Raw genomic sequence first — 91,590 nt, 5'->3', positions numbered from 1 at the left:
TGATATACATTCCCGGTTAATGTATAATTTGGCTGTAAAGTTTTGTTCACAACTATATTTTACAACAAAAGACGGCTTCTGGCATCTGCCAGTCGCCGTCTTTTGTTGTTTTCCAGGCTGGCTTACTGCGACAGCCCCATTGTTAAGAGTTTTGATAAAAAGGTAGTTTTGCTATTCTCCCCTGGTACGATAATTTATATCGAAAGGACACGGGGATCATTCCAACAACTTATGCAACCTCAATAAGGGCGATACGGTCTTTATCGTAGAAGCCTTGTACGCGATCCCCTTGTTTAAGTTTAACTTTATTCTTTACCTTGAGCATAAAAGTTTGGTTAGCTCCCGCTTTGACCAAAATTTTATACTTATACTTGCCCTTCTTAAAGGGTTCAAGGAAAACAATGGTCCCACTTACGGGGGTCATATTCTCGGAGATTTCCTTCATCATTTTCTGTTCATAACGTCTCTGTAGTTTTGCTTTAATCTTTTCAATGAGTGATTTAAAAAAACTAAACAATCTTCTATCTTCCCTTCCTATTCAGATATGGACATATTGACTACTTTATAGACGAAATTGATGGGAAAATAGATCAAGGAAAAAATTACTTTTAATAAACCTTCTTCATGAGCAAGGCAATTCGGATTATTAGAAATCAATTTTGCAAGGTCTTACTTAATGGGTTCAAACCGTGCAGTGAAGAAACGAAGTACCGGCGGCTCGTAGACCATCTTCAGACCAGGGATGGTATCACGCATTTTGTAAAGCTCGATAACTGCCTCGGCTACTACATCCATATGAGCGTAAGTGTAGACCCGGCGAGGAATGGTTAAGCGCACCAGTTCAAGCTTGGGATAGTAGTGTTCACCGGTTTGGCTATTTCTTCCTGCGGAGATAATACCGCGCTCCATACTGCGCACACCGGAAATCTTATACAACATAGCAGCAAGCATTTGAGCCGGGAACTGATCCTGTGGGATGTGGGACAGGAATTTACGAGCATCTAAAAAGATTGCGTGGCCACCCACAGGTTTTACAATGGGTACACCTGCTTCCTCCAGTTTTTGACCCAGGTAACGAATCTGATCAATACGGTGCTTAATATAATAGTAATCCACTGATTCACGAATACCCCGGGCCATCGCCTCCATATCACGACCAGCCAGACCACCGTAGCTGGGCATACCTTCGAACAGCACCACCAGTTGAGTGGCCTTTTGATAGAGGTCCGCGTCGTTAAGGGCCAGGAAACCACCGATGTTAACCAGGCAGTCTTTTTTACCGCTCATGGTAGCACCGTCAGCATAACTGAACATTTCTTTAAGAATTTCAGCAATGGACTTATCCTGGCAACCTTCTTCACGCTCTTTGATAAAGAAAGCGTTCTCTACACAACGGGTAGCATCAAACATTACCTTAATGCCATGTTTGTCAGCTAATTGTTTAACTTCCCGCATGTTTTGAATGCTAACGGGTTGGCCGCCAGCCAGGTTAACCGTTACGGCTAGGCAAATGTAGGGAATTCTTTCCGCGCCGACCCGGTCGATTAAAGCCTGAAATTTGTTGAGGTCAACATTCCCCTTGAAGGGATGTTCCAGTTGGGAATCATGGGCTTCGTCAATGATCACATCTTCAAAGGTGGCTCCGGCCAATTCCTGGTGAGCCCGGGTGGTGGTGAAATACATGTTGCCAGGTACATAGTCACCGGGTTTAATGCAGATTTTAGAAAGAATGTTTTCTGCACCACGACCCTGGTGAGTGGGTACGACATAGTTAAAACCATAAATTTCTTGGACAGCCTTTTCCAGATTATAGAAGTTTGTGCTGCCAGCATAGGCTTCGTCGCCAATCATCATACCAGCCCACTGGTTATCACTCATGGCAGTGGTGCCGCTATCAGTTAACAAATCGATATATACATCTTTGGATTTTAGTAGGAAAGTGTTGTAACCTGCTTCTTCAATTGCCTTTGCCAATTCTTCCGGTGTTTTCATTGCTATAGGCTCAACGGCCTTAATTTTAAAAGGTTCAGCCATAAATTTTGCCATGTTCTTATTTCCTCCTAATTCAGTAATTTTTAGAACGGCCTTTCTGCCCTATAGTATAAGCAACTACCGTGCCAACCCAAAAAGGGTTAAAATGACACCTTTTCTATATTTTTCGGTACGTTTTGTTTCCACTTTTGTTTCCGCTGTAACGCCGTGTTTACAATGTTCTGAATAAAACAAAAAAAGGAGTATCACTTGCTACGAAAAGTAGTTTATGACACCCTTCTGGTATTTTACTTGTCAACTAAACCATATTTACGCAGTTTTCTTAAAACAGCAGTGTGGGAAATGCCCAGGACGGCACCTATCTTTCGCGCGGATCGAAAGCGTTTGTACGTCTCTTTTACAATGGTTTTTTCTACTTCCGCCAGTCTTTCTTCAAGGGTCTGATAGGTGGCAAAATCCACATTTTGGGGAGACTGGGCAAAGGCAGGTCTTTTATTTAAATGAAAATGTGCTGCCTCTACCAGTGGCCCATCCACCAGGTTAACAGCCCGTTCAATAACATTTTCTAATTCACGAACATTTCCCGGCCAGTTATATGCCATTAATTCCTTTAGGGCTGCCGGAGAAAAGGAAGGCACGGGACGGCGTAATTTTTCAGAGAAACGCCGCAGGAATAGTTCTGCCAACAAAAGAATGTCCTCCTGGCGTTCCCGCAGAGGAGGCAAAAGGAGTGGAATCACATTCAAGCGATAATAAAGATCCTCCCGGAAAAGTTTTTGGGCCACCATGTCTTCCAAATCTCGATTGGTAGCAGTAATGATCCTCACATCAATGGTGATTTCCCGGGAACTGCCTATACGCCTAACCCGACGGTCCTGGAGCACACGTAGTAATTTTGCCTGAAGATGCACCGACACTTCTCCCACTTCATCAAGAAAAAGCGTGCCATTATTGGCCATTTCAAAGAAACCTGGTTTTCCTCCTTTTACCGCCCCAGTAAAAGCCCCTTCCTCATAACCAAAGAGTTCACTTTCCAAAAGGGTTTCCGGTATGGCCGCACAGTTAACCGCCACAAAGGGATTATCTGCCCTGGGTGAGGCACTATGCAGGGCCCGGGCAAAAAGTTCCTTGCCAGTGCCAGTTTCCCCACGGATTAACACCGTGGAATCACTGGCTGCATACCGCTGGGCCTGGCCCGACACCAAACCCATGACTTTACTTTTAAAGGGGATTTCCGCAAAGGTCACCGGCCGGGAAGCTGTCATTTTTTGCACCAATTCCCGCATGTTTCTGTTATCCATCAGCTTTACCACCACGCCATCGATGGTACGATCCTCTAACCTTAAGGGAATGGTACTAACAATACAATAGGTGCCAATTGATTGAATATATACTTCACAGTTGCGCTGGGACCGACCAGAGGCAAAGGTTTCATTTACCAGCAGGTCAGCGGCCAGTTGCTGAGGCAAGGGGTGATCTAAAGCAGCCTCAACACGTAATCGTAAAATACGCCCTGCCGCCGGGTTGCATTGAGTCACAATGCCTTGTCTGTTAATGGCCAAAATCCCATCCTGGACAGTAGTCAAAACGGCATTTAATTGTTCTGCCCTTTCTTTGTAGGGCATGGTATGGACTGGCTCTACGTCAAAGATGCCCGGTATTCTTTTAAGGGCTTCCATTAGTTCGACCTGCTTCTCTTTAGGGACACCTTGACTTTCCAAAAAAATAACGCCATGGTCAATTTCAATGGAAATTACACTTGTTTTGTTATCTCTTAAAACAACCGATATATCGTGAATTAAGCCAATTCTATCACCGGAAGGCATACGTAAGCGCATAATAAACCACCTTTTAACGACTATTGTTACGATCATTATAACAGACTTTTTAAGCTGTTTTATTTCAACTTACGCCCTGCCAAATTGTACTTTTCTTCCTGGGTAAGATCCTTCGATGTACATATTAATACATTCATTGTTTTCTGCCAGTGGTAGGCATGGAAAATATTCATAACCTGAAAGCCGTCTATTACGGGCATGCAAATATCAAGCAAGATAATATCAGGTTGTTGAGAGAAGGCCAATTCCATTCCCGCCAACCCATCTTTGGCAGCAAGAACTTGATATCTATTTTCTAACATTGCCGTTACCATTTGCCGCACAGCTAATTCATCATCCACCACTAGAACCTTTGGCATATCCTTTGACTTTGAACTCATCTCCTCAAGCAGGCACAAAAGCTCCTCTTTTTTTATGGGTTTGGTTAGATACTTGATATTTATTGCCGGGTTGGCTGCTTCCATTTCCTTTATTGCACAGGAATCAAAGCGAACTGCTGGACCCATTTTCTTTATCGGACCAGGCAGTGTAATGATCAGTTTTGCTCCCTTGCCTTCCTGGCTTTCTACCTCAATTCTGCCACCTTGTAATTCTAATAGCATTTTTGTAATAGGCAGTCCCAAGCCCGTTCCACCTTTCAGCGTATTAGGGGCCTGCTTAAATTCTTCAAAAATCGTTTGATGATATGCCGGGGCAATACCGATCCCCGTATCCGCTACCCAAATTTGTATCTCTTCATTTTCTTCCTTACAACCGATGGTTATATAGCCTTGTTCGGGTGTAAATTTTACCGCATTCGTTAAGAGGTTAATAAAGATTTGTTTCAGTTTGCTTGCATCAGCCAAAACTTTAAAGGAATTGTTTGTTAATAAATTATAGATGCGTAATTTTTTTCTTTTAATGTCGCCGCTAACCATGGCAATGGCTTCCGTCAAAGGTATACTGGGGTCTATTTCCGTTATATTAAATTTTACCTGATTGGCTTCAATTTTTGAGATATCCAAAAGGTCATTTATTAACCCCAAAAGGTGATTGCCGCTGTTATAAATCTCCTCCAAATATCTTTTTTGTTCAGGATTAATCTTACCAACCACCTGATCCAAAAGAACATCGGAAAATCCGATAACGGCATTTAAAGGTGCCCTCAGTTCATGGGAAAGGGTGGCCATAAAATTCATTCTTCTTTGGCTCATCTCCACCAGTTGATCATTTTTACTTTGTAACTCAAGGGTAATTTGCTGCATTTCCTCCGATTGGCTCATTAGTTCCTCGGACTGGGATTGTAACTCTTCGCTTTGAGCATTTAACTCTTCATTTTGCTGGGACAACTGTTCATTTGTTTCTTGCAATTGTTCAGAAAGGTCACAAGACTTAGCGTAGGCCTGAGCATTGTTCACCGCAACCCCAAGCAAAGTCGCAATGGATGTAATTTCTTCAATTTCCTGTTCAGATAACCTGTGTAATGAAGCCAGACTTAATACCCCGAGAACCTCTTGCCCAATAACGATGGGGGCTTGAAAAATGGTACTTGGCTTTATCTCATTACCCAGCCAATTAATTGTATAAACCGTATCATCTGAAACTTCTGTTAGTACCTGTATCTTCCTGGTACGATAGGCCAATCCTTCTAAACCCTCATTTAAGCCGATTATTTTCTGTTTTTCAGCTAGTTTTCCACCGGGGCAATAAAAAGCCTTGCATTCCAGAACATCTGCCTCATCCCGATGAAGGTAGACCGCTCCCACACGCAGATTGAAATTTTGGCAAACCGAATTAAGGACTTGATTTAACATTTCTTCTAAATCCAGGGTAGCTACCAGAGATTGTAAAATAGCTCTGCGATTTTCCTGGAATCTGAACTGCTTGTCTAAATTATCGGCCATATCATTGAGGGAGTGACCCAATAAACTAACTTCATCTGTTTTCTCCACCACCATGCGTCTGGTGAAATTCCCTTGGGAAATATCCTCCGCTATGGCTACCATCTCTTCCATTGGTTTTAGGGACCTTCTGGTATAAAGGTAAATAAAAATCAGAGCCAGGGTACTAATGATGGCTGTTATTATTAAAGATTTCTTTGCTTGTTCATAGATAGCAGCATAAAGTTCACTGGATTCTTGACAAACGAGGATTCCCCAACGGGTAAGGGTGATATATCTGTATGCACAGATCGTTTCTTCCTGGTTAAGCCAACGTCCCTGCCATACCCCATTTTCCCCTTGACTTACCCTGCGAACCGGCTCAAGATTTAGTTTATATTTTAATGTGGAACCTGGTTGATCCCTTAACTCCGTAATGGTTCTCTGATTCTCATCGACTAAAATAATTTGACCTGTTTTACCGAGATTAACGTTGCCGGTGAGAATGGGTTTGATAACCTCTTCAATTTCCACCCGAAAAACCAGTACCCCCAAAAAGCCTTCACCCGGCTGTTGTGACATAATTGGCACAGAGAAAGCAATACAAGGTTGATTTTTATAAGAAAGATAGGCATTTTGAAGATATGCTGCCCCTGTTTTTAATGGGGTACTGATGATTGCGTCCACCGGACGAGATGTATTCTCACGCCATTTATCTGTAGAAATAATAATTTTACCTTGGCTGTTAGCAAAATATATTTCATCGTAAATCCCGTATTGCTGGCAAATAAGTGTCCAGTATTGTGAAAGCTTATTCTTCCCTAAATCAGCTCCATCCCTACCCGCTACTATGTTGTTAATTTCACTAATAACCATCGGATTTTGAGATATGGTAAGTACATCATTTTGCCGATTATTTAGCCAGCGTGTAATATCCTTTTGCAGAATATCTGTCACCAGGGAGAAATTATTTTCCAATCTTTTAGTGTCCTGTTGTAGTTCCTGCCAAAGAACAAAATAAAGGGTACCAACCTCTAGAAAAATCATAGCCAGCAAAACCACAGCCAATATCTTAAATTTAAGGCTTTTACCCGGGGTAAAGGACTGAGCAATATCTAAATTTTTTTGCTGCTGTTGTTTCATATGTACACTTCCCCTTATTCACTTACCGGTAAAAATACAGAAAAGGTTGTTCCATGACCAACTTTACTTTGTACTTCTATATGACCTTTGTGTTTGTCCACAATCGTATTACAGATACTTAAGCCCAAACCCGTACCCTCCGCTTTGCTGGTATAAAAGGGTACCACGATCTCCTTAATCTTATCTGCCGGAATCCCACAGCCAGTATCTTGAATATCCAACTTCACTTCCTTTTGTAGCAATTGGTAACTAGTAATAATTGTAAGAACACCTCCTTCTTGCATCGCTTCTATCGCATTTTGACATAAATTTAATAAAACTTGTTTGATTTGCCCAATGTCAATATAAACACTGGGAATATTCTCTCCATCGTTTATCTGCAGCCGAATATTCTTTAGCAGCACTAAATGCTCAATTACTTGAGACATCTCCAGAACAATTTGATTAATATTGACCTTCTTTAATTCTAGTGCCTTTGGTTTCGCTAGCTGTAAAAAATCCTGTAATACCTGGTTCATGCGACTAATTTCACTATTTATAATATCGAAATAGGTATCAAACTTTTTATTGGGTGATTGTGCCGAAATCATTTGGGTAAACCCCTTAATAGCCGTTAACGGGTTTTTGATCTCGTGGGCCATGCCGGCAGCCATCTGACCAATGATCGCCAATCTTTCTCGATCCTTGATAATTTTTTCCCTTCTCTTTAGCTCCGTTATATCATCAAATACTGCAACTGCGCCAATTTTTATGCCCCGCATGTCGTAGATAATATCGGTGTTGACTTTAAAGATTTTGCAATCATCCTTATCAATGAATTCAACTTCACACATACGGATACTTTTTTCTTCAGCCAAAGTATCCCGCAATAAATGATACTTATTAAATATGGGTACCGTTTCATAAAGGGGTTTACCAATAACCCCTTTCTTAGACAGCTTTAATAAATCAGCGGCCCTTTGATTAATCATCTGAATGGTTAATTGTTTATCGATTGCCACTACACCGGAAGACATGCAGTGTAGAATGGATTCCGCACTGACTTGTAATTTTTCATAGGCACTTTGCAGCGTCTTTACCTTTTCTTCCTGGTTAAGTATTTCTTCTCTCTTCCTTAGGGTTTTTTCAATTACCCTAGCCAGTTCTCTGTACTTTACAGGCTTTTTTAGATAATCTGCAGCACCTAGTTTTAGAGCCTGGGCCGCTATTTCTTCACTGCCAAAGGCGGTCATAACAATTACCATCGTATTCGGGAAGCCTTTTTTAATATCTGAAAGAATGTTTAACCCATTTTCAGAGGAAAGCATCACATCCAGCAATATCAGATCAGGGTTATTTTGGACGATTATTGAATAGGCTAAGGTGGTATTTAACGCACAAAACACCTCAAAACCAGCGGATTCCAGGTACATTTTTGCTGTCTCAAGGTGCATATATTCATCATCAACGATTAATATTTTTCCTTTGTTGCTATCATTCCTTTCCATTCTTTCTATAACGTAATTAAACATCCTTCCATCACCTCTATTCAATGAATATACGCTAGCATTTTTCAATTCCCTACATACCAATTTGTCTTTTAATGTCGATTAATTCAAAACATTCTTTGTATTATCTCAAAGCTATGTTTTTAGCTTTTTATTTGATTACGTATAAACCACTGAATTTTCTTCCAAAACCCTGTTATTTTTTGTTCCTGTGTTATTTCATTAACCAGCTCGGGATATAAGTTAATACCCGTTAATTCCCCTTTCCTTGCTTTTTCCAAGGCATCTTTATATTTGATTCTTGTTTTATCGTTAATAATAAAATTAACTATATTGCCCCCTTCATCCCGAAAGGCTTTGGTTATTTTATTAACCCGATTGTTTTGAATCACCCCAAAAACCTCCTTTAGCTATTATGATTATTTTCCCACCAGACAAATTTAAAAATGTGAAAATACATTATGTAAATAAAAGCATCTTTACTTGGTCCGTATTTTGGTGTTTAATGTATGTTATAACTACACATGTACACTGGTAGGAGGCAAATGTATGAACTACGAAAGCACCCGTGGTCAATCAGCCATTGTTTCAGCCGCTGAAGCAATAAAAAAAGGGATCGCCCCGGACGGGGGGTTATTTGTACCCACTGAGAAAATTTTTATTAGTTCCACTGAAATTGAGGATCTATGTTCCTTATCCTACTTGGAAAGGGCTGCCTACATACTAAAGTATTTTTTAACGGATTTTACAAAGGAAGAACTGACAGAATGTGTCGAAAGGGCCTACGGTGGCGGAAACTTTTCCTCGCCGGAAATTGCTCCCGTTAAAAAACTAACCGATAATTCAACAGTTTTAGAGCTATGGCATGGTCCAACCTGTGCCTTCAAGGATATGGCGTTACAGATTCTTCCCCATTTTTTAGTTCGGTCCCTTAAAAAGACCGGCGAAACTGCTGAAATTGTTATTTTAGTGGCTACCTCGGGGGACACAGGCAAGGCCGCTTTAGAAGGCTTTGCGGATGTTCCAGGCACAAAAATCATGGTCTTTTTCCCGGAAAAGGGCGTTAGTGCAGTACAAAAACGGCAAATGGTGACGCAGGCAGGAAATAATGTGCAGGTAGTGGGGGTTCAGGGGAATTTTGACGATGCCCAGAGCGGTGTTAAGCAAGTCTTCAGTGACCTAGGGTTTTCTGCGTTGCTGGCCGATCATAATTTCCAACTTTCTTCAGCCAATTCCATTAATTGGGGTCGTTTGGTGCCTCAGATTGTTTACTATTTCTCTGCCTATGCAGATCTGGTTAAGGGTGGCTCGATAAAAAATGGCGAACCCATAAATTTTGTCGTCCCCACCGGAAACTTTGGCAACATCCTGGCCGGCTATTACGCTAAATCAATGGGGCTGCCGATTAATCGTTTAATTTGTGCCTCAAATACAAATAATGTCCTGACGGACTTTATTAAAACGGGTACCTATAGCCGTAATCGGGAATTTTATAAAACAAATTCACCCTCTATGGATATATTGATTTCCAGCAACCTGGAACGTTTGTTATCTGAATTAACCAATCGCCAATCCGATAAAATCAGCCAATGGATGGCCGAACTGAAGAATACAGGGACTTATACGATTGATGCCGATTTGCTGAAGCTTGTTCAGGGGCACTTCTGGTCTGAATATGCCACCGATGAAGAAACCCTGGCTACCATTCGTAAAGTTTGGTTCGATCTTAATTATCTAATGGACACCCATACAGCAGTGGCTATGCATGTCCTGGAAAAATATCGTAATGCCACTGGCGATAACTCTTATACGGTGGTTGTTTCTACTGCCAGTCCCTTTAAGTTTAACGGTAGTGTAGCGAAAGCCATCCTCGATGAACAAACCGTTTCAGAAAAAAGTGAGTTTGAATTATTAAAAGAATTATCTTCCTATACAAATTGGCCTATTCCAGAGGGACTAAGGAATCTTGATCACCTCAAGGTACTTCACCAGAAAGTGATCGGTAAGGATGAAATCGGTAAAGCAGTCAAGGAGATATTACTCGGCTAAATAAAAACCCCCCGGCATCACATCGAAGCCGGGGGGTTTTATTTAGCCTTTTGGTTTTAGCGTTTGCTAACGACTAAGGGCGAATGACTAAGGGCTAAACTGCAGGTTTTCTTTCTGCCAATGGCAGGGTAATTCATTGGTCAAAACCATGGTAATATTCTTTAAATGCTCACCTATCAGACCGTAGCAGTTTATTAATTCCATATGATCAAAGGTAGTTTCTTCTGTTTCACGGGCCCCTTCCTTTAGTCTGATGATATGGCTCATTCGCAAACGAAACTGAAAATCTACAATCTCTTCATAAAGAGTCTTTGCCTGTTCGGCTAAAGCACAATTGTTTGTGGCAAAGGAGGTGTTAACCAGTTGCAACAGGTGAACGATGCGATTGTTTAGGGATTGTATTTCTTGTAAGCCTTCCATCGAAAATCTCTTATTGTGAATGTTCATACTTTCTGCTTTACTAATCATGTTTTTCTCTACCACATCACCAATGAATTCATATTCCCTTATAATGGTGATCAAGCCCATGGCCTTTTTAAATTCGTCTTGGGTCAAACTATGTCTTAATAGCATGGTAAGATACCGATTGGCAGCAATGGACAGCACATCCACCTTTTCTTCTTTTTCGAGAATATTATCTGCTTTATCCTGGTTATAATTTGCTAATAAAGAAGCGGCTGATTTGATCATGTCAAGGACGTAATCCGATATAATCATAATTTCCTTCGTTGCCATACCCATGGCCAGGTCAGGACTGGAAAGCAAGTTTTCATCCAGATATTTAGGCTTAAGCTTACCCGTTGCATCCTTTTTATTGGGCAAAATCATTTCTAAAAAACGAGCTACATATTGAATGAAAGGCAAAAATAAAATTGCCAGCAGGATATTAAATAGGGTATGGGTATGGGCAACCTGGAAACCCGGGGAAGCAGTTATTTTTTGCATTAATTGAACGATATAACCAACTAAGGGAAAGGCTAAAAGTACCCCCATTGCTTTAAACAAAAGATGTGCCATGGCCACCCTTTGTGATTCACGGGAAGAACCAATACTCGATAAGATTGGCGTAAAGGTGGTCCCGATGTTAGCCCCTAAAAGCATATAGATAGCTGGCTTTATATCGATCATGTGCTGCATTGCTAAGAGCATAATGATCCCTATGGTGGCAGCACTGCTGGAGATTAAGAAGGTAAACACCGCTGCAACCATAATATCCAATAAGGGGTAATTACTAATTTGGGTAAGAATTTTAGCAACGGAAGGATCGTTTTTTAGTGGATACATGGTATCAGCCATCATTTTTAACCCTAAAAACAAAATACCAAAACCCATTAAAACTAAAGCGATCCGCTTTTTACGACTGGATTTGGAAAACAAAAAAATAAAGGAGCCAAGAAAAATTACGGGTAACGCTATTTCGGTTGCCTTAAGGGCAATTAATTGGGCTGTTACGGTGCTGCCAATATCTGCACCTAAAACCACGGCTAAGGTTTCCCGTAGGGTTAATATGGATGCGCTGGTTAAGCCAATCAACAAAACCGTGGTGGCCGTGCTGCTCTGAAATAGTAAAGTCATAAAAGCACCTAACCCTAAGCCAACCAGTCTGTTTTTGGTCAGTAAAATCAAAATCTCCCGAAATCTTTTACCGGCCACTTTTTGTAAGTTATCCTTCATCAGTGACATACCATATAACAACAGGCCAACTCCGCCGATCATATTGAGCAGTGAATTTTGCCATTGCATAACCTTCACCTCAATTCTTACGCATAAGATAAATATTAATATACATAAGAATATGTAATAAATAGAATTAAAACAAGAGGTTTTTCTGTAGTTTTTCGTTTTTAGTTTTAAGTTTTAGCTATCTTGAAAAATGGCCGTGGCCCTTGATCCGCTATGCCATCCCTCGCTGTCGCTCAGGATGACAAAAGGTTTTCAAATCGGCTAATGGCTACTTGATATATTTCTTTCTTATTTATTTATTCCATATTGACCTTTTCTCTTTAGTTAGTTAAAATATCAAAGTAGTAGATTATTTAATACATAAGTGGGAGGAGAATTTTGCTGTGAAAAAGAGGAGTTTATGGTTATTAATCATGGTCCTGGCTTTGTCACTGGTGGCAGTAGGTTGTGGTGGCGGAAATAAAGAACAACCTCAGGACCCTGCACAACAAGCAGAGAAAAACACCCTGGAACAAATTAAAGAAAAAGGCGTAATGATCGCTGGCCTGGATGACACCTTTGCTCCAATGGGCTATCGTGATGAAAACAATGATTTGGTTGGCTTTGATATTGATATGGGTGAAGAAATGGCTAAACGTCTAGGTGTTAAAATTGAGTGGCAGCCTACCCAGTGGGATGGTATCATCATGGCTTTAGACTCCAAGCGATTTGACATCATCCTTTCCGGTATGACTGTTACCGAAGAACGCCAAAAGGCCATTAATTTCTCTGTTCCCTATGTTGGTGACGGTCAAATTATGGTGGTTAAAAAAGGCACCACTGGTTTCAACACAGCGGCAGATTTAAAGGATAAGCTTGTGGGAACCCAAGCAGGTAGTTCCGGTGAAGAAGCTGTTAATAAGGTGGAAGGCATTAAAGAAGTTAAACTGTATAAAACCTATCCCGAAGCCTTCACCGATCTGCAAATCGGACGTATTCCTGTGGTGATCTCAGACCGCATTACCGCCAGTCATTACATCAGCAAACGTGCTGATACCTACGAAATTGTAGGCGAACAAGTTACAAATGAGCCTTTAGCCATCGGTTTGCGCAAAGCAGATCCTGAGTTAAAAGAAGCCATAGACAATATCCTAAATGAAATGAAAGAGGACGGTACCTTAACCGAAATTTCCATGAAGTGGTTTAACAGGGATATTACTGTTCCGGTCCAATAAATAACTGGTTAGGTTGGTGACAACATGTTTTTAGGCCCACTGGACATAAACTTCATCATGAAAATTCTTCCCAATTTATTACTAGGTGCCGTAATGACAATTAAGTTAACCTTTTTTGCCATTACCCTTGGGACCCTAATCGGCTTGCTTGTCGCCTTAGCTAAAATCTCCAGCTTTAAGGTATTAAGATGGTTTGGGGGGCTATACACCTGGGTTATCAGGGGTATCCCCCTCCTCCTTCAATTAATGTTTTTATATTACGGTCTACCCTTTATGGGACTTACCCTCAATGAGTTTACCGTGGCAGTAATCGGCATGTCTATTTGCGGCGGTGCCTATATGGCAGAAATTATCCGGGCCGGTATCCAATCCATCGACAAAGGCCAAATGGAAGCCGCCCTTTCCATGGGAATGACTTACCCACAAGCTATGCGACGAATCATACTGCCTCAGGCATATAAAAGGCTGCTTCCTCCCATGGGCAACGAATTCATTACTCTCATGAAAGACAGTTCTCTCGTTTCAGTAATCTGTATGACCGAATTATTAAGGGCAGCAAACCTACTGCAGAATGCCACTTTCCGTCCCATTGAGATTTATGTTTCTGCGGGAATCCTATACTTAATGATGACAACATTTTTTACCATGGTGGTAAACCGTCTAGAGAAAAGGCTAGCGGTTTCGGAAGGTAATTAGGAGGGGTAGAAATGATCAAGGTACAAAACATAACCAAAGATTTTGGTAAACTAAAAGTACTAAAGGGTATTAATCTGGAAGTTAATCAAGGTGAAGTGGTGGTCATTATTGGACCCAGTGGCTCCGGAAAAAGTACCTTTCTACGCTGCCTAAACCATCTGGAGGCCATCAACAGCGGTAACATTTTCTTCGAAAATCAGCCAGTTGGTTTTAATCAAACACCAGAAGGTAAAATAGTTCCGATTAAGGGAAAAGAATTATGTCAATTACGCAGTCAAATGGGTATGGTTTTTCAAAGATTTAACCTCTTCCCCCATATGACCGCCCTCAGCAATGTGATGGAGGGACCTCTAACGGTACTGGGTAAAGCAAAGCCTGAGGCCCGTGACCTAGCCCTTGAGCTCTTAAGTAAGGTGGGCTTATCCAATAAGGCAGACAACTTCCCTAGCCAACTTTCCGGTGGTCAACAACAGCGGGTTGCAATCGCCCGTGCCCTGGCCATGCAACCTAAGCTGATGCTCTTTGACGAACCTACCAGTGCCTTGGATCCAGAGTTGGTTGGTGAAGTTCTCTCAGTTATTAAAAAATTAGCCACTGAGGGTATGACCATGCTTATCGTTACACACGAAATGGCCTTTGCCCGCGAAGTCGCTGACCGTGTCATTTTTATGGACGAAGGAAAAATTGTTGAGATGGGCAGCCCAGATCAGATTTTTACTACTCCACGTCACCCTAGAACGAGAGAGTTCCTAAGCAGTGTATTAAGAGGCTATGAAAAAATACCCTATCCCCAAGTGGGATAGGAGCATGGAAAACAGATGTTTTTAAGTATCACATTAGATAATGTATCGTCATTTTAAACCATTGAAAATCAAGGGTTTTATTATTTGTTGTGGATAACTGACTACATGAAAAAAAGGCAGGCTTTCCTCTATACAAATTTCGATATGCCTCATTAATACCATTCACCAGCAGCATTCTTGAATATGCAAACAACAGGCGCAAATAGATCTACTACTAAACTCCTTCCTGGTTTTGAGAAGGAGTTTTTTTGTTGTATATCCTTGATGAAATATGTAACAAAGAAAAAGCTATAATACTTTTTTAAGAACCGTACCTATTACGTCTAAAAAATTCACTCTAGTATTATACATGAGTTGTTTAACACCTGGAGTATCAGTAATTGCTAACATCCTATCTAGCCCATTATTATCTAGTCTTTCGAAGAGTTTGCGAAAAGAAGAGATATTTTCAATATGACTTTGCAAAGGCTTGACTAAAGATTCATAATCTTTGTTTTTAATTATTGCTCTAGCTGCAAAGACACCACTTCCTATGGCAGCAATAGCACCTGTCCCCGTAAGTCTCTCTGTTAAGCCAGCGGTACGTCCTGCTAATAAGACATTTCCTACCTGGAATTTCTTAACCTTTCCCGTTGAAAAGGGTGGTAGTAACATTTGATACTTAACTTCCAAATGTGATAATTCCTCTTGTTGTAAAAACTGATCAAATAATTTATCCGTCTCGAATTTATCCTTTCCAATATTGTACAGATCAACGATCGCATGAAATGGATTAAAAGGGGTAAGTCTTGCATAACCTTGTCCTGCATAGTCGGTATTAAAGTAAATGGTTGTAGAGTCAGTCTTAAAGGTCCCTATTGTTAAAGCACTCCAGATATATACTTGTCCATCGTCCTCCCAAACACCTAGCTCTTTAGCTACTCTTTCATTCCCTGTAGCAACTACCACGTAATCATATTTTTGTGAGAGTTCTTTATAGTCTGTTGGGCGATTATAATGAATTGGTGTGTTTTTTAGCAAGTTTAAAAGTTGATTCTCTATAGAACTCTTTCTTTTACCTCGAGTATAAAAATAACCCAAATTTCCTGTTATCCTTGCTTCCTTATTAGGCGATTTCATAATAAGTTCTTTACAGTTTGAGATTGGTTGAATATCAACCCTATAAACATCCTTCATATACTCCCGAATATTACCACCCATTGGAACCTCAAGGATATTCAATAGCAGAATTACAGAAGGCCACTCCCACCCGACAGTTTCACCGCTTTCATAAAGGTCAGGAATAACCCCCAACCTTTCACATTCTAATGCACATGCCAAACCGGATGGTCCCCCACCTATTATAGCTATTCTAGGAAGTTGATTCATGCTATCAGCCTCAAATCTAATTTGGAAAATCCTAAATAGTTTGTGCTGTTAAAAGCCCTATTATTCGATAAATCTAATATGTCGCAAAATTTAGCAAATGTTCATTAACCTCTGCGGATACACTAAAGTCCCCAGGATAATTCGTTCTTTTCGAAAACCAGCCATTGGGCCAAGGCTAGAGGCGGACTTAAGGCCCCAACTACCCCACTCACCGCTCCCTTTACTAAACCAATTAGCGTTAGAGCAATATTGTAAGCACTAACAGAACAACAACCACCACTACAACTAAAAAACTACAAAGAGATCCTAAAGAGAAAAAAGGCCAGGTATACTGGCCTTTTCCTATCTCTAACCATTGAACAGCTGTACAAACACCTTGCTGTATTTGCCGCCCTTCACTACACCAATACCTACTTTAGTATATTCGGCCTTTAAGATATTCGCTTTGTGTCCGGGGGAATTCATTAGGTTTACGTGGGCAGTATTAACATCCGCTGCTCCTGCCAGGTTTTCCCCAGCATAGTGGTATACTACACCATATTTTTTCATCATATCAAAGGGAGAACCATAGGTAGGAGAAGTGTGACTGAAGTAATTATTCGTAATCATATCCTGGGCTTTCATACGTGCCAGTTCCGTCAATTTGGCATCATAGGCCAGGGGTTTTAGACCGGCAGCCGTACGCTCTTTGTTAATCAAACTCAACATAGCCTGTTCATCCGCAACACTTATGTTCATTTGTTGGCTAGTTGGTTGTGATGTTGTTGTCGTTGGTTGCGTACTGGGCGCCTTCTGAACCGGGGCCGACTGCGTTGTCTGAGGCTTGCTGTAATTATAGCCGCTGTAATTGTTATAAGTGGTGTAATTGGCTGTGTTGTTGTTGCTAGTATAGTTATATGAGACATAGGCTTCTGCCGTCCCGACACCTGGCAATGTCATTGCCACGAGCATAGCAACGGCTCCCACTGTGAGTCCTGTGAACGCTTTAAGAATTTTTTTCATTTGTTGCTCCTTTCAGAATTAGGCTTTCAAACGTTACGCTACTCATAGTAATATTTTTTTCTTTTTATGACAAATAGAATTATACTATTTATTTTTTAAAATAACTAAAAGAGATTATGTATCATGTAAATAAATTAAAATAGCTTAAAATACCTCCCTAATGGGATATTATCCTAGAAAAAGGGTCAAAAAAACAGTCGCTGTTAGGCGACTGTTTCCTGGTTTATTTATTTTACAAAAACATCTTCAAATTTTACCCTAGCTATTTCATCACGTTTAAGCTTATAACCCCAAATTTTATACCAAACGATGGGTAGTAATAAGAGAGGTAAGCCGATATATAAAGAAACCCTGAGGTCTTCGTTAAAGGCAATAATGCCTAGACAGGCTACCTGAATCCAGATGGCAAAATGCGTTAGATAAGGGAACAACGGGGTCCGATACTTTAGTGAATTGATATCAAAACCTTCCCTTTCCAATTTGCGACGAAAATTCAGTTGAGACCAACAAATGGAAATCCATGCAATGGCCCCAGAAAAACCTGACAAAGCCAACAAATAGGTAAATATTATTTCACTGGTATCAAAGGTATAGGCCAAAACACATATCCAGCAACCGGCAATGGAGAGAAGTGTTGCATTTTGGGGTACTCCATTTTTATTAACTCTTCCTAAAAATTGCGGCGCCATGCCTTCTCTGGCCAGTGCATATAAAGCCCTGGTACAGCCATAAAGACCAGAGTTGGAACAGGATATGGCTGCTGTCAGTACCACAAAGGAGAACAATCCGCCAGCCCATTTGAAACCATAGGAATTAAGGGCTGCAGCAAATACACTTTCCTGCAAACCAGCCTCTTTCCAAGGAAAGATACTCACCAGTAGGAACAAAGGCACGATATAAAGCGCTATGATACGCCAAGTGACACTTTTAATGGCAGAAGGTATGGTCTTTTCTGGTTCTTTGCTCTCTCCGGCGGCTAGGCCGATGATTTCAGAGCCTTGGAAATTAACTAAAATAATGACCATCGTCAAAAGAATCGCCCAGGAACCCTTAGGGGTAAATCCACCATCACTTAATAAAACAGAGGTCCCCCTAAAACCTTCTCCGCCGATAAACCCAAAGAAGATTAAAACAGCCAAAACAATAAACATAATAATGGCGATAATCTTGATAATTGCCAGCCAAAATTCCAACTCACCGAAGGTGCCTACGTAGGATAAATTAATATAGGTAATAATAAGGCCAAAGCCTACGGCCCAGTAAATGGTGTCGATCCCCGGGAAAAAATTATTCATAATAATTCCCGCGGCTATCATTTCTGCTGGTACATAGAATATCCAGGTCAGCCAATAGGACCATCCAACACCACAGGCCCAGGACGGTGATATAAAATCATTGGCATAATTTACAAAGGAACCGGAAATAGGTATCGCCACTGCTAACTCACCCATGCATTGCATTACACAGAGCACAATAAGCCCGCCAAGTAAATAAGCAAGGAAAGCTGCGGGACCGGCTGAATCAATTACGTAACCCGTGCCTAAAAAATAACCACTGCCGATAATGCCTCCGAGAGCAATTAATTGCAGGTGCCTTGATTTAAGTCCCCTTTGTAACCCCTCTCCATTTAACGCTCCTCCAGGTTTTAATTCCTCTTTTTCCATCTCTTTCATGTCTCCTTCCGTACCCGACAGTTGTCAGGCAAATGTGTTTCGATATAACACCCCCGAATTTTTTCCCATCCTAGATGGGATTTCTGCCCTTTTACCTATCTTGTTCGGTTGAAACTAATAGACTGTAAAATACACGCAGAACGATAAAATTTTAAAATTTTTTGACGTATAAGTCAATATGCTTTAGTAATTTTATAAAAATAAAAATTACATTAAAAAATACTTTAAAATACTTTTATTTCCTTTGCCTTAAGCACTCCTTTCGTGTTCAAAAACTTGGCCCGCTTGCCTATCGTGCGAGCCTTCGCTTTCCTTATACCTTTTGATCATGCAAAAAAGCCTGTTCCCACTGAACAGACTTTTTTGCAGGGCAATTGCTTAGCTAATCTTAAAGGTGCTAACCAATTCATTGAGGTCCCTGGATAATCCCACCAGTGAATCGGCTAAGGCAGAAACTTCTTCCACTGAGGCGGTTTGCTCTTCAGTAGATGCCACAACATTTTGCACGCCACCAGCCATTTGTTCTGTAGCGGAGGTTACATCCTGAATCTGTTCAGTAAGTTGCTGTACGGATAAGATAATCGTACCAAATAATACGCCTACCTCGTCTATTACTTTTTTACCTTCTTCTACTTCCCTATTTCCTTTCTCCATTGTTTCCACCGCTTCTTTTGACTGTACCTGCATACTATTGATTAGCTGGCCAATCTCCTTGGTTGAAGTTGCAGACTGTTCTGCCAACTTACGCACTTCTTCGGCTACCACTGCGAAACCCCTACCTTGTTCCCCCGCCCTAGCTGCCTCAATGGCAGCATTGAGGGCTAGTAGATTGGTTTGATCTGCGATCCCGGAAATTAATTCAATAATCTGATTAATCTCCAGGGACCTTTGATTGAGCCCATGGATAGCACCGGAGACACTTTGGGTAGAAGTTGTAATTGCCTGCATTTGATTATTAATATTGGCTATGCCTTGGCTGCCGGAATGGGCATCACCATTTGTTCTTTGAGACAGATCGGAAACACTGATTAAATTATCCGATATTTGTTCAATCGTACTGGACATTTCAGACATGGTTGATGCTGTTTCTGCCGCGCTGGTGGAGGTTTGTTGGGAACTGGACGAAAGCATTTGGGCCGATTGATTTACAGTATCTGCTTTTTCTTTTATACTAATGATCAGCTTGCGTAAATTATCGGTCATCGTTTTAAAGGAATTTGATAATTGGCCCAATTCATCCTCCGTTTTTATTTCCACCGTGTTTCGTGCTAAGTTGCCAGAGGCAATTTCCTTGGCATGGTCGGCCAGAGTTTTAAGGGGACCCACCATTTTGCCTGTGATAACATACGTAACCACCATGCTGATAACTAAAACCAGAAGGGTTATTAAAACCGCTGTTTTTAAAATTTGATTGATTGCCTGATCCAATTTAGCCTTCGGTTCCCCCGCAAAAATAACTCCCAAGGCCTTGCCATCCGGTCCCTTTAGCGGCATATAGGAGGTAATATAAGGTATGCCCAGCACCTCTGCCTCACCCAAATAATTTTGTTGTTTCTGTAAAACTATTTCTGCTACCTGGGGGTCTAATTTTGTTCCAATCAAACGTTTGCCATCTTTAATGAGGGTGGTATTTACCCTAACATCTTGTAAAAACAAGGTAATATCTGTACCAAAAAGACTTTTTAGGGAATCCACCACTTGTGGCCGGGATAAATCATAGCCCAGGGCTAAAGACCCAACAATTTTACCCTCCTGGCCCTTGACTGGTATACCTGCCCGGGCAGATAGCTTAACCACTGTACCAGATTCAATAAAGGCCTGATTTTCCCCCCTTAGGGCCAGTTGAACAGCTTGTTGACTTAATACACTGTCACCTTTTTTATCTGGTTCATGGACTCTGGCTATGACCATCCCTGCCTCATCCGTGACTGTAACAAAATCCAAGCTGTTTCCTTTAGCAAGGGGAGTTAATAATGCTAATAATCTATCCGTATCCCTTTCTTCCACAGCCTGGGCAACCCCCGGGTAATCAGCAAGCAAAGTGGCCTGTACAGAAGCTTGCTGACGTAGATTTTCAATGGTTGTAGCAATGCCCTCCATGCCGTCTTTGGAATGCTCTAATAAAATTGTTTTTGTGATATTGCTGCATATGTATGTGGTCGGTCCAACTGTCAGTACAACCGTGAAAAGAACAATTAACACGATAAATAATGTAAATTTACCTTTAATGGTCTTTCCCATACAAATCCCCCTTCTTATTTTATCGCCAGTTGCTGCACCTCCTCGTTGCTCAAAAGACCTGTGATGACTAAATTGTAATGGTCTTTCAAATCAATAATTTCATTCGTATCAATGATCCGAATCATCGGTCTAAAAATTAATTCTTCTTTTAAATCGATAACGATACCCTTCATATCGTTGCTTAGGATTACCGCAGAACCCACCGGGTAGGGTTTGATAAGCTTAAGAAAGGTCATCGCTACATCATTTTTAAACATAAGATCCCCGGCAGCCATGATCATCTCATAGGCTTCGTGCGGTGGCAGTGCCTTTCTATATATACGATCGGTTGTTATGGCATTGTAAACATCAGCCACCGAACATATGGCAGCCATATCGGATATTTCGTTACCCTTAAGACCCCTGGGGTAACCAGATCCGTCATATTTTTCATGGTGATTTAAAATGATTTCTTTGCTTACGGACGCAATATCATATATATGTTTAGCCATTTGATAGCCGTGACAGGAGTGTCTTTTCATCTCTTCAAATTCTTCCGGGGTAAGTTTATCGGGTTTATTTAATATCCAATTGGGCACCTTAATTTTTCCTATGTCATGCAGCAGGCTTCCTGTGCCCAGGGTTAACAGCTTCTTTCGATCGTAATGAAGTAAGGCACCAGCGGCTATAGAAAGAATACAAACGTCAACACAATGGGCAAAGGTATACATGTCAACGGAGCATAAACTAGTTAAATTACTTGTAACTGCTTTTCCCTCAAGTATTTCCTCAATAATCGAGTCTACAGTAAGCAGAATCTTCTTGTAATTGACCGAGCCACCCCCCTTGACCAGTTCCTCAACCAAACTGACTGCATTTAAACTTACGCTATAGTCAATCCCATTATCTTGTTGTTCAAATTCCTTACCTAAAATATCTACATCAGCAACTAAAATACCGTATTTTTTAATCGATGAAATAAGTTTTGCAGTTAGTATAACTCCTTTACCTAGGAGTAGGTGCTGGTTTTTACTAATAATTGGACTGGCAAGCACCATCCCGGGTAATAGGTAACGTACAGGTAGTTTCACAGCCTTCACCACCAAGCTTCAATTGTTTAACACTCCTACTGCTTCCTTTGGATCAGATGTCTCTGGCTGGTAGTATTCCAATCTATTCCGGGATACCCTCTTAGCCTGATATAAAGCGGCATCCGCACATCGAATGAGTTCTCTAACATTTGAACCATTTTCCGGGTACACAGAAATACCCATTGATACGGTTACCCTGCCACCGGGTAAACATTCCTGACCAGCAAAGGGATAATTCGCTATATTCAGTCTGAGCCTTTCCCCAACATCGATGGCCCTATTTAGATTGGCCCCTTGAAGTATGATGACAAACTCATCTCCACCATACCGGGCAACCATGTCATCATCTCGAACTGCGTTTACCATAATGTTCGCTAAATCCCCCAGCAGGCAATCCCCGGCTAGGTGACCCAGGGTATCATTGAAAACCTTAAAATTATCCAAATCGATCATTAATAAAGAAAAACGCCGTTGGTTTTTGCGCCTAACCAATTGCTGCATATGTTCAATGAAAGCTCTATAATTGTAAAGGCCAGTCATGGAGTCCCTTTCTGCCTTTTCCTTGAGCTCAATATTTTCTGCCGTGGCCCTTTGCTTTTCAGCCCATTGCTTGGTATAATCCCTAACCACAGCCATACCGCCCAGAAGTTTGCCATTCTCATCCTGCCAGGGTATGGTATCAATCAGAAAACAAATTTCTTTGCCATCTGGGCCTAGGAAGCAGATTTCCCGCCCTTGCATAAAATTGTTTTCCTGAATAGCCATGGCCAGTATCCTACCCGGTTCGCCTACCTCAGCTAAAGGAACACCAACCATACCCCTTTTCTTACAAACCCCCAGTAGTTTACAAAGGGTATCATTTAGTATGGCCACTCGCCCTTTTTCGTTTCCTACAATAATTCCGTTGGTGGTTCCCTGCAATACCACCCTTGTTAGTAAATATTCCCTCGCTAACCGATGTAAACCCCAGGCCACAGCAAATCCTAAAATGATCGTGATGATTATGGATATTACCAGATGATTCAATCCCCGTCCCATAATTTCTGTTTCCAACAGCCACAAATCCTCACCCAAACGTTTTTGCTGGAAGGCACTTAATTTCCTGCAGACCGAGACCAACTGGTCTAAATCGCCACCCTGGTTTACACTTTCAATGGCCAATAACAAATCCTGCACCAGCATCTTTCCTTCTGAAGTGTGCATGATAGGCAGCAGAAAAGTGGCAGTTTGTTCCAACTCACGGATTGATTTCTGATCAGTCCGCCCACGATTGTTCATATCCTCTGATAGTTTAACTGCCCTGGTAATTTGGTTAATCTTTAACCGACGTTCTTCAATTCCTGCCAATACACCCTTTTGTGTGGTGTAATTGTTGGTAGCCTGAAAAACAAATAATAGTAGTAAGCCCATGATTAGGGCAGTAATGGTAAAAAAGATGCGCTTCCTGACATTGGGGATGATTTCCACGGCCATCACCTCATTTAGTGACAATTTACCATGTCCCTCATGTTCGTTAATATTTAAGAAGCTTTATTACCTTGGACATTAGCAGAGGAAAATAATTGGGTCAACTGTTTGCATTATATTTATAGAAAATACCTCTTATATTATATAGTTTAAGTCATGCAAATCCAATTACATAAAGATAATTAATTTATGACACAAAAAAAAACCCATCGACAATGGATGGGTCTTGCTAACAATCATGCTACTATCATTGTCACCATTAGGAAAACTTTATATATATAAATAATGACTCTCTTGATAACTTAACAAACAGTTATTTGTCACATAACGATTGACATTCTCTTCTTAAAATTGGGAAATATTTATTTTAAAAAAAGTTTAAGCCAATTTTTAAGAATACCTACTGACCATTTTGATAAGCTTGCTGTATCACCTCAATAACATGCAGTACTTTATGGGGCATGTTTTCCTGGGCCAGACCATCTTCTATTTGCATCCGGCAGGAGCCACAACCAGTGACCACAACGGAGCTGGCCGTATCCTGAACATCGGCCAGTTTCTTCTTAAGAATTTGATAGGATACGGGATAGTTAGTTAAACTAAAGGAACCAGCTCCACCACAGCAGCGATTCGGCTCTCTCATGGCTTTATAGGTAACACCGGGCAGCTTGGTCAGCATTTCTAGGGGTTGGCGTGTCAGACCCATACCCCGGCCAATATGGCAGGGCTCATGGTAAGTGAAGGTCATATCAACCATCCCTAACTTCGTGAAATCAACCTTTAAGTCATCTACCAGGTACTCAGAAATATCGCAAATTTTTTCGGCAACGGCCTTAGCCCTGGCAGCATAAACAGGATCGTCCGCCAACAACTCAACATATTTTTCTTCAAAGGTACCACCGCAGGTGCCACAGACGGTAATAATGGCCTCCACGTCCAATTTACTAAAAATATCAACATGGGATTTAGCCATGGCCTTACCTGTTTCAATATCACCATTAATGGCAGCCGGAGCACCACAGCAATGCTGCTCCTTAGGGATAATGACATCAACACCGTTACGATTTAGTACATCCACCACAGCTTTACCAACATTGGTATAAATATAATTGGTTACACAGCCAGTAAAAAATGCAACCTTTCTACGAGCGTTCGGTGCCTTATTTACTTCCGGCAATTCCGAACGCAGGGGACGACTGGCCAAGTTGGGAACAACCCGGCGCATTTCTAAACCAATGGGGAACCTGGGACTCATACCAGTGGCATTTTTACGAAAGGCCAAGCCCTGAAAGGAACTACCCAAACGAAGACCCAAATCAAATAAGACCGGTTTTTTAATTACATCGAAAGCTGCCTTTTTAGCAAAGGGCAGCAGCTTCTGCCTAGCCAATTCGGCCCTGGCAGCCGTGATAATTTTATGGGCCTTGACACCACAGGGACAGTTGGCAGTACAAGCTTGACATTGTAAACACAGATCAAACTTTTTGTAAAGTTCATGGCTAAATCGAGCCTGTCCCTTTAAAATCCTTGCCGCCAATTGGATTTTCCCTCTGGCTACCCCGGATTCTGAGAGGATTTCTTTATATACTGGACACACGGCCTGGCAGTTGCCGCATTTCATACATTTAATAATCTCTTCTTCCATTTCCTTGATGTTATCATAGATAGCCATTAACTGCCCCCCTTTAGCCCATCATTTTTCCTGGGTTTAATAAATTTTCGGGATCCAGTGCCCTTTTAACTTTACGCATGATCTCGACGCCCTGCTCACCAAATTCTAAAGGCAGGTATTTGGCCTTAGCCATACCGATACCATGCTCACCGCTGATGGTTCCGCCCAGTTCCAGGGCTATCTTAAAGATTTCATCAACGGCCTGATGAACTCTCTGCATTTCCTCGGCATCACGCTCATCCGTTAAAATGGTTGGATGGAGGTTACCGTCCCCGGCATGACCAAAGGTTCCAATATGCAAATTGTATTTTTTAGCAATGTTTTGCAAGGCCACCAGCATCTCGGTCAATTTGCTTCGAGGTACCGTGGCATCTTCTAAAACAGTGGTTGGTTTCATCTGGGCCAGAGCAGGTAATGCTGCACGACGGGCTGCCCAGAGACCATCACGTTCTTTGTCATCCTTGGCTACTTTAATTTTACCCCTGTTCTTTTCCACCACCTTGACAACAGTAGCTGCTTCCCGCTCAACCACCTCAGGAATACCATCAACTTCTATCAACAGTAGGGCTTCACAATCAGTTGGCAGACCCACCTTGGCAAAATTCTCCACCGTGCGAATGGTAACCTGGTCCATGATTTCCATCGTGGCAGGAATTACCTTGCTACGTACAATTTCCGTAACCGTATTCCCTGCATCCTCTAACTTATCAAAATGTGCCATCATCGATTTCCTTGCTTCAGGTGCTGGAATCAATTTTACGGTAATTTCTGTAATCACACCCAGGGTGCCCTCGGCGCCAGTAAAAAGCTTTACCATGTCATAGGCAGTTACATTCTTAACGGTTTTGCCGCCGAATTTAGCAACCGTTCCGTCAATCATAACAACTTCCAGACCCATGACATAGTTTTTTGTCACACCGTATTTCAAACCTCTTAAACCCCCGGAACATTCAGAAACACTGCCACCCATGGTCGCGGTGGCTACCGTACCTGGGTCCGGCGGATAGATTAGACCAAAGGGAGCCACCGCCGTGTTTAATTCATTAATGATCACACCAGGCTGCACGACTGCCACCAGGTTGTCTGCATCTACCTCGATTATTTTATTCATCTTTTGCATTCTTAAAATAATACCACCCTTAAGGGGTATGGTATCGCCGCAAAGGTTGGTTCCGGAACCCCTGGGATATACAGGCACTTTGTACTGGTTGGCAATCTTTAAAATCTCCACCACATCTTTCGTACAGGTGGGTGTAACTACAACATCGGGCATTTGACTGGGCATGTCTGCGGTGGCATCAAAGGAATAACATTGTAATTCTTCATGTTCTGTTGTTACATTTTCTTTACCAAGAGCCTTAAATAATGCTTCAATTGCTTGTTCCTTAGACATTCACTTATCGCCTCCGTATGTTTATTGGTAGACCACATGTCTATTTGATGGTAGGCTGGTCTGACCTGTATAAATAAAAAGACCTAATTTTTCAACATAACAAATTATTTCGACAAAATTAGATCTTTCCCTGCTTTGTGAGAATATTATTTATCTATATGGATGGTTTTCACGACATCTCATCAATCAGTCTTACTAACTCCCTATGAAACTGCAAATCATCCAAAAGCTTTCGTTTCTGGGGCCCTTTCGTCCGTCCTCCGGTTCTACGATGTTTGGCCTTTATTTCTCGCTCTTCCAATAAAAAATCAATGGTAGCTGCTTGAAAAATCCTTCCTGTTGGTGATATGGCCCCAGCCCCCTTGGCTAAAACCATGGCGGCCAAGCCCCAATCCTGTGTCACTACAATATCACCGGATTTAGTGATATTCATAATTTCAATATCTGCTTCCTGGGATGAGTTGCCTACGGTAATATGATGTTCGGATCTTATATTATGGTTAAAATTGGCCACCGTCCACAGTTCCAAGCCATACTCTAAACAAGTATTTTGGGCAATGGACAACACTCCCTTGGGACAGGCATCCGCATCGATGATTACCTTCATTGTTTTATTCATACCCCTTTATCCTAGGAATGGGATTTAAAGACACAGATAATTTATTATATACTAAATTGTCCGCTGCAAAAAGCAAAAAATTGTTTAGCTCCCATTATTGCATCTATTGGCACTATTTTCTGCAAAATAGTAACGGATATATTATAATAGTATGAAAATGATAACTCTTACTAGGGGGATAATGCATGTATAAATATTTGTTAGCCGTTGATGGTTCAGCTAACGCTAAACGAGCCGCGGCATACCTGGCTAACCTTACACAGCTAATAGCTGATTTGGATATTACAGTCATCCACGCCGTTAATATACGCAGGGAAATCAATCGGTTTTCTAATAATTCAACAGATATTTCCTTAATCGAACAAGAAGCGATTAACCGCGGCTGGCAAATTATCAATGAACAGGTAGCGGAATTTAACAAGCTTGGTTTTGAGGTTAAAAAACAATTGATTAATGGTGACCCAGCAGCTAAAATAACAGAATTCGCCAAACTTAATAATTTCAGTCATATTGTTTTGGGTTCCAGAGGCTTGACAAATTTGCAGGGCATCGTATTAGGAAGTGTCAGCCATCGGATTCTTAACTTATCCCACTGCCCTATTACCTTGGTAAAATAAACTTTACCCCGTGCATTTCATGTTATGCAAATTTTCTTACATAACATGTGTTAAAATAACAAAGGTTAGAAAATCTTACAAACTAGGTGATGATGCAAAATGACCTTATTCAATAATAAGCGATTAGACAAAAAATTATTTGCCATCGACGTCGAGAGAATGCAGCTTGGTTGGTACTCGGATGCTTATTTTATCAATATTTTTAATATACTTGAAACCCTAGCCAAAGAAAATTATACCTTTCAAGGAATTAGTGATATTAAAGAAATCAATGAAAAGTTAGTCAATACGGGTGATTTAAAGGTTGAAATGCAATTTTTTACCCGTAGAAAACCCTTTAGTTTAATAGCAGGTGTAGATGAATCCTTGGCTATTCTTGAGGATTGTACGGGCTATTTTGATGAAAACAATCGGTTCATGAATACCTATGAACAATTGGAGGTTGAAGCAATCCAAGATGGTACCTTTGCCTTTTATGCTGGTGATCCACAAAATGTACAGCCTGTTTTAAAGATAAGAGGACGTTACCGGGATATTGCAAAATTAGAGACTCCCATTTTAGGGGCTCTCACAGAAGCCTCCCGGGTGGCAACCAATGTTTACAATGTGCTGGAAGCTACCCAAGGCAAAGATGTATTATTCTTCCCTGCTAGGTTTACCCACTATAAACTTCAAGCTTTACATGGCTATGCCTATTCACTGGCTGTACAAGCCTACAATCATAAGCATAACAAAAATTCTTCCACCTTTGTTTCAACGGATGATCAAGGGGATTGGTGGGGTGGTAAAGGCGGGGGAACCGTCGCTCACTCAGCCATTGCCTGTTTTTTAGGCGATACTGCTGAAACAATGGCTCAATTTTCCAGGATTATCCCAGCAGAAGTACCTAGAATTGCCTTGGTGGATTTTCATAATGACTGTGTTGGAGATACTTTGCTGGTTATGGAAAAAATGTTTGAAAAATACTGGCAGTATTACTCCGAAGGAAACCTTGAAGAAGCCAAAAAATATAAACTATTTGCCGTAAGGTCCGATACCTCTGGCAGTATGAGGGATCTTTCTGTCGAACCCTTAGGTGCTGAAGAACTTGACCTTGGTGTCAACCCCAGACTGGTATGGAATATGCGCAAGGCCATTGATCATGCTTACCTCCGGTGGAACATACCAGCCCCAGCCAGAGACCTGGCTATAACATGGTGTAAGGATGTTAAAATTGTCGTTACCGGCGGTTTTAATGTGGAAAAAATTAAGAAGTTTGAAAAGCTTCAGGTGCCGGTAGACATCTATGGGGTTGGTTCCTCTCTTTTAGAAAACTGCAGTTATCATGGCAGCGGCAATGATTTTACTGCTGATATTGTGCGGGTTTTCATAGGTGATCAGTGGTATTCAATGGCTAAAGTAGGAAGGACCCACTGTAATAATCCGAATCTGGAGCTAATCAAGGGTTAGCATGCCAAAAGCCCGCCGTTGCGACGGCGGGCTTTTATGTTTGTTAAAAATTCCTGGTCCAACTGGCCAAGGGAAGCTCAAAATTTGTTGCAAAGAGGGGATGCTCTGGTCGAATTCTTACAGAAAACCCATAACTGCCTTGGTCTAGCTTAAAACCACCTTGATAATGGTAATTCCCATCTGTACCTTGGGCTTGAACCCTAAGGGGTGTTGTTTTTACATTTACCAGAGAACGTCCATTTTCACAGCCATGGACTATTTCTACTACTACATCCTCTGGTTTTATTGGACCAAGGTAAGCATCAACCGCAAGATCAAGCTCATCTCCGACCTTAAGTTGACGCGAAATACCTTCGGCATCAACGGATTTAACTGCTACATGATGCCAGTTTTCTTTTATATAACGTTTAAAATCTTGAACTTCAACTGCGGTTTGAAAATTACCGGTTGAGAATCTTTCACCCCTACGGATCGCCTCATTATAAAAACGTTCCGTATACTCTTTAACCATTCTTTCCGTACTAAATTGTGGTGCAATGGTTTTAATGCACTCTTTCATTACCTTAATCCAACCCTTCGGACAATCGTCTTGATCGTTATAATAGGTCGGTATGATTTTTTCCTCTAATAAAGCATATAGGTGATAAGCATCATCACTATCTTGTTCTTCCTCCGTCCGATAACCGGTTTGTTTGCCAATGGCATAGCCATTTTTCCCATTGTAAGCCTCGGGCCACCAGCCGTCTAATACACTGCAATTAACCACTCCGTTTACCGCTGCTTTCATGCCGCTGGTACCGCTGGCTTCCATCGGCCAGCGAGGAGTATTTAACCACATATCTACTCCTTGGACCATGTGCCTTGCTACATTTATATCATAGTTTTCGATAAATACAATTTTCCCTTTAAATGGCTCCTGTTGTGACATCTGGTAAATTTCTTTGATTAATTCTTGCCCTGGTCTGTCAGCAGGATGTGCCTTGCCGGCAAAAATAATTTGTACCGGGCGTTCCGGGTCACTCAATAGCTTAGCGAGTTTTTCTTTATCCCTAAACAATAGTGTAGACCTCTTATAAGTGGCAAAACGTCTGGCAAAACCAATGGTAAAGGCATTTGGATTTAAATAATCATCCACTTCACCAATGTTCTCGGCTGCTTCCTGGTTTCGATATTTCTGGCACCTTAGAGTATCCCGCATAAACTGAACGGCCTTTTTCTTTAAGCCGACATGCAAATCCCAAAGTTTTTGATCCGGAATGTTATCAATGGCCCGCCATAGGCTCTGGTCACAAATGTTATACTGCCATGTTGGATCAAGGTAGGCATTAAACAAAGTTTTTAACTCATTGGCAAGCCAAGTGGGGGTATGAATACCATTGGTGATGGAAAAAATGGGCACCTCTTCTTCCGGTATGCTTTCATAAAGATAATGAAACATTTTTCTCGTCACGTCACCATGTAACTTACTAACACCATTGCAATAAGATGCAAAATTCATAGCTAAAATCGTCATGTTAAAATTATTGCGTTTAGCATCCCAACCAAGGGACATAAAACCGCTATGATCGATGCCCAACAGCCCATAATATTGGTTTAAATAGTGATTAACCATGTCAGAATCAAAAACATCATGGCCAGCGGGTACCGGGGTATGCGTGGTGAAGATCGTACTGGCTCGCACAACCTCCTTTGCTGTGGCAAAGGGTACTCCTCTCTCCACCAGTTCACGCAACCTTTCTATACACAAGAAGGCTGCATGCCCCTCATTGATATGCCAGGCTGCTGGATGAATGCCCAGCTGTCTCAGGGCCTTAACCCCACCGATGCCCAGCAGCATTTCCTGTGCTATCCGGGTATTCTTATCTCCCCCGTAAAGTTGAGCTGTTAACTGTCGATCCTCATCATGATTCATGGTTATATCGGCATCCATCAGGTAAATTTTAATACGCCCTACATCAATCTGCCATATTTTAAGGTAGACAATTCTTCCAGGCAACTGTACCGGAATAATAATTTCTTTTCCTTCTTTATCTAAGGCAGGTTTAGCTGGCATCTGATGGTAATTTTGATAGGGATAGTGGGCTTCTTGCCAGCCTTCCCGATTTATTTTTTGGGTAAAATACCCATGTTTGTACAACAGTCCTACACCAACCAGCGGCAAGCCAATATCACTGGCAGCTTTACAATGATCCCCGGCCAGAATTCCAAGGCCTCCGGAATAGATTGGTAAAGACTCATGTAGGCCAAACTCTGCTGAAAAATAGGCCACTGGCCTATTTAGCAAATCCGGATATTTCTTCTTATACCAAGATTCTCCTTTCATGTATTCATCAAAATCAGCGATTACTCTGTCATATAAAGCTAGGAAATCTTGATCCTTTGAAATTTTTTCCAAATCTTCCTGTTTAACTTCCAACAAGAACTTCACTGGATTGTGGTTTAGGTCATGCCATTTTTCTTCATCAATCTTCCTGAAAAGCTCCAATACCTCAGCATGCCAACTAAACCATAAGTTATAGGATAATTCTCTTAACCTTACAATTCTATCGGGAATTGTCGGGTTAACTGTTATGGTACGAAAAAAGTACATATTCTCCCTCACCATCCTAATTTTACATCGCTTTATTATGAACTTGCAGCCCAATGTGACTACTTCTTGGATTTATACTTTCCGTTATGGCAAAAAAAATTCCCGGTTAGCAGCCGGGAATTTCTATATGCCTAACGGAGAGGCTTTTAACTCATTACCTCTCCGTTAACTTATACAAAGGGTTTTCAGTTTTCAATCAATTGGTTAAGTGTGTGCCTGGCATCCACTAAATTTTAAATTGTCTAACCATGCCTTCCAGTTCTTCTGCCATCTTAGCTAGTTGTTGAGAAGCACCGGCTTGCTGCTGAATCGTAGAGCTTACTTGCTCAGATGCCCCTGCCAGTTGCTGCGTACCTTCACTAACCTGCTTGGAACCAATAGCAATCTGATTGATTGCTTCTACACTCATATCGATTTGCTCAATAATTTTATTTAAGGCCTCCCCTGCTTGATTCGCAATCATTACCCCTTCCTCAACTGCTGAAACATTCTCATCCATCTTTCGATTAGCCTTATTTATTTCTTCTTGAATTTTTTTGATCGTATTGGCAATTTGCATCGTAGAATTGGCGGATTGTTCCGCCAGCTTGCGAACTTCTTCAGCCACTACAGCAAAACCTCGCCCCTGCTCACCTGCCCGAGCAGCCTCTATGGCAGCATTTAACGCCAGTAGATTGGTCTGTTCAGCTATTCCTGAAATAACCTCAATAACTTGTCCGATATGTTGAGATTGATCACCCAGTTCCTTAATGGTTATTACCAGATTCCTGGTATCCTTCTCAATATGTCCAATTTTTGCTACAGCATTTTTTACTGCCTCATTCCCTTCCTGTGCCACCAGTCTGACTTGTTCTGACCCTTCAGCGGCACTGTCTGCACTGGCAGTACTTTGCTCCGATACGGCCGCCACATTTTGCGTCGTACCGGATATTTCTTCAATGGTAGCACTGGCTTCTTCACTGGCTGCGGTTAGTTGTTCACTGTGGGCGGCCAGGGTATGGGCGATATCCCGAATCTTAACCATAGCCTGGTGCCTGGCTTTGGCCATTTCATTAATTGCCCTGGTCAGGTCTCCGATCTCATCCGTACGGTTCGTTTCCGGCACCCGGTATGTAAGATCACCCTTAGCCATAACTTCTGAACCATCTGTAAGGCTTTTTATTGGTTTTGTAATCATCCGTATGATAAAAAAGCTTACTAAAATACCTGCTAGAAAAGCAATGATGGCAATGGTCCCAACCATGCTTGCTACTTTTATACTATTTTGCCCCACCTGTTCCGCAAGAGCAACCAGTTCCTTCTCTCTTCTATCTGCATAACTATTAGCCTTTTCTGATAATTGGTTTGCTATGGGTACTCCCTTGGTAACCGCCTGTTCGGTACCTTCTTTAATTTTCCCCTGCTTAAATAAATCCGCCGTACTATCAATAATATCATTATAGGCTTTACTAAGTTCTTTTATTTCCTCCGCTGCCTGACGGTTAACTTCGCTTCTGGCCATGTCGATCAGTTCTTGCTCAAGTTTAATATTTTCTTGACCGTAACGCTGACATTCATCCATAAACTTCATATCAGAGTAGGCAAAATATCCTCTTATGTTAGCCGATTGCATGGCCGTATTATACTGGATCTTTTTGGCAATCACCAATCTTTTTAAGACGATCGGTACTTCATCGAAATCACGACTAACAGCATTAAGCTGAACAACTGCTATGGCAGAAACAATAGCAGTTAGCAATAAGACAATCGCGAAACCTGCCCTAATCTTTGCCCCCAATCTCAACTTCATAAAAACTTCTCCCCCTTATTCGTCATTTAATTAATTAAGCTATATATGCTTTTAACAACTATTTTGTGACAAACATGTGTCACTATAGCAAAAAACACATGTAAAAATTATACAAAGTTTCCCCATTTTCTACAATATATTATGTCTAAATATTCGAAATATGGTAAAATTGTTCCACTGGATCAACTGAGGATACTGAAAAAGTTATTTAAAGCAGCTATGAGCGAAGAGCGGATCATTACAGCTGCAACCATTACTACAGGTGAAAAAATGACAGAAAACAATTAGAAACACTCATTGAAGCAAAAGATAGTGAGTTGAAACAGACACGGGTATGATATAGCGTCATCCTCGGAGCGAATAAGTCATCTTAAAAGTATAAGCTAACAATAAAAAAAGCTGATTCTTCCTTCCAACTATATGGAATGAAGAGCAGCTTTTTTAATGCTCTATACAGTTATTCAGAAAACCGGAAGATTTTCAATGCCCTCGATCAACTCAGCGGGGGCTGAAGGTAAAAAATCATCTATTCACTTACTTGATACAAATCCGTACTTAGATACTTCATCCCACTGTCACAAAGGATCGTAACAATCCTGGCACCTGGGTCACACCAACCTGCCAGCCTGATAGCTGCAGAAGTATTGCCTCCGGCAGTGTAGCCACAAAAAAGTCCCTCCTCGGTGGCTAAGCGCCTTGCTGCACGAATAGCCTCGCCATCGGTCACTGAAATGTACCCATCACACACGTGAGCGTTCCAAAGGGCCGGCACCTTCGCATAGCTGGAGCCTTGGAGTACGTGTTGAGGATTCGTTACAGGCTTGCCAGCCAGTACCGACGCAGAGGCAGGCTCCACAGCCCAACATTGAATTTTGGGGTCCTTATCCTTTAGGGCACTAGCTATGCCTGTAAATGTACCAGAGGTGCCTACTACGTCTAAGAAATAATCAATTTTACCACCCATCTGCTCCCATATTTCTTGGGCAGTGGTATCATAATGGGCTTGGCAATTGCTAGGATTATGAAACTGATTTGCCCAGAAAGCCCTTAGTTCTGACGTTAATTCCTCCGCTCTTTTTTCCACCAGGGCCAAATCCTCACCGGTTACCTTGCCTGGTTTGCCGCCTTCTACCTGGGGTACCAGTTCAACCCTAGCCCCCATGGCTTGTAATATCTGCCGGCGTTCGGGGCTATTGCCCTCTGACATAACGGCAATAAATTTATAGCCCTTGATCGCACAGACCATTGCCAGACCAATACCGGTATTGCCACTGGTTTCTTCAACGATAATACTGCCAGGTTGAATTTTCCCCTCTCTTTCGGCATCTTCAATCATCCTTAGGGCTATACGATCTTTCATACTGCCAGTGGGATTCATAAACTCTGCTTTAGCATATATCTTGCCGGGTAATTCCCCGGCAATTCGGGATAATTCTATCATAGGTGTATTGCCAATCGCTTCTAATACGGAAGAACAAGTTTTGGAAAACAAAGCAGTTTCAACCTCCATTTTTTATTGTATTATATTATCACTTTTGAGGAAGTGCAATAAACCCCTCTAAATGTTAAATAATTGTTGTATCGATCGAATATCCATGATACTATAAAAACAGTTTTATTTTTAGCCTAGCTGAGGATAGTTTTTAAATTAGAGGAGGAGACGAGATGAGTAATTTAACAGGTCTTTATGGTGAATTTGGCGGAGCCTATGTCCCGGATTCACTTAAAAAGGTATTGGATGATCTGGAAGCGGCTTTCTTGCGCTATAAAGATGATCCTGATTTTATTTCTGAGCTTAATTATTATAATCAGCAATATGTTGGACGGTCTAATCCCCTTTATTTTGCAGAAAGATTAACGAAAAAATTGGGTGGAGCCAAAATTTATCTCAAAAGAGAAGATCTTAACCATACTGGCTCACACAAGATTAACAATGTACTTGGTCAAGTTTTACTAGCCAAAAGAATGGGTGTAAAAAGAGTTATTGCAGAAACTGGCGCCGGCCAGCACGGCGTGGCTACCGCTACGGCCTGCGCCATGTTTGATATGGAATGTGTCGTTTATATGGGCGAAGAGGATACCAAACGTCAAGCCCTCAATGTTTTTCGCATGGAATTGCTTGGTGCTAAGGTCGTTAAAGTAACCACTGGCACGAAAACCCTTAAAGATGCAGTGGATGTGGCTTTACAGGATCTAGTGGCAAATTCGGATAATACCTATTATATGTTGGGTTCCGCCGTAGGCCCCCATCCTTACCCTCTGATAGTAAGACACTTCCAGTCAATCATCGGTATTGAAGCCAAAGCCCAAATACTAAAAAGTGAAGGGCGTTTACCAGACTATCTTATGGCCTGCGTAGGTGGCGGCAGCAATGCCATCGGTTTATTCTATCCCTTCGTGGAGGATAAAGAAGTTCATATGGTTGGCGTTGAGCCCGGCGGTAAAGGTTTGGCCACAGGCCAACATGCCGCACCATTATGTGCAGGTAAACCAGGGATTTTACATGGCTTTAAATGCTACGTCATGCAGGATGAAAATGGGGAACCTTTAATGACCCATTCAATATCTGCGGGATTAGATTACCCTGGTGTAGGACCCGAACACAGTTATTTAAAAGCCTCCGGCAGGGCTGAATATGTGGCCATTAGTGACGATGAGGCCCTGGCTGCCTTTCAGGTATTATCAAAAGCCGAAGGGATTATACCGGCCCTGGAAAGTGCCCACGCCGTGGCCCAGGCAATCAAAGTTGCCCCTACCCTCAAACAAGATCAAATTATTATCGTTAACATCTCCGGTCGTGGTGATAAGGATGTTGAGCAGGTTTTTCATATGTTAAAATAAGCTGAAATAAGGAGGACGGTTTTCTGTCTGTGACAGAAAACCGTCCTCCTTGTCTTTAAAAAGTTGTTGTTGCCGAAGTTACCGTGATATACTAACTGGCAGGGACAAGGTTTGGGGGTCAGGCTTGACTTATTGACTTATTTTTGGCAATGGGTCAAGCCTGACCCTATTACTAAAGACTAATCTGTTATTCGAGGTAAATAAAATGATCGAAAAATCCACTCGCTATCGTCAATATTCAGACCACTTGGTTAAAAAATTTGGTCAAAAGGTATACAAATTACCCGTTAATCTGCCTGGTTCTTGCCCAAACCGTGATGGCATTGTGGGTCGCGGTGGTTGTATCTTCTGTGATGAGGAGGGTGCAGGCTTTGAATGTCTGCCCAACACCCTGAGTATTACACAGCAAATCCAGGAAAACAAAGACTTTTTCATTCGCCGTTTTAATGCTAAAAAGTTTATTGTATATTTTCAGGCCTTCACCAACACCTATCTGCCCCTGCCGCAGTTTAAGGAAAACATACTGGCAGCGGCGGCTGAAGAAGATATCGTAGGCATATCCATTTCCACTCGCCCTGATTGTATTAATGACTCTTATTTGGATTTTTTACAAGAAATTAAACTTCAGCGGGGATTAGACATAAATATTGAATTGGGCCTGCAAACCGTGAATTATCACACCCTTACTAAGGTCAACAGGGGCCATACCCTGGCAGAATTTATTGATGCGGTACAGCGAATAAAGCAGAGAAACTTTGAAATCTGTGTACATATCATTCTCAACCTGCCCTGGGATAATCCTTTGGACGTCATTGAAAATGCCAAAATTCTTACTGCCCTTGGCATCCATTATGTAAAACTACACTCACTCTATGTGGTAAAGGGAACGGCTCTGGCCAGCATGTATGAAAGAGGGGAATTTAAAATCATCCCCCTGGAGGAATATATCACCCGGGTTGTGACCTTTCTGGAGTATTTAGACCCAGAGGTAGTGATTCAACGTCTGGTAGGTAAAGGACCCCAGGATAATCAGCTTTTTTCCAACTGGAGCACCAGTTGGTGGAAGATTAAACAAGCCATCGAACATACCCTGGCGGAAAAGGATACCTGGCAGGGCAAGAAATGCGATTATTTGAATGGCAAGGCACTGAAGTTCTAGCCACTGGACCATGGGACGTGAGTTAGCTATTTGCTTAGCCTCCGTTCTACTAATACCAGGTTAAGATTCTTGATCTAAATGCATGGTATCCACGTCATTATTTTGCTATAATAAGTACATAATAATGACATATGGGGGGTGATTGAATGCCAGAAATTAGGCCCATATCGGATCTGCGAAATACAACAGAGATTTCTGAGCTATGTCATAACAAGAAAGAGCCAATCTTTATTACTAAAAACGGTTATGGTGATTTAGTAGTAATGAGTATAGAAACCTATGAAAGGGAATTGGCTAAGGTTGACCTTTACAAAAAGCTTGCCGAGGCAGAGATACAATTAGCAAGTGGCATCCCCTTAAAAGATGCTGAAGAAGTCTTTGCTAATCTGAGAAATAAATATGTCAAAGGGTGAATACAGCCTTAAATTAACTCCCATCGCCACGGAAGATTTAGAACAAATTTATAACTATATTTCACAAAAGCCGTTTTCTGATCAAGCAGCCAAGGGTTTATTAGAAAAAATAGAAAAGAATATTTTGCGGCTCAGGCAGTATCCATTTTATGGGGGTATGATTCTGGATACCTACCTGGAAGCCAAAGGATATCGTAGAATAATCGTTGATAACTATGTCGTTTTTTATACCATTAATGAAACCGAGAAGCAAGTAGTCATCATGCGGGTTTTGTATGGGCGGCAAAAATATCAAGATATCTTATAAATGGGACAGCCACTGGAAGGTTCTAAAACACTTCCAGTGGCTGTTTTTTATTTGCGAAATAGTTTTCGATACTGGTTGATGGGATTTAACTTCCAGCCACTCCATAGGATTAAGACCAGGGCTAAAACAAGGTAGGTCAGGGCAAAGGTTCCCCAGTAGGGCAGCCACATTTCTCGCCCAGGACCGATGGTAGCACCCTCGCCTAATATTCTTAGCATGACGATCACAGGGTTGGTATCTTGCAGCAACATAACAACCAAAGGGGTCTGCTCCAGTTGAATCATAGCCATTCGGGCTTGTTGTTGATAAAGTTCCTGGATAAAGGCTGCTAAAAAACCTGTTCCTGCCACCAGGAAAAAGACAATACCATAGGTGGTAATGGTGCTTATGCCGGTTCTTTTAAAATAGGTTGAGCAAGCCACGCCAATGGCTGCAAACAAAAACATAGCCACCAAAAAGAAACTAAGTACACCCATGATCTGTATCGGTGCTAAGCCACCGAACATAAACACGAGGCTGTAGAGAGGCAAGGTTGATATTAACAGCAGTGCTGTAAAGGAACAGGCTGATATTAACTTGCTGACAACAATACCTAGGGGGCTTAATTCCGTTGTTAAAAGTACGTTTAGGGTCTGCCTTTCCCTTTCCCCGCTGATGACCCCGGCAGTTAAACCAGGGACTACAAAGGCCAAAAGACCAAGTTGAGCCATGCTAATAATTGTAAAAATCTGTTTGCTGCTGCCTGGCTGGAAATAAGGGTTGTTTCTCCATTGTAAATAAATAATGCTCAAGGAAAAACCACCTAGTACCAATAAGTAAAGTACAACCACCAGTGGTGATCGATAGGTGCGGAAGCGTTGACGCAGTTCTTTTAATAGCACCGGGTTTAATTCTCTCATTTTATTCACCCTCCCCGGTCATGGCCATAAAGGCATCTTCGAGGTTTCCCTTTACCTCGGCATATTCATAGACATGCCAGCCCTGTTCCATGATTTCTCGCAAAAGCTGTCCTTGGGCAGCCTTATTACCCTGAAAGGTAACTCTAGCCCAACCAGCCTCACCATCAACACTAACCACCTCAGGCCTGCTGGTCATAAACGCTAGTAATTCATTGAGTCTATCAGCCACGTCCACCTTTAGTATTTTTGCCCCCTGGCGGGCGGCGGTAACCTCTTCCACCGGACCGTAGGTCACCAGTTTACCCTGTTCCAGTATAGCAATACTGTCACACATCTCTGCCAACTCAGGGAGAATGTGCGAGCTAATGAGAATGGTTTTGTTCATTCGTTTTAAGTGGCGAATAATTTCTTTCATTTCCGCCCTGGCCCTTGGATCTAGGCCGGAAGCAGGTTCATCCAGGATTAATACCTCTGGATTATGCACCAGACAGCGTGACAGGGCCAGTCTTTGTTTCATGCCCCGGGATAATGAATCAACATAGCTATGGGACTTTTCAGTAAGGTTAACCAGTTCCAACAGGTCACTGATTAACCTGGCCCGTTCCGATACAGGAATGCGGTAGGCTGCGGCATAAAATTCCAGGTACTCTGTTGTTTTTAGATTATCATACACGCCAAAGAAATCTGGCATATAACCAATTAATCGACGTACCTTGGCTTGCTCACTCATGACATCATGACCGTTTACAGCGGCAGAGCCCCCATCCGGTGCCAGCAGTGTGGCTAGGATAGACATCGCTGTGGTTTTTCCTGCACCGTTGGGTCCAATTAAGCCGCAGACCTGACTCCTTGGTATATTTAGGGAGAAGTCCCGCAGTGCATAATTATTGCCATAAGCTTTGGTGAGACCCTTTATTTCCACTGCATTCATCGAGACTCCCCTCCTTTTACCGAAATTGCTGGCAGCTCCACACGGTCCGGCTGCCCTAGGCCAGATATTTTTTCTACCTGCACACGTACTTGACCAGAAGCAGTATAACGGGCAAATTGATCCGCTGTTAGCCTTAGCCCCTGAGATGGTACATCGACCCATTGATTATCCTGTTGATCATATATTTTGGCAACTAAGTTTTTATTGGTTTGTTCCGGCCAGGCTATTTCTATCACCTGTAGTTTCTGCTCATTTAAAGGCCAAACTAAGTCGATTCCCAGGACAATTTTTCCTTCATAGAGGGTAAAGCCCAGTGGGGTTTCGTTATAGGCGCCTCTGCTCTCAATCATTTTAGGTCTATACATACCCGCCGGCAGTTGAATATTTCCTTCCTCGGAGATATTTAATTTCAATTGCTGGGTGACCAATGTCAGGTGATAATCCTTGGCATTTTCCTTCTCGGTTACAATTTTAAACATCCCCAGAGATTCCTCACTCCAACCGTAAAACACGGGTTGATTATTGCTTCCGGTCGTTGAGAAGCCTGGAATGGCATCTACCATCTGTCTTTCCCTGATAAAATTATCTTCTTGGCCTGGTTTGCTAGGAGCCACCAGCAAATCTCTAAATTCATTAGGCCCCAAGCTATTGGGCCATTTGCTCAAAGATTGTTTTACTGTAACGAAACCACCGGCTGGAATGCTTTCTAAGCTTAGGGAGCGTCCTCCTAAGATAATTCTGCAATCCCTTAGATCCAGCCCGGTCTTATTTTCAATCTTCCCTGTAATATAGCCATTCTCTAAGGTTAGATTGCCTTCAATGCTTCCCATGTCTTTTTTAAAGGCAGTGGCCTTAGCTTGACGCATGGACCAATATTCTACACCCGGAAAGGTGATTACCGGGGCCGCCTGCATATGGTAGCCAATGGAAGGTGACTTTTGGGAATTTCCATAGAAATTGGTAGGCAGTATGACTGCTTCCTTGTTTCCTTCCACTTTCAAATCCCCCCCAAAGGGACTAACAAAGGATGCTGTGGCATTTATTTCTGCCCTTTGGTTATCTAATATTTCAACGAGTGACAGAGTTTGACTAATGGGGGCATTGATTCTCTGGGCTGGCGACATGAAATATACCACACTGGTTGTGACCAGGGCACAGATGGGTATGATCCACCACATCCAGTCCCGTCGATCACGGCGTTTCAAAATAAGATAAAGTACGGGTCCTATAATAATAACATATACTCCCCAGGCCAAGGCCACTTGGGGTACAGGCGGGGTTTTAATCTGGGGCAGATAGGTTGAAGCATGAACCAACATATCATTACCCATGTTTCTTTTTTCCCGTGCCATCTGCACCTTTACATCTACCCGATTCGAACCATCCGCCATATTAAAAATCAAAGGCCACACCCGGGCGGATTCTGAGGTTAGATTTTCCAGGGGAATGGCACTGTAGATAATACGGCCTTTACCAAAGTCCCTGGACGCAACTAGGATGGTGTCCTTTACCTGGGCCAGAACTTCACCATTCATTAGCTTGCCAGTGGTTACGGTCATGTTTCCATTGACAACCTGTAAGCCACCTAGGTCAGAAGTTACTACTGCTTGTTTTTCAGCCCTGACAGGGGATATATCAGCCAATATTTCTCCGGCATAAGTACCTGCTCCGTCAGAAATCAGCAGTATGCCACCTAGGGATACCCAATCCTTCAAGGTTGTTAATTGTTTTTCCGTCAGTTCCTTAACTGCAACATCGTCCACAATGATGATGTCTGCTTGCAGGAGTTCCATGGCATCATTGGGTAAATAGGCCGGCTTCATATACTTGATGGCAGTTTGCCCGCCAAAGGTTTGATCCAACCAAGTAGCTAAACCGCCCCGCAAAGGTTTTTCCCCTAGGGTTAAGGCTAGAAAACCACCGTTAACTACCGTACCTTGGATAGGTGTAGTAGCCACAACCTTTTCATCAACCAGAAGGACAGCCACTGCTCCCCTATTCATAAATTCACTGGGAATCATCAGTGTGGTCTTTACCAAGCCCTTGGCGGGAATATCAATTGTCTTATGATACCTTAGTGACAAATCCCTCGCTCCCGGGGAATTTTTATCTGGCTCAATGACCAGCAAACCTTGGCATCCTTGACCTTGGTTGGCAACACTGATCGTAATACCTGTGGCAAAGCCATTTTTATAGATACCGCTTAAGCCAGGCTGTGCGACCAAACGAAAGGACCCCACTTCACTGGCCAAGGCTAAATTGGGCAGAAGCAGAAAAGTCAAAAGATTAACTATCACAAAGAGATAGGAGATCTTGTGGATTGTCCCTCGCCCCTTAGGTAGGTTCTTCATACCTTCGTTCCTCTCTTTCTCCTACTTTTTCTCAACATTAAGTTTTAGCAGAGCAACTGTATCGCCATCCCGGCGAGCGAAGAGCAACCATTGGTCCTCTGGCCCAAAAACCTGGCCCTCACATTTAAAGATTTCATTTAAAACCAGGGTCTTTGGTTCAAAGGAACCGCTCATTTCCTGCTGGCGTAACCAGTTAATTTCAATACCAGAAATTCGATTTTCCGGTGCCACCAATAAATGACTGTTGGTCAACCAACCTTCTCCTGCTGTTAATTTCTTAAGCATATGGGAGCCATCTTTACCCAAATAGGTTGAGCGCATCTCAGCCATTTGTTGACGAACTTTATATTGGGGTTCTCCATTAGGCTGGAAAGTTAGCACCCTTTCCTGAATGGCTTCTGTGCAAAAGGCCAGATAACCAGATTTACCCCAGACCGGGTTTTCCCCGGGACCCAGGATTTCTGCATCTCCACTTGCCACATTTACCAGCCAAAGATCATATATCTTAGCCCTGCCGGGACGTTGGACAACTAAAAATTTGCCATTTGGTGACCAGGTAGGTGCATCCCCATTGGTAATCTTTTTCTCTTGACCATCGCTGGACCGAACCCAAATCTCGGTTGGTTCCCCAAGCTTATTGACAACATAGGCTAAGTTTTGGCCATCCGGGGAATAGACTAGGTTTGAGTAACGAATATTCTTTTGCTGATCATCGGCCTTTGTTTCATTTAATGCTATACTGTCCTGGGATGCCGTTGTTCTTTGGCCCAGGGTTTGAGGTTCCGAATTAGCCCTATTTATTTTGCCCGAGGATGTTAATTCCTCAGTTGCGATCTGTTTGATTTCTTCACTGCCCTGATGACTCAGGACAAAGGATACCTGATTTCCATTGGGTGACCAGGCAGGTGATCGGAAGGTTGCTCCTGCCGGAGGCTCCAGAGAGGCCAGTTGGGTCCCAGTATTTGAAAGAAGAACCAAACCGCCGCCCCTTACCACGACTATTTTAGAGCCATCGGGACTAATGGCAGGTTGCAGTGGAACATCTTCCGTCCAAAAACGGGTGAGTTCCTGGGGAGTCCCGACCACTGCCAGATGATCCTGTCCCTTAGCCAATTGACCATACCCTAGGAAAAAAACAACCATTATAGCTGCTAATGCGCCTACTATTACCGGTAACCTGGGACGCCAACGATACATCAAATGGTTTTTAGCTTTGCTGACTTCTGGCAGCGAGTTGCCCACCGGGCCTTGGTTCATTAGTTCCCTTTGTCTTTCCAGGAGTTTTTTCCGAAGTTCAACCTGTAGCCGACGATTAACCGGCACAGCTTGCCTTACTTGTCTCATATGGATTAACAATTGAGATATTTCGTTCGCGTCTTCTTTCGCCTTTAAAAAGTTATCAATGGGAAGAACTTTATTTTCCAGGTTATTATATCTTTCCTCTGTCATCTGGCATTCCCCCCTTCACAGACATACCTTTGCCTTAACTGTTTGAGAGCCCTGTGATGCAGCATCCTAACGGCTGATTCAGATTTCCCAAGGACTTCGGCTATTTGTGCAAATCTGAGTTCCGCAGCATAACGCAATGCCACAACATCACGATAATCAGGGGCCAACTCAATCAGTAGTTTACGAAGCCGGATAATTTCTTCCCCCTGCAGTACCGCCTGTTCAGGCCCATCATCTGACCCCACAGCGGATTCTAGAAAACCATCGTTGGTTACATATTCTCGTCGACCTCGTATGTAATCCACATAAACATTGTGGGCAATACGAAATAACCATGCAGAAAAAGGTCCTTCAGCCCGGTACTTGCTAAAATTTTCTAACGCCTTCATAAAAACCGTAGTTGTTAAATCATCCGCATCCCAAGTCGTATCAACTCGGTATCGTAGATATCTGTTTACTTGCTCAAAATAACGATCATACAGCTCTTCAAAAGGTAAGTCGCCATCTGGGTGGCGATTTTGCGTTGCCGGAGTCATGCTTCTACCTCATTTCAAACCACATTTTGAGTACTCACTTTTAAAGACGTCATCCCTGCGCATTATGTAACGAAAAATAATAAACAAAAAGTCCGCCTCATCTATTGGGGCGGACCTTTTAGCTTTTAGTTTTTGATCTTTAGCCTTTAGCTTATAACGTTTACCTTTGACAACTGGCTAATGGCTGACAATGAAACTACTCCATTACCAAATGAGGCTTATTGGGAATACAATGTAGGGCTTTAACCCAACGAACGGTCTTGGTGTGGGCCCTCATGACGAGGGAGTGGGTCTCTGCACGGTCATTGCCGACAAAGCGAACCCCACGCAGCAGTTCCCCATCGGTAACACCAGTGGCAGCAAAAATTGCATCTTCACCCCGTACCATGTCATCCATTAAAAGAATCTGTTTGGGGTTCTTGAGGCCCATTTTTACACAACGGTCATACTCTTCCTGATTATCAGGTACCAAACGTCCCTGCATTTCACCACCCAAGGCTTTAATGGCAGCGGCTGAGATAACCCCTTCTGGTGCACCACCGGTGCCGATATAAATATCAATACCTGTATCTTCAAAGCAGGTGGCTATGGCTGCTCCTACATCACCGTCACTAAATAATCTTACCCTGGCACCCGTACGGCGAACAGCTTCGATGATTTGGGCATGTCTTTCTCTTTCCAGAATCATAACCGTACAATCTTGAATCCTCTTCCGATTAGCCCGGGCCACAATTTCCAAGGTCCTGGGTATTGGATCATCAATATGAATCAGACCCGCGGCCTTCGGGCCTACTGCAATCTTTTCCATATACATATCTGGTGCATGAAGCAGGTTTCCTCTGTCTGAAATTGCCACAACCGCCAAAGCATTGTTTAATCCCTTGGCCACAATATTAGTTCCCTCAAGGGGATCAACTGCCACATCCACTTCAGGACCATGCCCGCTGCCAACCTTTTCGCCAATATACAGCATGGGTGCTTCGTCCAGTTCACCTTCACCTATTACAACGGTACCTTCTATATTAACTGAGTCAAACATTGCCCGCATGGCACTGGTGGCCGCCTGATCTGCCTCATTCTTTTTACCCCTCCCCATCCAACGGGCAGAGGCCAAAGCTGCCACTTCTGTTACCCTCACAATTTCCAGAGCAAGTTCTCTATCCAAACCAAAGACCTCCTTAAAAATAAACACTTACCTGCTACTATTATAGCACTATGATTAGCTGTTGGATGACTTTTTTTGTCCTTGACACAATTACCCATATTTTTTAAACTTAATCTACAAAATTAACACAAACTTAATTAGGAATTTAATTTTTGTATGGTACAATATAATCAAGAAAAGAAAGGAGGAATTAATTCTATGTCTGAAAAGGAAAAAGCAATAAAGGCCTTGACCCAGATGATTGAGCAAAACGAAGCTCGATTTCAAAAACAAATTGAATTAAGGGATTGGTTTACTCGGTTAAACCAGGATTTGTACAAAGCAATCCAAACCTTACAACAGGCTTAAGAGGCCTTTTTTTATTGCCTTTTTAGACATAGATGTTAGAATAAAAGAGTGGTCATCAGCCGTCAGTCTAAAGATGGCTATCGTAAAGGGCCACTTCATTTTGGCCATGAGCCGTCTATTAAAGTGAGGTTTAAATGATGGACAATCACGAGGCCCGTCGGAAACGGGACTTTTTTCTTTTTATTTTGGCTGGTGCTTTTCTTGGTCTTTATTCGGGGCTGTATGACCCATCCTTTAATAACTATTTAAATGATGTTTTTCATATTGGTGAAGTAGCCAGGGGGGGACTGGAGTTTCCCAGGGAATTACCTGGTTTCCTTGTTGTTTTTACGACAGGACTTCTAATCTTTCTCCCAGATGTGCGCATCGCCCTGGTAGCCAACCTTATTTTGGCAGCGGGGTTATTGGGCCTTGGGTTTGTTTCACCCAGTTTTGGCTGGGCCGTGCTCTGGATGATCATTTGGAGTGTTGGGGCCCACCTGTACATGCCGGTGGAATCAAGTATTGGTGTGGCCCTGGCCAAACCAGGTGAAGAGGGAAAAGCCCTAGGGAAGTTGGGAGCCATTAAAACCGCGGCATCCCTAATTGGGTTTTTAGTGGTTTATCTGGGTATACGTTATTTTACCCTTAGTTATACTGCCATCTTTGCACTGGCTGGCTTCAGTGTAATTGTTGCCTCGGTTTGCCTGCTTCTGATGGAGCCTCGCAAAAGCAGCATCAAAAGAGAGAAACTGGTTTTTAAGAGAAAATATTTTTTGTTTTACTTTTTAAACATCCTTTATGGAGCCAGGAAGCAAGTCTTTTTAACCTTTGCTCCCTGGGTGCTAATCAAAATATTTCAGCAACCGGTAACAACCTTTGCTATGCTTGGCCTGGTTGGTACCGTGGCAGGCATTCCTTTTAGGGCACTTTTGGGAAAGGCCATTGACACCTTTGGTGAAAGGTTTATCATTGCTTCAGAATCCGTTCTATTGATCGTGTTGTGTATTGGTTATGGGTTTGCTGAACATCTTGGGTTGGGTCATTATGCCATCTGGTTAGTATTCTTTTGTTATATCGGTGACCAACTTCTCATGGCCTGCAACATGGCCCGGGCCACCTATCTAAACAAAATCGTTGACACCCCCGCGGACTTAACACCCACTTTGTCCATGGGGTTATCCATAGACCACTTGGTTTCCATGACCATCCCTTTTTTTGGCGGTATACTGTGGATGAAGTTCGGCTACGAGTATGTTTTCCTTGCTGCAGCGGCCATTGCATTATTAAATCTTGTAACGGCCTTTCGGATTTCCACCTTTAAAGAATCTCCAACGAAGGCTTCTTTAAACAACTAACTACCGATCGCCTACTTGACTAAGTCGGCCTTAGGCCTTGGGCCATGACCCAAGGCCCTTTAAGTAAAGACTGACTGCTATTTCATTCCTAATAGCAGCTTAAAATCCATTGGTATCGGACAAGTGATTTTAGTTAGATTTCCTTTTACAGGATGGATAAATGCCAGGTATGCGCAATGCAAGGCCTGGCGTTTTATTTTTGTGGTATCCCCTCCATAAAGGGAATCTCCCAGCAAGGGGTAACCTAAATGGGCTAGGTGTATCCTTACCTGGTGTGTTCGTCCGGTCTCCAGTTCTACACAAACTAGACTTTCTTTATTGAGATAGCGAAGAACCCTGTAATGGCTAACGGCGTACTTTCCGCCGGGGGAAACAATTCTTTTTATAAAACTGCCCTCAGCCAGATCAATCGGTGCATCAATAACCCCTTGCCTGGGATCTACTTCCCCAGCCACCAAAGCCAGGTAACGACGAACAAATTTTCCTTGCTTCATCTGAAGTTGCAGTTGTTGCGAAACATAGGAATTCTTGGCTATAAGAACAATCCCGGATGTGTCCCGATCCAAACGATGAACCGGTCTAAACAGGTCTGTGATACCCTGTTGCTGCCAGTGGTAGATCACTCCATTGGCTAGGGTTCCCATGGGTTCCGTGGTTAAGGGATGGACCAGCATACCGGGTGGTTTGTTGAGCGCTAACAAATGAGTATCTTCAAAAAGAATATCTAATTCAATTTTCTCCGGTAGTACTTTCGTTTCTTTTTGTCTCAAGCGCAGCTCTAGTAGCTGACCCGGCTTTACCGCAACATTGGTCTTTACGGGTAGGTTGTCTAATAAAATATCACCATTGCTCTTGGCAGAACGCAGCAGGGTACGGGAAATCCCCATCGATTGCCTTAATACCCTTTCTACAGTCCAACCCGCCATAAAATCCGGTATAACGAAAGGGATCGCTTTATCCATAATACCCTCCCTACTAAAGTTATATTGTTAAAATTGCCAAAATGCAAATAGTATTATATTTAAGATTACATAAATATGATGTACAAAGAGCAACCCCTTGGGCATAAAAAACACTTTTTTCCTCCACCCCAATAGCAGGATTTATTGGCCCCAAAGTCAAATATTTATTGTTTAAGTCAGAAAATTTAATAAGGGGGGACCGCCATGCTAGCCAATAATCTGGCCGAAAAAAGGGAATTGATCGTCTGGTTTCTGCGTACCAATCGGTTAAAAAAGCCTGAAGCAGCCCGAATTCTTGAATTTATCAAGGATAATAAGAGTCTCCTGTCTAGAATTGAGTTTTCTAATAGGCTATCTAACAAAAAAGATGTTCTGCTAGTTTCTGCGGTATATACCAATACCTTCCCCTTGGACTTCCGTCTTAATAATATCACCTATGGTTCCGTTGATGAGGTTATTTATCAATTAAAAAATAATCCTCCCGCCAGGCTTTTTATGTGGCTATCCTTTGCAACTCCACCTAACTGTAACCTTTGCTTCCAAAGTCACAAGAAGCAAGTTAAAGCGTTACCCAGCCCCGCTTCCATTGCCCATAAAATGTTGGTTGAGGCAGTAAGAAATGTCAATCGAAAGGAAGCTAAAAGAAAAACGCTATTATTAAAAATTGACCAATCCTTGGATCAAAAAAACGCACAGGAATTTAAACGTTTAACCGAGGAATTGCAGCGATTAACGAGCGAATGAAATATTTACAAGGGGTGTCGCAATGAGGAGCGACACTCCTTTATTTTTTGTTCTGTTCTTTCGACTGCAGGGGGCATATTCATCGGCAAAGGGGTGCTGTATTCATTTTCCAAGGAATTTATTGTTGACTCTAACTCATCCTAAAGTTAGTATTATAGGTAATTAGATAAATTTCTAAATATCTAAAGGTGGTTTATATGGCTGGTATTAATCGCACTTTTCAAGCTTTATCAGACCCTACCAGAAGGGAAATATTAAAAATGCTGCGCAAAAATGATCTCACTGCCGGGGAGATAGCAGAACAGTTTAATATCTCAAAGCCCAGCATTTCTCATCATTTAAACATTCTAAAAAACGCCAACCTGGTATTGGATGAACGCAGGGGTCAGTTCATTTACTATTCTTTAAACACCTCGGTCTTAGAGGATGTCATGGGCTGGTTTGCGGATTTTATTAAAAAAGAGGGTGAAAGGTAATGGAAACAAAACGCAGCGTTAACTTTAGCTGGCTTACCATCATTATTCTGTTGGCCTATTGGGCAGTGTGTGCCTCTTTCTACCCAGCCTTACCGGAACAAGTGCCAACCCATTGGAACATTCGTGGGGAGGTGGATGGTTATTCCCATAAATCCGTGGCTGCGTTAATTATGCCGCTGCTTCCATTGGGTATCTACTTATTCATGACTTTTCTGCCAAAAATCGATCCTAAAAAACAAAACTATCGTAAATTTGCACCTAGCTATGAGAAAATGCGCTTGGCTACGGTTGGTGTTATCATGGTGGTATCTGCCCTACCGATTTTATCCGCACTGGGCTATCAGCTTAATGTTGAGTTCATTGTCAAAGGGGCAGTTTCTTTATTGATCATCGTAATGGGTAATTATATGGGTAAAATTAAATATAACTATTTGGTCGGCTTTCGCCTCCCCTGGACCTTAGCAAATGAAGATGTTTGGAATAAGACGCACCGATTCGGCGGCAAGCTTATGGTAATCGGTGGTTGTGTATCTCTTCTTTCCGTTTTCTTGTCAGGAACCCTGGGTTTTGTCATATTTATGCTCGGTATCTTCTTGCCCATGGTCCTTACAATGGTCTATTCTTATCTAGCCTTTACGGAATTTAAAAAGGAGCACTAACCTTTTGGAGGTTCGTGCCCCTTTCCCTTTTATTTAGGATTCGAAATCAACTGCAACAGCCGATTCCCTAACTGTTTGTATGTATTTGCCTACTTCCACGTGGTCAGGATGTACCTGATAGGCATTTAAATCATCTAAACTATCAAATTTTGCCACCAAAGCCAAATGGTAGGACCTTTCGGACTTAACTACATCCACACCTACCTCTAAGTGGCGCAACTCGGGAATTTTGCCCTGTAGGGCCATTAATTTTTCCTTCGCCACCTGAGCACTGGCCGGATCCTTAAATTTAAAGCAGACAACATGAGTGATCATGGTTTCACTACTCCTTTTTCTCTTTATGATGTTCGGCATGATGTTCGACCTGGTTACTGTCTATTTTCTTGAGAATACCTTGCAAATCCTCTTTCGTAAAGTGATATTGCTCGGCACAAAAATGACAGTTTATCTCAGCTTTCCCCTGTTCCTCCAGCATAGCAGAAACTTCCTCTTTACCAATGCCGATTAGCAAATTCTCTAGCCTTTCTCTGGCGCATTGACAGAAAAAGCCCACTGGCGTACTTTCTAAAATGTTTATTTCAATCCCCTGGGTTGCCCGTTTCATAATCTCTTCAGGTGTTTCCCCATTTTTAATCAGAGAGCTAAGGTGAGGCAGTTGGCTTAGATTTTTCTCCAGTGTTTCCAACACATCTTCACTGGCACCGGGCAATAATTGAAGTAAAAGCCCGCCGGCAGCAATGGCTGTATTGTCTGTGTCCACTAATACCCCTAGGGATATCGCTGAAGGAGTTTGCTCCGAGGCAGTAAGATAATGGGCTATATCCTCTGCAATTTCCCCAGATACGATTTCTACACTACCGGTAAAGGGTTCTTTAAGCCCCAAGTCCCTGGTTATATGAAGATACCCTTTGCCCACCGCAGCACCCACGGGTAACTTTCTTTCAGAAGTACTGGGCAGGTGTATTTGGGGTTCCTGAACATAGCCCCTTACCTGACCCTTGGCATTGGCGGTCACTAGAATAGCACCCAGTGGGCCATCCCCAAGGACACGAATACTAAGAATATCTTCTCCCTTCATGTTAGCACCCAGTAACAATGCAGCTGTCATGGTTCTTCCCAGAGCTGCAGCTGCCACTGGCCAGCAATTGTGGCGGGTTCTTGCCTCTTCCACGGTGTTCGTGGTTCTAGCTGCAAATATACGAAAACTGCCATCAGAAGCAACTCCCCTAACCAAATAGTCCTGCATAATTTTACCTCCGAATTTTTGTTAACAAGGCTATTCTATCAACGGGGTTGCTAAACTGTCAATTTTTTAGCCGTTAGTCTGTAGCATTATTTCTGCCAATAGCGAATGGCTAATGACTAAATACCCCCCTGCGATAGGCAGGTGCTAAATGAAAGGTCTGGCCAAGCCAGGTTAAGGTTGTGAATGCACCTAGATCCACCATGAGGCTGGCTAAATAGTGCCAATGTTTGTATTCTGCAGCATCGGTTTGTAGAATCAAGACTTCCATCGTTAAATATAAAAGTGACACTGCAAATATGTTTATAATCACTAGGTTTTTTTTCCTTGGTAAATATTGAAGAAAGAGAACCCCCATTGTAAATATCGGTCCAAATTTATAAAAGATGGAACAGCTTGCCCATGGTATGATAACGTCATAAAACTTATATAAGCCCAGTTGTTGTCCACCCCAATCCACCACCGATCCCACCGCCACAGCGAATATCCCTCCGAGCACGGTACTTTTCAAATATCGAACATCTACTAAAAAATAAAAAATTACCCAAGAAACAACGGCTGTGATAACCCACGGCATAGAATCTCACCCTTCATGTTTGTGAATCGGAACAGTCAAGGCCGTTCCGTCGCAGTATTGACCTTTGGTCATGGCCAATAATATCAATTTGCCTATTTGAAATAAAAATTATGTACAAAGAAAAAATTTGCCTAGGGGTAATAAGAAAAGCTAAGGCTCACGCCAGCCTATAGCGTGAGCCTTAGCTTTTCTAATACTATCATCCTTAAAATCTTATACTTTCTGATAGTATAAAAAAAGCACCCTTTGCGGGTGCAATAACCTTCTATCTATCTTAATTAGGACAAATTAATGAGAACAACCACCGCCGCCATGATGGTGATGATGATGGTGATGATTGCCGCCTCCACCACAACCACAGCTTACAGGACGTGTTACCAGGGTTCCTGCTGCATAGGCCTCTGCTACACTCTCTAAGGGACCAGAAGCACCGTTAACAACCTTTAATCCCAGTTGTTCCAATGCAGTGATCATATGGCCACCAATTCCGCCACAAATAATCACTTCAATTTTTTCATTTTTTAACATATTGGCAATTCCACCATGGTTATGTTGTAGCCCTTCATTTGATAAAATGCGACTTTCCTTAACCTTACCGTTTTCTAATTCAATAATGGCAAATTCCTGAGTGGTTCCAAAGTGTTCGTTTACTTGGCCATTTCTAGCAGGCATTGCAATTTTCATACTTATTCCACCTTTCTCTGGGTCATTCTAAACTATGCCAGTCCCTTGAATTACAACTGGGACACTTCGTGTGGCGTTTGCAAAAGGTTCCTTCCCACTTTAAGCCACATTCTTTACAACTCAGTCTGGATAGGGTAACCTGATAGTTCCCCCCCTCAACTCGAATGGCCAGACCATTTATCAGGGCTTCAGCAATTATTTTTCTGGCAGCAGTAATAATCCTATGAAAGGTTGGTCTTGAAACTGCCATTTTTTCTGCACAGATTTCTTGTTCCAAGCCTTCAAGATCACATAGGCGAACTGCTTCCAACTCCTCCACCGTTAATATCACTTCGGAGAGCTGAGTCATAGGAATACCTTGGGGTTTAAAATATGTAACCACAGGCAGCCTTTCGACTTGTCTGCACTTGGGAGGCCTTGCCATTCAAATCACCCTTTATTGACATCTGTTCATAACCATTTTATACTCATTATAAACTTGTGTCAAACATTTTCCCATAAATAACGGTTAGAAAAGCCTGGTTCGCTTGCCTGGGACCTATACCCTAACGTGTAAAAACGGATAGAAATGCAACAAGAATTGGTATTTAATCGCCTAATATTCAGAAGGTATGATAAACGCCAGGATTAGATAAATTATTATTCCCGGAAAGGCCACTGATAAAACGGAACCTATTACATAGACAACCCTTATCACCGTGGGGTCAGCATCAAAATACTCTGCAATTCCTCCACAAACACCAGCTATCATTTTTTGCGAGCGAGATCGATACAGACGTTTCATGGTTTTTCACCCTTTCAGGCCTATATTATACTTTATTAAAATTTATTAGACAAAATTAGCAGTATTCCTTTATACTGTAATTAATAGTCAATTAATGAAAAGTGAGGAGGATTCTCTATGGAAGTTTTAATTTACTATCTTATAGCAATTAACGTCCTTACATTCATTATGTTTAACCTCGACAAATGGTTTGCCAGCACCGGCGGATGGCGAATTTCCGAAAGAACACTCTTTATAGCCTGCCTTGCCGGAGGTGCCCTGGGTGGTTATCTGGGCATGCAGTTTGCCCGTCATAAAACCAGAAAGACTGCCTTTTTCCTAGGTATACCAATCATAGGAATCGTCCAACTGGTTTTAGTCATTTGGATCGTATAAATTAGAAAAGCTTGGCCCGCGCCACCGATCGCGCGAGCCTCATTTCTTCTTGATACTATCATCCTTAAAATCTTATATTATCGGATAGTATAAAATTGGCTTTCGCATTACTGCGAAAGCTTTTGTTTTTAATTGGCAAAAACATGGTCACCAATTTGCTTGGTAACTGGTCGGGACCAGATCCAGGTGCTTTTTGCAGTGGCAGGGTTCCAGAAATACAAAGCTCCATTGGTGGGATCCTGACCTGCCAGTGCCGCCTGGGCAGCCTTTAGTGACTCATCACTATAGGGTTTTTTATAATGGTTATTAGCCACCGATTCAAAGGCCTGTTCCTGATAAATAACCCCTGTCAGGGTACCTGGAAAATCAGCACTTTGCACACGGTTAAGCATCACCGCACCAACTGCAATTTTTCCCTCAAAGGGTTCAGCCTTGGCTTCTGCTTCGATAATGCTGGCCATTAAAGCAAGTTCATCCCTGTCCACCTTACCACGGGACACGGGTTGTTCCTTTGGTCTGTTATTTTGAGGTGTAAGATTCGATCTTTTTGCTCCAGAATAGCTTATTTGGTTACTTTTGCTTTTGGTTAAAGCTATTTGATATATTGGCAAAACCATTAATGTCATGAGAGAAAATACTAGAAATCCGATCAACACTTTTTTATTTTTCAATGCTAAACACTCCTTTCAATAAATCAAAAAAGCATTATTGTCTGGAGCTCACCTCAAATTTGAGACAACAGAACCGCCCCCGCCCTCGTGTCTTTGCTCGTAGGGCAGTCCCCATTGTCGCATAATTTTTTGCAATAATAAACACTCAAATGATGGTTGGTTTGTCAATGTTACCCTTTTGTATATTCAATATTAAATTAGGATAAGTTAATTAAAACAAAATAAAGAGGTGTTTTTATGGCTGAAGTTTCCCTACATTTAGATCGCGTGGATGGGACAAATGCTTTGGAGAAGATCGAACAGGCTATGCAGGAGGTAGGTTTCGGTGAAGAACTAAACATTACCATGGATGCCAATGATGCCCATCATTCAGATGAAGTTTCCGACTTTTTGGCAAAAAAGGATTTTGATTTCCAACCAATCGGCAGTCACGACGGTAAGATATACACGATTACAGCCAGAAGAAAAAACCCACCAAATAATTAATATTTTTCAGAAAAAAGGCAAGGGAGTGCGCTTTGGCACTCCCTTTTTGCTTAGTGTTTACCGGTATTTAGTTCTTCCAACTCATGTTCCTTATAAACAGTTAAGGGAATCGGTTCCTCCAGGGAACGGCCTGGTTCATATTCAAAACGATCCTGGTTAGCCTGGGATAGGGCCTGGAACATTAAGCCCACAGGGATATTCATGGGGCAGGAATTTTCACATTGGCCACAGCCAACGCAGGACAGGCCCATGTGGTTCACCCTGGTTAGATGGAATAGTGTGGTATCGGTTGGTAATTCTATGCTGCCTTTTCGGTTGGCATACTGCATATATTTGTCACCATTGTGATCAAATATGGGGCCAGCGGACACACATTCACGGCAGAAACAGATGGGGCAGGCCTGGCGGCAGTTTTGGCATTTAATGCAGGTGGCCAAGACTTCTGCCAGCTTTTCCATACTGGCCACAGAGTCCTTAAACTCTGTCACAGCCTTGTTTTTGGCCTGGGCCTTTTCTGTACTGATATTTTCGATCAATTTGGAGCGGGTGTCTGGTACAGAAGCAGTTTCTAAGCCATCGATACCGGCTAAATCCACTTCGTCCTTGGCGGCCACCAGTAAACCACCGGCCATACCTAACCAACCCAGCATGATATCTGCATTGGTAACTTCGGGATAGGCACACAGGGTGCAGGCCCGTCTCAGTTCCATACCAGTGGGATTTTTGCCATCGGCAGCCTGACTTACCCATTTTTCAGGATCTACTTTATTTTGTTTAACCATCTCTGCATAATCACTGGCAGGAAATGTACCAACACAATCCACACCAATAATTAAAAGATTGTCTAACTTTGCTTGTTGTAGTTTTACTAATTCAATAAGGGCCCTTACTTCACAGGAACGAAGTACCACTGCCACCTTTTCCGGCAAGCTACGGGAGAGATTGGCCACCAGTCTGGCAGCATTAAGACCGTTTACCGGCGCAAAGGGATTCACTGCCCCAAACATATTGGGGTCCTTGATCAAGGTAGGAACTACGTTGGTTTTTGCTGTAACTTCTTGTGGAACCAAAACGGCTCCAACCTGCCCCGAAGTAATTAATGCCTTTAAGAATTCCCTGGCGGCACTCAGGGTGTCCCCAGATTTTATCGTGTAAGTTTTCATGTTCTTACGCCTCCCACCTTAGATTTCCCAGTTCTTGCGCAGCGGGTTAGGTCCTAACTCTTTCAGCTTTTGTGTCATTTCAGAAATGACTTCACCAAAATAAGCTCCCTGAGAAGCACTGATGAAACGTAACCATAACCGCTCTTCCGGTACACCTAATTGTTGGAGTACGTTTCTAGCAACGGCCACCTTACGACGAGCCTTGTAATTGCCACTACCATAGTGGCAGTCACCCTCGTGTCAGCCACCTACCAGAACAGCGTCACCGCCGTCCAGGATGGGTTTAATCATATACAGGGGGTCCACCGAACCGCTGCACATAACCCGGATAATCCGCACGTTGGGGGGATATTGCACACGGTTAGTACCAGCCAAATCCGCACCGGTGTAGGAGCACCAGTTACAGAGTATGGCTATGATCTTAGGTTCATATTCACTGTTGCCGGAAACTTTTTCTTCTGGAACACTCATTCCATAACCCTCCTTTTCAGCTTAACTGTTACTGGCATCCAACATGGCCAGAATTTGAGCCTTTTCAAAACCCTTTTGCTGGCAAGCACCGCTGGGGCAGGCAGCAACACAGGCACCACAACCCTGGCAAAGTACATCCAACACTTCCGCTACTCTGGTATTTTCATTCATAACCCGGGCACCATAGGCACAGGCTTCTACGCAGAGACCGCAGCCCTTACACCACTTGGGATTAACCTGGGCCACGTTACCTAGGGACTCTAATTTATCCTTGGATAGCATGGTTACTGCACGAACCGCAGCGGCATTGGCCTGGGCAATGGATTCTTCAATTAATTTGGGTGAATGGGCCAAACCGGCCAGATATAAACCATCCGCAGCAAAGTCCACCGGACGCAGTTTCATATGGGCCTCCAGGAAGTAGCCGTCTGCGTTTAGTGAAACCTTAAAGGTTTGACTAAGGGCATCTGTTCCTTTGGCGGGAGTAATCCCAGTACTTAATACCAGCAGGTCTGCATCCAATTGTAAATACTGATTTAAGATCGGGTCCTTAACCTTGACGATGACCTTATCGCCAGCACTGTCTACCTGGGGTTTTTCGTCCAAGGTATATCTGACAAAAATGACACCCTTTCTTCTGGCTTCAGCATAGTAGGTTTCATAAAAACCATAGGTCCGAATGTCCCTGTAGATAACAAACACATTCGCCTCGGGATCTAACTCTTTAATTTTCAGGGCATTTTTTACAGCATTATAGCAGCAAATACGACTGCAGTAAGGACGTTCGCTGTCCCGTGACCCCACACACTGAATCATGACAACATTTTTGGCATCGCCAAGGCCGGCGCCAGCCAGTTTTTGCTCTAACTCACTTTGGGTCATTACGGCACTGTGCTGTCCATATAGATACTCTGTGGTAGTGGCTGCCTCAGCACCTGTGGCAATGATCACCACACCATGCTCAATCTTTTTATCTCCTGCAGGAGTAGTTAAAGTTGTTTTGTAATTACCCAGATAACCGGCTACTTCTTTCACAGAGGAGTTTAGATTGAGGTCAATATTTGGATGCTGATTCACATCATTTATTAGTTGATCAACCAACTGAGCAGGGCTATTACCCTTCATCGTGTATTTTATTTCCAGTGCATTGCCGCCAAGCTTTTCAGCCCGTTCCACTAGGATTACTTTAAAACCTTGTCCGGCCAGGTTTAGGGCATTGGCCATACCTGCGATACCGCCGCCAATTACCAGTGCCTGCCGGTTAATATCCATAAAGGAGGTATATACCGGTTTCAATAGCTTAACCTTCGCAATGGCCATGCTTACCAAGTCTTTGGCTTTCTCCGTGGCAGCATCCGGGAAGTCCCTGTGTACCCAGGAGGAATGCTCCCGGATATTGGCTTGCTCAAAAAGATGGGGGTTTAGCCCAGCCTCCTTTAAGCTGCTCATAAAAAGCGGTGCGTGGGTTCTGGGTGTGCAGGAAGCCACCACCACCCGGTTTAGTTTATGCTCATTGATACGTTCTTTAATTTTTTCGATACTATCCTGGGAGCAGCTAAAGAGGAATTCCTCCGAGTGTACAACACCAGGTATGGATCTGGAAAATTCCGCCACCTCCGGCACCCGTACCACACTGCCGATATTGATACCGCAGTTGCAGACAAAGACACCTACTCTGGGTTCTTCCTGGGTAACATCCCTTTCCTGCGGATATTCTTTAACCTTGCTCAGGGTACCCCGTACCGTACTGAGGAACCGTGCGGCATTAGCAGCGGCAGCACTGGCATCAATAACCGTTTCAGGAATATCCTTGGGGGCACAGAAGGCACCGCCGGCAAAAACCCCTTCCTTCGTGGTCTGACCTGGCACAAATTCAGAAGTTTTGCAGAAACCAAATTCATTCAGCTCAATCCCGGTGGCCTTGGCCAGGGCTGCATTGCCCGCCGAGGGCTTTAAGCCCACTGAAAGAACGAACATATCAAATTCTTCTTCGCTAAATGACCCATCGGCGTTACGGTAGCGAACAATAATATTTTTTGTTTGAGGATCTTCCTTCACAGAAGATACCATGGCTTTTTCGTATTTAACCCCGTGTTGGATTTTGGCCCGATCATAATACTTTTCAAAATCTTTACCATAGGCCCGAATATCCATGTAGAATATTTTGGTCTCCAGCCCCGGTTCGTGTTCCTGGGCAATGATGGCATGTTTCGTGGCATACATGCAGCATACCGCCGAACAATAGGGATTTCCTTTGGCACTATCCCTGGACCCGGCACACTGGATAAAGGCAATTTTCTTTGGTTCAACATGATCCGAGGGGCGCACCAGATGTCCCATGGTGGGGCCGCTGGCAGACAGCAGACGTTCAAACTGCAGGCTGGTTACCACGTTTTGATAACGTCCCCAGCCAAATTCCTCCCTCAAATTACCGTCCATGGGATCAAAACCAGGACTTAAGACAACCGCTCCCACTTCTAATTCCAAGGTGGTATCTGGCATGCTGTGATCAATGGCCTCGGCGGGACAAGCCTTGAGGCACTTACCGCAGGCCTTAGGATTTTTCAATCTGAGGCACTTACCTTTGTCAATGGCATAGGCATTGGGAGTCGCTTGGGCATATAACTTGTAAGCAGCCTTCCTTTTGCCTAGGCCCCCGTCAAAGTCATCATCCACCTTAACCGGGCACGCTTCGGCACAGGCCCCACAACCGATACATTTTTCCAAACTAATGTATCTGGCTTGCTGGACAACTGTGGCCTTGAAATTACCAGGTTCCCCTGCCAAATCAACCAGCTCGGCCCCGGTAATAATTTCAATATTCAGGTGGCGACCCACGTCAACCAGTTTAGGGGACATGGTACACATGGCGCAGTCATTGGTGGGAAAGGTTTTGTCCAGTCTGGCCATGGTACCACCGATGGCGGGTTTCTTTTCCACCAAATAGACCCGGTAGCCGGATTCGGCCAGGTCCAGGGCGGACTGCATCCCGGAGATGCCGCCGCCCACAACCAAAACCGCTCCAATTTGTTTTTTATCCGTCATAGGTTTTCCAACCTCCTATCCCAGAGCCGCATCCATCATGGCCAGCAACTGTTCTTTCTCAAAACCTTTCTGTTGGGTAGCACCACTGGGGCATGCTGCCACACAAGCACCACAACCCTGGCAAAGAACTTCCCGAACATAGGCTACTCCCCTGCGTTCGTCAAATACCCTGGCACCATAGGCACAGGCACTTACGCAGATGCCACAACCCTTACAAAGTTCCAGGTCAACCTCTGCGGTATTGCCCAGAGACTCCAGTCTTCCTTTGGAAAGCAGAGTAACAGCACGAACCGAAGATGCATTGGCCTGGGCAATGGTTTCCGTAATATTCTTAGGTCCATGGGCCAGTCCGCAAAGATATAGTCCATCCGCTGCAAAGTCCACCGGACGAAGTTTCATATGGGCTTCCAGGTAGAAACCATCGGCATTGAGGGGCACCTTAAAGAGTTGACTTAATGCCTCCGTATCCAACCTTGGCTGAATGCCGTTGCTCAGGGCTAGTATATCTGCATCGATCTTTATCGGTTGCTTTAAAACGTGGTCTGTAATTGTTACCGTGACCCGATCTCCATTGGCCTCCACAACTGGTTTATCATCCAGGCTATAACGGATAAAGATAACACCCTTCCGTCTGGCCTCGGTGTAATATTCCTCTTTGAAACCATAGGTACGTATATCACGGTAGAGGACAATTACATTGGCGGCGGGATTCAGCTCCTTTACCTTGAGGGCATTTTTAATGGCATGGGTACAACAAACTCTGCTGCAATAGGGTCTTTCCGGAATACGGGAACCCACACAGTTAATCATGACAATGTTTTTGGCATTACCCAGTCCCTGATCAACAATCTTTTGCTCTAACTGAGTCTGGGTAAGTACTGCGGCATGGCTGCCGTAGAGGTACTCAGTGGGTGAAGTTTCATCTGCCCCGGTGGCAATTACTACCGCACCATGTTCTACTTCAACCTTAAAGCCATCTTCCTTGTGCAAGGTGGTTCTGTAATTACCCAAGTAACCCGTTACCTCCTGCACCTGAGCCCTGAGGGCAATTTCCACCAATGGATGAGCCTCAATATCGGACTTGAGCTTCTCAACAAATGCGGGAATATCTTCTCCCCTCAGACTGTATCGTAACTCTGTGGCCCTACCGCCCAATTGGTCGGTTTTTTCCACCAGAGTAACTGCATAGCCTTGTTCTGCCAGGGACAGGGCATTGGTCATACCGGCCACACCGCCGCCTACCACCAGCACTCTCTGGTTAACATCAATAAAGGAGGTTTGAACCGGCTTCAGCAGCCTTACTTTGGCTACCGCCATTCCCACCAGATCCTTGGCCTTATCCGTAGCATCTTCCGGTTGTTCCCTATGTACCCAGGAAGACTGCTCACGGATGTTGGCATGTTCGTAGAGGTAGGGGTTCAGCCCGGCTTCCTTCAAACTACTCTGGAACAGAGGTGCGTGGGTTCTGGGTGTACAGGAAGCTACCACAACACGGTTGAGATTGTGTTCCTGAATACGGTTTTTAATTTTTATAATGTTATCCTGTGAACAACTAAACAGGAATTCTTCGGTATGAACTACTCCAGGCAGGGAACTGGCAAATGCCGCAACTTCCGGTACTCTGACAATACTGCCAATGTTAATACCACAGTTACAAACAAAGACACCTACCCGAGGTAATTGATTGTTAACATCCTTTTCCGGTGGAAACTTCTGAACCTCGGTCATGGTACCGCGGGCCGGGGCCAACAGTCGGGAAACCATGGCCGCTGCAGCACTGGCATCAACGGCTGTTTCTGGTATATCCTTTGGTTCACTAAAGGCACCGCTGACATAAATGCCCTCCCGGGAGCTACAACCCGGTGCAAATGTATCCGTACGGCAGAAACCATATTTGTCTAACTCAATCCCACAGGCCTGACCTAAATCCTTGGCACCTTCCGGTGCAGAAAGGCCGATGGATAAAACCACCATGTCATAGTTTTCTGTGAATACCTTGCCGTCCTCGTCAGCATAACGAATCATTACGTCGTCACTGCCATCTAAGGCTGGATCTATACCGTAGATCCGAGAGCGGATAAATTCTACACCCTGTTCTTCCTTGGCCCGGTTGAGATATCTCTCAAAGTCCTTACCAGGTGTCCGCATATCCATATAAAACAGCTTAGCTGAAAGCGGTTCATGACTATGCTCCTTGGCGATAACCGCTTGTTTAATGGCATACATACAGCATACCGAGGAACAATAGCCTTTACCGATTCTTTCATTACGGGACCCGACACATTGAATCCAGGCTATCCTGGTGGGTTCCTTATGATCAGATGGACGTACCATGTGCCCCGCATAGGGTCCACTGGCAGAGAGGATACGCTCAAACTGAATACTGGTTACTACGTTGGGCAGCCTGCCATAACCATACAGTTGTAAATCCTCTGGATCGTAGGGTTTAAAGCCGGGGTTCATCACCATGGCACCCACTTCGATTTCAAACTCCCGATCTTGCATATCATGATCAATGGCCTTGGGTAAGCAAGCATCCACACACTGCATACATTCGGAACAGATCGCACAATTTAAGCAGCGGGCTGCTTCTTCCTGTGCCTGTTCCGGCGTAAAGCCTAAACACACTTCTTCCGTGTTGGCGGCTCTTCTTTCAGCCGGAGCATGGGCCTGTTTTACTTTAGGCTGTTGCGGATAGGACGCTGCCTTACGAGGAATCGGTGAAATTTTCTCTTCCGGCACCTTAAATTGACGTCCTGCCTTCAGGTCTTCACCTTGTAAATAGCGATGGATGCTTTCTGCAGCTTGTTTACCTGCACCCACTGCATCAATCAGTAAGGCGGGTCCTGTAAATACGTCACCCCCGGTAAAAATACCCGGTACGTTGGTGGCCAGGGTATCTGGGTCTGCCACAATCCGATCGCCCCATTGATTCGTCAGGGGCTTGTCACCCGCAAAGGATAGATCTGCGGTTTGACCAATGGCTGAAATCACGGTGTCAACATCCTGCCATGCCGTTACCTTATCACCATAGACAGGCACCCACTTACCCTTTTCATCCTTTTCCATCCTGACAACTTCAATGGTTTCAACAACACCAATTTTACCTTTGTTATCTTTAATTTCTTTGATGAGGGTTCTGAAGTGGAACTTTACTCCTTCTTCCATCGCTTCTTCCACTTCCTCAGGGGCCGCAGGCATTTCACCCCTGGTACGACGATACAGCACATGTACTTCAGCCCCTGCGCGACGGGCACTGCGGGCAGCGTCCATGGCTACGTTGCCGCCGCCGACCACCAGAACTTTCTTGCCTACTTCAACCTTTTCCCCTAAACCAATGTTCCGCAGCATGTCTACGGCAGAAATAACTCCCTCCAGATTCTCACCGGGGGTTCTCATGCTGGTGCCCTTCTGGCAGCCAACACCAAGGAAAATGGATTTGAACCCTTCTTTAAATAAACCATCAATGGTAATGTCTTTACCTAAGGCGGTATTGACTTTTATTTCCACACCCAGGTGCTTAATTAACTCAATTTCGTAGTCCACCCATTTTTTCGGCAAGCGATACTCGGGAATGCCAATCCGCATCATCCCACCGGTGACCGGCAGTGCTTCAAAGATTGTCACCGGATAACCCTTGAGGGCTAAAAAGTGGGCACAAGCCAAACCCGCAGGACCAGAGCCGATAACCGCAACCTTTTCGTCCCTTACTGCTTCTTTCTCCGGCAGAGGTAATTCATTCATATCCATCTGATAGGCCATATCCGCAGCAAGCCTTTTTAGTGTAGCTATTTGAATCGGCTCATCTACCTTAGCCCTATTGCAAGCAGTTTGACAGGGATGCGCACAGATCCGGCCGCAAATGGCCGGAAAGGGCATTTCCTCGTAGATCATTTTCCAGGCATCAATAAACTTGCCGGATTTAATTAATTGAACATAGCCCTGGACATTGATGCCAGCGGGGCAGGTTGCTTTGCAAGGTGCAACTCCTCTTTTATCAATGGCAAAGGCATTTGGGGTGGCCTGGGCATACAGTTTGTAAGTGGCTTTACGGGTATCAATTTCCCCGTTAAATTCATTGGGTAATTCCACCGGACAAACCCCGGCACAATCACCACAACCTGTACATTTATCAATGTCAATATAACGGGCCCTTTGGTGTACTTTGACTTTAAAGTTACCAGGTTCCCCGGTAACTTCTTTTACCTTAGCACCGGTAATAATTTCAATGTTATTATGACGTCCGGTATCTACCAACTTAGGAGACATAATACACATAGCACAGTCGTTGGTGGGAAAGGTTTTATCCAACCTGGCCATCGTCCCACCGATGGCAGGCTTTTCATCCAACAAATAAACCTTAATACCTGACTCGGCCAGATCCAGGGCAGATTGCATACCGGATATCCCGCCGCCCACCACCATTGCCGCACCGGTTAATTTCTTATCGGTTTGGACGTTGCTCATTTACCTAACCTCCATCCCTTCAATTACTCAGCTTGAATGGAATTAACTATTTTGCTGGGATCAACCAAATGCTTATTCCACCAGTCATGGGCTTCCGGGCTGCCCAAGGCCAGACCCATTAGTTCGGTAAAGAAAAAGACTGGTATATCCTCACCCTGGGGGCGACGCATTTCTAAGTTTGTCTGGCAAAGGGGGCATGAATTGACCACCGCATCGGCCCCAGCTTCCCTGGCCTTGGCTAAAATCTTCCCGGATAGGTTGGTAACCATGGCTGATTTAGCTACTGAATGACCCGCGCCGCAGCAATCAACCTTATATGACCAACTAACGGGTGTAGCACCTAATGCTTTCATTAAATTATCTAACTGCATGGGATTTTCCGTGCTGTCAATGCCAGTTATTTCGGCTGGCCGCACCGAAAGACAGCCATAATAACAAGCAACTTTCAGATTCTTTAGAGGTTTTTGAACCTTTTGGCTAATCGCTTTTAGTCCGTATTTTTCAACCAAGTAAGCTAACATATCATAAACTCTAGGTTGCTGATCAAACTGAAAAGCTAAGGTTTTTTCCATCTCCTGACGAATGTCAGCATTATGTATCATGTGATACTCTGTTGTTTTAAGGCGATTGAAACAGGCTGAACAGGGTACTACACAATCCAAACCCATTTTTTGAATTTGTTTAATGGTTAGGGCCGGCAGACCAACTGAAAGTCTATGATTCGTGGCGTGGGCTGAAGTAGCACCACAACAGGTCCAATCGGGTATCTCTACCAATTCAATATCCAGGGCTTTACTAACAGCCCGTACAGAACTATCAAATTCTTTAGCCGTGGCTTCTAAAGAACATCCAGGGTAATATGATAGTTTCAAAATTATCCCCTACTTTCCGTTAAACCGTTTCCTAATGTCCACTTCTTTTTTGCTTAGCCCATTCGAAAATCTTTCGGACCTCTGATTTACTGGAAACACTGTGTGGGAATAAGGCTAGCTTTCCTTTAAGGAACATCTTCAGACCTACTCCTACATCATCCATTAAATGGCCGCTTTTAAGTTTGTACTTCATTAACATGGTTGCTTCATGTACTCTACCAAGGGATTTAGCAGAATCCAGGAAGCACTGGTGGAATAAATAAATATCTTTCTCAGCCGGGGTTATCCCTTCTTCCATGGCCATTTCCCTTAGGGTATCCATAATAGCAGCTATCCGAATTCCATTGGGGCAGCGAGCACCACAGGTCTCACAGCCTACACATACCCAGATGGCCTTGCTCTTCAGTAATTCATCCTTTAATCCAAACTGAATCATGCGGATTACCTGATTGGTATCCATCTCCCCATATTCAGCGATGGGACAACCAGAGGCACATTTTTGGCACTGGAAACAAGACTTAATATCTTCACCACTGCGTCGACTTATTTCATTTGTGAAATTTAGGTCTAGTGCTTTCGAACCGTTTTCTGTTATAATATACACAGGTCCACCTCCCTTGGTATTACGATTTTACTTTAGTTTAGTTTATCACAGGCTATAGTTAGAATAAACTTCTGCAATAATGGACTAAGACCCGTATGCGACAAACAATCGGGTTCTTGTTCTTTTTTTATCCATTTTCGCTAATATTCATATTATTTCACGCCATTACTTTAGTTAGCTTAATTGCAAGGGCTTGTTTTTTAGATGATTCCTTGATTTATAAGGGTTTTTGTTCCATGCAGACGTCTTATTTTTTTCTATTATACTACATTTTATTGGAAAAAGGTTACATTTTCGCTGAAACTATTTTCGCTGGCATAATTGCCAATTGCGAAAAAGTATTACTTGCAAACTCTAACAAGATTATATAGAGATGTCCTCCGAAATAGCTGTTAGCTTTTGGCCATTAGCCTTTAGCAACTCGGCAAAAATAAAAGCTAAGAGCTAAAATAATAAAGGGATTAGGTAAAAACCTAATCCCTTTCGATTCAAGTCGGTTACGCGATTTAATGATTAAGGATGTAGCCGAGTAATGGAAGAATGAATCCCAGAGCCGCAACGACCAACCAAAAACCTGGATTAACGTTTCCTTGATTAGCCGATGCTGCTGAAATGAGGTACTGTTCATATTCTCTACCTATCATAAAGCACCCCTCCCCGCTTTTGTATTCTGTATACATAGTTTATTTTAAAGAAGCCCATTCGTAAAGTGTTATTTTTCACAAACCCGGACAGTGCTACCCTATATTTGTATTTTATCTTAGTCAATCTTTCGTTTTATTATTATTGCTCCTTCAACGCAAAAAAGAAGTGTCGTTTGCCTTTTTCCCGATCATCGCAATTTTTAATTTAACCGCTAAATCTTCAATCGTGACAATGGTTTTCGTCCACAATAAAATAACCCAGAGTGGTCTTAAAACTCTGGGTTAACATAAATGCAATATTAGCAAATCAGCTTAAGGGAAGCATTGGTAAACATGGATGGTAGTCTAAATATCCAATGCTGCATCTAACATGGCCAGCATTTGTTCTTTTTCAAAGCCCTTTTGTTTGGTAGCACCACTGGGACATGCTGCAGCACAGGCACCGCAGCCTTGACAAAGAACTTCCCGAACAATTACTACTCTTCTTCGTTCGTCAAGTATCCTCGCACCGTAGGGGCAAGCACTAACACAAAGACCGCACCCTTTACACAACTCAAGATCAACATCGGCGGTGATACCCAGGGACTCTAGTTTTCCCTTGGAGAGGAGCGTCACCGCACGTATGGAAGCGGCATTGGCCTGGGCTATGGTTTCATTGATATTCTTCGGTCCGTGGGCTATGCCGCATAGATACAGGCCATCTGCAGAAAAATCAACGGGCCTCAGTTTCATATGGGCTTCAAGAAAATAACCGTCGCTATTCAAAGGCACCTTAAATAACTGACTCAAATGCTCTGTATCGGACCGGGGCTGCATACCGTTTGACAAAGCCAAGATATCAGCCTCGATTTGAATTTTTTGGTTAAGTATATGATCCGTTGCGGTTACTAGTACCCGATCACCTTTGGCAGTAACCTCCGGTTTATTGTCTACATTATACCGAATAAAAATAACGCCCAGCCGCCTTGCCTTGGTGTAATATTCTTCTTTAAAACCATAGGTTCGTATATCCCTATAAAGAATAATTACATTGGCATGAGGATTTTGTTCTTTTATCTTCAAAGCATTCTTAATGGATTGGGTACAACAAACCCTACTGCAGTAAGGCCTGGTAGTTTCTCTGGAACCCACACAGTTGATCATAACCACTGTGTTCGCTTGGCCAAGACCATTATCGGCTAATCTTTGTTCTAATTGTGTTTGGGTCATCACTGCCTGACTATGCCCGTAAAGGTACTCATTGGGTTCCACAGGGACTGCACCGGTAGCCACAACCACCGCACCATGCTTTACTTCAATCATCGAACCATCATTGCTCAATAAGGTCGTTTGATAGTTACCCAGATATCCCGATACCCTATCTACTTGAGCATTAAGAACAACTTCCACCAATGGGTTAACTTCTACATTGGCTATCAGTTTGGTTATCGTATCAGGAATGTTTTCCCCCGTTAGGCCATAGCGTAATTCACGGGCATGACCTCCCAGCGTTTGACTTTTTTCCACCAGCGTAACTGGATAGCCCTGCTCAGCTAAAGCCAAAGCATTGGTCAGCCCGGCCACACCACCGCCCACCACCAAGATTCTCTGATCTACATCGATAAAAGCTGGTTGTACTGGTTTTAGCAGTCTAACCTTAGCCACAGCCATTCTTACCAAATCCTTGGCCTTTTCCGTGGCATCCTCTGGTCGATCCCGATGGACCCAAGAGGATTGTTCCCGGATATTGGCATGTTCATAAAGATAGGGATTAAGGCCAACCTCTTTCATACTGCTCTGAAACAGAGGAGCGTGGGTTCGAGGCGTACAGGAGGCCACCACAACCCGATTGAGGTTATGCTCCAGGATTCGTTCCTTAATCTTGATGATGTTATCTGCGGAACATGTAAAGAGGAACTCCTCTGTATGGGTCACACCGGGTAGCCCGTTGGCATATTCCACAACCTCTGAAACCTTAACAACAGCACCAATATTAATACCGCAATTACAAACAAATACACCTACTCTGGGTAGTTGATTGGCTACATTTTTTTCTGGGGGAAACTCTTGGATTGTGGTTAAGGTTCCCCGCACCGGGGCTAACAGGCGGGATGCAAGGGCTGCAGCCGCACTGGCATCCACCACTGTTTCGGGAATGTCCTTCGGTTCGCTAAAGGCTCCGCTAACAAAAATACCTTCTCTGGAAGTGCAGCCTGGGCTTAACTCCTTGCTGCGGCAGAAACCATATTGGTCCAATTCAACATGGACCGCTGCCCCAAGTTCCTTGGCTCCGGCAGGGGGTGATATACCAACGGAAAGAACAACTAAATCAAAGGTTTCATAATGAATAAGGCCATTTTCATCGGCATAGCGAATCATTAAATCGCCATTATTTTCGGGAGAGGGATCGATTTGATAGACCCGAGAGCGGACAAACCGAATGTCATGTTCTTCCTTAGCACGATTTTGGTAACGTTCAAAATCCTTACCCGGGGTCCTCATATCCATATAAAACAAGGTTGTTGCAATGGGTGTCGAACTGTGTTCCTTGGCAATCATGGCCTGCTTAATACCATACATACAGCATACAGAAGAACAATAACCCTTGCCTGTTCTTTCATTGCGGGAACCTACACACTGAATCCAGGCAATTTTAGTGGGTTCTTTATGGTCGGATGGTCGAATCATGTGACCGGCAAAGGGGCCACTGGCCGACAAAATTCTTTCAAATTGAATACTGGTAACTACATTGGGGTATTTGCCATAACCGTATAGTCTTAGATCCGTGGGGTCATAGGGCTTAAAGCCCGGATTTAGAATAAGTGCCCCAACTGAAAACTCTAATTCTTGGTCTTGCATCTCATGGTTAATTGCCTTGGGCAAGCAAGCTTCCACACACTGCATACATTCTGAACAAACGGCACAGTTCAAACAGCGTTCAGCTTCAACCTTAGCCTGTGTCTCATCATAGCCCAATGCTACTTCCGAAAAATTATCTTTTCTGATATTCGGATCCGTGTATCTTTGGGCCACTGCTGTTTCAATTTCAATTTCATTTTTTTGCTGGCGCAGAGGGGTTATTTCTTCTTCCGGGATCTTAAAGGTACGCCCCAGCTTTAAATCCTCACCCTGTAGGTAGCGATGGATACTTTCCGCCGCTCTTTTGCCTGCCCCCACTGCATCAATTAATAACCTAGGACCCGTAAAGGCATCACCGCCGGCAAATATTCCTGGTACATGGGTGGCCAGGGTTTCAGGGTCAGCCATGAGGCGGTTACCCTTTTCGTTAGCCAGAGGTTTGTCTGCCGCAAAGGATAAATCAACCGTTTGACCAATGGCAACCATAACACCAGCAAAGTCATCCCATTGGGTGAATACTTCGCCGCACTGGGGAGCAAAACGTCCTGCAGCATCAAAGAGGCTGATCACGTTAGCCGTTACGAAACCCTTGACTCTTCCATTATCCCCTTGGATTTCCTTGACACTCTGGGCATAATGAAAATAAATTCCTTCCTCGATGGCTTCTTGTATTTCTTCAGCATCAGCCGGCAACTCTCCCTCGGCTTCTAAACTAAACACATGCACTTCTGCACCCAAACGTCGGGCTACCCGAGCAGCATCCATAGCCACGTTACCGCCACCAATAACGGCAAGTTTCTGGCCTAGGGTAACTGTCTCACCCAAACCAACTTTTCGCAGCATCTCTATTGCGGTGATCACACCGTCCAAATCACTGCCAGGAACATTTAGATTAAGACCCTTCTGGGCACCTACCCCTAAAAAGATAGCCCCATAGCCTTGTTGAAAAAGCTCATCAATGAAAATGTCTTTTCCCAGGGCTGTGTTAAGTTTAATTTCCACACCCATTCTTTGTACCAGGTCTACTTCTAAATCAACCCACTTTTTGGGCAGCCGATATTCCGGAATCCCCACACGCATCATGCCGCCGGTAACAGGCAACGCCTCGAAAACGGTAACTTGATAGCCCTGACGGGCTAGGAAATTGGCACAGGATAAACCGGCAGGACCAGCACCGATGACTGCTACCTTTTGATTAAGCGGAGCAGCTTGTTCCGGCAAAGGCAGCTCTGCCATATTCGAGTAGGCCATATCTGCAGCATAACGCTTTAGATTTTTAATTTGAACCGCATCGTCGATCTTTGATCGATTACAGGCACTTTGACAGGGGTGAGCACAAACTCTGCCTAGAACTGCGGGAAAGGGCATATCTTGATAAATCATGCGCCAGGCATCCACAGGCTTACCGGACTTTACTAATTGCACATAACCTTGAACATTTACACCTGCGGGGCAGGCAGCCTTACAAGGCGCAGTTCCCTTCTTTTCAATGGCAAAGGCATTGGGAGTAGCCTGAGCATAAAGTTTATATGTGGCCTTTCGAGTATCTATATTACCATTAAACTGGTTTGGTAGTTCAACTGGGCAGACTTTAGCACAATCACCACAGCCGGTACATTTTGTCGTATCGATATAGCGGGCCTTTTGATGTACCTTAACCTTAAAATTTCCCGCTTTGCCGTCAACCTTGGTAATCTTCGCACCAGTGATAATTTGAATGTTCTTATGTCGTCCCGTATCAACTAATTTAGGAGACATGATACACATTGCGCAATCGTTGGTGGGAAAGGTTTTATCCAGGCGAGCCATGGTACCACCAATAGCAGGTTTTTCCTCTAACAAATAGACTTTAAACCCAGATTCAGCAAGATCAAGGGCAGATTGCATCCCTGATATGCCCCCACCTACTACCATTACCGAACCAATCATTTCATTAATTAAACCATCTTGTTCATTCATTAGCTAACTAACCTCCTTCCAACAATCCACGGATCAAGTAAATTGCTTTGGTTGTGGAAATTGTCTCATGCAACACCTCCATTCCATGAATGTTTTTCGATTATTCTATCATCTAATTTCAGTTTATCATAACAATAGCGTAATTCAAATACCATTAGTAAGTTTTATATTATTATTTTTTGTATATTTTTACTATTATTTTTAAAAGATCATACACACATGTTATTGTTAGCGAAAAAACAAAGAAAATTAGAATTAATTTACTTGTATCATATGGTACAAGTGTGGTTAATTGGGGGCAGACTCGACCTTTTGACTTGTTTTCGGGGAATAGCTCAAACCTGACCCCAAAACAAAAAACTGGTTCACGAATCGTGAACCAGTCCGAGGGAAGTTACAACATGTTTTGTTCGGCCCTCTGTATCGCCAGCTTAACAAAGTTACCACACTCTCTTGAGGTAAGGTTACCATAGTCATTGCCTTGGATACGGCTCGCTGCACCCATTTCCTGGGCCAGCTCATACTTCAGGGCATCACTCATATATTTAGCCATGTCTTACCCCCCCTTCTTGCTAATTTGGCCTAAACACAGTTATACTATACAAGTGTAAAAATCTTATTTTTTTAAAACTAATACTAGAAAAGGTGAAAGGTCTGATGAGTAAAAACTTACAAAAGGCAATGTTGGTTCAGGTCACCCGGGCAATCACTCACTTTAACTTAATTGAGTCAGGCGATAAGGTGGTTGTAGGCGTCTCTGGGGGAAAAGACAGTCACTCCCTTTTATATGCCCTTCGTCTTTATCAACGTAGATATTTAAAAAAGGTTCCCTTTGAACTTCATGCTGTTCATTTGGATATGGGGTTGGGGGCAGATTTACAGCCAATGAAAGAGTTTTGCAATGGTTTAAACATCCCCCTAACAATTAAGCATACCGATATAGGCACAATATTATTTGATATTCGGAAAGAAACGAACCCTTGCTCCCTATGTGCCAATCTACGCAGGGGTGCCCTTCATAACGCAACCAAAGATCTGGGCTTTAACAAGGTGGCTTTAGCCCATCACCTTGATGATGTGATTGAAACCTATTTTATGAGTCTGCTTTTTAATGGAAACATAAAAACCTTTTCTCCTAAGACATATCTTGATCGTACGGATCTTACTGTAATTAGACCCTTTGTGTACATCACAGAAAATCAGATAAAAGAATTGTTATTAATGGAGAGTATTCCTGTTATTCATAACCCCTGCCCTGCCAATAAGCATACCAAACGGGAAGAGGTTAAAAATCTTATAAACAGTCTTTCCCAACAATACCCGGATATTCGTCAAAAATTTTTAACCTCTCTGCATAACTTTGATCCTAAAAATTTGTGGCCAGTAAAAGAAAACAATAAGGGCCGGTGGGGTTAATACCCTTCCGGCCCTTTGCTATTTAAGCAGATTCAGATTTATTAAACCACCGGGATGTGACTTTTTCCTCCAATGGTTCCACATTCTCTGTGAAGGTCCTCAAATCACCCGCCCCAACGATGTCTACCCCACTAGGCACAAAGAGGAAAATTTCACCATTTACTTTCTTTGCAGATCCATTTAAAGCAGAGCATACCCCACTGGCATAATCCAAAATACGCTGTGCCTCCTCAGGGTGAACTTGCGAAAGGTTTATAATTACGGGTTGGCCATTTTTTAAATGATCTGCCACAACTTGTACCTCTGTAAATTTGCGGGGTTGTGTGGAGATAATTTGTGTATTTCGTGACGAAGCAACCGCTGTTAATTCTGTGCGAGTACTTTTATTAGCACTTTGAATGGTAGGTTTCATTTCCTTAGTTGAAGACAGTTCAGGTGCCTTTTCGCTATCTTCTACTTCTTCAAATCCAATAAAATTTAGAAACTTGTCTAAAAATGACTTAGACACCCTAAACTCTCCTTTCGGTATCGACATACTTTATAACCGGAAATTACACAGATAGACTTTATTTTTATTATGCGGAAAAATTTTCTATTTTTCTATAGGACTATGGCCCTATTTGCCTATGAAGTTTTTCCTTTTTTGTGGGTAAACTAGATTCAAAGGAGGTATTTAAAATGGGTGACTATCAGGTAACACTTTTTGTATCGCCTTGGAATAAAACTGGCTGTGATGAGGCTAGGGATTACCTGGAAACTAAGGGAATTCAATACGTAGAAAAAAACACACAGGATCACGGTGCCCGTGGCGAACTGATCAAAAAAACCGGTGGCCTGGACACTCCTACTCTGATAGCGAATGGACATACCGTAGTAGGATTCTTGCCCAACAAATGGAACCACTTACTAGGTGAAGAACCTCTCGAACTTACCTAAGTATTAACAGGCGGGAAATTCCCGCCTGTTAATACCCTAAAGGCACTCGTTCCAGATCCTTCGCTGTCGCTCAGGCTGACATTGAATTTTCATTCTTTGATGGTGCCGTTAACAGCATGGGAATCTTTTAAAATAAAAAAATAAATTGCTTACAAAAAAGGAATTTGTTATTTTTTGGCGAATCATGGGTATTTGGAAATTGATCTGGCATACTATCTTAGTCTTACTAAATGCGGTACTGCCGGAATACTAAGGAGGCAGTGTTAAGTATGGGCACCGTAACGGTCCTTCGCCATCCACTGGCAGATGAACAGCTTCAATTGATCAGAAATAAAGAAAGTGATATCACAATTTTCCGCACAGCGATGACGCGATTAGGCGGCCTACTGGCCATTGAGGCCACGAAAGATTCTCCCACCAAGGAAATCAAAGTAACCACGCCCATGGAAGTTGAAACCACTGTATTCGCTTTAGAGGATGAAAAAATATTGTTAGTCCCCATTCTTCGTGCGGGTCTGGGATTGGTGGAAAGCTTCCTTACCTACTTACCCAAGGCGAAAGTCGCCCATATTGGTATGTCGAGGGATCACGATACTCTCCAGGCAAAGCTCTATGTTAACAGCTTACCAAAAAGTTTAGAGGATTTTAAACAAATCTTAGTTTTAGACCCGATGTTGGCCACTGGCAACAGCTGTGTCAAGGCCCTTGAAGTGTTAGAAGAATTTGGAGCCAACACCTCCATTATTAAAGTAATTTGTGCCTTCGCTGTCAAACCAGGTTTAGAGCAAATTTCACAGAAATATCCTAGGGTTCATGTCGTAGCAGGGGTTATCGATCCAGTCCTTACCAATATTGGTTACATTTCCCCGGGTTGCGGAGATGCCGGGGACAGGTTATACTTACTCTAGTGACAAAATAACTTTCCAAAATTTAACACCTTTAAATTAGTACAGAGAGACTAATAAGGTAGCTAACAGGATATTTATATTCTTATCGTTATTTAGCTTCTTACAGTTCTCTGTAAGGAGCTAATTTATTTTTTAAGGGCAAAAACAAGGAGGAAAAATAATGGTAAAACGTGAGATCCAAGTAGAAGCAAGACTCCCCTTGCTCCAAACCTTACCCCTAAGTCTACAGCATTTATTTGCGATGTTTGGGGCGACAGTACTGGTACCAATCTTGTTCCAGGTAAACCCTGCCACCATTCTACTCTTTAATGGTATTGGAACGCTATTTTACCTTTTTCTTTGTAAGGGTCGTATTCCAGCCTATTTAGGTTCCAGCTTTGCCTTCATATCCCCTGTATTTGCAGTGCTAAGCAAATATGACTATAGCACCGCTTTGGGTGGTTTTATCGTTGTCGGCTTTATTTTCTGCGCTGTTTCACTTTTGGTCGGGGCCGTCGGTACAAAATGGATTGATGTGGTTTTCCCACCTGCCGCCATGGGTGCCATCGTAGCTGTAATTGGTCTTGAATTAGCTCCTGTTGCTGCCCAGATGGCCGGGCTTGCCTCTGCGGACCCTGCCAACTATGTTGCTGACCCAAAGATAATTACGGTATCCTTGTTTACACTGGGAGTCACTATTTTAGGCAATGTAGTATTTCGTGGTTTTCTGGCCATCATTCCGATCTTGGTGGGTATTATTTCCGGTTATATCCTCTCTGCCTTTATGGGCCTGGTAAATACGGAGGCCATTGCTCAGGCCAGTTGGTTTGCTATGCCTACCTTCTACAGCCCTACCTTTAATATTAATGCCATTATGATTATTATTCCCGCAGCCTTGGTGGTTATTGTTGAACATATTGGTCACCTTTTTGTAACCAGCAACATTGTTGGCCGTGATTTAGCTAAGGATCCTGGTCTGCATCGTTCTTTGCTAGGTAACGGTATCTCTACTATGTTTTCTGGCTTCTTTGGTTCCACACCCAACACAACCTACGGTGAAAACATTGGTGTTTTGGCCCTAACGAAGGTTTATAGCACCTGGGTTATCGGCGGCGCTGCAATTTTAGCCATTATTCTCTCCTTTGTCGGAAAGCTTGCCGCAGCCATACAAAGCATTCCTGCTCCGGTTATGGGTGGTGTATCTTTACTGCTCTTTGGTGTTATTGCCGCATCCGGTATTCGGATGCTGGTGGAAGCAAAGGTTGATTACAGCAAAGCATCCAATCTAATTTTAACCTCCGTCGTGCTTATCATCGGCGTAAGTGGTGCACAGATACAAATGGGTGCTGTCAGTCTAACAGGCATGGGTCTGGCCACAGTGGTGGGCATGTTTTTAAGCCTGATGTTTTATGTGCTGGAAACTGTCAATATGAGTAATGAAAAAAGTAATTAGCTAGAAAAGCAACCGCCTGGTGTGCAGGGCGGTTGCTTTTTGCTTTTAGTATGGATTACCATCATCCCTTTGTCACCTTGAGCGATCGTGAAGGAGCTTTCCAGCATGGCGAATAGCTAACGACCACTTCACGGCTCAGGACCAACTACTTTCTGCTGTCCTTTGGCAACTTTATTTTGTTGCCGCACCTCTTTCACTAACATAAAAATTATGATACCACTCAGTATAGCTGCCGTGCTTAGCATAAGATAAACGGCCAAGACAGGTAACAACAGTTGTTTAAAGAAAACAGCGGTTCCAGAAAGTATGAGGGTTATGCCAAAATATAGTCTTATTTTCATACCCTTAATATATGCGGTGGCAACGGAACCAATCTGGGCTCCCACTGCTGCGCCGATTACCATAACCATAGCCCCGATAATTTCTACCTTACCTGCTAAAGCATAGATATAAGCTCCCCAGGAATTCGTGATTAATATAGCAAACAAATCCGTACCAACTGCCATTACTGTCGGTAGTCCCAGAAAATAAATAAGTACCGGGACCCTAACAAACCCCCCGCCAACCCCTAAGAAACCGGAAAGAAACCCTGTGGTTACACTCAAAAAAACAATTACCCAAATGGATATGGCAGATACGTTGGATGTAGGGAAACTAATAAATGGTCCAACTCGAATTTTTCGTATCCACTTAGAAAGTTGGCTCCTTGCTGCTTCGGCCTCCAGTTGCTGTCTTTCGTTCAGCCTGGTATAAAAATAATATTCCCGGATCATAAAGAAGCCCAAGGCAAAAAGGAGAAAAATGTAAATCATTCTAACAATAGGCCCCGCTTGACCAAGCTTTTCCAAATATAAAATAGATTGTTTCCCTACAGAAACGCCATACATACCAAGCAAACCCATGATTAAACCCAACTTAAAATCCACATGCCTCAGCAATGAATGTTTAAAGGTAGCAACAATTGATTTACCAAAAATATGGGCTATATCCGTGCCAATGGCAAAGGCCATGGGAAAACCAAATATATTTAGGGCGGGGGTTACAATAAAAGCCCCCCCTATACCAAAAAATCCCCCCAATACACCAACGAAAAAACCTATGAAAAGCAAAGCCCAACCACTGACATCTGCATTCGCTATGGGTAAATGTAGCAAGTCATCCCCCTCATTTCCTACTCTCCCTTAATGCCAAATAACCGAAGAATTATTTCCGTGAATAGCCCGACGGAAACACCAACCACGGCCATTAGGGTGACCACAATTAATCCGTATTGAGCTTTATGAAGTTGGTAGATAGCAACAATATACTCATTCAAAGCATCAATGATAATAATCACCTGCCCCGGGAAAGTAGTGACAAACCTTTTTGAAATAACCAAGATAATCAACCGTATTTTTAACTAATTGTAGTGACAACATTGTGACATTCTTCACTTGTTTTTTAAAGATTTTAGATTTTGTTTTTCAGCGTCATCCTAGCATAACTAGCTAATATTTTCAAGATTTTCTTTGGTTTTTAAAGGTAATCCAAGTATTTACAAAAGGAATATTATCAAATAACTTTTGGATATTTTTTAAAAACCCCGTTGTACTTTGACAATATATTTCTTTTAATTGTGATATAAGCGTGATATAATTCACTTAAGTTTGGATGTTTTGGGGGTGAACGTTCTTGGTCTGGTTTAAGGCAGGTCCATTATTTGAAGACTCTGAACAGTTGGCCAAAATGTATCATGATAAATTGGTTTCTGCAGAAAAGGCGGTAGCTATTATTTCCTCCGGGGATAATATCGTTGTTCCTCCCGGTGCTGCTGAACCAGAATTGTTAATGGAAACTCTGGCAAACAGAAAAGGTGAGTTAAAAGATGTCAGAATTCACCAAATGCTGCCTTTAAGGGAAGCAAGTTATCTTAAACCTGGGATGGAGAAACATTTCCGCCATGTATCTTGGCTAACAAGCAGTATCGTTAAAAGAGGTGTTAAGGAAGGCCGGGCTGGCGTTATGCCCGGATATTTATTCGAATATCCGCAATTTATCAGAGAAATGGAAGTAGACGTGTTTATGGGTACTGTCTCCCCCATGGACGAACATGGCTATTTCAGTTTTGGTGTATCTGTTGACTACACAATTGCTGCGGCTGGCTGTGCTAAAAAGGTAATTCTAGTGGTAAACCCAAACATGCCCCGGACAATGGGTTACAGTTTTATTCATATTTCCCAGGCTGATATGATCGTTGAGGACAACTCACCTCTATTGGAAGTATCAAAACCTGTACAAAGTAAAATTGATAATAAAATCGGGGATTATGTGTGTGAAATTGTAGAAGATGGTTCAACTATCCAACTGGGTTTAGGTTCTTTGGCCAATTCCGTGGCCCAGTGTCTAAGTGTAAAAAAAGGACTTGGTATCCATAGTCACTTTATTACAGATTCCATCGTTGACTTAGTAGAGTGTGGTGCCATAACCAACCGCAGGAAAAACCTTCACCAGGGTAAAATTATTTGCAGCTCCGCTGTGGGTACAAAGCGGCTTTATGATTTTATCAATAACAATCCCTTGTTTGAAATGCACGCTGTCTCTTACACCAATGACCCTATGGTCATTGCTAAGAATAATAATATGATAGCCATCAATAGTGTTGATGAAATTGATCTCTTAGGTCAGTGTGCATCAGAGCCCATTGGTCCCAAATTATATTCAGGCACCGGGGAACAGGTTGATTTTGCGAGGGGTGCCTTGAACGCGCTTCATGGCAAAAGTATTGTCATTCTTCATTCCACCCATAAAGGCAGAACAAAAATCGTACCAGCCTTAGAAAGTGGTTCGGTGGTAAGCCTTAGCAAAAATGATGTAGATTATGTTGTCACTGAATACGGTATTGCTAGACTTAAAGGAAAAACCTATCGACAGAGGGCAGAAGCTCTGATCTCCATTGCCCACCCTGATCACAGGGATGGCTTGGCCGAAGCTGCTAAAAAATTTGGTCTGACTAGATAAAAAAGCCGCATTGCACCTACTTGCAATGCGGCTTTTATTATTACTTTACTATTCTAAATTTGTTTTTAGCTCTGCTCGTCTTTCTTTTTCCCTTTGGTTCTCAATAAATTCAAGTATTTGAGCCACAGTCAAAAGGATAATTGGTATCATAAACAGCGTTATGACAAGAATTGCCGAAATGGAAGCATCCTGGGAGCCCATCGATAAAAATGAAGCCGGTTTAATATCTAATGTCTGGGGAGTTGCTGCTAGGATTTGATTATTGACCAAGGTCATGGCTGTAACCTTGATGGATCCCAGAGGCATTCCTTCAATTAACGGAATCTCCACCTTATATTTACCGCCTTCTTTCTGGACAACTCCCTGCCTTATGCCATATAGGCGATTATCTTCCTTTTTCTCGATGGCCAGTTTAATGTAATCCTGTTGGTGCTTGTTGTAAGCCTCTGGGAGATCCTGCCGCATCCTAACCCAGGCATCTGTTTTTAACTGTGGGTAATCGGCAATTATCCCTAACTGATGGGCAAGTTTTTCATCTGTTATACTGTTAATATCCGATGTTAGAACCTGATAATAGCCTGGAATGCCTTGAACCTCTGCCTCATTAAAATTTACCAAGGATGAGTTCTTTAAGAGGCTTACTAAAACCGGTCGATCCGGTCCCTGCAATTGAATGATGACGGGTGCATCCTTTGGTACCTCCCCAGAGACCACAACTTTTTGTTTCGTTGGGTCCAAACCAACTTCACACTGATATTGGGAAAGCTCACAGGAAATATTGGCGGCCAGTACGGGACCAGGAAAAAGCATGATGGCTAACAACAATAGGGTAAATATTCTCATCCTTGAACACCCCCAAACCAGCCAAGAAGTTTTAGTGGAAGGATGATTTGATGCATGAAAGCACTCTGAATGGGATTGCTTATCATTATGGCCCATAAGGTAAAGGAGGTAATTGCAACCAACAAAGCTGCCACGGGAATGGGATAAAGTTTCTTTTTAACAACCGTGGATAATGCCAACATGGTGACGGCTGAACCCAGAAACATCCATAATAGAATCTGTAGATTTAAGGGTATCGCTAAAAAGTCGTGCCACATAGCAATTGACAGCATGCCAATAAAATTAAACAGCATGGAAGTTGCCACTGCCACCATCACAGGAATATCAAGGCAAATAATTAATATGGGACAAACGATGATCGCTGCAATGGGTCCAAAAATTTTACCTGTAAAGGCTAATAATATTCCTAAAAATAGGGGTACTAAGAAGGATACGTTGATTCCACTAACTGATAAATACATCTTCCCAGGCATCCGGCCAATCATTTTCATAACTATTTTTCTCTGCCTATTATTTGGTTTTGGCAGCAAAGCAAAGGGACGAATCTTGTAAATTACCGCAGCTATCAATAAAACTAGATAAGGCAGTAAAACCAGTGGGCTAAGATCACCCATCCCACCGAAAAAAATGAGTCCGGCGAATAATCCTATAACGAGTAAAAATAACAACTTATAATCGATGTTCCCTGTCTGCCAATGTCCAACTACGGCCGGGATAATCAGTGCAGCAAAATGTGCTAAACCAATGGGTATCGCCATTTCCGGCGGTAACCCAGTTATAAACACTAAAAGTGGCACAATCATGTATATACTTGCCTTCCCCAAGAGAGGGAAAAGCACGCCTCCGAGTATACCAATAACCATAAATAATAGTGACCCTGAAAATAAAATACTTTCCATTTTTCCGAGCCTCCCATAAAACAATCTTTTTAAATCATATATAGTAGCAAATACCATGCCACATTGCTTGCGCACGTTATTGCAAACCCAAAGCCTGTAAAAGACAAAGAAACGGCTCAATTAAGCCGTTTCTTTGTCTTTTTATTTTATTATTGTGGTGACAAATTTGGGTCAATTTCACCCAAGGTGAGCAATATTTACCCACCTATTCAATTTCCAGTTCCTTCATCTTGGCATAAAGGGACCTTCTATTAATTCCTAAGGCTTTGGCCGCGGTGGTACGGCACCAATTATTTTCCCCTAATGTCTTAATAATAATTTTCCGTTCAACATCCGCCACGATTTGTTTCAGTGGTAAATTCAAATCATTAATATATACCTTGTCCGTGGGTATTTTTTTCTCAGGGGCTCCTAATTGAATATCCTCTGGTACGATGATGGTCCCCCTGGCCATGACAATCGAACGTTCAATCAGATTCTCCAATTCCCGAACATTGCCTGGCCAATCATAATTTTTTAATAATTCGATTGTTTCATTGGAAAAACCCTTAATATCTTTATTAAACTCTTTATTATATTTGGCCAGGAAGTAGGCCACTAGGGGCAAAATATCTTCTTTTCTTTCACGTAAAGGAGGTATTTCAATGTTTACCACATTTAGTCGAAAAAACAGATCTTCCCGGAACTCTCCTTCCATGACACTTTGTTTTAGTTTTCGATTTGTAGCGGCAACAATTCGCACATCTACCTTGATGGTCTTTGTACCACCCACCCGATCAAATTCTTTTTCTTGAATGGCTCGGAGAAGTTTGGCTTGGGTAGAAAGGCTAATTTCCCCTATTTCATCAAAAAAAACAGTTCCTTCGTGGGCCAGCTCAAATTTACCTACCTTATCGGAGCTAGCACCGGTAAAAGCACCCTTTTCATAACCAAATAATTCGCTTTCTAATAGACTATCCGGTAGATTCGCACAATTTATTTTTATAAAGGGTTTATTTCTGCGGGAGCTATTATAATGAACCGACCTGGCTACCAATTCTTTACCCGTACCACTCTCACCTTGAATTAAAACGGTGACATTACTATCTGCAACTCTGCCAATATCTTTGTATACCTGCCTCATGCCAGGGGAATTTCCTATTATATTAACACCATTTGTTTCTACCTGTTCTACGGTTTGAGGAAAGGAAGCAACCGTACCGGATTGGGCCACAGCCCTTTGGACCAGTCCTAGAAATTCATCCAAATCAAAGGGTTTAACAATATAATCAAAGGCACCCAGTTTCATTGCTTTTATGGCTACATCGGTGGTACCAAAGGCAGTCATTAAAATAACCGGCGTATTTAGACCGGATGATTTGATATATTCAAGCAAAGCAAAGCCATCCTTTTCAGGCATACGAATGTCCGTAATAAGAACATCTGGTTTAAACTGCAGTAACCTCTCCTGACATTGCAGTCCATCGATAGCCGTATCTACTAAATATTTTTCGTCCGTAAGTACATCAAAAAGAAACTGCCTTACGCTGTCTTCATCATCTACCACCAGCACTCTCTTTAACGACATTCTTTATCCCTCCTTGGAGTCCTTGGTAAAATGATCGGATTCTATCGGTAATAGAATATGAACGCTGGTACCAACTCCCACCTGACTTTTAATCTCAATTTTTCCTCCTTGGGCTCTAATAATTTCATCCGCTATGGTTAGTCCCAGGCCTGTACCCTTGGCCCGGGTGGAAAAGAAGGGGTCAAATACCTTCTCCAATAATTCTTCCGATATGCCGCACCCGTTATCTTGAATATCAACATAAACCATCTTATCCACTGCGCTAAAACCAGTATGAACCTCTATCTCGCCGCCTTCGGGCATAGCCTGAACACCATTATAGATGATATTCATTAGTACCTGTTCAACTTGATCCGGATCGATATAAACATTGGGTATATCATCCTGGGCATGAAAAAGAATGCGGATTTTTTCTGAGTGAGTCTCTTCAAAAAAGTTTAGAACTCTACTCATTAATTGATTAATGGAAAGCACTTTTTGCAAAGAATGTGTGGGTCTGGCAAAAAAGAGCAATTTATTGACAATCGAATCCAGCCTCCTTACCTCTCGATAAATGGTATTGAGCGACTTTACAGTGGGGGATTTACTTTTGAGCCAGAATTGAATATAGCCACTAATCGAGGTCAAAGGATTTTTAATTTCATGGGCTACACCAGTCACTAATTTCCCCAGAGAAGCTAAGCGTTCCTGCCTTCTCATTTGTTCTTCCATCCGCATCCGTGCAGTAACATCACGGCAACTCAAAACGGCTCCCACTACTTTATGGTGGGCATCATACAACACAGATGTATTAGCCATTAATTGCAATTCCTGTCCTCCTAAAAACTTAGTTTTAATTTCTTTACTTTCCTGACCCAATAAACAAATATTAAACAGGTCAATAATTTCATTGTTTTTAGGAAAAATCTCCGAAAAGTGCTTATCTAAAACATCTTCCGAAAGCTGGAATATGATGCGAGCCGTGGCGTTTACACTAACGATTCTACCTTCCATATTGACGGCCACAATTCCCGCATTAATACTGGCCAATATGATTTCATTGTAGTTCTGAGCGCGAACTAATCGCGCCGCCAAATCATTGATCGCCTTGGATATTTCACCTAATTCACCCATGGTAGGTGGAATAACATAGGTAAGATCATGCTGCATTCTTTGCAAACCGCTTTTTATATTCGCCACTGTATCTAAATAATTTTTCAAAAGGAAAAAAGTACTGCATAATCCTAACATAAAGCCAAAAAAGATTACCGTATAGGCAAAACTCTCCGCTTGTAGAATTTCCCGGTTGATCCCACCCAATCTTTCTCCGGCCCAAATTACTGCTACAACTTTCCCATTCTCTAGAAGTGGCCGAAATATGACTAGTTTTTGGTGACCAACAGAACCCATTACTACTTCCAAAGGTTCTTTCGTAAAAACAACTTGATCAAAGGCATCCTTCCATTGGGCCTGCTCTGACCATTGTGTCTCTTCAGAAACATCTAAAAAAAGGTCTTTGAAATCCATATAGGGCAAGTGACTATCCTGACCCATCTGCACCAGGACTGCTTTTATTTCAGGCGAATAATAACCTAACTCAATACCTTGGTATCTTTGAAACACCTTCATGACAGCACCGGCTAATTCCCTATTGAGGCTTTTAATCTGTTCAATACGATTCTTCTTAAGGGATTCTTGTTTCTTGATTAATTGCGAAATATTTTGTGGCACCTTTTGGCTAAGTTCCTCCACTGCCATGGTCAAGGTTTCCCTTTGCTCATCTAAAACCACTGGCATCGTATGGTTTACCATGTAAAGCATCGCGCCAATAATAAGCACTGGCAGCAACAATAATAGGGCGATTAAAACCATCAATTGATTTTTGAATTTGCTAATCATAAATTTTTCACCTTATACCGTTTAATAAACTAATCTTAGCATTTCCGTCGAACCTAGCCAACAAAAAAAATAACAACATTAGACCTTCATAATTGGGCAAAATAAATGCCATAGGAGGTGATAACTTGTCCATCATTGACGAATACAAAAAGGGTGTAAAATATGAATTACCGGAAATTGAATATTATCTGCACCGACCAGTAGGCCATACACAGCCCCGTGAAATAAAATCTCAAAAAGCACAGTTAAACAGCGTCCATCAGCATGGTACTCAAAAAAGTGTTAAAATGGGTATGCATCACAAAACAGGCGTTAGAGATATGAAACACAATATTAACCGTGATTAGAAAAACTTGGCTTGCACCTATGATCGTGCTCGTTTATGCCCCCACCGCGGGGGCTTTTCAATTTTTACTTATTAAGCTAGTATAATAACGAGGTGACTTAAGTGAAAAAAATTAGTTGGCTGCTCTTATGTTCTATTATTTTGATTATACTATCTGGTTGCAGTATGAACGAAATTCAAAATAACGAACAGCAACAAATAAAAAGTTCTGTCGTCCAAAAAGAAGTTACCTTTCAAGATATTTCCTCAAAGGAATTAAGAGGATTCATTACTTCGGGGGACATTTTGCTTATTGACGTCAGGGAACCTTATGAGTTTGAGGAGGGTTATATCAGCAACTCTATCAATATTCCGTTGGGACAATTGGATAACCGTTTAAGCGAATTGTCAAAGGATCAATTGATCGTGGTCTATTGTCGTTCTGGCCGTCGTAGTGCTGCTGCAGCGGAGCTATTCGTTATTCATGGTTTTCTAAAGGTGTACAATTTAAAAGGTGGCATTCTTCAATGGCCCTATGACCTGGTAAAACCAAATTTGGTACTACATTAGAAAAACGTGGCTTACGCCATGCCCTAAAGGGCACGGGAGTCTTGCATCATCATTATAAATTTTATACTTTGATAGTGTTAATAAAGGAACCCCCTAGGGGGTTCCTTTTGTGCAAAATTTTAGCTTAACCCATCTTTATTATTTTCCTCTTCGCTGTCATTGTTAACCTGACTATGGAATATTTCCTTTAAGGTCATCTCTGCAACGTCCTTCTCTCTAAAACCGACCTTCCTCTCAACCTGAACCATCACATCCCGCACACCCCTGGCCCTGGTGGCAGCTTCAATGGCATTGTTTATTTCCTCTTCACTTTCGGCACGCCCACGCAGGTAAACAATGCCTCCGATACTTTCTGCTCCGATATTCTTTAAATTGACACCGTTATTCTCTAACTCTTCATAAACCTCAGCAGTTACTTCACCGTCATTAATCTGGCCATCCGTGCTTATGGTAACACCATTTTCAATACTTTTAATACCAGAAACCCTGGATACCAATTCATGTAATTGTCTTCTTTCATGCAGGGTATCCACCAGACCCATTAGGTGGACTTCCCCCTTTTGGACTTGTACTTTAATCCCATAATCCTTTAGACCATTGGTTCTGTCAATGATTGACTGTATATCTTTCTGCAGTTCCTTGTCTTGAAATCTTGACATTTTCTCATCTCCTTCGGGATAAGCTTACTGCTATTATTCCCCCAAAGAGGAGAGCTATCAGTGTTAATTTTTTTAGTTATATTAATTGAAAAGGCTTTAGTCGGCCCTGATCAACCACCACAGCATGGCCGTAGGCGGCTAGACTAAAAACTTCTTCGGCCTCATATAAGGGAACACCTTTTAGTTCGACCTTTTTCAGGTCACCTTCACCCACTCCCCTGAGAGCTAATTCGTACAGGTACTGAACAGCCTGGGGCATGAAGCCCAGTAATCTGGCACCCACCACATCCGTGGCCACAGGATCTGTACCAGCAATTACGATGTCTGAATTAACAGGTTTACCCTTGGAAGGACCTGTACCAATCATTCCTTTATTACCACTTAAAATAGTCAGGTCGATGGGTATTTTCTCTGCCATAGCAGCAATAAAACCGTGCAGACGTTCATGAATACCTCTTTGTGCCTTGGGCCAACCATGAATTTCAGCCGGTGGCCAGGACAAGGCGATGTTCTTTACACCCAAGGAAACAGTTGCCTCTTCATGATACTTTATTTGGGTGAAGGAGATTAACACATCCGCCTCCGTTATCAACTTATTAATCGGTGTGGCGGGTGGATAGGAATGATTTAATGCCAGGTCTATATATGGACCATAGTTGGTATCCACAAATTCCACCTGCTCTTGTTGTAAAATATGTAGATAGCCCGTTTGTTCCATAACCTTGGGCGTGGGATCCCCACCAGAGCCACAGGCCACGACAATTCTTCCCGGCTTCTGCTTTTTAATAAACTTAATCAACTCCCTCAGGGTTTCCGGACCCACTACTGTACCCGTTTCAGGTGGTCTGGTATTAACCCAATTGGGTGTTATAACCACGGTATCGCCGGTTTTAAAAATTTCTTGTACTGGCAACATTTCAATGGCACGGCAAACAGCCTGTCCCTCCAATGGGTCTCTGGTTATAGCAACTACCGCCCGATCAACTTTTCTTTTTCTCATTTGAACCTCCCGGAATTTTAGCTGTGTCAGCACTGACACCATGGCCTACTGAGACGCCTAAGCTTTTGTCAAAAAATTTATTCTTTACTAGGTGCCACTTGTGGCATAAGGGAAGGACTCTGACACTGTGTATCAATTTGCCAATTTCTTATTTTATTATCACTTATGATACTTATAAGAACGTGGCTAAACTCTTTATATTGTTCCTTTACTGACGATGCCACCCTTTGATTAATCTCATCACACTGGGCTAGGCAAATTCGTTCATTTGCTTCAATGATTAATTCCACCAAATAACTTTTAGGGCCAATACTCATGGATCGAACGCTATGAACATCCTTAACCCCATCCAGTGCTAAAACATAGTTGCCCATGTCTTGAATTAATTCAGGTGCAGCGGCTTCACCTAAAATTGCCGCAACATTTTCCCTGGCTGTGGCCAAGCCGATCAATAGGAGAATGACTCCAATCACAACGGATGCAATTCCATCAAACAGAACATTTCCTGTTACAACCGAAAGAATAATGGCTGTACCTGCTATGATCAGTCCCATTAACGCAGCCGAGTCCTCTAAAAATATAAAACGGGTGGCTGGTGTGGCTTTCGTCAAAGCAGGAATCACTTTGGTGAACATTCTGGCCCCCGAGGTCGTTTCACCCACCTCATGCATGATCGCCTTAACTGCCATGGTCAATGAATAGATTTCAAATAAAATACTAATGCCAATGATAATCAAGTTTAACGTAATATATCCTAAGTGCTCAGGGTGCATTATTTTTTGAATACCACCGTAAATTGAAAGGGCACCACCAATAAATAGCATGCCCAAACTGGCTACAAAGCTCCAGAAAAATACCCTTTTGCCATGACCAAACTGATAACGCTCATCCACCGGGCGTTGGGCTTGACGAATACCGATTAAAAGAAAAAAACCGTTAGCCCAGTCTCCCACTGAATGTTTAAATTCAGCCATCATCGAGGCACTCCCACTAAGTATCGCACCAACTAATTTCATTATCGCAATGACACCATTAGCCAAAAGGGCGGCTTTGATTGCTGATTCACTATTGTGTGCCATCGAATTCCTCCCTAAACAAAAAATTACCATGCTTTTGCCCAAACAGAACCTAACCTTTCTTATTCTATCTTGGTACATGCAGGAAAATTCATTATTTGTGTAATTTAAAAATGTGCAAAAAAAGAAAATCCCCAGAGACTATTCTCTGAGGATTTTTTTCTTTGCCTACCCGCTTAGCCGTCCACTTGGTGTTTTTAATACCCGCTTCTCGCAGGTGGGTGTCAGCTGAATTGTTTCTGCCTTCCGTCCGCAACGGCCTGACATCTGCAATTTAAGATCCAACTCCCAAAAACACACTGTGGTTTAAAAATCAACAAGGAACGCACAAAGCAGGAAATTAAATTTTTATTACTTTAGTCGGTAGTTGTATAATAACAAATATTATTGTCTAATTCAAGATCTTCTAGTTGGTAATCTATTGGAAATATGAAAAATAACGTCTATGCAATAAATTTAACTCATTTTAGCCTGCAAAATTGTGTTGCTGACACTTAAAATGGCTCTAATCGCTCAGTTTGTGATAAACTTAGGATGTTTCAATTGTATTCAATCTTCTAAGTGACGTGTTATGAGGTGATCGGATGTTAAAAGTAGAACACTTGACCAAGAAATTTAAAAGTGCTGTTGCGGTAGACGACATTAGTTTTACCCTTAACCAAGGCGATATTGTAGGACTTTTGGGTCCGAACGGAGCCGGTAAAAGCACTACCATCAAAACCATTGCCGGTCTGTTGCGCAAGACGGACGGCAGCATAAATATTGACGGTTATCCCAGTACTACCCAGGAGGCAAAAAAGAAATTTACATATATACCTGAGGTGCCCGAGTTGTACGATATGCTGACTGTATGGGAGCACCTGCAGTTCATTGGTTACGCCTACAATGTGACAGACTTTAAGGAAAAAGCGGAACGACTGATTGAGCGTTATGACCTGTGGGATAAGAAAGATAAGCTTGCCAAGGAACTGTCCAAAGGCATGAAGCAAAAGGTCTCTATTTGCTGCGGCCTGCTGCCTGAACCAGACCTTTACTTATTTGATGAACCGATGATCGGACTTGACCCCAAGTCAATCAGGGAAACCAAATTGATTTTTCAGGAACTGAGTGAACAGCAGAAAACTGTTTTGGTCAGTACACATTTACTGGATAGCATTGAAAACCTCTGTCAGCGCGTGTTGGTAATGAAAAACGGTAAGATCATCGTGGATAGGACTATGGAGGAGATGAAGCTGCAACTGGGAAACAGTGAAAGCGTATCCCTGGAGGATCTGTTCTTAGAGGTGACAAAGGATGAATGATTTCAAACTCCTGATTAAAAGGGACGGCTGGATAATCAAAAACCACTTTGTAGAGATTAAGCACAACCCCAAGCGGCTAATCATTTATTTCTTCTATTTATTTTGGCTAGGCTCTCTTCTCTTTAATGTACTGCTGAAACAACGGGAACCGATGCCCATACCGATGCAGTTTAGCGAACAAATACTGGGGGCGGCATTTGTTGGATTCAGCGCGGTTTTTATTTTATATTTTCTGTACCGCGGCACAACAGAATCTTCCACCTTTTTTTCCATGGGGGATGTACATCTGTTGTTTCCGTCACCTGTTTCGCCCAAAAAGATTCTGCTTTATAGCATGACAAAACAGAGTCTGGTGAATTTTTTCCTTTACGGTATTGTTATTTTGGCTTTGATGCCTACCATTACAAACCTGGCCAAGATCAATCCGGATCATCTCCCTTTTCTCTACCTTGGCTATATTGGCATGGTTTTATCCATCAAACCATTAAACTTTTTGATTTTTGCAATCGGCAGCAAATATCGTATTCAATCGTGGCTGCAGCAAGGAATTCTGTTTTTAAGCTTTATCTTTATTGCTTATCTGGGAATTCGTGTTTTCACTGCCGAGGATTTACTGCAAGGAGTGCTGCAGGGCTTAAACGCTCCCTTTATCAATTATTTGCCTGTGATTGGCTGGAGTAAGGTCGTATTTATGACAGCCGTAACGGGTTACAGCACTTTTAGTGCAGCTGCGCTGGTGCTTCAAATTCTGTTTCTGATTTGCTGTATTGCCCTTTCATATTACACGGCTGATGATTATTACGAAGACACTTTGAAAGCTACCGAAAAGAGAAGTCTGCATAGACGGCGAAAAAAAGGAATGGAAAAGTCTCAGCCCATGTCACTTCCTTTTCTGAAGAATAAAAATGTTATTGTAAAAAAAGCGGGAACCGGACCCTGGACTTTTTTGTGGCGCAGCAAGATTGAGGCCAGCCGCAGCGACCTGCATCCATACCTGGGGTTTAGGACGCTTATCTTTTTGCTGGCCGGGTTAATCATTGGCTACTTCAGTGCCAAACACAACGGTGGTATAACTCCCCTTTACATGGCAAACAGTGTCATTGCATACATGCTGTTTATTTTTTCTGCGGCTAACTCCGGTCAGAGTGAACTGTCCAAACCGTATATTTACCTGATTCCCGGTTCCAATTTACTGAAGATAATCTGCAGCAACCTGACCGATGTACTGCGGATGACGGTAAACATTGCGGCACTGAATATCCCCTTGGGTATCATGCTCAAGGCTCCAGTATATGTAATTGCCATCATGATTGTCTTTGGTATTAGTTTTTATATTTTAAACCTGTGTTCCAACTATTTATTACGCATCCTTTTCCCCAGTGCCATCGACCAAAAGGCCTTATATCCATTGTTTCTCATGCTGCAGGTACTGCTGCTCCTGCTGCCCGGTGGAATAGTCGGCGGCGGCCTGGCTGTTATTTACCACAATATACTGCTGGCCTTTGTAGGCATTGGGATTGTCAATATGGTGATAATCGGGATTCTGCTGCTGTTGTCCAATAGAATTTTTGCCAAACTAGAGTGGAAGTAGGGACAGAGGGACAGGTCGAGACCGCTGAAAAAGTCCTGTTTTTTCAGTGGTCTCGACCTGTCCCCCTGTCCCTGTCATGAGCCGTTACTACTTCTTATTTAATTTCCCCCCAGCCGAATTCATCGCCGGTGCCGCTGCCCCCGTTAGATAAGCCGCTACTCGTCAGGATTTCTTCCGTTTCAAATATGGTAATTTCAATCTCTGGTTTTTCATATGCCTTTTTCATACAAAAATCCTCCCTTAATAACCAAGTAATTCACTGACAGTGACTGTCCTCACGGATGTATATTTTGTTTCTGTTCCTACGGTTGAAAAAGCTCTCACATAGAGTGGAACTTCTCTGTCCGTTGCCGGAATTCCGATAACGGTACACGCAATGATATACTCTCCTCCCAGACTTTCTGCCGTAACGGGCAAATCTAAGGCGGTTATTTCCTCATATACTGTCGATGTTGCTTTTTCGGAGGCATTCTCCCTGGTTGGGGTGGTTTCACTTTTGGAGAAAACAAAACCGACTTCCTTCGCCTCCAGGGTATCGATGGTGGCGACAAAGCGAATGTCATAGGTATTGCTGCCCTCGTTAACTCTTGTTTGGGCACCCTGATAGGTCACCAGGCAGCCATCTTCGTCAGTTATAGGGAAGGTTGCTGCTATCATGCCCGAATTTGCTTCGTTGCTGACCGAAGTGGCACCTGCTACTGTAAAGAAGTTGGCAGCCACGCCGGTCAGAGTATAGCCCGCTTTAGGTGTCAGAGTGATGGTTGCCGTGTAAACCGTGCTTGGCGCAAATGGATTATCCGCCGGAGACCAGGCAATGGTTCCGGTGTATTGCGCCGTTTGGCTGATAGCTGTTACGGGCACCTCGCCGCGTACCGGGGCGGTGATGCCTGTAATGGCTGCGATGTTGACTGTATCAACGTCAACGGTCTTTACGGTGATAACTGCGTCGAAGTCCGCATAGTTCGTGCTCTTTACCGTTACCTTAATGGTGGCGGTTTTATTCGCGGCGGCTATCGAG

General features: G+C 42.8%; 78 protein-coding genes, 1 other RNA gene and 2 pseudogenes. 26 read left to right on the top strand and 55 right to left on the bottom strand.

Annotation, left to right across the window (positions count from 1 at the left end):
* Window positions 1–229: 229 nt before the first annotated feature.
* The 6 genes from AC1U9Z_RS10565 to AC1U9Z_RS10540 all read right to left on the bottom strand — a co-directional run bounded on the left by AC1U9Z_RS10565 (window position 230) and on the right by AC1U9Z_RS10540 (window position 8,711).
* Window positions 230–517 carry a hypothetical protein gene (locus tag AC1U9Z_RS10565; RefSeq protein WP_479957397.1) on the bottom strand — a complete coding sequence of 96 codons (288 nt, stop codon included), beginning with the start codon at window positions 515–517 and terminating at the stop codon, window positions 230–232.
* Window positions 518–669: 152 nt separating this feature from the next.
* Window positions 670–2,046: a tyrosine phenol-lyase gene (locus tag AC1U9Z_RS10560; RefSeq protein ID WP_333530483.1), complete on the bottom strand. Its 1,377-nt coding sequence runs from the start codon at window positions 2,044–2,046 to the stop codon at window positions 670–672.
* A 233-nt stretch (window positions 2,047–2,279) separates the two neighbouring features.
* On the bottom strand, window positions 2,280–3,830 hold the full coding sequence (locus AC1U9Z_RS10555) for a sigma 54-interacting transcriptional regulator (protein ID WP_333530482.1): 1,551 nt from the start codon (window positions 3,828–3,830) through the stop codon (window positions 2,280–2,282).
* 59 nt (window positions 3,831–3,889) lie between these two features.
* A complete protein-coding gene (locus tag AC1U9Z_RS10550; protein ID WP_479957396.1) occupies window positions 3,890–6,832 on the bottom strand; it encodes an ATP-binding protein in 2,943 nt (980 codons plus the stop codon).
* 14 nt (window positions 6,833–6,846) lie between these two features.
* Window positions 6,847–8,343: a two-component system sensor histidine kinase NtrB gene (locus AC1U9Z_RS10545; protein ID WP_479957395.1), complete on the bottom strand. Its 1,497-nt coding sequence runs from the start codon at window positions 8,341–8,343 to the stop codon at window positions 6,847–6,849.
* Between the two features lie 119 nt (window positions 8,344–8,462).
* Complete coding sequence (locus AC1U9Z_RS10540; RefSeq protein ID WP_333530479.1) at window positions 8,463–8,711, bottom strand: hypothetical protein; 249 nt, start codon at window positions 8,709–8,711, stop codon at window positions 8,463–8,465.
* Between the two features lie 157 nt (window positions 8,712–8,868).
* On the opposite strand from AC1U9Z_RS10540, the gene thrC reads away from it, so the two are divergent.
* Window positions 8,869–10,368, top strand: a complete 1,500-nt coding sequence (gene thrC / locus AC1U9Z_RS10535) for a threonine synthase (RefSeq protein WP_479957394.1) — start codon at window positions 8,869–8,871, stop codon at window positions 10,366–10,368.
* 87 nt (window positions 10,369–10,455) lie between these two features.
* Here the strand turns inward: thrC and AC1U9Z_RS10530 are convergent, their stop codons facing one another.
* Window positions 10,456–12,111, bottom strand: coding sequence for a Na/Pi cotransporter family protein (locus tag AC1U9Z_RS10530; protein WP_479957393.1), 1,656 nt, complete (start codon window positions 12,109–12,111; stop codon window positions 10,456–10,458).
* 323 nt (window positions 12,112–12,434) lie between these two features.
* On the opposite strand from AC1U9Z_RS10530, the gene AC1U9Z_RS10525 reads away from it, so the two are divergent.
* From AC1U9Z_RS10525 to ehuA, 3 genes are read left to right on the top strand one after another with little or no spacing between them, the layout of a single operon-like run.
* Window positions 12,435–13,265 (top strand): amino acid ABC transporter substrate-binding protein, encoded by an 831-nt coding sequence (locus tag AC1U9Z_RS10525; RefSeq protein ID WP_479957392.1) that lies wholly within the window; start codon window positions 12,435–12,437, stop codon window positions 13,263–13,265.
* Window positions 13,266–13,289: 24 nt separating this feature from the next.
* The gene (locus AC1U9Z_RS10520) at window positions 13,290–13,961 is read left to right on the top strand and encodes an amino acid ABC transporter permease (protein WP_333530475.1); all 672 of its coding nucleotides are present in this window, start codon (window positions 13,290–13,292) and stop codon (window positions 13,959–13,961) included.
* An 11-nt stretch (window positions 13,962–13,972) separates the two neighbouring features.
* The gene (ehuA, locus tag AC1U9Z_RS10515; protein ID WP_479957391.1) at window positions 13,973–14,764 is read left to right on the top strand and encodes an ectoine/hydroxyectoine ABC transporter ATP-binding protein EhuA; all 792 of its coding nucleotides are present in this window, start codon (window positions 13,973–13,975) and stop codon (window positions 14,762–14,764) included.
* 288 nt (window positions 14,765–15,052) lie between these two features.
* Here ehuA and AC1U9Z_RS10510 read toward each other — a convergent pair whose 3' ends face one another.
* The 9 genes from AC1U9Z_RS10510 to AC1U9Z_RS10470 form a co-directional block, all read right to left on the bottom strand.
* On the bottom strand, window positions 15,053–16,132 hold the full coding sequence (locus AC1U9Z_RS10510; RefSeq protein WP_479957390.1) for an NAD(P)/FAD-dependent oxidoreductase: 1,080 nt from the start codon (window positions 16,130–16,132) through the stop codon (window positions 15,053–15,055).
* A 348-nt stretch (window positions 16,133–16,480) separates the two neighbouring features.
* A complete protein-coding gene (locus tag AC1U9Z_RS10505; protein ID WP_479957389.1) occupies window positions 16,481–17,134 on the bottom strand; it encodes a CAP domain-containing protein in 654 nt (217 codons plus the stop codon).
* Window positions 17,135–17,361: 227 nt separating this feature from the next.
* A complete protein-coding gene (locus tag AC1U9Z_RS10500) occupies window positions 17,362–18,807 on the bottom strand; it encodes an amino acid permease (protein ID WP_442886070.1) in 1,446 nt (481 codons plus the stop codon).
* Between the two features lie 378 nt (window positions 18,808–19,185).
* The gene (locus AC1U9Z_RS10495; RefSeq protein WP_479957388.1) at window positions 19,186–21,048 is read right to left on the bottom strand and encodes a methyl-accepting chemotaxis protein; all 1,863 of its coding nucleotides are present in this window, start codon (window positions 21,046–21,048) and stop codon (window positions 19,186–19,188) included.
* Between the two features lie 14 nt (window positions 21,049–21,062).
* The gene (locus AC1U9Z_RS10490; protein ID WP_479957387.1) at window positions 21,063–22,118 is read right to left on the bottom strand and encodes an HD-GYP domain-containing protein; all 1,056 of its coding nucleotides are present in this window, start codon (window positions 22,116–22,118) and stop codon (window positions 21,063–21,065) included.
* An 18-nt stretch (window positions 22,119–22,136) separates the two neighbouring features.
* Window positions 22,137–23,609, bottom strand: a complete 1,473-nt coding sequence (locus AC1U9Z_RS10485) for a sensor domain-containing diguanylate cyclase (protein WP_479957386.1) — start codon at window positions 23,607–23,609, stop codon at window positions 22,137–22,139.
* Window positions 23,610–23,985: 376 nt separating this feature from the next.
* Window positions 23,986–25,257 (bottom strand): (Fe-S)-binding protein, encoded by a 1,272-nt coding sequence (locus tag AC1U9Z_RS10480; RefSeq protein WP_479957385.1) that lies wholly within the window; start codon window positions 25,255–25,257, stop codon window positions 23,986–23,988.
* Window positions 25,258–25,270: 13 nt separating this feature from the next.
* Entirely contained in the window at window positions 25,271–26,650 is a 1,380-nt protein-coding gene (locus AC1U9Z_RS10475; RefSeq protein ID WP_479957384.1) for an FAD-binding oxidoreductase, read from the bottom strand.
* A gap of 169 nt (window positions 26,651–26,819) precedes the next feature.
* Window positions 26,820–27,269 (bottom strand): YaiI/YqxD family protein, encoded by a 450-nt coding sequence (locus AC1U9Z_RS10470; RefSeq protein ID WP_479957383.1) that lies wholly within the window; start codon window positions 27,267–27,269, stop codon window positions 26,820–26,822.
* A gap of 185 nt (window positions 27,270–27,454) precedes the next feature.
* On the opposite strand from AC1U9Z_RS10470, the gene AC1U9Z_RS10465 reads away from it, so the two are divergent.
* Window positions 27,455–27,886 (top strand): universal stress protein, encoded by a 432-nt coding sequence (locus AC1U9Z_RS10465; RefSeq protein ID WP_479957382.1) that lies wholly within the window; start codon window positions 27,455–27,457, stop codon window positions 27,884–27,886.
* A gap of 99 nt (window positions 27,887–27,985) precedes the next feature.
* Window positions 27,986–29,335 carry a nicotinate phosphoribosyltransferase gene (locus AC1U9Z_RS10460; protein WP_479957381.1) on the top strand — a complete coding sequence of 450 codons (1,350 nt, stop codon included), beginning with the start codon at window positions 27,986–27,988 and terminating at the stop codon, window positions 29,333–29,335.
* Between the two features lie 43 nt (window positions 29,336–29,378).
* On the opposite strand, the gene glgP is transcribed toward AC1U9Z_RS10460, so the two are convergent.
* The 3 genes and pseudogenes from glgP to AC1U9Z_RS10445 all read right to left on the bottom strand — a co-directional run bounded on the left by glgP (window position 29,379) and on the right by AC1U9Z_RS10445 (window position 35,206).
* Complete coding sequence (gene glgP, locus AC1U9Z_RS10455; protein ID WP_479957380.1) at window positions 29,379–31,925, bottom strand: alpha-glucan family phosphorylase; 2,547 nt, start codon at window positions 31,923–31,925, stop codon at window positions 29,379–29,381.
* Window positions 31,926–32,298: 373 nt separating this feature from the next.
* Window positions 32,299–33,696 (bottom strand): annotated as a pseudogene (locus tag AC1U9Z_RS10450) (methyl-accepting chemotaxis protein); the annotation flags it as partial.
* Window positions 33,697–34,240: 544 nt separating this feature from the next.
* Window positions 34,241–35,206, bottom strand: a complete 966-nt coding sequence (locus AC1U9Z_RS10445; RefSeq protein WP_333531418.1) for a PLP-dependent cysteine synthase family protein — start codon at window positions 35,204–35,206, stop codon at window positions 34,241–34,243.
* Window positions 35,207–35,379: 173 nt separating this feature from the next.
* Between AC1U9Z_RS10445 and trpB the strand changes: the two genes are divergently transcribed.
* From trpB to AC1U9Z_RS10425, 4 genes are all read left to right on the top strand, one after another.
* A complete protein-coding gene (trpB, locus tag AC1U9Z_RS10440) occupies window positions 35,380–36,555 on the top strand; it encodes a tryptophan synthase subunit beta (protein ID WP_479957379.1) in 1,176 nt (391 codons plus the stop codon).
* 205 nt (window positions 36,556–36,760) lie between these two features.
* Window positions 36,761–37,714 carry a tRNA modification radical SAM protein MnmL/YtqA gene (gene mnmL / locus AC1U9Z_RS10435; protein ID WP_479957378.1) on the top strand — a complete coding sequence of 318 codons (954 nt, stop codon included), beginning with the start codon at window positions 36,761–36,763 and terminating at the stop codon, window positions 37,712–37,714.
* A 146-nt stretch (window positions 37,715–37,860) separates the two neighbouring features.
* Window positions 37,861–38,127, top strand: a complete 267-nt coding sequence (locus tag AC1U9Z_RS10430; RefSeq protein WP_479957377.1) for a type II toxin-antitoxin system prevent-host-death family antitoxin — start codon at window positions 37,861–37,863, stop codon at window positions 38,125–38,127.
* Window positions 38,114–38,434 (top strand): type II toxin-antitoxin system RelE/ParE family toxin, encoded by a 321-nt coding sequence (locus AC1U9Z_RS10425; RefSeq protein ID WP_479957376.1) that lies wholly within the window; start codon window positions 38,114–38,116, stop codon window positions 38,432–38,434. The genes AC1U9Z_RS10430 and AC1U9Z_RS10425 overlap by 14 nt, the downstream gene beginning before the upstream one ends.
* A gap of 47 nt (window positions 38,435–38,481) precedes the next feature.
* On the opposite strand, the gene AC1U9Z_RS10420 is transcribed toward AC1U9Z_RS10425, so the two are convergent.
* The 6 genes from AC1U9Z_RS10420 to glpX all read right to left on the bottom strand — a co-directional run bounded on the left by AC1U9Z_RS10420 (window position 38,482) and on the right by glpX (window position 45,765).
* A complete protein-coding gene (locus AC1U9Z_RS10420) occupies window positions 38,482–39,333 on the bottom strand; it encodes an ABC transporter permease (RefSeq protein ID WP_479957375.1) in 852 nt (283 codons plus the stop codon).
* Between the two features lies 1 nt (window position 39,334).
* Window positions 39,335–40,264 (bottom strand): ABC transporter ATP-binding protein, encoded by a 930-nt coding sequence (locus AC1U9Z_RS10415; RefSeq protein WP_479957374.1) that lies wholly within the window; start codon window positions 40,262–40,264, stop codon window positions 39,335–39,337.
* Window positions 40,261–42,615 carry a hypothetical protein gene (locus tag AC1U9Z_RS10410; protein ID WP_479957373.1) on the bottom strand — a complete coding sequence of 785 codons (2,355 nt, stop codon included), beginning with the start codon at window positions 42,613–42,615 and terminating at the stop codon, window positions 40,261–40,263. The genes AC1U9Z_RS10415 and AC1U9Z_RS10410 overlap by 4 nt, the downstream gene beginning before the upstream one ends.
* A gap of 21 nt (window positions 42,616–42,636) precedes the next feature.
* Window positions 42,637–44,064, bottom strand: coding sequence for a peptidase S9 (locus tag AC1U9Z_RS10405; RefSeq protein WP_479957372.1), 1,428 nt, complete (start codon window positions 44,062–44,064; stop codon window positions 42,637–42,639).
* Window positions 44,061–44,600 carry an RNA polymerase sigma factor gene (locus AC1U9Z_RS10400; RefSeq protein ID WP_333531411.1) on the bottom strand — a complete coding sequence of 180 codons (540 nt, stop codon included), beginning with the start codon at window positions 44,598–44,600 and terminating at the stop codon, window positions 44,061–44,063. Before AC1U9Z_RS10400 ends, AC1U9Z_RS10405 begins: the two co-directional genes overlap by 4 nt.
* Window positions 44,601–44,796: 196 nt before the next feature.
* Entirely contained in the window at window positions 44,797–45,765 is a 969-nt protein-coding gene (gene glpX, locus AC1U9Z_RS10395) for a class II fructose-bisphosphatase (protein ID WP_333531410.1), read from the bottom strand.
* 198 nt (window positions 45,766–45,963) lie between these two features.
* Here glpX and AC1U9Z_RS10390 point away from each other — a divergent pair, with 198 nt between their 5' ends.
* Together AC1U9Z_RS10390 and AC1U9Z_RS10385 are read left to right on the top strand one after the other, a co-directional pair.
* Complete coding sequence (locus AC1U9Z_RS10390) at window positions 45,964–46,113, top strand: peptidase (RefSeq protein ID WP_333531409.1); 150 nt, start codon at window positions 45,964–45,966, stop codon at window positions 46,111–46,113.
* A gap of 134 nt (window positions 46,114–46,247) precedes the next feature.
* Window positions 46,248–47,450 carry an MFS transporter gene (locus tag AC1U9Z_RS10385; protein ID WP_479957371.1) on the top strand — a complete coding sequence of 401 codons (1,203 nt, stop codon included), beginning with the start codon at window positions 46,248–46,250 and terminating at the stop codon, window positions 47,448–47,450.
* Window positions 47,451–47,527: 77 nt separating this feature from the next.
* Here AC1U9Z_RS10385 and AC1U9Z_RS10380 read toward each other — a convergent pair whose 3' ends face one another.
* Entirely contained in the window at window positions 47,528–48,412 is an 885-nt protein-coding gene (locus AC1U9Z_RS10380) for an RluA family pseudouridine synthase (protein ID WP_479957370.1), read from the bottom strand.
* Between the two features lie 204 nt (window positions 48,413–48,616).
* Between AC1U9Z_RS10380 and AC1U9Z_RS10375 the strand changes: the two genes are divergently transcribed.
* From AC1U9Z_RS10375 to AC1U9Z_RS10365, 3 genes are all read left to right on the top strand, one after another.
* Window positions 48,617–49,156, top strand: a complete 540-nt coding sequence (locus AC1U9Z_RS10375) for a YpiB family protein (RefSeq protein ID WP_479957369.1) — start codon at window positions 48,617–48,619, stop codon at window positions 49,154–49,156.
* Window positions 49,157–49,353: 197 nt separating this feature from the next.
* Window positions 49,354–49,632: an autorepressor SdpR family transcription factor gene (locus AC1U9Z_RS10370; protein WP_479957368.1), complete on the top strand. Its 279-nt coding sequence runs from the start codon at window positions 49,354–49,356 to the stop codon at window positions 49,630–49,632.
* Entirely contained in the window at window positions 49,632–50,291 is a 660-nt protein-coding gene (locus AC1U9Z_RS10365; RefSeq protein ID WP_479957367.1) for an SdpI family protein, read from the top strand. Before AC1U9Z_RS10370 ends, AC1U9Z_RS10365 begins: the two co-directional genes overlap by 1 nt.
* 33 nt (window positions 50,292–50,324) lie before the next feature.
* On the opposite strand, the gene AC1U9Z_RS10360 is transcribed toward AC1U9Z_RS10365, so the two are convergent.
* From AC1U9Z_RS10360 to AC1U9Z_RS10335, 6 genes are all read right to left on the bottom strand, one after another.
* Window positions 50,325–50,606, bottom strand: coding sequence for a Dabb family protein (locus AC1U9Z_RS10360; protein ID WP_479957366.1), 282 nt, complete (start codon window positions 50,604–50,606; stop codon window positions 50,325–50,327).
* 7 nt (window positions 50,607–50,613) lie between these two features.
* The gene (gene hslO, locus AC1U9Z_RS10355; protein ID WP_479957365.1) at window positions 50,614–51,537 is read right to left on the bottom strand and encodes an Hsp33 family molecular chaperone HslO; all 924 of its coding nucleotides are present in this window, start codon (window positions 51,535–51,537) and stop codon (window positions 50,614–50,616) included.
* A gap of 109 nt (window positions 51,538–51,646) precedes the next feature.
* On the bottom strand, window positions 51,647–52,111 hold the full coding sequence (locus AC1U9Z_RS10350; protein ID WP_479957364.1) for a CBO0543 family protein: 465 nt from the start codon (window positions 52,109–52,111) through the stop codon (window positions 51,647–51,649).
* 288 nt (window positions 52,112–52,399) lie between these two features.
* The gene (locus AC1U9Z_RS10345; protein ID WP_333531392.1) at window positions 52,400–52,795 is read right to left on the bottom strand and encodes a NifB/NifX family molybdenum-iron cluster-binding protein; all 396 of its coding nucleotides are present in this window, start codon (window positions 52,793–52,795) and stop codon (window positions 52,400–52,402) included.
* A gap of 22 nt (window positions 52,796–52,817) precedes the next feature.
* The gene (locus tag AC1U9Z_RS10340; protein ID WP_333531391.1) at window positions 52,818–53,219 is read right to left on the bottom strand and encodes a DUF134 domain-containing protein; all 402 of its coding nucleotides are present in this window, start codon (window positions 53,217–53,219) and stop codon (window positions 52,818–52,820) included.
* A gap of 171 nt (window positions 53,220–53,390) precedes the next feature.
* A complete protein-coding gene (locus tag AC1U9Z_RS10335) occupies window positions 53,391–53,579 on the bottom strand; it encodes a PspC domain-containing protein (RefSeq protein WP_333531390.1) in 189 nt (62 codons plus the stop codon).
* A 117-nt stretch (window positions 53,580–53,696) separates the two neighbouring features.
* Here AC1U9Z_RS10335 and AC1U9Z_RS10330 point away from each other — a divergent pair, with 117 nt between their 5' ends.
* Window positions 53,697–53,954, top strand: a complete 258-nt coding sequence (locus AC1U9Z_RS10330) for a DUF1294 domain-containing protein (protein WP_333531389.1) — start codon at window positions 53,697–53,699, stop codon at window positions 53,952–53,954.
* Window positions 53,955–54,082: 128 nt separating this feature from the next.
* Here AC1U9Z_RS10330 and AC1U9Z_RS10325 read toward each other — a convergent pair whose 3' ends face one another.
* A complete protein-coding gene (locus AC1U9Z_RS10325; protein ID WP_333531388.1) occupies window positions 54,083–54,625 on the bottom strand; it encodes a cell wall hydrolase in 543 nt (180 codons plus the stop codon).
* Between the two features lie 237 nt (window positions 54,626–54,862).
* Between AC1U9Z_RS10325 and AC1U9Z_RS10320 the strand changes: the two genes are divergently transcribed.
* Entirely contained in the window at window positions 54,863–55,111 is a 249-nt protein-coding gene (locus AC1U9Z_RS10320; RefSeq protein ID WP_333531387.1) for a hypothetical protein, read from the top strand.
* A gap of 50 nt (window positions 55,112–55,161) precedes the next feature.
* Here AC1U9Z_RS10320 and AC1U9Z_RS10315 read toward each other — a convergent pair whose 3' ends face one another.
* The 9 genes from AC1U9Z_RS10315 to AC1U9Z_RS10275 all read right to left on the bottom strand — a co-directional run bounded on the left by AC1U9Z_RS10315 (window position 55,162) and on the right by AC1U9Z_RS10275 (window position 71,727).
* Window positions 55,162–56,274 (bottom strand): 4Fe-4S dicluster domain-containing protein, encoded by a 1,113-nt coding sequence (locus AC1U9Z_RS10315; protein WP_333531386.1) that lies wholly within the window; start codon window positions 56,272–56,274, stop codon window positions 55,162–55,164.
* A gap of 18 nt (window positions 56,275–56,292) precedes the next feature.
* Entirely contained in the window at window positions 56,293–56,745 is a 453-nt protein-coding gene (locus AC1U9Z_RS10310; protein WP_333531385.1) for a hydrogenase iron-sulfur subunit, read from the bottom strand.
* Window positions 56,746–56,766: 21 nt separating this feature from the next.
* Window positions 56,767–59,790: an FAD-dependent oxidoreductase gene (locus tag AC1U9Z_RS10305; RefSeq protein WP_333531384.1), complete on the bottom strand. Its 3,024-nt coding sequence runs from the start codon at window positions 59,788–59,790 to the stop codon at window positions 56,767–56,769.
* 15 nt (window positions 59,791–59,805) lie between these two features.
* Window positions 59,806–64,257 (bottom strand): FAD-dependent oxidoreductase, encoded by a 4,452-nt coding sequence (locus tag AC1U9Z_RS10300; protein WP_479957363.1) that lies wholly within the window; start codon window positions 64,255–64,257, stop codon window positions 59,806–59,808.
* Window positions 64,258–64,280: 23 nt separating this feature from the next.
* Window positions 64,281–65,129: a CoB--CoM heterodisulfide reductase iron-sulfur subunit B family protein gene (locus AC1U9Z_RS10295; protein WP_479957362.1), complete on the bottom strand. Its 849-nt coding sequence runs from the start codon at window positions 65,127–65,129 to the stop codon at window positions 64,281–64,283.
* Between the two features lie 31 nt (window positions 65,130–65,160).
* The gene (locus AC1U9Z_RS10290) at window positions 65,161–65,733 is read right to left on the bottom strand and encodes a 4Fe-4S dicluster domain-containing protein (RefSeq protein ID WP_479957361.1); all 573 of its coding nucleotides are present in this window, start codon (window positions 65,731–65,733) and stop codon (window positions 65,161–65,163) included.
* Between the two features lie 506 nt (window positions 65,734–66,239).
* The gene (locus AC1U9Z_RS10285) at window positions 66,240–66,377 is read right to left on the bottom strand and encodes a hypothetical protein (RefSeq protein ID WP_479957360.1); all 138 of its coding nucleotides are present in this window, start codon (window positions 66,375–66,377) and stop codon (window positions 66,240–66,242) included.
* Between the two features lie 345 nt (window positions 66,378–66,722).
* Window positions 66,723–71,174 carry an FAD-dependent oxidoreductase gene (locus AC1U9Z_RS10280; protein WP_479957359.1) on the bottom strand — a complete coding sequence of 1,484 codons (4,452 nt, stop codon included), beginning with the start codon at window positions 71,172–71,174 and terminating at the stop codon, window positions 66,723–66,725.
* Between the two features lie 394 nt (window positions 71,175–71,568).
* The gene (locus tag AC1U9Z_RS10275) at window positions 71,569–71,727 is read right to left on the bottom strand and encodes a small, acid-soluble spore protein, alpha/beta type (protein WP_333531378.1); all 159 of its coding nucleotides are present in this window, start codon (window positions 71,725–71,727) and stop codon (window positions 71,569–71,571) included.
* A gap of 104 nt (window positions 71,728–71,831) precedes the next feature.
* On the opposite strand from AC1U9Z_RS10275, the gene AC1U9Z_RS10270 reads away from it, so the two are divergent.
* Window positions 71,832–72,590, top strand: coding sequence for a tRNA lysidine(34) synthetase (locus AC1U9Z_RS10270; protein WP_479957358.1), 759 nt, complete (start codon window positions 71,832–71,834; stop codon window positions 72,588–72,590).
* Between the two features lie 22 nt (window positions 72,591–72,612).
* Here AC1U9Z_RS10270 and AC1U9Z_RS10265 read toward each other — a convergent pair whose 3' ends face one another.
* Window positions 72,613–73,098 (bottom strand): cell division protein SepF, encoded by a 486-nt coding sequence (locus AC1U9Z_RS10265; RefSeq protein WP_479957357.1) that lies wholly within the window; start codon window positions 73,096–73,098, stop codon window positions 72,613–72,615.
* A gap of 170 nt (window positions 73,099–73,268) precedes the next feature.
* Between AC1U9Z_RS10265 and AC1U9Z_RS10260 the strand changes: the two genes are divergently transcribed.
* The 3 genes from AC1U9Z_RS10260 to uraA all read left to right on the top strand — a co-directional run bounded on the left by AC1U9Z_RS10260 (window position 73,269) and on the right by uraA (window position 75,866).
* Window positions 73,269–73,526 (top strand): thioredoxin domain-containing protein, encoded by a 258-nt coding sequence (locus AC1U9Z_RS10260; protein ID WP_479957356.1) that lies wholly within the window; start codon window positions 73,269–73,271, stop codon window positions 73,524–73,526.
* 269 nt (window positions 73,527–73,795) lie between these two features.
* Window positions 73,796–74,434, top strand: a complete 639-nt coding sequence (gene upp, locus AC1U9Z_RS10255) for a uracil phosphoribosyltransferase (RefSeq protein ID WP_479957355.1) — start codon at window positions 73,796–73,798, stop codon at window positions 74,432–74,434.
* Between the two features lie 160 nt (window positions 74,435–74,594).
* On the top strand, window positions 74,595–75,866 hold the full coding sequence (gene uraA / locus AC1U9Z_RS10250; RefSeq protein WP_479957354.1) for a uracil permease: 1,272 nt from the start codon (window positions 74,595–74,597) through the stop codon (window positions 75,864–75,866).
* A gap of 128 nt (window positions 75,867–75,994) precedes the next feature.
* On the opposite strand, the gene AC1U9Z_RS10245 is transcribed toward uraA, so the two are convergent.
* Together AC1U9Z_RS10245 and AC1U9Z_RS10240 are read right to left on the bottom strand one after the other, a co-directional pair.
* A complete protein-coding gene (locus AC1U9Z_RS10245) occupies window positions 75,995–77,020 on the bottom strand; it encodes a sulfite exporter TauE/SafE family protein (protein ID WP_333532344.1) in 1,026 nt (341 codons plus the stop codon).
* Between the two features lie 17 nt (window positions 77,021–77,037).
* Window positions 77,038–77,244, bottom strand: a complete 207-nt coding sequence (locus AC1U9Z_RS10240; RefSeq protein WP_479957353.1) for an MFS transporter — start codon at window positions 77,242–77,244, stop codon at window positions 77,038–77,040.
* A 293-nt stretch (window positions 77,245–77,537) separates the two neighbouring features.
* Between AC1U9Z_RS10240 and AC1U9Z_RS10235 the strand changes: the two genes are divergently transcribed.
* Window positions 77,538–78,863 carry an acetyl-CoA hydrolase/transferase family protein gene (locus AC1U9Z_RS10235; protein WP_333532342.1) on the top strand — a complete coding sequence of 442 codons (1,326 nt, stop codon included), beginning with the start codon at window positions 77,538–77,540 and terminating at the stop codon, window positions 78,861–78,863.
* Between the two features lie 48 nt (window positions 78,864–78,911).
* Here the strand turns inward: AC1U9Z_RS10235 and AC1U9Z_RS10230 are convergent, their stop codons facing one another.
* The 4 genes from AC1U9Z_RS10230 to atoS form a co-directional block, all read right to left on the bottom strand.
* Complete coding sequence (locus AC1U9Z_RS10230) at window positions 78,912–79,706, bottom strand: TIGR02186 family protein (protein ID WP_479957352.1); 795 nt, start codon at window positions 79,704–79,706, stop codon at window positions 78,912–78,914.
* The gene (locus AC1U9Z_RS10225; RefSeq protein WP_479957351.1) at window positions 79,703–80,605 is read right to left on the bottom strand and encodes a sulfite exporter TauE/SafE family protein; all 903 of its coding nucleotides are present in this window, start codon (window positions 80,603–80,605) and stop codon (window positions 79,703–79,705) included. Before AC1U9Z_RS10225 ends, AC1U9Z_RS10230 begins: the two co-directional genes overlap by 4 nt.
* 205 nt (window positions 80,606–80,810) lie before the next feature.
* The gene (locus AC1U9Z_RS10220) at window positions 80,811–82,172 is read right to left on the bottom strand and encodes a sigma-54-dependent transcriptional regulator (RefSeq protein WP_479957350.1); all 1,362 of its coding nucleotides are present in this window, start codon (window positions 82,170–82,172) and stop codon (window positions 80,811–80,813) included.
* Window positions 82,173–82,175: 3 nt separating this feature from the next.
* Entirely contained in the window at window positions 82,176–84,050 is a 1,875-nt protein-coding gene (gene atoS / locus AC1U9Z_RS10215; protein WP_479957349.1) for a two-component system sensor histidine kinase AtoS, read from the bottom strand.
* A 125-nt stretch (window positions 84,051–84,175) separates the two neighbouring features.
* Between atoS and AC1U9Z_RS10210 the strand changes: the two genes are divergently transcribed.
* Window positions 84,176–84,397, top strand: a complete 222-nt coding sequence (locus AC1U9Z_RS10210; RefSeq protein ID WP_333532337.1) for a hypothetical protein — start codon at window positions 84,176–84,178, stop codon at window positions 84,395–84,397.
* 101 nt (window positions 84,398–84,498) lie between these two features.
* Complete coding sequence (locus tag AC1U9Z_RS10205; protein WP_479957348.1) at window positions 84,499–84,945, top strand: rhodanese-like domain-containing protein; 447 nt, start codon at window positions 84,499–84,501, stop codon at window positions 84,943–84,945.
* A 119-nt stretch (window positions 84,946–85,064) separates the two neighbouring features.
* On the opposite strand, the gene AC1U9Z_RS10200 is transcribed toward AC1U9Z_RS10205, so the two are convergent.
* The 4 genes from AC1U9Z_RS10200 to ssrS all read right to left on the bottom strand — a co-directional run bounded on the left by AC1U9Z_RS10200 (window position 85,065) and on the right by ssrS (window position 88,022).
* A complete protein-coding gene (locus AC1U9Z_RS10200; protein WP_333532335.1) occupies window positions 85,065–85,604 on the bottom strand; it encodes a BON domain-containing protein in 540 nt (179 codons plus the stop codon).
* Between the two features lie 76 nt (window positions 85,605–85,680).
* Window positions 85,681–86,604, bottom strand: a complete 924-nt coding sequence (locus tag AC1U9Z_RS10195; RefSeq protein ID WP_479957347.1) for a DUF362 domain-containing protein — start codon at window positions 86,602–86,604, stop codon at window positions 85,681–85,683.
* A gap of 77 nt (window positions 86,605–86,681) precedes the next feature.
* A complete protein-coding gene (locus AC1U9Z_RS10190) occupies window positions 86,682–87,683 on the bottom strand; it encodes a cation diffusion facilitator family transporter (RefSeq protein ID WP_333532333.1) in 1,002 nt (333 codons plus the stop codon).
* Window positions 87,684–87,845: 162 nt separating this feature from the next.
* A non-coding RNA gene (gene ssrS / locus AC1U9Z_RS10185) (6S RNA) lies at window positions 87,846–88,022 on the bottom strand.
* Between the two features lie 242 nt (window positions 88,023–88,264).
* Between ssrS and AC1U9Z_RS10180 the strand changes: the two genes are divergently transcribed.
* On the top strand, window positions 88,265–88,981 hold the full coding sequence (locus AC1U9Z_RS10180) for an ABC transporter ATP-binding protein (RefSeq protein ID WP_479957346.1): 717 nt from the start codon (window positions 88,265–88,267) through the stop codon (window positions 88,979–88,981).
* On the top strand, window positions 88,974–90,572 hold the full coding sequence (locus AC1U9Z_RS10175; protein WP_479957345.1) for a putative ABC exporter domain-containing protein: 1,599 nt from the start codon (window positions 88,974–88,976) through the stop codon (window positions 90,570–90,572). Before AC1U9Z_RS10180 ends, AC1U9Z_RS10175 begins: the two co-directional genes overlap by 8 nt.
* Window positions 90,573–90,666: 94 nt before the next feature.
* Here the strand turns inward: AC1U9Z_RS10175 and AC1U9Z_RS10170 are convergent, their stop codons facing one another.
* Both AC1U9Z_RS10170 and AC1U9Z_RS10165 read right to left on the bottom strand, forming a co-directional pair.
* Window positions 90,667–90,798 carry a hypothetical protein gene (locus AC1U9Z_RS10170; RefSeq protein ID WP_479957344.1) on the bottom strand — a complete coding sequence of 44 codons (132 nt, stop codon included), beginning with the start codon at window positions 90,796–90,798 and terminating at the stop codon, window positions 90,667–90,669.
* A gap of 14 nt (window positions 90,799–90,812) precedes the next feature.
* Window positions 90,813–91,590, bottom strand: a pseudogene (locus AC1U9Z_RS10165) (hypothetical protein); the annotation flags it as partial.

This window comes from Desulfotomaculum sp. (genome assembly GCF_982386235.1).
This window is presented reverse-complemented; position numbering and strand designations above follow the sequence as displayed.

Bases quoted from the DNA above. Each gene is read 5' to 3' on its own strand.
- AC1U9Z_RS10225 (WP_479957351.1), bottom strand. From the start codon at position 80,605: ATGGAAAGTATTTTATTTTCAGGGTCACTATTATTTATGGTTATTGGT.
- glgP (WP_479957380.1), bottom strand. From the start codon at position 31,925: ATGTACTTTTTTCGTACCATAACAGTTAACCCGACAATTCCCGATAGA.
- AC1U9Z_RS10360 (WP_479957366.1), bottom strand. From the start codon at position 50,606: ATGATCACTCATGTTGTCTGCTTTAAATTTAAGGATCCGGCCAGTGCT.
- AC1U9Z_RS10520 (WP_333530475.1), top strand. From the start codon at position 13,290: ATGTTTTTAGGCCCACTGGACATAAACTTCATCATGAAAATTCTTCCC.
- ehuA (WP_479957391.1), top strand. From the start codon at position 13,973: ATGATCAAGGTACAAAACATAACCAAAGATTTTGGTAAACTAAAAGTA.
- AC1U9Z_RS10475 (WP_479957384.1), bottom strand. From the start codon at position 26,650: ATGTCTAAGGAACAAGCAATTGAAGCATTATTTAAGGCTCTTGGTAAA.
- AC1U9Z_RS10315 (WP_333531386.1), bottom strand. From the start codon at position 56,274: ATGAAAACTTACACGATAAAATCTGGGGACACCCTGAGTGCCGCCAGG.
- AC1U9Z_RS10175 (WP_479957345.1), top strand. From the start codon at position 88,974: ATGAATGATTTCAAACTCCTGATTAAAAGGGACGGCTGGATAATCAAA.
- AC1U9Z_RS10285 (WP_479957360.1), bottom strand. From the start codon at position 66,377: ATGATAGGTAGAGAATATGAACAGTACCTCATTTCAGCAGCATCGGCT.
- AC1U9Z_RS10380 (WP_479957370.1), bottom strand. From the start codon at position 48,412: ATGGATAAAGCGATCCCTTTCGTTATACCGGATTTTATGGCGGGTTGG.
- AC1U9Z_RS10460 (WP_479957381.1), top strand. From the start codon at position 27,986: ATGACCTTATTCAATAATAAGCGATTAGACAAAAAATTATTTGCCATC.
- AC1U9Z_RS10470 (WP_479957383.1), bottom strand. From the start codon at position 27,269: ATGAATAAAACAATGAAGGTAATCATCGATGCGGATGCCTGTCCCAAG.
- AC1U9Z_RS10320 (WP_333531387.1), top strand. From the start codon at position 54,863: ATGGCTGAAGTTTCCCTACATTTAGATCGCGTGGATGGGACAAATGCT.
- AC1U9Z_RS10505 (WP_479957389.1), bottom strand. From the start codon at position 17,134: ATGAAAAAAATTCTTAAAGCGTTCACAGGACTCACAGTGGGAGCCGTT.
- AC1U9Z_RS10530 (WP_479957393.1), bottom strand. From the start codon at position 12,111: ATGCAATGGCAAAATTCACTGCTCAATATGATCGGCGGAGTTGGCCTG.
- AC1U9Z_RS10180 (WP_479957346.1), top strand. From the start codon at position 88,265: ATGTTAAAAGTAGAACACTTGACCAAGAAATTTAAAAGTGCTGTTGCG.
- AC1U9Z_RS10170 (WP_479957344.1), bottom strand. From the start codon at position 90,798: ATGAAAAAGGCATATGAAAAACCAGAGATTGAAATTACCATATTTGAA.
- upp (WP_479957355.1), top strand. From the start codon at position 73,796: ATGGGCACCGTAACGGTCCTTCGCCATCCACTGGCAGATGAACAGCTT.
- AC1U9Z_RS10365 (WP_479957367.1), top strand. From the start codon at position 49,632: ATGGAAACAAAACGCAGCGTTAACTTTAGCTGGCTTACCATCATTATT.
- AC1U9Z_RS10280 (WP_479957359.1), bottom strand. From the start codon at position 71,174: ATGAATGAACAAGATGGTTTAATTAATGAAATGATTGGTTCGGTAATG.
- AC1U9Z_RS10300 (WP_479957363.1), bottom strand. From the start codon at position 64,257: ATGAGCAACGTCCAAACCGATAAGAAATTAACCGGTGCGGCAATGGTG.
- AC1U9Z_RS10385 (WP_479957371.1), top strand. From the start codon at position 46,248: ATGATGGACAATCACGAGGCCCGTCGGAAACGGGACTTTTTTCTTTTT.
- AC1U9Z_RS10555 (WP_333530482.1), bottom strand. From the start codon at position 3,830: ATGCGCTTACGTATGCCTTCCGGTGATAGAATTGGCTTAATTCACGAT.
- AC1U9Z_RS10230 (WP_479957352.1), bottom strand. From the start codon at position 79,706: ATGAGAATATTTACCCTATTGTTGTTAGCCATCATGCTTTTTCCTGGT.
- AC1U9Z_RS10275 (WP_333531378.1), bottom strand. From the start codon at position 71,727: ATGGCTAAATATATGAGTGATGCCCTGAAGTATGAGCTGGCCCAGGAA.
- AC1U9Z_RS10190 (WP_333532333.1), bottom strand. From the start codon at position 87,683: ATGGCACACAATAGTGAATCAGCAATCAAAGCCGCCCTTTTGGCTAAT.
- AC1U9Z_RS10465 (WP_479957382.1), top strand. From the start codon at position 27,455: ATGTATAAATATTTGTTAGCCGTTGATGGTTCAGCTAACGCTAAACGA.
- AC1U9Z_RS10220 (WP_479957350.1), bottom strand. From the start codon at position 82,172: ATGTCGTTAAAGAGAGTGCTGGTGGTAGATGATGAAGACAGCGTAAGG.
- AC1U9Z_RS10345 (WP_333531392.1), bottom strand. From the start codon at position 52,795: ATGAAAATTGCAATGCCTGCTAGAAATGGCCAAGTAAACGAACACTTT.
- AC1U9Z_RS10430 (WP_479957377.1), top strand. From the start codon at position 37,861: ATGCCAGAAATTAGGCCCATATCGGATCTGCGAAATACAACAGAGATT.
- AC1U9Z_RS10425 (WP_479957376.1), top strand. From the start codon at position 38,114: ATGTCAAAGGGTGAATACAGCCTTAAATTAACTCCCATCGCCACGGAA.
- AC1U9Z_RS10560 (WP_333530483.1), bottom strand. From the start codon at position 2,046: ATGGCAAAATTTATGGCTGAACCTTTTAAAATTAAGGCCGTTGAGCCT.
- AC1U9Z_RS10510 (WP_479957390.1), bottom strand. From the start codon at position 16,132: ATGAATCAACTTCCTAGAATAGCTATAATAGGTGGGGGACCATCCGGT.
- AC1U9Z_RS10405 (WP_479957372.1), bottom strand. From the start codon at position 44,064: ATGACAGAGGAAAGATATAATAACCTGGAAAATAAAGTTCTTCCCATT.
- AC1U9Z_RS10420 (WP_479957375.1), bottom strand. From the start codon at position 39,333: ATGAGAGAATTAAACCCGGTGCTATTAAAAGAACTGCGTCAACGCTTC.
- AC1U9Z_RS10305 (WP_333531384.1), bottom strand. From the start codon at position 59,790: ATGACGGATAAAAAACAAATTGGAGCGGTTTTGGTTGTGGGCGGCGGC.
- AC1U9Z_RS10330 (WP_333531389.1), top strand. From the start codon at position 53,697: ATGGAAGTTTTAATTTACTATCTTATAGCAATTAACGTCCTTACATTC.
- AC1U9Z_RS10495 (WP_479957388.1), bottom strand. From the start codon at position 21,048: ATGGGAAAGACCATTAAAGGTAAATTTACATTATTTATCGTGTTAATT.
- AC1U9Z_RS10200 (WP_333532335.1), bottom strand. From the start codon at position 85,604: ATGTCAAGATTTCAAGACAAGGAACTGCAGAAAGATATACAGTCAATC.
- atoS (WP_479957349.1), bottom strand. From the start codon at position 84,050: ATGATTAGCAAATTCAAAAATCAATTGATGGTTTTAATCGCCCTATTA.
- trpB (WP_479957379.1), top strand. From the start codon at position 35,380: ATGAGTAATTTAACAGGTCTTTATGGTGAATTTGGCGGAGCCTATGTC.
- hslO (WP_479957365.1), bottom strand. From the start codon at position 51,537: ATGCAGGACTATTTGGTTAGGGGAGTTGCTTCTGATGGCAGTTTTCGT.
- AC1U9Z_RS10500 (WP_442886070.1), bottom strand. From the start codon at position 18,807: ATGAAAGAGATGGAAAAAGAGGAATTAAAACCTGGAGGAGCGTTAAAT.
- AC1U9Z_RS10390 (WP_333531409.1), top strand. From the start codon at position 45,964: ATGTCTGAAAAGGAAAAAGCAATAAAGGCCTTGACCCAGATGATTGAG.
- uraA (WP_479957354.1), top strand. From the start codon at position 74,595: ATGGTAAAACGTGAGATCCAAGTAGAAGCAAGACTCCCCTTGCTCCAA.
- AC1U9Z_RS10375 (WP_479957369.1), top strand. From the start codon at position 48,617: ATGCTAGCCAATAATCTGGCCGAAAAAAGGGAATTGATCGTCTGGTTT.
- AC1U9Z_RS10415 (WP_479957374.1), bottom strand. From the start codon at position 40,264: ATGAATGCAGTGGAAATAAAGGGTCTCACCAAAGCTTATGGCAATAAT.
- AC1U9Z_RS10270 (WP_479957358.1), top strand. From the start codon at position 71,832: ATGAGTAAAAACTTACAAAAGGCAATGTTGGTTCAGGTCACCCGGGCA.
- AC1U9Z_RS10410 (WP_479957373.1), bottom strand. From the start codon at position 42,615: ATGAAGAACCTACCTAAGGGGCGAGGGACAATCCACAAGATCTCCTAT.
- AC1U9Z_RS10370 (WP_479957368.1), top strand. From the start codon at position 49,354: ATGGCTGGTATTAATCGCACTTTTCAAGCTTTATCAGACCCTACCAGA.
- mnmL (WP_479957378.1), top strand. From the start codon at position 36,761: ATGATCGAAAAATCCACTCGCTATCGTCAATATTCAGACCACTTGGTT.
- AC1U9Z_RS10545 (WP_479957395.1), bottom strand. From the start codon at position 8,343: ATGTTTAATTACGTTATAGAAAGAATGGAAAGGAATGATAGCAACAAA.
- thrC (WP_479957394.1), top strand. From the start codon at position 8,869: ATGAACTACGAAAGCACCCGTGGTCAATCAGCCATTGTTTCAGCCGCT.
- AC1U9Z_RS10340 (WP_333531391.1), bottom strand. From the start codon at position 53,219: ATGGCAAGGCCTCCCAAGTGCAGACAAGTCGAAAGGCTGCCTGTGGTT.
- AC1U9Z_RS10350 (WP_479957364.1), bottom strand. From the start codon at position 52,111: ATGCCGTGGGTTATCACAGCCGTTGTTTCTTGGGTAATTTTTTATTTT.
- AC1U9Z_RS10260 (WP_479957356.1), top strand. From the start codon at position 73,269: ATGGGTGACTATCAGGTAACACTTTTTGTATCGCCTTGGAATAAAACT.
- AC1U9Z_RS10195 (WP_479957347.1), bottom strand. From the start codon at position 86,604: ATGAGAAAAAGAAAAGTTGATCGGGCGGTAGTTGCTATAACCAGAGAC.
- AC1U9Z_RS10335 (WP_333531390.1), bottom strand. From the start codon at position 53,579: ATGAAACGTCTGTATCGATCTCGCTCGCAAAAAATGATAGCTGGTGTT.
- AC1U9Z_RS10550 (WP_479957396.1), bottom strand. From the start codon at position 6,832: ATGAAACAACAGCAGCAAAAAAATTTAGATATTGCTCAGTCCTTTACC.
- AC1U9Z_RS10480 (WP_479957385.1), bottom strand. From the start codon at position 25,257: ATGGCTATCTATGATAACATCAAGGAAATGGAAGAAGAGATTATTAAA.
- AC1U9Z_RS10400 (WP_333531411.1), bottom strand. From the start codon at position 44,600: ATGACTCCGGCAACGCAAAATCGCCACCCAGATGGCGACTTACCTTTT.